The sequence below is a fragment of the Mesorhizobium sp. USDA 4132 genome, assembly GCF_056279545.1.
Map to the genome: position 1 here is coordinate 114,882 of NZ_JBWCCP010000001.1, position 112,127 is coordinate 227,008.

The window sequence follows — 112,127 nt, forward strand, 5'->3', positions numbered from 1 at the left end:
GAGAAGCAGGAGATCACCATCGTGCGGCTGAAATTCTCGCGCGTCGTGTCGGCGTAAAGGCCTTTCAGCTCGTTCTTGTCGGAAAAGCCGATGGCATGCACCAGGAAGTCCAGCTTGCCCCAGCGTTCCTTGATCGCCGCGAAGGTCGCGTCCACCGAGGCGATATCCTCGACATCGCAAGGCACCACGAAATCGGAATTGAGTTCGGCTGCGAGCGGCTTGACCCGCTTGCCGAGCGCTTCGCCCTGAAAGGTGAAGGCGAGTTCGGCGCCTTGCGCTGCGACGGCTTTCGAAATCCCCCAGGCGATGGAGTGATTATTGGCGACCCCCATGATCAGGCCGCGTTTCCCCTGCATGATTCCGGTCATGGATTTACCCGTTAAAGCGCTGGAAGACGAGCGTGGCGTTGGTGCCGCCGAACCCGAAGGAATTGGAAAGAACCGTATCGATCTTGGCGTCGTCGATCCGCTTGCGGACGATCGGCACACCTTCGAATTCCGGGTCCAGGTTCTCGATATGGGCGCTTTCGCCGATGAAGCGTTCCTGCATCATCAAAAGGCCGTAGATCGATTCCTGCACGCCGGCGCCGCCAAGCGAATGGCCGGTCAGCGACTTGGTCGACTGGATATGCGGGATCTTGTCACCGAAGACCTGGCGGATTGCGCCGATCTCCTTGCTGTCCCCGACCGGCGTCGAGGTGCCGTGGGTGTTGATGTAGTCGATATCGCCTTTCACGGTCGCCAGCGCCTGGCGCATGCATCGCATCGCGCCTTCGCCCGAGGGAGCGACCATGTCGTAGCCATCCGACGTCGCACCGTAGCCGACGATTTCCGCATAGATCTTGGCGCCGCGCGCTTTGGCATGCTCGAGTTCTTCGAGAACCAGCACGCCGGCGCCGCCGGCGATGACGAAACCGTCGCGGTCGACATCATAGGCGCGGGAGGCCTTGTCGGGATTGTTATTGCACTTGGTGGACATGGCGCCCATGGCGTCGAACAGGTTCGACATCGTCCAGTCGAGGTCCTCGTGGCCACCGGCGAACATCACGTCCTGCTTGCCCCACTGGATCATCTCCGCAGCGTTGCCGATGCAGTGCGCGGATGTCGAGCAGGCGGACGAGATCGAATAGTTGACGCCGTGGATCTTGAACCAGGTGGCGAGCGTCGCGGATGCCGTGGACGACATCGCCTTCGGCACGGCAAACGGGCCGATCCGCTTCGGGCTGTTGTTCTTGAGCGTGATCTCGGCGGCTTCGATCAGCGTGCGGGTGGACGGGCCGCCGGAGCCCATGATGATGCCCGTGCGCTCGTTCTCGCCGATATCCTTGTCTTCGAGACCGGAATCGGCGATCGCCTGTTTCATGGCGACATGGTTCCAGGCGCCGCCCTGGGAAAGGAAGCGCATCGCGCGGCGATCGACGAGATCGGTCGGGTCGAGCGTCGGCCTGCCCCAGACCTGGCACTTGAAGCCGTGCTCCGCGAAATCGGGAGAGAAGGAAATGCCGGACTTTGCCTGACGCAAGGATTCGGTGACTTCGGCGGCATCGCTCCCGATCGAGGATACGATACCGAGACCCGTTACAACTACCCGTCTCATCTCATCAAAACCTTTTCTGCTTGTTCTGCTTTGGCCGCCACGCAGGATCAGGCGGCCTTTTCCTTCGACAGGCCTACACGAAGGTCCGTCGCCTGGTAAATGGTTTCGCCATCTGCCTTCAGCCAGCCATCGGCGGTGCCGAGCACCAGGCGGCCGCGCATGACGCGCTTGAAGTCGATGCCATACTCAAGCAGCTTGGTATCCGGGCGTATCATGCCCTTGAACTTCACTTCGCCGGTCGACAGAGCCATGCCGCGTCCGGGTTCGCCGAGCCAGCCGAGGAAAAAGCCGGTCAACTGCCACATGCCGTCGAGACCGAGGCAGCCCGGCATGATGGGATTGCCTTCGAAATGGCAGGGGAAATACCAGTCGTCCGGTCGTACGTCGTACTCGGCGCGGAGATAACCCTTGTCGAAAGCTCCGCCTGTTTCCGAGATATCGGTGATGCGGTGGACCATCAACATCGGCGGCAGCGGAAGCTGCGCATTGCCTGGTCCGAACAGCTCACCATGGGCGCAAGAGAGAAGTTCTTCGTAAGAGAAGCTGGACTGCCTGGGTGCCATAAATTTCCGTTCCCCCCGTTGAACCTTAGACCTTTTGTTTCAGCAGCGTATTGCAAGATCGGTCGGAATTGAAGCGTAACGATGAACTTGCGCTCCGCCTGGGGATGGCAGCCGAGCCGCTGGAACATGCGTTTGTTCTGGTCCGCATATAGGAAGCTACAGGCGCAAACCAGAGGCTTGTAGCGAAATTGCGCGTTTTTGGCGCTCTCGCCGCAGGTATCCTCCGGAAACTATTGAAACTACCGTCCGTAAAAGTTATATCGGAAAGTCAAGATACCTGATATTGGCGTGAAACGGCAGGAGTTGACGGGTAATTATGGCAGAAGCCATTACGGACATCGAGACGAGACTGCGCCATTGCGGCCTGCGTCCGACGCGGCAGCGCATTGCGCTTGCCGACCTGTTGTTCGCCAAGGGTGACCGCCATCTGACCGTCGAGGAACTGCACGAGGAAGCCACCTTTGCCGGCGTCCCGGTTTCGCTCGCGACCGTCTACAATACCTTGCATCAGTTCACCGAAGCCGGTCTCATCCGCGTGCTCGCGGTTGAAAGCGCCAGGACTTATTTCGACACCAATATTTCCGATCACCATCACTTCTTCGTCGAGGGCCGCAATCAGGTGCTCGACATTCCGGTCAGCAATCTGCAGATCGACAACCTTCCGGAAGCTCCCGAAGGCATGGAAATCGCTCATGTGGATGTGATCATCCGTCTGCGCGAAAAGAAAAGCTGACGCCTCTCACGGCCTTTTCTTTCCTTTGATTGCTTCGTCCTGGTCCCGTCCGGGACGCGGCCTGTAGCGTGGCAATGTCCAGCCATAGTGGATCGCGCCACCGCGCAGGCCGAAGGCGAGCGCCGCGCCCAGCCCCGAACTTGCGTAGACCGGCAGGCCGAGTGCATTCGCCGCGGTAAACCCGCAGGCGCCCGCGAGGGCGGCGGTGATGTATATTTCCGGCCGAAGCAGAACCGAGGGTTCGTTGGCGAGAAGGTCGCGCAGGATGCCGCCGAAGGCGGCTGTCAACGCTCCGGTGACGATCGCGATCGTCGGCGATCCCGTAGCCGCGAGACCTTTTGCTGCACCGAGCACGCTATAGGCCGCAAGCCCGATCGCGTCGAGCCAGATCAGCAGGCGAAAGCGCCATTCCACCCGATGCGCGGTGCAGAACACGAAGGCGCCCGAGACGACGCAGATGAGAATATAGGTCGGGTCCAGCACCCAGAAGACCGGCGTGCGACCAAGGAGGATGTCCCTGAGCGTACCGCCGCCGAGCCCGGTGACCGCCGCGAAAAATAGGAAGCCGACGAGGTCGAGTTGCTTTCGCGAAGCGGCAAGCGCGCCGGTCGCGGCAAAAAGCGCGATGCCGGCATAGTCGAGTATTGTCAGCAGAGACATGTCAGACCTTGTGATCCAGCGTCGCGCAAGTGCGGGCCGTTAGCATAACCGCCGATCGTTGCGTGCGTCATCCTTCGATGCGCGCCTTGAACAGATGAATTTGCAGAGGTTCGCCAGTGAAAAAGCTTTTGATCATTGTCGCGCAGGCGCTCGTCCTGATGTTTGCGCCCACACTTGCTTTTGCTCAGCAGCCGCAGCGTTTCAGTGATCCGGAAATTTACGAGAAGGATTACTTCCGCAAAGAGTGCAAGACCGTCGATTTCGGGCCGCTCTTCATCAAGCGCTTCGACATCAACAACGACGGCATGCTCGACCTCGTTTCCAACCAATCCGAAGTAACCTGCGATGGGGTGAGGGGACCGCGTTGCGCCAGTGAAGGCTGCCGCTACAATTTTTATGTGCAGATCAAGGAAGGCGGCTACGTCATGGTCGCCACCGCCCAGCTTTATCACTACGATTTCGTTCAGTACTTCGGCAACATGGTCTTCGAACTGACGATGCATCCCCGCTTCTGCGGTCGCACCGACGCGGCGCCCTGCGAAATGCGCGTCAGGGTGCGCGGCCTTGATTTCAACATCCTGTCGAAAAAATAGAACGGCCCGGCAGAGGGCTTATTTCGGAAAGATCTCGCCGATCCGCCCGGTGAGATAATAGGCCGTCAGGCTCATCCACTCGCGGGCTGCAGTCGTCGTCAGCTGCGCATTCAGCGCCGGCTGGGTGAAATCCAGCGATAGGCGGACGATGCCGCTGGTGCGGTAGTCGACCGGCCACGGCGTCACCTCCGTTCCGGCGGCCCGGAACAGGCCCATCGATCGCGGCATATGGAAGGCAGAGGTGATCAGCAGGCAATCGTCGAGCCCCTGAGCCTTCAGAAGCCCGGCCGTATTCACCGTATTCTCATAGGTCGTGCGGGACGCATTCTCCTTCACCAGTCGATCGGCCGGGATGCCGAAGGCGGAGAAGAACCGTTCCGCAGCCTGCGCCTCTCCTTCGTAGGCGCCGCTGATCGAACCGTCTCCGCCGGAAATCAGGATGCGTGCTTGCGGATGATTACGGGCGAGCCGCAACGCCTCCACGAACCGGTCGGCGGCCTGATTGAGCTCGATGCCGCCGCGCACGGTCGTCACCTCGTTTTCAAGCACGCCGCCGAGCACGATCATGCAGGAAACCGACCGGGGTTCCTGCATCGGCTTTGGAATGCGGCCCTCCAACGCCTGCAGCGCCATCGTGCCTGTCGTAGTGAAAAGCGTCACGAACAGCACCAGTGCGGTCAGCAGCGCAGCAAGGCCGCCAAGCCGGCGCCAGCCGACGGCGATGAGAACTGTGGCAAGGGCGGAGAGAAGAAAAGCAAGCGAGAGGGGCTGGGCAAAGACCCAGAAGAGTTTTGAAAGCAGGAACATCAATGTCCTTCGAGGCGATCAGGCGCGGCGGCGGGCTGAGGCGATCGGCTGCTGGAAATGCAGGTGCAGCGGGCGCGGCAGAAGTGTCGTCGCCAATGCAACCGCAAGGGCCAGAACCGAAACGATCCAGAGCGCATGGCTGCCTGCATATTTCGTCAAAAAAGCGCCCGTCACCGCGCCGCATGCCATTCCGGTCCAGGGAACAGTCTGGATCAGCCAGCCGGTCGGGTTACGGTCGCCGATCAGCCAGCGGCCGATGCCGCGGCCAAAGCGGGAAAGCGCACCCGTCACATAGGTGAGCCCGATCGGCAGCCCTTCGATATGTTCGACCGTTGCGTTGATCATGCCCATCGACAACACGACCAGATAGAATTGCAGCCGAGGATACCCCCCCGCGTCGGGGACGGTCGAGGCGGCGGCAAGCAGGATGGAGACGCTTGCAAGCACCACGAATGTGCGGCGCGCCGACACCGTATAGGCAAGCACGATGCCAAGCGCGTTGCCGAGGATGAAGACCCAGAGCGCGATGAACAGGATGATCGCATGGCTATAGTCGCCGTCGGCGAAGGCGATGGCCGCGCGGGTCGTGTTGCCGGTCATGAAGGACACGAAGTCGCCCGAGAGCAACAAGCCCACCGCATCCGTCATGCCCGCCACGAAGGAAATGGCGGCAACCAGCGCAAGGCCTGTCACGGTCCGCCGCCTGCGGATGATGCGTCTTCGTCTTTCCCTGCTCATGGAGCCCCTTCTTCCGCGTAAATCTGCGCGAATCACGCCTTGAGGCGTTGATCTAGGACAATGTCGGATAAGTGGAGAAGAAATCGCAAATAGCGTCCCGAAGCGAGTCCTATCTCGGGTCCAACCAGGCATCGATACCCTTTGCCGCGGCCCGGCCCGTCGCAAGACACGCGGTCAGCAGGTAGCCACCCGTCGGGGCCTCCCAGTCGAGCATTTCCCCGGCGGCGAAAAGGCCCGGAAGCGGTTTCAGCATGTAGTTTTCGTCAAGGTCGCTCCAGGCGATGCCGCCGGCGGATGAGATCGCTTCCGCGATCGGTCGCGGGCGGACAACCGGGATCGGCAGAGACTTGATCAGCCTCGCCAGTTCCTCCGGGGACATGCGGTTGATATCGCCAACAAGCTCGCGAAGCAGAGCGCTCTTCACGCCCTCCAGCCCTGCTCCCTTGCGCAGGCGGTTGGAGAAACTCGCCTTGGCATCTTGCCGGGTAAGGTCGCGGCCAAGTCGCTCCAGCGTGCGGCCGGGTGCGAGGTCGACGGTCAATGTCGCCTGGCCTTGCACAAAAAGCCGGTCCCGAAGTGCTGCTGAATGGGCATAGACAAGGCTGCCTTCGATCCCCTGCCCGGAGATCACGAATTCGCCTTGGAATGTGCCGGCGTCGGAAGTGGTCGAAACGGATTTCAGCGGCTCTCCGGCGAAACGGTCACGAAATGCCTCGCTCCAGGCAACATCGAAGCCGCAATTGGCCGGCTGCAGATCGGCGACTTCAACACACTTGTCCTTCAGCCACGGCACCCAGGCGGCATCCGAGCCAAGCCGCGGCCAACTGGCGCCGCCCAGCGCTACAAGAGCGGCATCCGGCTGGACCGTGACGGGCCCTTCCGGTGTTTCGAACCGGTAACCGTTTTGGGCAAACCCTATCCAATGATGCCGTGCCCTGAGCGCCACGCCCTGCGCCTCCAGCCGCCGCAGCCAGGCGCGCAATAGCGGCGAGGCCTTCATAACCGTCGGAAACACGCGGCCGGAGGTCCCCACGAAGGTTTCCGTGCCAAGCCCCTGCGCCCAGTGCCGAACGTCGCCCGGCGTGAATGCCTCGAGGGCAGGGCGCAGTCGAGCGGAGGCGCTTCCGAAACGCGCCGCGAACTTTGAAAAATCTTCCGAATGGGTGATGTTCAGCCCGGATTTCCCGGCGAGCAGGAATTTCCGCCCGAAGGTCGGCATCGCCTCGTAGACGGTCACGGAATGGCCGGAGGCGGAGAGAACTTCCGCCGCCATCAGCGCTGTCGGGCCGCCGCCGATGATCGCGATCTGCTTTGTCATGCCTCCCGGTTAAGGCAGATCAGTCCGCTTTGCCATAGCCTCCGGCGGTCGGCGTCTGGACGGTCACCGCTTCGCCCGCCTCGATGATCGTCTGGGCGCAGCCCCCAAGCTCTTCGAGCGTGCCGTCGAGGCGTCGTACTGTCGTCTTGCCAAGCTCGCCGGTTTCGCCGCCCTCAAGCCCGTGCGGCTTGATCGTCCGGTGCGAGGAAAGGATGGCACAATCCATTTTTTCGAGGAAACGTATGGTGCGTTTCGTGCCGTTGCCGGCCGAGAACCTACCCCTGCCGCCGGAATTGTCGCGGATGTGAAAATCTTCGAGCAGTACCGGATAACGGGTTTCCAGGATTTCCGGATCGGTGAGGCGGGAATTGGTCATGTGCACATGCACCGCATCCGTGCCTTCGAAACCGGTCCCGTCGTTGAACGCGCCGGCCGGCGAGCCGGAGCACAGCGTCTCGTAATATTGGTAGGTCGCGTTGCCGAAGGTGAGATTGTTCATCGAGCCCTGGCTTGCCGCCATCGCCCCGAGTGCGCCGAACAATGCGTTCGTCACGTGCTGGCTGGTCTCGACATTGCCGGCCACGACAGCCGCCGGATATTGCGGCTTCAGCATCGACCCTTCCGGCACGATGATCCGGATCGGCCGCAGGCATCCCGCGTTCATGGGAATGGAGCTTTCGACCATGACGCGGAAGACATAAAGCACCGCGGCCCGGGTGACCGGTTCCGGTGCATTGAAGTTGTTCTTCTTTTGCGGGCTCGTTCCGGTGAAATCGACAGTCGCCTCGCGTTTTGCCTTGTCGACGGTGATTTTCACCTGGATCACGCTGCCCTGGTCGGTCGGGTAGGTGAATTCAGAATCGCCAAGTTTTTCGATGACGCGGCGGACGCTCTCCTCCGCATTGTCCTGCACGTGGCCCATATAGGCCCGCACCACGTCCAGCCCGAACTGCGCAATCATCTTGCGCATCTCGTGCACGCCCTTTTCGTTGGCGGCGATTTGGGCGCGAAGGTCCGCGACGTTCTGGGCGACGTTGCGGGCGGGGTAGGGGTGGTTGGAGAGGAGATCGGTGATGCCGGCCTCGTCGAACCGGCCGCGATCGACGAGCAGCACATTGTCGAACAGCACGCCCTCCTCGTCGACGGTGGTCGCAAGCGGCGTCATCGAACCCGGCGCGGTGCCGCCGACATCCGCGTGGTGTCCGCGCGAGGCGACGTAGAACAGGATGTGTCTACCCTCGGAATCAAAGACCGGCGTAACGACGGTGATATCCGGCAGGTGGGTGCCGCCATTATAGGGCGCGTTCAACGCAAACACGTCGCCGGGGCGGATCCTGCCCTGGTTCTGAGCGATGACGCTTTCGACCGACCGGTCCATCGAGCCGAGATGCACCGGCATATGCGGGGCGTTCGCCACCAGCGCGCCATCCGCATCGAAGACGGCGCAGGAGAAGTCCAGCCGTTCCTTGATGTTGACCGAAGACGCGGTGTTCTGCAGCGTCACGCCCATCTGTTCGGCGATCGACATGAAGAGGTTGTTGAACACTTCGAGCAGCACCGGATCGGCCTGCGTGCCGATCGGCCTGGCGCGGGAAAGCTCGGCGACGCGCTTCAGAACAACGTGGTTCAACCCGGTGATCTCGAAAGCCCAGCCGTCTTCGACGACGATCGTCTGATGCGGCTCGACGATCAGGCACGGGCCGTTTGCGCGCGAGCCAGGCTTGATCTCGGCGCGCCGATAAACTGGCGCTTCGCGCCATGCACCGCCGGAGAAGAACTTTGTCTGTTCAGCCGCCGTTGGCGCGCTATCGTCCAATTCGAATTCCGGTTCGTCGGAATCGGCGCCGCCGCCGATCGCCTCGACCTCGTAGGCCTCGAAAATGATCTCTCGGTTTTCGAAGATGAAGCCGAACTGTTTCCTGTGCGCCGTCTCGAAGGCGACCGTCATGTCGGCGGCGTCGGTCACGGTTACGGGCAAAGTCGTATCCGTGCCCTGATAGCGCAGGTGCGCGCGGTGCAGAACCTCGGTATCCGCCTGGGAAACACCCTGCGACGCCATTTCCTCCAGCACGCTGGCGGTCAGCTCGTCCTGGGTTGCCTCAAGCGTCTCCAGCGCGGCCGCAAGCTCGTGAGATACCGTGCGCTGGCGTGTGGCCCGGATATCCGCAAGCCCCATGCCATAGGCCGACAGGATGCCCGAAAACGGATGGATCATCACGGTCGAAATACCGAGCGCATCCGCCGTCAGGCAGGCATGCTGGCCGCCGGCGCCGCCGAAGCAGGTCAGCACGTAATGGGTGACGTCGTAGCCGCGCTGGACGCTGATCTTCTTGACCGCATTCGCCATGTTCTCGACGGCGATCGCCAGGAAACCATCGGCCACTTCTTCCGGTGAACGGCCGTCGCCGATCACCTTGGCCATGTCGTCGAAGGCGGCGCGCACCGCATCCGCATCAAGCGGCTGGTCGCGGTTCGGGCCGAAGATCGCCGGAAAGAGTTTTGGCGAGAGCTTGCCGAGCATGACGTTTGCGTCTGTAACGGTCAGCGGCCCGCCGCGGCGATAGGCTTTCGGGCCGGGATTGGCACCGGCGGAATCAGGGCCGACGCGAAAACGGCCGTTCTCGAAATGCAGGATCGAACCGCCGCCGGCAGCGACCGTATGGATCGACATCATAGGCGCCCGCATGCGCACGCCCGCCACCTCGGTTTCGAACGAGCGTTCCAGCTCGCCGTCATAGTGCGACACGTCGGTCGACGTGCCGCCCATGTCGAAGCCGATCATCCGGTTGAAGCCCGCCAGCCGCGAGGTCTCGACCGCGCCGACCACGCCGCCGGCGGGGCCGGAGAGAATCGCATCCTTGCCCTGGAATAGCCGCGCCGCAGTCAATCCGCCGGACGACTGCATGAACATCAGCTGCGCACCTTGCTTGTTGGCGACGTCGAGCCCGGTGCCAAGTTCACCGGCAACCTGTTCCACATAGCGACGCAGGATCGGCGAGAGATAGGCGTCGACCACGGTCGTGTCGCCGCGCCCGACCAGCTTGATCAGCGGCGAAACCTCGTGACTGACGGAAACCTGCGTGAAGCCGATCTCGCGGGCGATCCCTGCCACCAGCTGTTCGTGGGCCGGATACCGATAGGCATGCATGAAGACGATCGCGACGGCGCGGAAACCGGCGTCGAATTGCTCCTGCAGCTGCGCGCGGATCGTTGCGGCATCCGGTGCAGCTTCGATCGTGCCGTCGGCACGGACGCGTTCGTCCACCTCGACCACCTGTTTGTAGAGCAGCTCGGGCTTGACGATCTTCTTGGCGAAGATGTCGGCGCGGGCCTGATAGCCGATCGCCAGCGCATCGCGGAAGCCGCGGGTCGTCACCAGCAGTGTGCGCTCGCCCTTGCGCTCCAACAGTGCATTGGTGGCGACTGTCGTGCCCATCTTTACCGCGCCGATGGCATCGGCGGGTATGGCAGTGCCGGCCGGCACGCCCAGGAGTTCGCGAATCCCTTGTACGGCCGCATCACGATAGGCTTCCGGATTTTCGGACAGGACTTTATGGGCGACAAGCGATCCGTCCGGCTTCCGGCCGACGATGTCGGTGAACGTGCCGCCGCGATCGATCCAGAAATCCCACTTAGCTTCGGTCATGTTCCGCCCTCAAATCAAACTCGATAGGCAATAACGAAAACATTTCGTCGATAAAACGTCAATGATTAGTTGACAGGAAAATGCACATTGAAGCATCATGCTCGCTGAACGGGCAGGAAGCCGCCAAGAGCTCCACCCGGATAACCGGCAACCGAGGGGAGCCGACCATGCCGTTTTTCATATCCTGTTACGGGAGGCCGATCCATGTCCTCCGTTGATCCGCATCATAGCATTCTTCCGGAATTCCTTCGACGAGCGCTGGACGGCCTGTATCTCGCCGCTGGGTATCTGGGAGGCGTATTTCTCGTGGCGACGTTCGCAATCATGCTGTCCCTGTCGGCCGGCCGGCCGCTGGGCGTCGATATTCCCGCCGGTGACGACTTTACCGCCTGGTGCATGGCAGCAACGGCCTTTCTGCCGTTAGCTCATACCTTCCGGTCCGCCGAACTCATCCGCATGGGGTTGCTGATCGACAGGATCGGCGGAGCGCCTCGGCGGGCGCTTGAAATCGGCTGCACAGTTGTTGCGACTTTGGCTGTCGGTTATTTCGCTTGGTATGCCGTGGACATGACATTGACCTCGTGGAAATTCAACGACGTCTCGCAGGGGGTCGTACCGGTTCCGCTCTGGATTCCCCAGATCGGCATGTCTCTTGGTCTGGTCATCCTGGAAATCGCCTTCGTTGACGAACTTCTCCACCTCCTGTTCGGTGGTATGCCACGTTACGAGAAGCCGGTGCCGAAGACCAAGGAAGAGATCATCGAGCGCGTCATGGAAAGTGGAGTCTGAAGATGGATACCACTTTCCTGGTCGAGATTTCAGGTCTCATTCTCGGCGCGATGCTCATCCTCCTTATGGGCGGAGTGTGGATTGGCATCGCGTTGCTGATATGCGGCTTCATCGCAATGCAGTTCGCCCCGGCCGGCATCCAGATCGGCGCCGCCATGGCCACCAATGCCTGGAGCGGCAGCGCGTCCTGGAGCCTTGCAGCCTTGCCCCTGTTTATCTGGATGGGAGAAATCCTCTACAGGACGCGGCTCTCGGACGAAATGTTTCGTGGCCTGTCACCTTGGCTGAATTGGCTGCCGGGACGTCTCGTTCACGTCAACGTACTTGGCTGCGGGCTTTTTGGCGCGGTCTCAGGCTCGTCCGCAGCAACGACCGCAATGGTGGCGAAAATCACCTTGCCCGAACTCAAGAAGCGGGGCTACGACGAAAACATCAGCCTGGGATCGCTCGCCGGCGCGGGCACGCTCGGTTTTCTGGTGCCGCCGTCCATTCCAATGATCGTCTATGCGGTCGCAGCGAATGTTTCGATCATCCAGATGTTCATGGCGGGTCTCATTCCGGCCGTCATCGTCATGATCCTGTACATGGGTGCGATCGTCGTTTGGTCGCTGATGAACCCCGATAAGAGCCCCGCTCCCGCCCCGAAGACGTCTTTTCCGACCAAGCTGAAGGAGACGTTGAACCTCATCCCCCTGGCGTTGCTGATTCTCACGGTCTTTTCTGCCCTGATGCTCGGATGGGCGACGGCGACCGAATGCGCGGCATGGGGCGTCCTGGGCGCCCTCGTCATCGCTGCCTCGCAGAGGGCTCTTACCTGGAGGAGTTTCATCGACAGCGTGTTGGGCGCCACCCGCATGACGTCGATGGTCATGCTGATCCTCACGGGAGCCGGCTATATGTCGATTGCCATGGGATATACGGGCATTCCCAACGCTCTTGCGGCATGGGTCGACAGCTTCCAGCTTAGCCCCTACGCGCTGATTGCCGTTCTGACGCTTATGTATGTGCTGCTCGGTTGCGCCATCGATGGCCTGTCCATGATCGTGCTGACCACAGTCGTGGTGCTGCCGATGATCCAGCAGGCCGGTTTCGACCTGATCTGGTTCGGCATCTTCCTGGTGTTGATGGTCGAGATGGCGCAGATCACGCCACCGGTCGGCTTCAACCTCTTCGTTCTCCAGACCATGAGCGGGCGCGACAGCCTGACGGTTGCGCGCGCCGCACTGCCATTCTTCTTCCTGCTTCTGGCGACCGTCGCCATCCTCACGATCTTCCCGGATATCGTGATGTTTCTGCCGAAAATGGCTTTCCCGGGATAACTAGAGAGAAAAGGGAACTGAAATGAGGAAATTGCTCTCCAATCTGGTTCGCCCGGGCATTGCGGCGGCGGCCTTGCTGGCAGCCTCCGGTGCGGCGCTCGCCCAGACCGCCTGGGTCCTGCCGTCCGCCTATCCGCCGGCGAACTACCATGTCGAGAACCTGATGCAGTTCGCCAAGGACGTCGAAACGGCTTCCGGCGGCAAATTGAAGATCACCGTTCATCCGAACGCTTCGCTCTTCAAGGCGCCGGATATCAAGCGGGCTGTCCAGACCGGTCAGGCCCAGGCCGGCGAAGTGCTGATCTCGCTGCACGAGAATGAAAACCCCGTCTTCGGCATCGACGTCGTGCCGTTCCTGGCAACCAGCTTCGACGCATCGAAGAAGCTCTATGCCGCCTCGAAGCCGGCGGTTGAAAAGGCGCTCGACGCCCAGGGTCTGAAGCTCCTCTATGCAACGCCGTGGCCACCCCAGGGCATCTTCACCAAGAAGGACGTCAACAGCACCGCTGACCTTAAAGGTCTGAAATGGCGCGCCTATAACGTCGGCACGTCGCGCATCGCCGATCTCGTCGGCGCCCAGCCGGTGACCGTCCAGGCGGCCGAACTGCCGCAGGCTCTCGCAACCGGCGTCGTCGACGGCCTGATGACCTCGAGCGCCACCGGCGTCGATAGCAAGATCTGGGAATCGCTGACCCACTATTACGATACCCAGGCCTGGATCCCGAAGAACGTCATCTTCGTCAACAAGGCCGCCTTCGCAGCACTCGATCCGGCCGTCCAGAAGGCCGTCACCGATGCAGCGGCTGCCGCTGAAACCCGCGGCTGGGCGCTCGGTGCCGAAAAGACTGCCGCCTACATGGAAACCCTCAAGAAGAACGGCATGAAGGTTCTCGAACCGAGCGCCGATCTGAAGAAGGGCCTGGCCGATGTCGGCTCCAAGCTGACCGAGGACTGGTCGAAGAAGGCCGGCGCTGATGGCGCCGCCATTCTGGACGCCTACAAGAAGATGTGATTTGAGGGGCGCCGCAGGCATCCGCCTGCGGCGCGCTCGTCCCGGGAGGAGAAATCATGGCATCGGAAAAGAGTGAATTCGGCCCGATCGTATCCTCCGGGCACCTGGCGAGCGGCGCTTTGCCGGCGCTCTCGGAGATCGAATTCGGCATGATCATGCTGAATCACGCCTTCAGCCGCTGGATGGTCCGCTGCATGTCGGCGGCCGGCGTGCCGGATCTCTCGCCGATCGATATCCTCGTGCTGCACAACATCAACAGCCGCAACAAGGCGAAGACGCTGGCCGATATCGCGCTCGTCCTCAACATCGAGGACACGCATGTGGTGACCTACGCGCTGAAGAAACTCGAACGGCTGAAACTGATCAAATCCGGCCGCCGCGGCAAGGAAAAGCTGGTCATGGTGACGGACGCGGGCGCCGAAGCCTGCAGGCGTTATGCGGCGGTGCGCGAGGAGTTGCTGGTCAAGTCGGTGCTGGCCACCGAGGTTTCGGGGGAAACACTGTCGGCGATGGCTGCCCGTCTGCGCGCGCTGTCCGGCCATTACGACCAGGCCGCCCGCGCGGCGGCTTCGCTTTAGGAAAACAGCGCATCCATCAGCGGATGAGCGGGATCCTCCATGCCGTCGAGGATGGTGAAATGATGCCTGTCCGGCTCCTCGACGGCTTCGGTTTCAGCGCCCAGTCCCTTCCAGATGCTGGAAAGCAGTGCGTTCTGGCGGACGAATTCCGCGCGCTCGCCGGCTCCGACCCAGCAGGTCACCCGAGCACCTGCAAGCGGCTCCAGCAGGGCCGGGCTTTCCGATTGCGCTTCCTCGGCGTCGATACGCTGTTTTTCGTTCATCTTCGTTTTCATGATCGGCCGCAGGTCGTGCACACCGGACAGTGAAACCGTATTGGCGATGCGGCTGCGCACTGCTTCCGGCAGCGGTGAGGTGGCTGAGATCATCCGCGTCACCAGATGCCCGCCCGCCGAGTGGCCGATCAGCCGGATCGGTCCATTGACTTTAGCTGCCGCCGCTTCGATCGCCTTGCCGATTTCCACAGTGATGCCGGAAATGCGGTTTTCCGGGGCCAATGTGTACATCGGCATGGCGACGGCATATCCGCGCTGCACCGAACCCTTGGCGAACTGCGACCAGTAGCTGTTGTCGAGGCCGATCCAGAAGCCGCCGTGGACAAAAACCACAAGGCCGGCCGGTTCGGTTTCGGGCAGGAAAAGGTCGAAGCGGTTGCGCGGTCTTTCGCCATAGGAAAGACCGAGCTTGGCGCGGCCCGCTGCGAAAAGCGTCTCGCGAAAAAGTCGTGCCGGCTCCACCCATGCTGCCGGCCAACGGTCGCCCTGGGGAATGTTGATGCCGTTGGCATAGGCATTGTCCCAGTCGCTAATCCGATGACGCATCTTCACTTTCCCTTCGATAAGGCCTGATTTCGAGCGTCATACTGGCACCGCATCGGCCCGCTTGGAAGCCGCTCAAGCGCCAAAAATGGCGGTCGCGGAAAATTATTACAAACTTAAAATTTCTCTCTTGCAACCGAGGGAAAGCAGTGCTTTTCTGAATGAAAGGCAAAAAGCCGCTCGATAAAAAACGCTTGGGAACGAAAATATGCTGGGACCGTCAGGCCATCTGGATACGTTTGCCCGCGACAATCTTCCGCCGCCAGACCAGTGGCCGGAAATCAGGCTTGATGGCTTCGATTATCCGGAATGGATGAATGCGGGCGTCGAACTCACCGACCGCATGGTCGAGCGCGGCTTCGGCGACAACACAGCGCTCATCGGCAACGGCCGCCGCCGCACCTACAAAGAACTATCCGACTGGACGAACCGCATCGCCCGCGCGCTGACCGAGGACTACGGCCTGAAACCCGGCAACCGGGTGTTGATCCGCTCCGCCAACAACCCGGCCATGGTCGCCTGCTGGCTGGCCGCGACCAAGGCCGGCGCGGTCGTGGTCAACACCATGCCGATGCTGCGGTCCGGCGAACTTTCCAAGATCATTGACAAGGCCGAAATCTCGATCGCGCTCTGCGATACGCGGCTGATGGACGAGCTGGTTGCTTGTGCCAAGGAAAGCCGATTCCTGAAACAGGTGATCGGCTTCGACGGCACGGCCAACCATGACGCCGAGCTTGACCGCGCGGCGCTGAACAAGCCGGTGCGTTTCGAGTCGGTAAAGACCGGCCGCGACGACGTCGCCCTGCTCGGCTTCACGTCGGGCTCCACGGGCGTGCCGAAGGCGACGATGCATTTCCATCGCGATATCCTGATCATCGCCGATGCCTATGCCAAGGAAGTGCTGGATGTGACGCCGGACGACGTGTTCGTCGGTTCGCCGCCGCTCGCCTTCACCTTCGGCCTTGGTGGCCTCGCGGTCTTCCCGTTGCGTTTCGGCGCTGCCGCCACCCTTCTGGAACAGGCGACGCCTGCGAAGATGATCGAGATCATCGAGACCTATAAGGCGACGATCAGCTTCACCGCGCCGACCGCCTATCGCGCCATGCTGGCGGCGATGGATGCCGGTGCCGATCTCTCGTCGTTGCGCATTGCCGTTTCCGCCGGCGAGACCCTGCCAGCTCCCGTCTTCGACGAATGGGTTGCGAAGACCGGCAAGCCGATCCTTGACGGCATCGGCGCAACCGAGATGCTGCATATCTTCATCTCCAACCGGCTCGGCGATTCCAGGCCCGCCTGCACCGGCAGGCCGCTCACCGGCTACGAAGCGATCGTCGTCGACGACGACATGAACGAAGTGCCGCGCGGCACGATCGGCAGGCTGGCGGTCAAGGGGCCGATCGGCTGCCGTTACCTCGCTGACGACCGCCAGGAAGATTACGTCAAGGACGGCTGGAACCTGACCGGCGACAGCTTCGTGGAAGACGAGGATGGCTATTTCCACTTCGCCGCCCGCTCCGACGACATGATCGTCTCGGCCGGCTACAATATCGCCGGTCCCGAGGTCGAGGCGGCCCTCCTCAAGCACGAGGCGGTGCTCGAATGCGCCGTGATCGGCGTGTCGGACGAGGCGCGCGGCACGATCGTCGAGGCGCATGTGGTTCTGGCGAAGGGCGCCGAACCAGGCGAACTGATGGTCAAGCTTCTGCAGGATCATGTGAAGGCGGTCATCGCGCCTTACAAATATCCGCGTTCGATCGTGTTCACCGAGGCCCTGCCGAAGACGGAATCCGGCAAGATCCAGCGCTTCCGCCTGAAGCAGAAGCCCTCGGCTTAACCATGGCGATTGGCGGTTGAATTTCGCCTGACATGTAGAGTGGAAGTTTCCACGCAAATGTGGAAGACAAAGAAGACCCGGCGGATGTCCAAGTCCGTCGAAGGCATCGGGAACAACACAAAAACAAACGGGAGTTCGTCACATGAAGAAAATGCTTGCTGCTGCCACTTTGGCGCTGAGCATGAGCACCACCGGCATGGCTTTCGCCGAGCCGCTGAAGATCGGCATGATCACCACGCTTTCGGGCGGTGGCGCCGGCCTCGGCATCGATACGCGCGACGGCTTCATGCTGGCGATCAAGAACGCCGGCAACAAGGACATCACCGTCGTCACCGAAGACGATGCGCAGAAGCCGGAACTGGCCGTGCAGATCGCCGACAAGATGATTCAGAGCGACAAGGTCGATATCCTGACCGGCATCGTCTGGTCGAACCTTTTGATGGCAGTTGCCCCGAGTGCGGTGGCACAGGGCAAGTTCTACGTGTCGACCAATGCGGCGCCTGCAGCGCTTGCCGGCGCCAACTGCAACAAGCTCTATTTCAACGCCGCCTACCAGAACGACAACCTTCATGAAGCCATGGGCGAATATGCCAACAAGGGCTACAAGAAGATGTTCATCCTCGCCCCGAACTATCCGGCCGGCAAGGATTCGCTGACCGGTTTCAAGCGTTATTACAAGGGTCAGCTCGCAGCCGAGGTCTACACCCAGGTCGGCCAGACCGACTATGCTGCCGAAATCGCCCAGATGCGCGCCTCCGGCGCCGACGGCATCTTCGTCTTCCTGCCCGGCGGCATGGGCATCGCCTTCATGAAGCAGTTCGCCCAGTCAGGCGTCAAAATTCCGGTCATGGGCCCGGGCTTCTCCTTCAGCCAGGACGTTTTGCCGGCAATCGGCGATGCGGCGGTCGGCGCCAAGGCGTCCGGTCAGTGGGCCCCGGACTTCGACAACGCAGCAAGCAAGAAGTTCCTGGCGGATTTCCAGAAGGAATATAACCGCCTGCCGTCCATCTATGCCGTCCAGGCCTATGACGCAGCCCAGCTCATCGTTGCCGCAGCGTCCAAGGCCAGCGTCAAGAATGCCGATGCGTTCGGCGCCGAACTGAAGAAGGCCGACATCCAGTCCCCGCGTGGAAAATTCAAGTTCAACACCAACCAGCATCCGATCCAGGATATCTACCTGACGGAGGTGGTGAAGCAGAACGGCGTCATCACCAACAAGACGGTGGAGAAGATCTTCGCCGATCATGGCGATGCCTATGCCAAAGACTGCAAGATCTAAGGCCTGCCTGTGACTTTGGCACTTGCTCTCGAGCAGTTGCTCAACGGCCTGCAGCTCGGCGTCATGTTGTTTCTCATGGCTGCCGGGCTGACGCTGATCTTCGGCGTCATGGGCCTGATCAACCTCGCTCACGGCTCGCTATACATGGTCGGCGCATTTGCCTGCGCCACCGTAGCGGCGTGGACCGGCTCGTTCTGGATCGGATTGATCGCCAGCCTCGTCGCGGCCGCCGCCGCCGGGGCGATCGTCGAACTCGTGGTGATCCGTAGGCTCTACGACCGCGACCATCTCGACCAGGTGCTTGCCACCTTCGCGCTGATCCTGATGTTTTCGGAAGGCACGCGCTGGCTGTTCGGCTCCTTCCCGCTCTATCTCGATATCCCACCGCTTCTGCAGGGCGCCGTCGCGCTGCCGGGCGGCACGGGATATCCGGTCTACCGTCTGGCGATCATCCTCGCCGGCGCGATCGTCGCGTTCGGGCTTTATCTGCTGATCTCCCGGACCCGCCTCGGCATGCGCATCCGCGCCGGCGAAAGCGACCGCGAGATGATCGGTGCTTTAGGTGTCGATATCCGCACGCTCTATACCGTCGTCTTCGCGCTCGGCGCGGCCTTGGCGGGCCTTGCCGGCGCCATGGTCGGCGCGCTGCAGTCGGTGCAGGTCGGCATGGGCGAACCCGTGCTGATCCTCGCCTTCGTGGTCATCGTCATCGGCGGCATCGGCTCGATCAAGGGCGCGCTTCTCGGTGCGCTGCTGGTCGGGGTTACCGATACGATGGGGCGTTTTCTGTTGCCGAAGATCCTGGCGCTGTTCGTCGCCCCGGCGCAGGCCGGCATGATCGGCGGCGCTGCGGCCTCGATGCTGATCTATATCGTCATGGCGGTCATTCTTGCGGTCAAACCGCGCGGCCTCTTCCCCGCGGCGCATGCGTGAGATCATGATGGTGACCCGCGAAAACCTCATCAACCTTATTCTGGCCGCCCTGCTGCTTGCCGTGCCCTTTGCAGCGAACGCATTGGGCCAGCCGTTCTACGTCACGCTTGCGACCCGTATCGCCATCCTCGCGCTGGCCGCGACCGGCCTCAATCTGGCGCTCGGCCTCGGCGGTCTCGTCTCGTTCGGCCACGCGGCCTTCTTCGGAATTGGCGGCTATGTCGCCGGCATCCTCGCGGCTCATGCCTTTTCCGGCGATCCGCTGCTGTTCGGCCTTTCCGGCTCGAAGCAGATGTGGGTGATCTGGATCGTTGCCGTGATCGTCTCGGGACTCGTCGGCCTGGCGATCGGCGCGATCAGCCTTCGCACCTCGGGCGTCTATTTCATCATGATCACGCTCGCATTCGCGCAGATGGTCTATTATTTCGCGATCTCCTGGCCCGCCTATGGCGGCGAGGACGGCCTGTCGATCCTCGTCAGGAACCAGTTTCCGGGCGTCAACACCATGCGGCCGCTGACCTTCTTCCTGATCTGCTACGTTGTCCTGCTGCTGGCGCTCAGCCTCTTCGCGCTGATTCGCGCCTCGCGTTTCGGCACGGCGCTGCAGGCGGCGCGGCAGAACGAGGTGCGTGTCGCGACCGTCGGCATCCAGCCCTACCGCATCCGGCTGACCGGCTTTGCGATCTCGGCGGCGGTCACTGGCCTTGCCGGCGCCCTGTTTGCCGATCTCAACCGCTTCGTCAGCCCGTCCATGCTCTCCTGGCACATGTCGGGCGAACTGATCGTGCTGATCATCCTCGGTGGCACCGGCCGCCTGTTCGGGCCGCTCGCGGGTGCTGCACTCTACGTGATCTTCGAATTTGCGCTCGGCGGCCTCACCGAGCGCTGGCAGTTCTTCCTCGGCCTCATCCTCCTTGTCGTCGTACTGTTTGCGCGCGGCGGTCTTCTGGGCCTGCTTGCCGGAAAGGCCAAACATGGTTGAGCCGGTTCTCCAGATCTCTAATCTCGTCAAGAATTTCGGCGCGCTCCGGGCCACAGATGGCGTGACGCTCGACCTGCGTCCCGGCGAAATTCACGCCCTGATCGGCCCGAACGGCGCCGGCAAGTCGACGCTCATCCACCAGATCTGCGGCACGCTCCGGCAGGATAGCGGCTCGATCCGTTTTGCCGGGCAGGATATCGGTTCATTTGGGGTTGCCGAACGCGCCCGCCTCGGGCTTGGCCGCACCTTCCAGGTCTCATCGATCGCGCCGGATTTTTCGGGCCTGCGCAATGTCATGCTGGCCGTCCAGGCAAAGCAGGGCTCGAGCTTCCGTTTTTTCAAACCCGTCATGCGCGACAGGTCGCTGATCGACACGGCAATGGCGATGCTGGAACGCGTCGGGCTCACGGCCCGCGCCCGCATTCCCGCCGCCGAGCTTTCCCATGGCGAGCGCCGGCAGCTCGAAATCGCCATGGCGCTGGCGCTGGGCTCGAAAGCCTTCCTGCTCGACGAGCCGATGGCCGGCATGGGGCCGGAAGGTTCCAAATCGCTGACCCGCTTCCTCGATACGCTGCGGCAGGAAGCGCCGATCCTGCTGGTCGAGCACGACATGGATGCGGTTTTCGCACTCGCCGACCGGATTTCGGTGCTCGTCTACGGCCGCATCATTGCGACCGGCACGGTGGAGGAGATCCGCCGCGATCCTACGGTGCGCACCGCCTATCTCGGAGACCACGCCTGATGCTGCTCGATGTAACAAAGATCGAAGCATTTTATGGCGCCAGCCAAGCATTGTTCGGCGTTGACCTCGCAGTCGCCGAAGGCGAGGCCGTCGCGCTGATGGGCCGTAACGGCATGGGCAAGACGACGACGATCCGTGCCATCTGCAACCTCAATCCGCCACGTGCCGGTGCGGTGAAGATCGGCGGCACGGATACGAAGGGCAAGCGGCCGCATCATGTCGCCAAGCTCGGCATCGGCCTCGTGCCGGAAGGCCGCCGCTGCTTCCCGAACCTCACGGTCCATGAAAACCTTGTCGCTGCCGCGCGGCCCGGCCCATGGACGCTGGAACGCGTCAACGAACTCTTTCCGCGGCTTGAGGAGCGGCATGCGCAGATGGCGAGATCGCTCTCAGGCGGCGAGCAGCAGATGCTGGCGATCGGCCGTGCGCTGATGACCAATCCGCGCCTTCTCATTCTCGACGAGGCGACCGAAGGCCTTGCCCCGGTCATTCGCCAGGACATCTGGAAGGCGATCAGGCGGCTGAAAGCCGAAGGTTTGTCGATCCTCGTGGTGGATAAGACGCTTTCGGAGCTTTTGCCGGTTGCGGACCGCTGTGTCATCCTGGAAAACGGAAGAAGCGCCTGGAGCGGCAGGCCCGCGGACCTGACGACGGAACTGCAGGATCGATATCTCGGGGTATAGGCATGGAAGCGGAAGCGGCAAGCGCCGACCTGGAACTGATCGGCCATGGCCCGCATGGGAAGAACAAGCCTGAGACGCGGCTGTGGCTGCGCATGCTTTCCACCACCAAGCTGATCACCACGGAAATCCGCCGCCGGCTCCGCACTGAGTTTGGTGCAACGCTTCCCCAGTTCGATCTGATGGCGCAGCTCTATCGCGAAGCGGATGGCTTGAGGCTCGGCGAGCTTTCCAAGCGCACCATGGTGACGAACGGCAATGTGACCGGGCTGGTGGAGCGGTTGGAGACGGACGGTTTCGTGCAACGGGTCACGCCGGATGGAGACCGTCGCGTCACCGTCGCCAAGCTGACGCCCGCCGGTACCGAGCTTTTTGTCGCCATGGCGGCCGCTCACGAAGGCTGGCTGCGTGACATCATGGCCGATGTCGACCCGGCGATGATCGCATCACTGTGGTCGGAGATCGGCGCGGTGAAAGCTTCTGCCAGCAACCACCTTTCCGGCAGCGCCTTCGAATAGTAAGGCTCGTCTCCGGGCGCAACAATTCGGGGTTAAGAAATGGCAGACCTGCAGGCGATCGTCGATGAGATCCATGCGAAGCTGACGCCGCGTCTGGGTGAAGGTAAGGTGGCCGACTATATCCCGCAGCTCGCCCATGTCGACCCGAAGAAGTTCGGGATGGCGATCATCGATGTCGACGGCCAGGTCTTCAAGGCCGGCGATTGCGACGAACCCTTCTCGATCCAGAGCGTCTCGAAGGTCTTCACGCTGACGCTGGCGCTCGGCAAGCATGGCGAGACCACCTGGAACCGCGTCGGCCGCGAACCGTCCGGCTCCGCCTTCAACTCGATCGTCCAGCTCGAGCACGAGGAAGGCAAGCCGCGCAATCCGTTCATCAATGCCGGCGCCATCGCTGTCAGCGATCTCGTCCTTGCCGGACACACGCCGCGCGAGGCGATCGGCGAGATCGTCCGTTTCGTGCGTTACCTGGCAGATGACGATTCGATTGCCATCGATCCGGAAGTGGCGAAGTCGGAGCAGGCGACGGGTTTCCGTAATTTCGCGCTCGCCAATTTCATGCGCTCCTTCGGCAAGCTCGATCATCCGGTCGAGCATGTCCTCGGCGTTTATTTCCACCACTGCGCGCTGGCGATGACCTGTACCCAGCTTGCCAAGTCGGCCCTTTTCCTCGCCGCATCGGGCCGCAATCCGCTGACCGGGCACACGGTAGTCTCGAAGCAGCGGGCAAGGCGCATCAATGCACTGATGCTGACCTGCGGCCATTACGATGGATCGGGCGATTTCGCCTACCGTGTCGGCCTGCCCGGCAAGAGCGGGGTCGGCGGTGGCATCATGGCGGTAGCACCGGGAAAGGCCTCCGTCGCCGTCTGGTCGCCGGGCCTCAATCACAACGGCAATTCGCTGCTTGGTTCGCTGGCGCTGGAAATGCTGGCCACCCGAACCGGCTGGTCGGTGTTCGGCCAATAAAAAAAGCCCGGCCGGAGCCGGGCTTTCAGTCTGCTGGCAGCGTTATGATCAGTCTTCGCTGGCTGCCATCTGCGAAAGAGCATCGCCGCGTCCCCGTGCGCGCAGGACGAGCGGCAGGATGAGGGCAAGTGCTGCCACGCCCAGCAGCACGGCGGCGATCGGCGAGGTGACCAGCACCGTCACGTCACCCTGGCTGATGGCGAGGGCACGTCGGAGCTGCTGTTCGGCAAGCGGCCCGAGAATGAGGCCGACGATGACCGGCGCAATCGGATAATCGAAGACGCGCATGATGTAGGCGACGAGCCCGAAGACCAGCAGCATGCCGAGTTCGAACACCGATGGGTTGGCGCCGATCGTGCCGAGGGTGGCGAATACGAGGATGCCCGCATAGAGCCACGGCTTCGGAATGGTCAGCAGCTTCACCCACAGGCCGACCAGCGGCAGGTTGAGGACGAGCAGCATCAGGTTGGCGATCAGCAGCGAGGCGATCAGACCCCAGACGAGCTGCGGGTTGGTCACAAACAGCAGCGGGCCGGGCTGCAGTCCGTATTGCTGGAAGCCTGCGAGCATGATGGCCGCGGTCGCCGAGGTCGGCAGCCCGAGGGTTAGGAGCGGCACCAGCGTGCCGGCGGCGGACGCATTGTTGGCCGCTTCCGGACCGGCGACGCCTTCGATCGCGCCATGGCCGAATTCTTCCGGGTGCTTGGAAAGCCGCTTTTCGGTCGCATAGGAGAGGAAGGTGCCGATCTCGGCACCTCCGGCCGGCATCGCGCCGATCGGGAAGCCGATCACGGTGCCTCGCAGCCAGGCTTTCCAGGAACGCGCCCAGTCCTGCGACGTCATCCAGACCGAGCCCTTGATCGCCTCGATCCTGTCCGGTGCGGATGCGCCCTGGGCGGCGATATAGAGTGTCTCGCCGATCGCGAACATGGCGACTGCCATCGTGGTCACCTCGATGCCGTCGAGCAGGTCCGGCACGCCGAAGGAAAGCCTGTTCTGGCCGGTCAGCTGGTCGATGCCGACGAGCGACAGGGCAAGTCCGATGAACAGCGAGGTGAGGCCCCGCAGCGTCGAATTGCCGAAGGCTGAGGAGACGGTGACGAAGGCCAGAACCATCAGCGCAAAATATTCGCGCGGACCGAAGACCAGCGCCAGCTTGACGATATAGGGGGCGATGAAGGCAAGCGCCAGGGTGGCGATCAGGCCGGCGACGAACGATCCGATCGCCGCCGTCGCAAGAGCCGGGCCGCCACGTCCCGCCCGAGCCATCTTGTTGCCTTCGAGCGCGGTGACGATCGAGGCGCTTTCACCCGGCGTGTTCAAGAGAATCGACGTCGTCGAGCCGCCATACATGCCGCCGTAATAGATGCCGGCAAACATGATCAGCGAGCCGGTTGCATCGAGCTGGTAGGTGACCGGCAGAAGCAGGGCGACCGTCGTTGCCGGACCGATGCCGGGGAGTACGCCCACCGCGGTGCCGAGCGTCACGCCGATCAGCGCGTAAAAGAGGTTCATCGGCTCCATTGCCGATACGAGCCCCTGGAGAAGAAATTCGAATGTGGTCATGATCTTGCTCTCAAGGGTCGCATCACTGGATCAGGTGTTCCAGCGGGCCTGCCGGAAGCGAAAGTTGCAGAACGCCGGCAAACAGCCACCAGATGGCGAGACAGATGACGATGCCGACCGGAATGCTGATCCACAGCCTGCGGGCGCCGAAACCTGCCGCCGCAAGGCCGAAGAGCGTGCCCGTGGCGATCGAGAACCCGGCGATCCGGATGAGGATCATCTGCGCCAGCAGGCCGGCGACCACCCACGCGACAGGTCCAAGCTCCTGTTTTTCCCGCGCCGGGAAATCGCGGCGAAAGGCGGCGAAGACGGTCCAGACGGCAAGTCCGATCAGCGCAAAGGCGATCCAGTCCGGAACTGTGGCCGGGCCAACCTGGCTATAGCCGCCCATATCCCTCAGCCGCGAGACGTCGAGAAAGATGACGACAGCGACAGCGACGAGGATGGCGGCAATAACAAGCGCCGCCCAATCGGGGCGGCGCTGCTCGGTGGTCGTTTTGTTGTTGTCGAGGCTCATTTGACCAGTCCGATGTCCTTCAGGATGGTTTCAGTGGCAGCAATGTCCTTGGCGAGCTGGGCTTCGAATTCCGGGCCGGAGAGATAGGTGTCGATCCAGCCCTTGGTCTTCAGGTTGTCCTGCCAGGTCTTGGACTTGGCGAGCTTTTCGACGTCGGCGGTCACTGCCTTCTTCTGCTCGGGGGTCAGGCCCGGAGCGGCGGCGACCATGCGCCAGTTCTGGATCACGACGTCAAGACCGCCTTCCTTCAGTGTCGGGGCATTGATGCCTTCGACCTTCTTTTCGGAGGAGATGGCGAGGAGGCGAAGCGTGCCGGCCTTGATCTGGCCTTCGAACTCGCCGTAGGACGAGATACCGGCCGTGACCTGGCCACCGAGGATGGCGGCGAGTGCTTCACCGCCGCCGGAAAACGCGATGTAGTTGACCTTCGTCGGATCGACGCCGGCAGCCTTGGCGATCAAACCGGCCGTGATGTGGTCCGTACCGCCGGCCGAACCGCCGCCCCAGGAAACCGAACCCGGATTTGCCTTCAGCTTGGCGGTCAGATCGGCAATCGACTTGATGTCGGAAGCAGCCGGAACGACGATGACTTCGTATTCGCCGGTCAGGCGGGCGATCGGGGTAACGTCCTTCAGGGTGACCGGGGACTTGTTGGTGAGGATCGCACCGACCATGACGTAACCGCCAACCATCAGGGCGTTCGGATTGCCCTTCTGCTGGCTGGCGAACTGGGCGATGCCGATCGTGCCGCCGGCGCCGGGAACGTTCATGACCTGCACCTTGCTGGAGATCTTCTCAGTCTGCAAAGCCGTCTGCATGGTCCGGGCGGTCTGGTCCCAGCCGCCGCCGGGGGCAGCAGGTGCCATGATCGAATAGTCGGCCGCGGCGGCCGGAAGTGCGATTGCGCCCGCGAGAAGGGAAGCAAGCAAGAAATGTTTCAAGGGTCGATCCTCCGTTGGCGTCTTGATCCGACGCGAAATGCTTGTTTTGGCAGAACGAGGGAGATTGAAGCGGAAAGCGAGAATCGCTCGTCCGATGTCCTCCCATCGTGAATCGGGTCCCCGCCTCCACGGGGGCCGAATGCCCTAAGCCAGCATATCAAGCTGACATCTACCTGACATCTTTCGCGGACTTGCGATTTGGCAAGGGGTTTCGGCCCGCAGCCGCCGAATTTTGTGGCTATTGCAGCCGAAGGACTTCGTTCCAGCGGGAAATCAGCCGTGCTCGCTTCACCTGGTCGAGATAAACCATCAGCCCGAGGCTGACCGGAACCGGTTTCAATTGCCCGCCCAACATCTCCCGTAGCGTCGTCGCGGTGTTGTTGCCGGCGACTTCCGGGCTGACGGCCGGGATCTGCAGTTCACGGGCCATGATTGTCTGGCCTTCCTTCGACATGAAGAATTCGAGGTAACGTTTGCCGAGATCCGGCGCGGCGGCGGCCTGCGGCACAAGGCCGATACGCGACATCACCACCGTGTAATCCTTCGGCAGCACGATCCCGACATCCGGATGACGGGAAGCCCAGTCGGCGGCATAGGAACCGAGAATGTTGTAGCCGAGCAGGAACCGCCCGTCGGCGACGCGCTCCAGGATCGCCTGGCTGGTCGAGTAGAGTTTCACACCCGCAGCGCCCATCGCCCGGATCACCGACCAGATATCGCCGAACTGTTCCTGGTCGCGCGCCATGAACAGGAAACCGACGCCGGAGCGCTCGATGTCATAGGTGCCGATCCGACCGTAGACGGCATCGCCCCGCTTCTGCAGGAATTCGACCAGTTCCGCCCGGGTCGAGGGCGGTGGGGAATCCTTAAAACTCGGCTTGTGATAAACGAACACGGCCGGTTCGAAAGTCAGCGCGTAGGCCGTATTACGCCAGTTGGCCCAGCCCGGCCATTGCCCGCTCATCGGCAGGTCGCTACGCTGGGCGTAGCCGTCATTGGCAAGCTTCACCTGCAGGTCCATGGCCGACGAGAAGGCAAAGTCGGCCGTCTTGTTGCCGGCATCGGTTTCGCCCACGATGCGGTCGTAGATCTCGCCCGTCAGCATATCCTCGTAGCGCACCGCGACATCCGGATTGGCCGTCTGGAAGCCGGCTATCATCGGCTTGGCGAGCGGCTCGTCGAGCGACGAATAGACAGTCAGCATGGGCGCATCGTCCCGCCCGGAGAGCGCCCGGAACAGCGTCGTGTCCGCCGCTGCAAAGCTGGGCGAAAGGGCAAGACAGAGGAGTAGGAAAAGCAGCCTTTTCATATGGTCACAATGCCCCACTGCAACGGCCGCGACAAGCCAACCGGAACTCCGTAACATTCCCGCCACAGGGACCTCGATGCAACCGTCCGCCAGCTTGTTTTCCGATGCCAGATCATTACCTGTGGGCGGTCTTTTTTGCGCCGGAAGTCCCGGCGTCTTGTCAGCAACCAAAGGTCTCCCCCATGTCGCTTACGCTCTACGATGTCACAGTGCCGGTCTTCATCCGCGCTTTCGGCAACCTCACGGAAATCCTGAAAAAGGGCGAAGCTTTCGCCGATGAAAAGGGCCTCGCCCACAAGGAACTGCTGGAGACCCGGCTGGTCGATGACATGTACCCGCTGATCTCCCAGATCCAGCGCGCCAGCGACACCGCGAAATTCGTGCCGGTCCGCGTCGGGCAGATCGAGAATATCCCGATGGCCGACGAAGAAGTTACTTTCGCCGACCTGCATGCCCGGATCGAAAAGACCGTGGCCTTGCTCAACAGCGTCGATCCGGCCACCATGGCCAATCGCGAGGATGCCGAGGTGATCGTCAAGACCCGCAGCGGCGAAACGAAGTTCACCGGCAAGAGCTACGTCCTCGGCTTTGCACTGCCGAATTTCTATTTCCACGTCACCACGGCCTACGCCATCCTGCGCCACAAGGGCGTTCCGATCGGCAAGATGGATTATATCGGCCGTTCGCAGTAACAAGGTCGTCAGGCCCTCAGTGACATCGCCGCTTCCGCGTTTATAATCGTCTGCGGAAGCGGGGAGATTTCGTGCGTATTCTTCTGGTCGAGGACAATCAGGCGCTGGCCGAGGGGCTGTCGACGATCCTGCGCGGCAGCGGTTATGCCGTCGATGCGGTTGCCGACGGCGCTTCGGCGGAAGCAGTCGCCGCTGCTGAAACCTATGACCTCGTCATCCTCGATCTGAACCTGCCGGAAATGGACGGGCTCGACGTGTTGCGCGCCATGCGGGCCAGGGCGAACAAGGCCGCCGTGATGATCCTGACCGCCCGCGGCACGCCCGAGGAGCGAGTGAAGGGGCTCGATCTCGGCGCCGACGACTATATGATCAAGCCTTTCGACATTTCGGAATTCGAGGCGCGCATCCGCGTGCTGCTGCGTCGCCAGGCGGGCCTCAGAAGCTCGATCGTCAACTACGGCGGCGTCACCTTCGACTTGAATTCGCGAACCTTTTCGAGCCAGGGTGTGACCCTCGACCTCCCCGCACGCGAGGTGGCGCTTCTGGAACTGCTTTTCCTGCGCGCCGGCAAGGTGGTCTCCAAAGACGCGATCATGGCATCGCTGACCGGCTTCGACGACGATCTGTCCGCCAATGCCATCGAGCAATATGTAAGCCGCCTGCGCCGGCGTCTCGCCCCGCACGGGCTCACAGTGAAGACCGCTCGCGGCATCGGGTATTATCTCGAAACCACGGCGCCGACCGCATGACATCCGGCTCTCACGGCGCCCAGCCCATCCCGCCGATCGCCGCCTATTCCCTGCGCCGCCGGCTGCTCGCCTGGCTTCTCGCCTCGACGGCGGTGATTGGCACGATCGCCATGGCCGACACCTGGGACGAAGCGATCGATACGGCGAACGAAGTGTCCGACCGGGTGCTCGCCGGTTCCGCGCTGGCGATCGCCGAGCGGGTCATCGTCGCCGAAGACGGCACGCTGGAAGTCGACATTCCCTATGTGGCCCTGGAAATGCTGACCTCGGCGGCCCAGGACCGCGTCTTCTACCGCGTCGACGGGCCGCCCGGAAAATTCATCACCGGCTACCAGACGCTGCCGTCGATCCCGCGCCGGGAAGGTCAGGCGGCCGCCTTCGAGAATGCCACGTTCCGCGGCGAGCCAATCCGCGTGGCGGCACTCGCCCGCTCCGCCTCGACCGGCATCAATTCCGTGCCCTTTACAGTGACAGTCGCGGAAACCACCATCGCCCGTCAGCAACTGACCCAGACGATCCTGATCCGCTCGGCGCTGCGCCTGCTGTTCATGATCGTCGGCGCCGCGATTATTGTCTGGGTGGCGGTGACGCTGTCGCTCCGGCCGCTGTATCGATTCAGCGAAGCGATCGCCGAACGCAGCCCGGATGATCTTCACCCGATCAGCGAGCGGGTGCCGAACGAGGTGCAGGGACTTGTCGACACGGTCAATTCCTTCATGGTGCGGCTGGAAAGCGCGCTTGAGGCATTACGTCATTTCACCGGCAATGCCAGCCATCAGCTGCGCACGCCGCTCGCCATCATCCGCACCCAGCTGGCGCTCGCCGACCGCGCCACGGAACTTGGCGAGGTGAAGGAGGCTGCCCGCAAGGCGGACGAGGCAGTCGCGGATGCCGAGCGCATTATTGCCCAGCTTCTCCTGATGGCGAAGATCGATGCGGCCACGCGATCGGCCTCGATGCAGCGAGTCGACCTGACCGCGTTAGCGCGCGGGGCGACGGCCGACAATGTGCCGCTTGGCGCCGATGCCGGTATCGATCTTGGTTTCGAGGGGGAGGGGGAAATCATGATCTCTGCCGAGCCGCTGCTGATCGGCGAACTGATGAAGAACCTGATCGGCAATGCGCTTCTTTATGCCGGAAACGGTGCCGAGGTGACCGTCCGTGTCACGCCGGAAAACGGCATTGTGGTTCTCGAAGTGGAAGACGACGGCCCTGGCATTCCGCCGGAGAAACGAGCTTCCGTGCTCAAGCGCTTTGATCGCGGTGACCGTTCCGATAAACTGGGCACCGGCCTCGGCCTGCCGATCGTCGAGGAGATCGCCCGCCTGCACGGGGCGGAGATGACCCTTGCGGACGGCCGCAAGGGCAGGGGTCTGAAGGTGCAGATACGGTTTCCTATAGCCGGCTAATCTTTGCGCGGCGTCAGCGCGAGGCAATTGCCCCTCATCCCCCTGCCGGGACCTTCTCCCCGTTTGGACGGGGAGAAGAGGTTTGTGGCACTGTCGGAGATCCAGCCTCCTTCGCCCCGCGTGCGGGGAGAAGGTCCCGGCAGGGGGATGAGGGGCTTGAAGGCCGGAAGAACCCGCGTACCTATTCCTGATGCACCTTCACTCCACTGATCCAGGTGCTCTTCATTCCAAGGTCATCAGTCAACAACACAAAATCCGCATCGAAGCCGGGCTTCAGCGCCCCCTTGCGGTCGGCAAGGTAAGCGGCTTCCGCCGGATAGGTGGATGCCATGCGCAACGCCTCCTCGACCGGCAGGTCGAGCGCCTCATGCGCAAACCGGACCGATGAGATCATGTCGATGTCGGCGCCGGCGAGCGTGCCGTCGGCGAGCGTCAGGCGTCCGTCCTGGCGCAGGATCTCGCGGCCGTTCAGCGTAAAACTCTTCATATCGGTGCCGATGGTCGACATCGCGTCGGTGACGATGAAGATTTTGCCCGGTCCGTTCTTGGCCCGCAGCGCGACGCCCATTGCCGCCGGATGCACATGGATGCCGTCGGCGATGATCCCGACATAGAGCGAGCCGATATCGAGTGCGGCGCCGACGACGCCCGGCTGGCGGTGGCTGAGGGGGCTCATGGCATTGAAGAGATGGGTGACGGTACGAACGCCGGCCTCCGCATAGGCCTTGGCGGTCTCATAGGTCGTGTCGGTATGGCCGAGGCTCACCATGAAGCCGGCCTCCGCCAGCCGTGCCGCCTGTTCCACCGAGACATTCTCCGGCGCCACGGTGATCATCATCGCATCGAACACCCCTTTGCAGGAGAGCATCAGTTCGATGTCCGTCTCCTGCATCGGCCGGATCAGGTTCGGGTCATGCGCACCCTTGCGCGCGATCGAAAGATGCGGACCTTCGAGATGCAGGCCGAGGAAACCCGGTATGCCTTCCGCCTTCGCCTGCTTGCCGGCTTCAACGGTCCTCGACGTGATCTCATAGGTGTCGGTGATCAACGTCGGCAACAGGGCGGTGGTGCCGAATTTCGCATGCGCGGCGCAGATCTGCCTGAGACCGTCGACCGTCGGCTCCTCATTCAGCAGCACACCGCCCCCGCCGTTCACCTGCAGGTCGATGAAGCCGGGCACGATCAGCCCGCCTCCGGCGTCGATCTTCTCAATGCCTTCCGGCAGTTTGGCGGTGGAGTCGATCGCCTCGATCCTGCCATTCGCAAAAACGAGCGCAGCATCCTCATGCCAGAAGGTGCCGTCGAAAATACGGGCGCCAGTAATCGCCTTTCGCGTGCTCATAGCGTCTCTGTCACCTTCTTGAGTGCGACAGGCGCATCCGGATTGAAGCCCTTGGCGCGCGACCAGGCTTCGACGAAACCGTAGAAAGGCAAGATGAGCGTCAGCGCGTCGGTGATCGGATGGCCGGTCGCGACGAAGGGCAGCCTGCGGGTATTCTTGACCTTATCGGATGTGGCGAAAACGAGCGCACCCTTGGCCGAAAGGCTGTCAGCGATCTCGACGGCGGAGCCTTCCGCGGCATCGCGTGCCGCGAAGGTAACGACCGGAAAACGCTTTTCGACCAACGCGACCGGCCCGTGCAGCACTTCGGCCGCCGAATAGGCTTCCGCATGCATGTTGGAGGTTTCCTTGAACTTCAACGCCGCCTCGCTGGCGATCGCCAGTGCCGGGCCGCGGCCGAGCATGTAGAGCGATTCCGTATCGCCGAGCTCGTTGGCGAGCGCGCTCCAGTCGAGCTTGACGGCCTTTTCGAAATGTTCCGGCAGGTTGCGAATGGCTGCCTTCAGCGCCTCGTCGCCGACCCATTCCGACAGCAGCGCAAGGCCGGCAACGATCGAGTTGACGAAGGACTTCGTCGCGGCAACAGCGAGTTCCGGCCCTGCATTGATATTGATCGCGTGAGCCGAAGCGCTTGCGATCGGTGAGGGGAGCGTATTGGTGAGCGCCACGGTGACGGCGCCGGCCTTGGCCGCGGCTTCAGTCATCGCGACGATATCCGGGCTCTTGCCGGACTGGGAAATGGCGATCGCCGCACCGCCGTCGAGCTTCAGCTTGGCGCCGTAGATCGAGGCGAGCGATGGCCCGAGCGAGGCGACCGGTCGGCCGGCGGTGAGTTCGACGGCGTATTTGATGAAGGTTGCCGCATGGTCGGAGGAGCCGCGTGCAATGGTGATCAGGAAGGCAGGGTCCTTTTCGCGCAGCGCCCGGCCGGCAGCGGCAAGCTCGGCCGCCGAGCCGTCGAGCAGGCGCGCGGCCGCTTCCGGTATTTCGTCGATCTCTTTGCGCATATTGGTCATATTGGTCAGCATAACATCGTCCTCGAAGATCAGTTTTCGCCGAGCGAGAGCTCGGCCACGAAATCATAGGCATCGCCGCGATAGAGCGAGCGGGTGAGTTCCACCACGCGGCCGGACGCCAGATAGGAAACCCGCTCGATCGAAAGCCCGGCGGAACCGATCGGCACGGCCAGCAGCCCGGCATCCGGGTTCTTCATATTGCAGGCGGATATCCGCTGTATGGCACGCACCGGCCGGGCATCCTTTTTTCCAAGTTCGGCATAGAGCGAATTGGTCACCACGGAAGGATCGGGCAGGAAATCGGCGGAAATGCTGGCGCGCTCGATCGCAAGCGGCATGTCGTTGCCGAGGCGCAGGCGTCCAAGGCGGGCGACCCTGGTGCCGGGCGCAAGGCCGAGCATCATCATTTCCTCGGGCGAGGGGTGGAAAAGCCCACGCTCCAGCCATTCGGATCGCGTCACCAGCCCACGCCGCGCCATGTCCTCGGTAAACGATGTGAGGCGGGTGAGCGGCTGCTCGACGCGCGACATCGGCTTGACCACGAACGTGCCCGAGCCGTGCTTGCGGGTGAGCAACCCGTCCTTGACGAGATCGTCGACGGCCTTGCGCACGGTGACGCGGCTGACATTGGCGTAGTCGGCGAGATCGCGTTCTGCCGGCAGGGCGTCGCCATGGCCGAGCTTGCCGGTGCGGATCGCCTCTTCGAGGCTCTGGCGCAGCTTTCGGTAAAGAGGCCCGGTGCCGGCCGATTGCAGGCCGTCGAGCGGCAGGATGGCGGCGAGCGTCTGGTTCATGCGCGAAGCTCCGCCCGCGCGCCATAGGTCTTGACGGCAAGGGCCACTGCACCGGTCAGCGCATCGGCAAGCGGTTCGGACAGCCGCGCGCTATGCCGTTCGGCCAGATATTCGGGGTAGAGGGGCGCTAGCCCGCCGAGCAGGCAGAGCCGGCCTTTCCCCCTGGTGATACGGTTCACGGCGTCAAGCGCCTCGTCAATGCCCGTTGCCCCAGTCTTGAGAATGCGGATAGCCGCCTCGTCGCCCTGCCGCGCGAAGTCGAACACCTTGGGCGTATGACGCCCGAAATCGCCGGGCTTCGCCAGCCGGGCGAAATCGACCACCTTTTCCGGATTGCCGTCGAATTCGGCGAGTATGGCCTTCGACAGGCCGGACATCGGATGGATGTTGTCGTAGGCGAGCAGGCTTTCCTGCAGCGCGAGCTGGCCGAGTCGGGCGCCGCTGCCGAGATCGCTCACCTGGAAGCCCCATCCGGCGACCGAATGAAGCCTGCCTTCATGCCGGGCGATATAGACCGTGCCGGTGCCGACGATCCCGATCGCCCCATCCTCGTTGCCGATTGCTCCTTGCAGCGCGATCACGCCGTCCGACACGATATCCGACTGCTTGAAAGGCAGCCGTGCCTGCACATAACTCACCGCATCGCCGACATTGTTGCCCGCAAGGCCGAGCACGGCGGATGTGGCGGAAAGGTCCGGCTCAAGCCCGGCGTCGGCAAAAGCGAGGCGGGATGCCTCAGCGATATGCCTGAGGGCCGTGTCGGGGTCGGTCAGGATATTGGAAGCGCCGCTTTTGCCGCGGCCGAGGATCATGCCGTTTCCGTCAGCAAGTGCCGCGCGGCAGCTTGTTCCGCCGCCATCGATTCCGATAAAATAGGCCGCCATGGGTACCTCCGGACCGAATAATACCAAAAACGTACCAATAACCAAGCATGATTTCAAAAATCTCAAGTCGCAGGTTTCATCCTGTTGATTATACGGCTATATTTTGCGGGACTTTTGCCGAAATTATCGATCCGTTCATAAAAGTTAATTTTCCTTCTGGACAATTGGTATTTTTTTGGCATCATTTTGGATGAGAGGGAGAAATCGGATGAGCAGAACTGCCACCGAGGCAAGACATGGGAAAGCGGAAGGGCTCGATACGCTCGCGCCCGCCGAAATCCTCGTGCTTCTCGCATCCGGCCAGCAAGCGGCAGCCAAGGCTGTCGACCATGCCATTCCCGCGATCGCCAAGGCCGCAGACCTCGTCGCTGCCGCTCTCAAGTCCGGCGGCAAGGTGGTCTACGCGGGCGCCGGCAGCGCCGGCCTCGTGGCGATGGCCGATGCCATGGAACTGCCTGGCACATACGGCATACCGCCAGAACGGATCGCCATCCTGTTTGCCGGCGGTGTTCCCACCATTGCCGATCTGCCCGGCGGTCCCGAAGACGATGCGTCGCTCGGCGAGCGTGATGCCGATATCATCGAGGCGGCCGATTGCGTCATCTGTGTTTCCGCCAGCGGTTCGACACCCTATACGGTGGCGGTGGCCGAAACCGCGAAACGCCGCGGCGCAAAACTGGTGGCCTTCGCCAACAATGCCGGCGCAAATCTGTTCGAGGGCGCCGATGCGGCGATCCTGCTCGAAACGCCACCGGAAGTCGTTGCCGGCTCCACCCGGATGGGTGCCGGTACGGCCCAGAAGATTGCCTTCAACATGCTGTCGACGCTTGCCGCCGTCAAACTCGGCCATGTGCATGACGGCCATATGGTCAATCTGCGCGCCGATAACGGCAAGCTGCGCATCCGCGCCGCCCGCATGGTGGCCGATATCGCCGGCATCGGTTTCGACGAGGCCCGTGTCTGGGTCGAGGCCGCCGAAGGTTCGGTCAAGGTTGCGGTCCTGCTCGCGGCTGGCGCGGCTGATGTGGAAGCCGCCAAGGCTTTGCTTGCCCGTTCGGGCGATGTGCTGCGCGCAGCGCTTGCCGAATTGCAGGCGTCCAAGAGTTCCATGAAACGCGCCTGAAAGGCGCATATAAAAGGGAGAACATCATGACACGCATATTGAAAAGCATTCTTTTTGCCACGACTGTACTCGCACCGGCGGGCCTTGCCGCCACCGGAGCCTCCGCGCAGACCGCTAACCTCACCATCGAGAGCTGGCGCAATGACGACCTGCCGATCTGGCAGAAGAAGATCATCCCGGCCTTCGAAGCCAAGAACCCGGGCATCAAGGTGACCTTCGCCCCGATGGCGCCGACCGAATATAATTCGGCCGTCAACGCCAAGCTCGACGCAGGCACTGCGGGTGACCTCATCACCTGCCGTCCGTTCGACTTGTCGCTCGCCATGTTCCAGAAGGGCCAGCTCGCCTCGCTGAACGACCTGCCGGGCATTTCCAACTTCTCCGACGTCGGCAAGTCCGCGTGGAGCACTGACGACGGCAAGACCACGTTCTGCGTGCCGATGGCTTCCGTTATCCACGGCTTCATCTACAACAAGAAGGCCTTCGCGGATGCGGGCGTCCAGATCCCGAAGACCGAGGACGAGTTCTTCGCGGTCCTCGAAAAATTCAAGAAGGACGGCAAATACATCCCGCTCGCCATGGGCACCAAGGACCAGTGGGAAGCGGCGACCATGGGCTATTACAACATCGGCCCGAACTACTGGAAGGGCGAGGACGGCCGCAAGGCACTGATCGCAGGCAAGGAAAAGCTGACCGACGCCGACTGGGTCGAGCCCTACAAGGCGCTCGCCAAGTGGAAGCCCTATCTCGGCGACGGTTTCGAAGCCCAGACCTATCCGGACAGCCAGAACCTCTTCACGCTCGGCCGCGCCGCCATCTATCCGGCCGGTTCCTGGGAAATCGCCCCGTTCAAGGCGCAGGCCGATTTCGAGATGGGCGCCTTCCCGCCGCCGGTGAAGAAGGCAGGCGATACCTGCTACATTTCCGACCATAACGACATCGGCATCGGCCTCAACGCCAAGGGCAAGAACCTCGAAGCCGCCAAGAAATTCCTGTCCTGGGTCGCTTCGCCGGAATTTGCCGATCTCTATGCCAACGCTGCCCCGGGCTTCTTCAGCCTGAACTCGACGCCGGTGAAGATGCAGGACGCGCTTGCCCAGGAATTCGTCTCCTGGCGCCAGAACTGCAAGCAGACGATCCGCCCGAGCGCTGCCGTCGTCGGCCGCGGTCAGCCGAACCTCGACCTCGAAATGTGGCGTGTCTCGGCCAACGTCATCAACGGCACGCAAACCCCGGAACAGGCCGCTGCCGAAACCCAGAAGGGCCTCGACAGCTGGTACAAGCCGGCGAAGTAAGGCAGTCTCAAAAGACCCTCTCTGGCCTGCCGGCCATCTCCCCCACAAGGGGGGAGAAAACTCGCGGAGCCGGATCGTCCTTGCCGAAACGGTGAGGCAGGTTAGTCCCTCCCCCTTGTGGGGAGGGGTTGGGGAGGGGTCTTTTTGCCTAAGCAAGACCTCCCGCGAGGAAGCGTCATTCCCATACAAACCACCGGAACCCAAACCCATGAGCGATACCGAAATTGCCGATATCGAAACGGTTCCGGTGAAGCGCCCCACCCGCTGGCACATCGCCGTTTTCCTGGCTCCGGCCTTCCTCGTCTATACGGCGGTGATGATCCTGCCGCTGATCGAGACGTTGCGTCTGTCGCTCTTCAACATCGTTGAGGGCCAGCTCGCCTTCGTCGGCCTCAGCAATTTCAAGGTGCTGTTCGGCGATCCGCGTCTTTCCGCCGATTTCTGGAACGCGCTGCGCAACAACGTCATCTTCTTCATCATCCACATGCTGGTGCAGAACCCGGTCGGCATCGCGATCGCCGCCATGCTGTCGCTGCCCGGCCTGCGGTTCGCGGCCTTCTACCGGTCGGCGATCTTCGTGCCGACGCTGCTTTCCTTCGTCATCGTCGGTTTCATCTGGAAGCTCATCCTCTCGCCGATCTGGGGGATCGCGCCGAGCCTGATGGATCTCGTCGGCCTGAAATGGGCCTTTGCGCCCTGGCTCGGCAAGGCCGAAACCGCGCTCATCGCCGTCTCGCTGATCTCCGTCTGGCAATATGTCGGCATCCCGATGATGCTGATCTATGCGGCACTGCTCAACATCCCCGATGAAGTGCTGGAAGCGGCCGAATGTGACGGCATTACCGGCTGGAGCCAATTCTGGAAGATCAAGCTGCCGCTGATCCTGCCGTCGATCGGTATCGTCTCGGTCCTGACCTTCGTCGGCAATTTCAACGCCTTCGACCTGGTCTACACCGTCCAGGGCGCGCTTGCCGGCCCCAACGGCTCGACCGACATTCTCGGCACGCTGCTTTACCGCACCTTCTTCGGTTTCCAGAACCAGATGGGCGACCGTTCCATGGGCGCCACCATCGCCGCGGTGATGTTCCTGATCATCCTCGCCGGCGTCGCGCTTTATCTTTTCGTCATCCAGCGGCGCATGCGCCGCTACCAGTTCTGAAGGGAGCTTGAACGATGTCGAAAGCCCGCTCCGCCCCCGTCCGCGCCGCCTTCATCCACCTGGCGCTGATCGCCTATACGCTGGTCGCGCTGTTTCCGGTGTTCCTGACGCTGGTTAATTCGTTCAAGAGCCGCAGCGCGATCTTCAGCGCGCCGATGGCCCTGCCGTCGCCCTCGACGTTCAGTCTGATCGGCTACCAGACGGTGCTGCAACAGGGCGATTTCGTTGGTTATTTCCAGAATAGCCTGATTGTCACCGTCGCCTCGATCGCGCTCGTCCTGTTGTTCGGCGCCATGGCCGCCTTCGCGCTGTCCGAATACCGGTTCCGCGGCAACACGCTGATGGGGCTCTATCTCGCGCTCGGCATCATGATCCCGATCCGTCTTGGCACGGTCGCAATCCTGCAGGGCATGGTCGCGGCCGGCCTCGTCAATACGCTGACCTCGCTGATCCTGGTTTATACTGCGCAAGGGCTGCCGCTGGCGATCTTCATCCTGTCGGAATTCATGCGCACTGTTTCGGATGACCTGAAGAGCGCCGGCCGCATCGACGGGCTTTCGGAGTACGCGATTTTTTTCCGCCTCGTCCTGCCGCTGGTGCGCCCCGCCATGGCGACGGTCGCGGTCTTTACCATGATCCCGATCTGGAACGACCTCTGGTTCCCGCTGATCTTGGCGCCAGGCGAATCGACCAAGACAGTGACCCTGGGCGCCCAGATGTTCATCGGTCAGTTCGTCACCAACTGGAACGCCGTGCTCTCGGCCCTGTCGCTGGCGATCCTGCCGGTCATGGTTCTTTACGTCATCTTCTCGCGGCAGTTGATCCGCGGGATTACGTCTGGGGCGGTGAAGTGATGGTGTCCGCATGTGAGGACAAGGTGCGCGCCCTCACCCGGCCTCCGCTCCGCTCGGCCACCCTCTCCCCAAGGGGAGAGGAGGGAATAGCCACGTCGCGGCATATCCTCTTCTCCCCAGCGGGGAGAAGGTGCCGGCAGGCGGATGAGGGGGCGACCCGGCACGCTGTCTCAAACAAGGAGACAAACACATGAATTCCACCCGCCCCATCCGCGTCCTCGTCGCCGGTCTCGGCAACATGGGCAGGAGCCACGCGCTCGCCTACCACGACAATCCGGGCTTCGAGATCGTCGGCCTCGTCAACCGTTCGAAGCGCGACCTGCCGGCCGGGCTCGAAGCCTATCCGATGTTTTCCGATTTCGAGCAGGCACTGCGCGAGACCAAGCCCGATCTCTGCTCGATCAACACCTATTCCGATACCCACGCCGACTATGCGGTCATGGCCTTCGAGGCCGGCTGCGACGTGTTCGTCGAAAAGCCGCTGGCGACCACTGTAGCCGATGCCGAACGCGTCGTGGCGGCGGCGAAAAAGCACGGCCGCAAACTCGTGGTCGGCTATATCCTCCGCCATCATCCCTCCTGGATGCGGCTGATCGCCGAAGCACGAAAGCTTGGCCCGCCCTACGTCTTCCGCATGAATCTCAACCAGCAGTCCTCGGGGTCCAAGTGGGACGTCCACAAGGCGCTGATGCAGACCACCCCGCCGATCGTCGATTGCGGCGTCCATTATGTCGATGTCTGGTGCCAGATCACCGATGCCAGGGCCGTCGAAGTGCGGGGTATGGGCCTGCGGATGACCGACGAGGTCGCGCCGGACATGTACAATTACGGCCATATGCAGGTTCTGTTCGAAGACGGTTCGGTCGGCTGGTACGAGGCCGGCTGGGGTCCGATGATGTCGGAAATGGCCTTCTTCGTGAAGGACGTGATGTCGCCGAAGGGTTCGGTGTCTATCCTCGTCGACGCCAAGGCGAAGTCCGACGATATCGACACCCACACCAAGACCTCGGTCATCCGCGTCCATTCGGCCGAGACCGGCGCCGACGGCCAGTTCGTCCGCCGCGACGAGGACCTCGCCATGACCGGCGAGCCGGATCACCAGAAACTCTGCGATCTCGAACAGGCCTATGTGCTGAAAGCGATCCGCGAAGATATCGATCTCACCCGGCACATGGATGACGCCGTCCAGTCGCTGCGCATCTGCCTTGCGGCGGACGAAAGCGTGCGCACCGGCGCACCCGTCCGCCTCTAGAAGTACGGTTTGTAAGGAAAACGCCCTTGGGTTCGCTTCAACTGAAATCCATCCGCAAGGCCTTCGGTCCTCACGAGGTGCTGAAGGGCATCGATCTCGAGGTCCAGGACGGCGAGTTCGTGATCTTCGTCGGTCCCTCCGGCTGCGGCAAGTCCACGCTGCTCAGGGTCATCGCCGGCCTTGAAGATGCGACCAGCGGCAGCGTCAGGATCGATGGCGCGGAAGTCATCAATACACCGCCTGCCAAGCGCGGCATCGCCATGGTCTTCCAGTCCTACGCGCTTTACCCGCATCTGACGGTCAAGGACAATATGGGCCTCGGCCTCAAGCAGGCCGGCACCGAAAAGGCAGAGATCGACACCCGCGTCGCCAAGGCGTCCGGCATGCTGTCGCTCGACCCCTATCTCGCTCGCCGCCCGGCGGAACTCTCTGGCGGCCAGCGCCAGCGCGTCGCGATTGGCCGCGCCATCGTCCGCGAACCGAAACTGTTCCTGTTCGACGAGCCGCTCTCGAACCTCGACGCAGCTTTGCGCGTCCAGACCCGACTGGAAATCGCCGGCCTGCACCGGCGGCTGAAGGCGACGATGATCTACGTCACCCACGACCAGGTCGAAGCGATGACGCTGGCCGACAAGATCGTCGTGCTGAATGCCGGTGCAATCGAACAGGTCGGCTCGCCGATGGAGCTCTATAACAAGCCGGCCAATGTCTTCGTTGCCGGCTTTATCGGCTCACCGCAGATGAATTTCATCCCCGCCGAAAAGCTCAGCCAAACCGGCGCCAAGACGATCGGCGTTCGCCCTGAACACATTGCCCTTTCCCGCGAAAGCGGCGACTGGAAGGGCAAGGTCATCCATGTCGAACATCTCGGTGCCGACACGATCGTCTACCTGGAAACGGAAGCGACCGGCCTTCTGACTGTCCGCTTGTTCGGCGAACACGCCTATGCGCCCGATGACGTGGTGTTCGCGACACCCGACAGGGCAAGCCTGCACCGCTTCGACGCCAACGACCGCGCGATCGTCTGAAGGGCTTCATTCATTCGCAATTCCGAACGGAAAACCGCGCCGCACTTTTCCTGGAATTGCCTTAATCGCCGCTCGCGAGCAGCTTGGCGCCGCCGGCCGCCTGGACGGCGCGGCTGCCGAACCGGATGCCTGCCTTGAGGCAGGCTTCTTCCGATGCCTCGTTCAGCCAGGCATCGATAAAGCCGGCATTAAAGGCGTCGCCGGCGCCGGTCGTGTCGACCACAGGCACGGTCTCCGCCGGCGCATGCAGCATCCGGCCGTTCGACATCGCCCAAGCGCCCTTGGCACCGCCCTTCAGGAGGACCAGCGGAAAGGCCGGCGACAGCTTGGCGAGCGCGGCTTCAGGATCGGCCGAACCGGTAATTGCTTCAGCCTCTTCCAGATTGGGCAGGAAGAGATCGACACCCTCGCAGGCTTGCAGCAGGCCGCGGTCATAGATCAGCGTCGCATCCCAACTCGGATCGAGCGAAACGGTGAGGCCCTTTTCCTTGGCGCGGGAAACGAGGTCCGGAATCTCGTGCAGCGTCGCATATTCGGCGATGTGCAGGTGGCGGGCTTCGTCCCAGTCGAGCGCCGCGTCGAGCGTGGCGGGCAGGGCAGGGCCGGCGCGGCGGGTGAGAAAGGCGCGGTCCAGGCCGACCACGGCCGCAACCGTCACCTGCGGGCCGGCATCGTCCGCGTGTTCGATAAAACGCAGGTCGACCCCGCTGTCGCGGATTTGCTCCTCGACGCCGGTCGACAGCGAATCCGTGCCGAGCCGAGCGGCAAGCGCCACCTTGCGGCCGGCATGGGCAAGATGGGCGGCCGCGATGAAGGCGCCGCCGCCGGCGGCGATCTCCATGCCGCTGGCATAAATCTCACGCCCGAGTACCGGCAGGTGGCCGAGGCCCGTGAAAATCAGGTCGCAATAGATCCGCCCGATGCTGAGCACCGCGGATCTTTTCTCTGCATGCGTCATCATGAACGGCCCAGAAATCTCTCTGTGCTGGCATCGAAGAGGTAGAGGTCGCCGGGAGCGGCTTCGCAGGTGAGCGTGCTTCCGACAGTCGGCACGAATTTTTCGCGCACGGTGGCGATGATTGGGGGTGTCGGCCACGTCCAGATGCACCAGCGTTTCCGGTCCCAACGGCTCGACGGCCGAGACCGTTCCGGTCACCGTGAAGCCGCTGCCGCCGGTAACTGTCGCGTGGGCAATCAGGTCATGTGGGCGCACGCCGATCAGGATATCGCCGACAGGCGCCATTGCCGCGCCCGAAGCGGTGCGACGGCCACGCACGAGGTTCATCGACGGGCTGCCGATGAAGCGGGCGGTGAATACGTCGACCGGACTGTCATAAAGTTCCGACGGCGTGCCGACCTGCAGGATGACGCCGTCCTTCATCACCACGATCCGGTCGGCCATCGTCATGGCCTCGATCTGGTCGTGGGTGACGTAGACGGTCGTGGTCTTCAGTTTTTGATGCAACCGCTTGATTTCGATGCGCATCTGCGCGCGAAGCTGGGCGTCGAGGTTGGAAAGCGGCTCGTCGAACAGGAAGGCGGAGGGATCGCGCACCATGGCGCGGCCGATCGCGACGCGCTGGCGCTGCCCGCCGGAAAGCGCGGCCGGGCGGCGGTCAAGCAGGGCGCCGAGGCCGAGAATCTTGCCGGCCTCCTCGATCCGCTTGTCCTTCTCGGCCTTGCTGAGCTTCGACGTGTAAAGGCCGAAACCGATGTTCTGGCGCACGGTCATATGCGGATAGATCGCATAGTTCTGGAACACCATCGCGATGTTGCGCTGCTTCGGCTCGCGCTCGTTGACCACTTCCGAGCCGATCTTCAGCGTGCCGCCGGAGATTTCCTCAAGGCCTGCGATCATCCGGAGCGTCGTCGACTTGCCGCAGCCGGAAGGGCCGACGAAAACGACGAATTCGCCGTCGGCAATCTGGAGGTCGATGCCCTTGACGGCCTCGACCTTGCCGTAGCGCTTCACCAGTTTTTCAAGTTCGATCGTCGCCATCAGCGGGCTCCCGTCAGGGCGGTGAATTTCTGGTTCAGTTCTGCGGCGGCCTTCGCCTCATGGTCCGCCGCCTTCTTGGCTTCGGCTTCGAAGGCGGCAAGCTTGTCGCGATAGGCAGATATCGCGGCGTTCATAGGCTCTGGCGCGGGACCGCCGAAACGAGCGCGCACGGCGACGAAATGTTCGGGCGAGACGATCTCCTTGAATTTTTGGAGATCGACGGAAGGCTTGCGACCGGCCGAATGTTCGAAAGCCTTGAGGAAGGGTTCGTAACCGTCATTGGGCAGATCGCCCTTGGACGCGACGACGCTCTTTGCCGTCGCTGCGGCAATCTCATGCGCCTCGCGGAACGAAAGCCCTTCGATGCGCACCAACGAGTCGGCAAGCTCGGTAATGGTGATGCAGGACCGGCGGATATTCTGGTCGACGCGCTCCGGATCGATGCTGATCTGGCTGATGAGGGCGGCGAGCAGGTCGAGCACGCGGGAGGCGGAAGCGAAGGCCTCGTAGCCCATGCTTTGAGTCTCGCCTTCGCTGTCGTTCATGTCGGTGAAGGGCGTGTTGTGCATCACGTCGAGAACGGTGCGGGCGCGGCCCATCGTCTGGCTGGCGAGATGGCGCAGGTGCTCGATCGGCACCGGATTGCGCTTCTGCGGCATGATCGAGGAGATCTGCACCAGCGCGTTCGGCACGTAGATCTGCCCCACTTCGAAGCTCGTCCAGAACTGAAAGTCCTGGATCAGGCGGCCGAGATGCAGGAACATCAGCTCGATCGCCGAATAGGTCGAGGTCGTGTAGTCGACCGAGGCGATGCAGCTGTAGGAATTGCGAAGCGGTGCCGAGAAGCCGAGGAGGTGGGCCACGCGGGCGCGGTCGATCGGAAAACCGGACGTCGTGATCGCCGCCGCCCCCATGGGTGAAAGATCAACGATCTTGCGGGCTTCGGCAAACCGCTCGATATCGCGGATCAGAATTTCGATCGCGGCCGACAAGTAGTGGCCGAACGTCGTCGGCTGGGCCGGCTGGCCATGCGTATAGGCGACGATCAGGGTCGTCTTGTTGCGCTCGGCGGCATCGACCATCGCGGCCAGCAGCAGCCTAGCCTTGCCCATCAGCGCATCGATTTTGTCCTTCAGGCCGAGCTTGAAGAGCGTGTGGTCGATGTCGTTGCGTGACCGGGCGGTGTGCAGCCGCCCGGCGATATCGACGCCGATGCGGGCCTTCAGCTCCTTTTCGATCAGGAAGAAGAAGTCCTCGACCTCGCCGGTATAGACGAGCGTCGACGGATCGATTTCCGTGTCGATCGCCTCCAATGCGCCGGCAATCTTGGACGCGATTTCCTTGTCGAGGATTCCGGTCTCGACCAGCATCACGAGATGCGCCCGGTCGATTCGGCGGAAACCGTCCACATGGTGGCTCTTGGCGCCGTCGAAAAGCGGCCGGAGCACGGTTTCCTTGTAGACTGGATCGGGGAACTTGCTGGTGTCGGAAAGGCGCGGGTTGATGTCCGCCATGGTGTTATCCTTGCATTATCCCTTTAGGCCCGCCAGCATCACACCGCGGACGATGTAGCGCTGCAGGACGAGGAAGACGAGAAGGGTGGGAAGGGTGGCGATCGCAGCCCCCGTCATGATCATTTCCCACTGGATGGACTGCTCGACCGCGAAGCTCGAAAGCCCGACCGGCAGCGTATAGAGTTCCTTGCTGGTGGTGACGATCAGCGGCCAGAAGAACGCCGTCCAGTTGCCGAGGAAGGTGAAGATCGCAAGCGCCGAAAGCGCCGGCGTCACCAAGGGCAGGGCCACTTTCCACCAGATCTGGAATTCGTTGAGCCCGTCGACGCGCGCCGCCTCGATGAAGTCGTTCGGCACGGTCTCGAAGAACTGCTTCATCAGGAAGGTGCCGAAGGCGGTCATCATGCCGGGGAACATGATGCCCCAATAGCTGTCCAGCCAGCCAAGCTGGCTCGACATCAGGTACCACGGGATGACCAGCATCTCGGTCGGGATCATGAGGGTCGAAAGGATCGCGAGGAAGATGAAATAACGGCCGCGGAACTCGAACTTCGCCAGCGTATAGCCGACAAGGCTGTCGAAGAAGCAGTTCGACAGGGTGACGATGACGGCGATCAGCGTCGAATTGAAGAACCAGCGCATGAACCGCCCGTCGGCGAGCACCGAGATATAGTTCGCAAGCGTCGGCGCGGCCGGGATGAGGCGCAGGTCGTAGATCTGGTCGGGGGTCTTCAGTGAGGTCGAAAACATAAAGGCGATCGGCGACACCATGATCAGGCCGCCGATGAACAGGATGGTCCAGGTGACGATCAGGCCGGGACGGACCTTGCCGTGGCTGAGGCGCGTGGCTTCGCTCATTTCTTTTCCCTCAGTATCCAGAGCTGCAGCAGCGATACGATCAAGAGGATGGTGAACAGCACCACCGTCTGCGCCGCGGCATAACCCATCGCATAGGAGTTGAAGGCGGTCTGGTAGATCATCAGAACCAGCGGCTTGGTCGATCCGAGCGGTCCGCCGGGATCGTTGGTGGTCATGTTGTAGACCTGGTCGAAGATGCGCAGGAAGCCGATCGAGGAGAACACCACAAGGAACACGGTGGTGGGTTTCAGGAGCGGCAGCGTGATTTTGCGCAGGATCGCCCATTCGCCGAGACCGTCGATGCGCGCGGCTTCGTAGAACGTGCCCGGAATGGCACGCAGACCGGCCATGAAGATGATGATCTGGAAGCCGAGGCCGGCCCAGATAGCTGTTACCATGATCGAAAACAGCGCCTGGTCGGTGGAGCGGATGAACGGCTGTTGTGGAATGCCGAGCATGCTGAACACGTCGTTGATGACGCCGATCGGCGGCGGCTGGTAGAACCAGCGCCAGACCCAGGCCATGGCCGCAGCCGTCGTCAGGAACGGCAGGAAATACAGCGCCCGGATGAAACTGTGCATGAAGCGGACGCGATCGAGAAAGAAGGCGATCGTAAACGCGGTGACGAGGCTGATCGGCGTGCCGATGATCAGGTAGGTGAACGTGTTCTTGAATACCTTCCAGAACTGCGGGTCCTTGAAGAGCTTGATATAGTTGGCGAACCCGATGAATTTCGCCGGCCGCAGCAGGTCCCAGTTGGTAAACGACAGGTAGAAGGCCTGGAACGTCGGATAAAAGCGGATGATTGCGTAGAAGAGGATCGGCAGGGCAAGGAAACTCCAGACCCAGACGAGGCGCCGCGTCCGCATGGAAAAGCGGTCGCCAAAGGATGTCCCTGGAGATCCGCCGGGGCGGCCGGACGCCGCCCCCTGCTGTTCAATCGCTGCCATGACGGGCTCCGTAGCTTACGGCTTGGCCGCGTCGATGATTTCCTGCTCGGCCGCGGCCGCCTGTTTGATCGAGTCCTCGACCGACTGACCCTGCAGCAGCACGCGGTTTGCCATGTCGATGGCGTTCTGGCGCTGGCCCTGCTCATCCATGAACAGCGTGGTGTGAGCGTATTCCAGACCCTTGAGGAATGGTGCGTAGATCGGGTCCTTCAGGTTGGCTTCGGTCAGCGCCGCTGAGCGGAGCGCGGGTAGTTCGCCGACGGTCTTCAGCCAGATGTCCATGGCGGCCGGAGAGGTGATGTAGGCCAGGAACTTCTTCGACGCTTCGAGCTCTTCGCCCTTCGCCTTGGCGCTGATGCCGTTGGCGAAATAGCTGGCATAGTTGGAGCGCACGCCTTGAGCATTGGCCGGCAGTTCGGTCACGCCCCATTCGAAGTCCTTGATGCTCTTGAAGGCGCCGAGGCGGAAGGTGCCGTCGATGGTCATGCCGGCCTTGCCGCCGCGGAACGCCGCCTGGCCTTCGTCCATGAAGCCAGCCGCGCCGATCTTCTTTTCAAGCTGCAGGCTGGTGTAGAACTTCAACGCCTTGATGCCGGCTTCGCTGTTATAGGCGACCTTCTGGTCGTTGTCGGTATAGGGCACGCCGCCGAACTGGCGGATCAGCACTTCACGCCACCACTGGTGGTCCTGGCCGGCCATGTCGAGTGTCGAACCTTCGACGATGAGGTTGCCGGAAGCGTCGCGCTTGGCGATCTTCTGCGCGGCGGCGACATATTCGTCGAGCGTCTTCGGCGGGTTGTTCGGGTCGAGGCCGGCCTCGGTGAAGAGCTTCTTGTTGTAGAACAGGGCGAGCGAGCGCACGGCGGTCGGCAGGCCGTAATAATCGTCGCCGCGCTTCATCGCCTTGACGATCGGGAAGAACTCGCTTTCGATCTTGGCTTGCGGGAACGCATCCTTCGGAAGCGGAGCGAGGAGGCCGCCGGCGACGAACTTGTCGAGCCAGCCATAGAACAGCTGCATGATGTCGGGACCATTGCCGGCCATGTTGGCGGCGATCACACGCGTCTGGTAGTCGGCATAGGGGAAGGTGACCTGCTTGACCGTGATGCCCGGATTGGCCTTCTGGAACTCGGTGATGAGCTGGTCCATCGCCTTCACACGCGTGTCGAAGACATACTGCCAGTATTCGATTTCGACCGCCTGTGCGGCATTAAATGCGAATGTGCTGAAACCGGCGACGAGACCGGCGAACAAAGTTGCCTTGCGCATGTGAGCCTCCATTTGCCCCGCCGGGTGCTCCGGTCTTGGGGTCTGATTGTTCCCTGCATTCGGATGCGACCTGCAGCCCGACGCGTTTATTGGTTTTCGGGAGGCGAGCCTCCCTTTGACGTGCTGCGGCGCTATGCCCCAGCCCTACCCTTACGGTTTCCTGAGTGGGGTCGTTTGTCAATAAGATAATTTACTTGAATTATTCTATTGCGGCGTACCGCTTCCCGGCGTTATGAATTCTGCCAACCGAAGGTGGGCGAAATGACCATACACACGATCGGCACACACCCGGTGGCCATCGGCAAGAACCCTGAACGCAGCCGTGAGCACAACCGTCGCGTCGTGCTGGATGTGGTGCGCCGCCACGGTTCGCTCGGTCGCGCCCATATTGCAAAGCTGACGCAACTGACGCCCCAGGCCGTTGCCAATATCGTCGACGAACTGGCGGGAGAGGGGCTGCTGATGGAAATGGGCCGGCTGAAATCCGGCCGCGGCCAGCCGCCTATCCAGTTCGCTGTCAATCCCGAGGGCGGCGCCACCATCGGCGTCGAAATAGCCGCCGACCATATGGTGACGGTGGCGCTCGACCTGTCTGGCGGACTTCGGGCAAAGCGCATCACGCCGCTCAAGGATACCACTCCCGGGCATATCCTTTCCGCATTTGCCGCGGAGCTTGCCGCCGTCACCGAACTGGTCGGTGCAAAGCTGCTCGGCACCGGCGTCGTCATGCCCGGTCCTTTCGAGATCGACGGCATGACCTCGGTCGGCCCGACGACGCTGCCAGGTTGGGCGGGGCTCGACGCCGCCCAGGCGCTCAGTGAAGCCTGCGGCCATACGGTGATCGTCGAAAACGACGCGACGGCGGCGGCCGTCGGCGAGCGGCTGTTCGGCGCAGGCCTGGCGATCTCCAATTTCTGCATGATCTATTTCGGCGTCGGTATCGGCCTCGGCATCATCCAGGACGGCGCGCCCTATCGCGGCGCCTTCGGCAATGCCGGCGAGATCGGCCATGTCACCGTCGTGCCGAAGGGCAGGCCCTGCCCCTCCTGCGGCCAACTCGGCTGCCTGGAAGGTTATGTTTCCGCCTATGTGCTGAAGGAAAAGCTGAGTTGCGTCGGTATTTCCGACACCGAGTTTTCCGATCTCGAGACGCTGCACGCGGATCGCCACCCGGTCGTCGAGGAATGGATCGACGAGGCGGCGACCTATCTCGGCCCGATGGTCGCCATGCTCGAAAACATCCTCGACCCACAGACCGTCATCCTCGGTGGAGCGCTGCCGGATGCGATCATCGAGGACATCGTCGCTCGCATGGGCAATCTGCCGACCTCGGTCGCGAGCCGCAGGCAGCGCGATCTGCCCCGCGTGCTGCGCGGCCAGACGGGACAATTGACGGCAGCGCTCGGTGCTGCCGCCCTTCCGCTTTTCGACATGGTGACGCCCAAGCTGGAGACCTCGCTTGCCGCGCTTGCCGATATTCCCGCATGACATATTGAGGAGAATTTTCATGCTGACCGCCCGCGAACGCATCGAACGGCAGATGGCCGATCCCTCGCTCGTCCGGCTTCATCGCAAGCTTTCGCGGCTGAAGTCGACGGTCACGATGATGAATACCGGCGCCCACCCCGACGACGAGCAGAATGGCATGCTCGCCTGGTTCCGCCTCGGCCTCGGCATGCGCGTCATCGTCGCCTGCTCGACACGCGGCGAAGGCGGCCAGAACGCGCTCGGCCCCGAACGTCTCGGCCCGCTCGGGGTGATCCGTTCCCGCGAACTGGAAGAGGCGGCCCACGCGATCGACGGCGACGTCTCCTGGCTCGGCCACGGCCCGACCGATCCGGTCCATGATTTCGGCTTCTCCAAGGATGGCGACGCCACCTTCACCCGCTGGGGCGAAGCCCGCACGGTCGAGCGCCTGGTGCGCGCCTACCGCATGGAACGCCCGGATATCGTCATCCCGACCTTCCTTGATGTCCCCGGCCAGCACGGCCATCACCGCGCCATGACCCGCGCCGCCGAGACGGCGATTACGCTCGCAGCCGACCCCAATGCCTATCCGGAACATTTCGCCGAGGGCCTGAAGCCCTGGAAGGTCGCCAAATATTACCTGCCGGCCTGGTCAGGCGGCGGCGATACCTATGACGACGAAGTGCCGCCGCCGGATACAACGGTCACGGTTCTGGCCAAGGGCCGCGATCCGGCCACCGGCGCGGACTATGACCGGATCGGCGAATGGTCACGGTATTACCATGCCTCCCAGGGCATGGGTCACTGGCCGAAACGTCCGGAAAAGGACTGGCAGCTGCACCTGAAGCTCTCCGCTACGCGCTCGAAATCCGAGCAGTCGGTGCTCGAGGACCTGCCGGCATCGCTGACCGTCCTTGCCGGTTTCGCCGGCCTGCCCGCCAACGTGGCGGAAGCCCTGCGCTGCGCGGACGCCGCCATTGCCGTGGCTTCCGCGGCCTTCCCGGATCGCGATGCGATCATCAGGGCGCTGACCGAGGCCACCGGCTGGCTGGACATCGTAGCCTCCTCCGCACCGGAAGAGTTTGCGACCCTGCAGGGCCACCGCATCGCCCGCAAGCAGACGGAAATCGATGCTGCCATCCTCGATGCGGCCGCGATCTTCGAACGCGCCTATGCAGATCCCTCCGTCATTTCTCCAGGAGGTGCGGCGGCGCTCACCGTCGAGCTTGGCGAAGGCGCTTCGAACCACAAGGTCGATGTCGTCCCGGTTCTGCCGGCGGGCGTATCGTCCTCCGTCCAGTCGCTCGCCAACGACCGCGTATTCGCGCTGACGGCAGCATTGGACGCGCCGCTCTCCGGCCTCTACCTGCCCGCCTGGTCGGCGCTCGGCGGCAACGGCCACGCGCATGTAAAAATCTCGGCGGAGATCGGCGGCCGTACGGTCTCCGGCACTTTCGATCTCGAAGAGCCGTTTGCGGTAACGCCCGCCCAGTCGCTGACCCTGCTGCCGGATGCGCTGCTCGTGCCCCTCGGCACGAAGCAGACGGAATGGCCGATCAAGGCCAATGTCTCCGGCGTCAACGCACCCGTCTCCTTCAAGACGCCCGCCGGCTGGGTGATGAAGAAGACCGATGGTGGCTGGATCGCCTCCCCGACCGATGCGGCCAAACCCGGCCTCGTCGAGCTCGAACCGCAGGTCGACGGCCACCCGGCCTTCCAGGTCACGCCGATCGCTTACCGGCATATCGGCCGCACCAGTTTTCGCGCGCCCGCCACGCTGAAAATCCTGTCGGTTGACCTCAAGCTGCCCGAGGGCGCGCGGATCGGTTATGTCGGCGGCGGCGCCGATCGTGTCGGCATGTGGCTTGCCCGCATGGGCCTCGATGTCACCGAACTCGACGCCCAGGCGCTATCCGGTGATCTGTCGCGCTTCACCACGATCGTCGTCGGCATCTTCGCCTTCGGCATCCGCAAGGATCTTGCCGCCGCCACCGAGCGCCTGCATCGCTTCGTGGAGGAGGGCGGCCACCTCGTGACCCTGTATCACCGTCCGACCGATGGCTGGGATCCGGACGAGACCCCGGTCCGCCGCATCGAGATCGGCTCGCCGTCGCTGCGCTGGCGCGTGACCGATCCGAAGGCCGAAGTCACCGTGCTGGCGCCAGACCATATGCTGCTTAAAGGGCCGAACGTCATCGGCCCCGAAGACTGGCAGGGATGGGACAAGGAGCGCGGCCTCTATTTCGTCTCCCGCTGGGATGACGCCTATGAGCCGCTTCTGGCCATGCACGATGCCAACGAACAGCCGCTCAAGGGCGCGCTGATCTCCGCTGCCATCGGCCGCGGCCGACACACCCATACCAGCCTCGTGCTGCATCACCAGCTCGACAAGCTCGTGCCCGGCGCCTTCCGGCTGATGGCGAACCTCGTGCAGCCGGCGTGAGCACGGAGGCAGTCCCCGAATCGGAAGGCGAGGAGACCGACCGGGAGCGGGCCTCAAACGCCCGCACCGGCATCGGCTGGCTGCTTCTCGACATGACGCTGGTCTCCGGCGGCATGACGGCGCTGGTGAAGGCGCAGGGAGCGACCTATCCGGCCTTCCAGCTCGTCTTCATCCGGGCGATGATCGGGCTCCTGTTCATCCTGCCGCTGATCTGGCGGCATCGCGCCGAGATGCGTAGGGTCAAACATCCGTGGCGGAATATCTTTCGCATCTCCTGCAATGCGGTGGCGCTGACCAGCAATTTCCTCGCCATCACCATGCTGCCGCTCGCCATGGTCAATGCGGTCGGCTTCTCCCGGCCGCTGATCACCATGGCCATGGCGGTTGCGATGCTCGGCGAAACGGTGAGCCGCATCCGCTGGCTCGGCGCCGGCCTTGCCTTCATCGGCGTGCTGATCGTCATGGCGCCCGGCACGTCGAGCTTCGATATCGAGGTGATCGTTGTGCTGGTTTCGGTCGTCTTCGGGTCGCTGGCGATCATCCAGACCCGGGCGCTGAAGGACGAGAACACCACCGTGATGATGGTCTTCTACACGGTCGGGCTCGCCGTCATCACCGCCGTGCCCGCCGTCTTCACCTGGAAACCGGTCATGCCCTTCGACTGGATTCCGCTGCTCGGCATCGGTTTCCTCGCCCAGCTCGGCCAGTATTGTTTCCTGCGCGCCTACCGGATCGCCGATGCCAGCGTGCTCGCGCCCGTCGGCTACCTCTCGATCGTCTTCGTCACCGTCACCGGCTACGTCTTCTTCGGCGAGGTGCCCGAGGTGAGGGTGGTGATCGGCGTGATCGTCATCCTGGCCGCACTGCAAGGCGCAGCCTCGCTCGACCGACGTCGCGGCCGCGCCCTCAGCAGGAAGGCCTGAGCAAAGCCCCCCTTTCAGCGAAGCCTCCCTTGAGCCAAGGGATGTGATGCGATGTGAAGGTCCCGGGACTATGATTGCCAAACTTTATCCTTTCCCGCACGTTATCGCAGTGACAGGAGGCGATCGCAGTGACAGGAGGCGCTGATGGTCGCTCTAATGTTCGTTCTGGCAATCGTTGCGGTTCTCGCCGGCATATTCGCATCCGGCAGATGGCCGCCGCACGCCGACGGCAATACCTGGACGAGCTTGCCGTCGACAGCCTGGCCTGCACGAGCCTGGCCGAATTGGAGCGAAAGGCCGAGCGTCAGAGGGAAGTCCGCGATCGCAAACAGACCCGTAGACTGCGGGTCAATCGCCCGCACCCGACTTTGATGGTGAGATAGCGCGAATGGCGAGCGGGAGCACGAGACGGGGTTGTTTGTAGCCGAAGGACGAGTTCACTACGCACATAGCGGGGGGTAAACAGACGTCGCGCTGGATTCTTGTTCGCGCTAGTTGCTAACCAATGAGGTTTTCGTCAGCGTATTTAATGACGCGGGGTTTCGTATCATCTGAATTCCTTATCCCATTGACGATTCGCTGAAATATTACAGGCTCCCAATCATCCTTGGTGAGATAGTAATTAAGATCGACAAACTTACCGATGCGATCGGCTCGCATGGTTTCCGCGAGACGATAGAGAACGTAGCTAGGATGTCGTATGAACGCGTGGTCACCAACATCCAATTCGCACGCTGGATCGTGATATTTCCCAGGCCTAATCGAAGTAATGTTGATAAGCAGACATTGAGAGTCCGCGCACGGATTGTTCATCACCGCAAAGAGATGATGGACCTCGTTGATAGGCCCTAGAAACGATGCTGTCTTATAGGGAACATAGCTCATGCGGCTCTGAACGCAGCTATCATCCGCCGTTCGGTTTGGAGGTCTTCAGCTAGATCAACCGGGTCATTCTTTTCGAGCACTTGGAATATCCGTGCCAATTCGATTGGGATTGAGGAGCCCGCCGGGTCTTTCCATTCGGGACAAAATTCATGTGTCCAATCAGCTAAAGCAAATCGATCAATGTCTTTGAACTTGCCCCAGGTTTCTTCAAGCAACTTGATGTCGCCCCGGCTAAGCTCATCCAGATCGCCAATTTCGATCTGTTGTGACAGCATGAGATTTTCGTGTCGCCGAGGAGAGATGAACTCAAGCCAATCTTCTTGGCGCGTCGGCGCTGCGCCGTTCATATAGCTGTAGGTGTAAGAGTTTACCGGACCGAACTTCATAGACACATATGTGTCGTTCGTTATCGGAAAATCTCTACGCTCCAGGCTGAGACGGTCGGCAAGATAAATCAGCTTTGTAGCTTTGAGGATGTTGATTTCCCCACCAGACTTCAATGCAAAAAAAGCGGTGACTTGCGCCGCTTTTCGCGTAAGAAACCAGTCCGGAATGTTCGGTACGTAAGTCATGTTCTGCTTGTCCAGGCGTAATGAGCCATGACAGCCAAATTCTCCAACGTGGTCACACTTGACCTTGATACAATTCTATATGTGATTTGCGAATCAACTGTAAAGACGCCCAAAGGTTCATATTGCGATATGGCAAGTCTGGTTAGGTGACGCTTGCTCCCACCGTACCGTACTAGCATGCATGGCAGGCGAAAGGTTGGGGATATGTCTTGAGCGCGGCGTTGTTTCCTGATGCCTCCCAGACCCATCATCGTTGATTTGTGGCAACCCTCTGGCCACATCAAACATTTGATTTCACAGTGGAAGTTTGGTGGAGCTAAGCGGGGAGTAACCTGCCATTCAAATTTTCCGTTGAAAATCAATATTGTTGCGATATACCAACGCCATAGTGGTACGTCAATGGGGTACGTACTGGGGTACGCAACGAGCAGTTTATGGCGAGATCAGCAGCGAACGACCGGCAATATCTGGAGCAGCACCGAGGCAAGTGGAGGGTTTCCGTTGCAGTCCCCAGGGCGCTCCAGGCTCGGCTTGGTGCTTCGAGATTGAAGCATCCTCTAAATACTGACAGTCTCACGATTGCAAACCAGCTCAAGTGGCCAATCGTAAACGAGATGCGCGCGCGAATCGCCGAGGCAGCAGCCGCAGAAGGCATTGGTGATTTGCGGTCCATCGCCGTTGAGTTCCATCGGCAGCGCCAGCGAGCAGTAACCGATAGAGAGCTAGATGCTATCGACGCTGGCATAGGTGTCACAATCGATGCGGTTCTCGGGAAGCCCATCGGCATCGACGTGGACCCAATCACCGGCGAAGAGGAGCCGTTGTTCGAGCCGGGGAAGGTCAAGCAGGCTCAGCGGTTCGCCAAAATGGTCGCCGGGAAGGCCACGCCGTTCGACGAGCTTCACGGGCAGTATATGGCTCAGCTCCAGGTGAAGCCGCGCACGAAGGCCGACGATGAGCGAGCGATCAAGCTCTTGAAGCGATGGTGCGATGAGAAGGATGTCGAGCCGTTCCTCCAATCATTCCCAAGCAAGAAGGCGGCAGTTCGTTTCGTGGATGACCTCCAAGGCATGGAGCCCAAACTCTCTCCGGTCACGCTCAACAAATACATCAATCGGCTCTCGCGTTTTTGGCAATGGCTGGAGAAGCGAGAAGAGGTTCCGATGGACGTATGGCGCGGCCTGTCCTTGGCTCCCCCACCTGTCGCTCATGATGAGAAAGAGAGGCCATTCACAGACGAGGAAATGGTGAAGCTGTTAGACGGCGATACCACCCAAGCCATGCACGACCTGATGCGGATTGCAGCTCTTACGGGGTGCCGCCTGGACCCCATCGTTTGCCTTCGGGTTAAGGACTGCCTGAAGGAAGGAGTCTTCGTCTTCAAGCCACAGAAGAAGGAGAAGGCGGAAAGGCTGTGCCCAATCCATCCCGATCTGCATGAAATTGTGGAACGCCGAGTCAGGGACAAGAAGCCCGACGATCCATTTTTCCCTGAATGGCCAGGGCCGCAAAAAGCAGAGACAAAGCGGGAGAGGTCCTTCAAAACTTCTAATCAATTCACGGCTTATGCCCGCTCTATTGGTGTCCGGGAGGAGCTAGATGGGCGACGGCGTTCTCTGATCAATTTTCACTCGTTCCGCCGGTGGTTCATTACCAAGGCCGAGCGGGCAGGGCAGCCCGAGAGTATAATCGCTGCGGTAGTTGGACATAAGCGCCACGGGATGACACTTGGCCTTTATTCCGCAGGTCCGGCCATCGAGCAGGCTAGAGCATGTGTGGAGGCGGTAAAGCTGCCGTCATCGGAGACAGCAACTGAGTGACAACTTTCCTTTTGATGTCTTCGCTCTGCATGTCCGCAGAAACATGAAGGAGGTCGCGAGTTCGCCGTTCGTCGCGCAATGGGTTTTCTGCAAAGGAATCGGCGCGCAGTGGGCTGGACAGAGAGGAAGCCCGCAGGCGGATCAAGACGATGCCCGGTGACGAAAAGAGACGGCCCTACCTGTTCTGGTGACGAAACTAACGGCAAAGTTAGGTGGCCTATCCCATTACTCACAACACAGCCCGCTTGAGCTATATCCCGTAATTATCGCAGACTGCCTTTAACATCCCTGAGTACTCGGCTTCCTTGCTCTTCAACTTTTGGATTGACAACAAAAGCAGTTCCTTCATGACGCCGTCGACCTGATGATATCGCGCTACCAGATTATTTAGATGATCAATGGCTTCGATCTTTCTTTTGATCAGTCCTGCTCTGCTGTTGTCATGCAGTTCCAGCGTCCTTACCGATATTTCAGCAGGCTCATCCCCAGGTTGCCATCCTACAACTGGACCGAGATGAATAACCCGATTTTCGACATCGCCGTCATAGGGGTCGAGAAAGGGCTTCTGTGCATCAAAGTAAGTGAGCTTTCTGCGATTACATTCTGTGCAGGCAATCGTCAGATTTGTCCAATCGAAGTGTAAATCAATATTAACACTGGATGGAGTTTTATGTTCGACATCACCAGGAGTATTGTGTCCGATCTTGCTTTCACAATACGCGCACTTGCTTTTTGTTTCTTCTACCAAAGTGGATTTGATGTCGGAGTGACGGTAGCGATACTTTTTCGTTGCGCTCGTTTTGTCGGATTTGTACTGCTCAGTCCATTGGATCCAGTTGTCGTTCAAGACTTCCGGAATCGGAAGCTTGTCAAGGTTTCGCATCGGCTACTCTGTTCCCGTATTCAGCGATTGCATTTGCGATGCCAAGGCGTTCTAGCTGGGTCATGATCGCCCTAGCTTTTTCCTCAGGAGGAAGGTTGGCCGTATCGTCGATCACCTTACCGACTGCCTCTTCGACCCACACAGGTAGGTTGGAGCCGACGTCAAGAATTTCTCGGAGCACTTCGTTCGGGGTTCCCGAGAGGTCCCGAAGATCCAGCAATATGGATTCGACCCTCGCTCTATCGTTCCTAACCAGGGCATAGACGTTGGCGTCTGGAAAGCTGGAGACGATAAACGGACTGTGGGTGGAGATGATGAACTTCGCCTGTGGAAATGCCTTTGCTAAGCTCGGTAAAAGCGTTCTCTGCATGCTTGGGTGAAGATGGGTTTCTGGTTCGTCAATTGTCACGATGAAATCAAGCTGGTCTTGCGCGAACATATGTATCTGCCAAGCGATGCTAAAGATCGCATTTATACCACCAGACATCGCATCGAGGGTGAAATCACCCGAATCAGTCACCAGAACGACTTCCGGCATGCGTATCTCGATGTACTTGAATCCTAGCGATTGCGGCAACACGTTGCGCAATACTTCCTGAAACTTCTGATAATGATGCATGATGGGCAGATTCGGCGTCACAGACGAGTTGCCTTCACCAAATACGGCAAAAGAGATTAGGGATTGCTTTTGGATTTTTCCGGGATTGTCAGAGCGATGGCCGCCGTAGAACTGAATTAGTAGTTGCTGAAATTGTTGGTATTCCTGTGTCGCCGTCCTCGGGTCTGTTGGGATATGCGGCACACTTGTGTAGGAAGCGACAGGTCGATGAGATGGAATGTGGAGACCAACCACGGTCTGCATACCCTGAAACTGAATCTCGTACTGGGCAGCTACTTCGGTGTTGGTGGTTAGAGAGCAGACAGTATCGTTTGAATAGCCAATCTCGCCAATCCTGACCTGATTGTTAACGGTTTCATCGACATCGGCACTATCTTCTTGCCTATAAAGGTCGGACCAAATTCGCCGCGCGCTTCGTTTGCTAGACAGCGGGGTCGAGATGAAGTTCAAACTCCAGCCAAAGTGCCGTATCAGCAGATTTAATAGTGTGGTTTTACCGCAGCCATTTGGCCAGTTAAAACTGTTATCTGCTTAGTCAGGTCTAAATTGACGGTATCAAATTGCCTCCAACCGTGAATTTGTAATGATTTGAAGTTGATCATAGCCAGTACCCAGTGAGAACCGTGTTATTTCATTTTTTCGATCAAGTAGGAAATAAAAACTCTACGATAAGACCCAATTGATTATTCACGCTCAGTAGAAAACAAGTAGACACCCCGACGGATAGGCGTCTCCGGATACTATCGGCTCAGCTTGGCTCAGCCATCATCCGATATACCGTTGAGCGGGCTACATTGAACCTCTTCGCCACGGCCATCGGTCTATCTCCAGAGGCCAGCGCGCCCCTTATCGCATCCCCATCGACCGTCACAGGACGCCCCTTGTAGCGCCCTTCTTCTTTCGCCTTGGCGATGCCTTCAAGCTGGCGCTCTTTCCGGAGGTCCGTCTCGAACTCGGCAATCGCGCCCAGCATGTTGAACATCAGGCGTCCGGTGGGTGTCGTTGTGTCGATGTTCTGCTCGGTGGCGATGAGGTCCACACCCTTTGCCTGTAGCTCCTGGGCGATGGCGTGTAGATCGGGCACGGAGCGCGCTAGGCGGTCGAGGCGCGTCACCATCAGGGCGTCCCCCTTGCGGGCGAAGCGGATGGCCTCTGCGAGCTTTAGGCGGCCATCACGGCTAGTGCCGCTTGCCTTCTCGATGAAGACTTCCTCCGCACCGTGACGGCTTAGGATGTCCACCTGTGCGGTTTCGTTTTGGCCGGTGGAGGAGACGCGAGCATAGCCGATTTTCATGAGACACCTTTTGTCCGATAAGGTCTAAGATGAAATCGGAATAGTGTCTCATAAGTCGGATGTCAACCATATAGGACGCGAATTCGGATGGCGAGCGCTGTCCGCTATGGCTATACCTTATCGGACAGCGGAGGCATCCCCAAGCATTAGGCGCTCAGCCAGTTGCTTCCCTGCCTTCGTGAGATGCAGCACTGGCGACTTTGCCCCCAGTGGACCTACCCGTTGCGTCACCAAGCCCAACCCAGGTTTTCCATTGCGGTCACTGCTAGATAGCGCATGAACGTTTCGGGACACCGACGACTGGCTGAGACCAAGCATGTCGGGAAGGTCACGCTGCAAGAGCCCTGGCTTAATGGCTATCGCGAGGAAGACCGAGGCAGTCTGCATTGGCATCTCTGAGCGAAGCTCTCGGAAAACCTCCAGGCGCTCGAACAATTCGCGAAGTCCACGGATGCGCTTTGGCACCCTTCGGTGTTCCGTTATCATTTCCATTGGTTACCTCTTGTGCGTGAGCGGAAAGATGCCAAGCGGCAATGGAACGTCAAGACTTGATCATTGGCGGGAAGGGCTGTAGCCGCGCCTACGCGCTCGCCCGAGCTATTCTGTGCGCCCCCAGGGGCACGGGGGGACGCGCCCGAGCCTTCCTATCGATTGCCGCCTCGGATTTTTTCGACATTTAGGGGCGCTAGCAGCATGTGTTATTTGGGTCGGATAGGTCTTTGAAAATCACGCAATCGACCCCCACACCCCCCGCGCAAACCGTATCGCATGCTTCTACAAAATTGCTCATGCTTCGCTCCAGCGCACGAAGCTCCTCCAGCCGTTCGCGCAAGTCCTGTAGGTGGGCCCGGGCAATGTCACGAACTTCGGTGCAGTCCTTGTCGCTACTCACTGACAAGCCGGCCAAAACGCGTACCTGTTCGATGCTGAACCCAAAATCACGGCACCGCTTCATGAACGTGATGCGCGCGATGTCGGATTGATCATAGACCCGTTGCCCGCTCGCGGTGCGGTGCGCCGATGGTAAAAGTCCGATTTCTTCGTAGTACCGGATGGTGGGTGTCGAAACGCCGCTCGCGCTGGCTAAGGCTCCGATGGTCAGTCCTCTGGGATGTGTGTTCATCGCGAAATCTCCTATTGCCCTTCAAGTTACTTGAAGGAGTAGGGTGGCGCTAGAGTGATACAAAGGAGCCTACCATGAATGTGATAAGCCCATCCGCTTCGGCCTGCTGTTCGGCCTGCAGCCCTGCCACCAACGACGCGAATGAAACGGCCCTTGCTATTGCTTGCACCTTGGGCGCAGGGGATTTTAAGGGACGGGTCGCAAGCATTCAGGCACTTGCGCGTCGTTCGCTGCTGTCCAGTCGGCGCGAGCCGCTGCGCCTTTACCTAACGTACACGGGGGACGCTCTGGCAGAGGTACAAGACCTTGTCGCCAAGGAAGCCGAATGCTGCGCATTTCTGGAGTTTGCGCTTAGCCATGACGCGTCGAAGGTCGAACTGGTCATAACCGCTCCCGCGTCCACCGCGGATGCCGCTGATGAATTGTTCGCGCACTTTGCGCCTGAGCTGGCGGAGGCTTGGGCATGAGCTGGAAACGGAAGATCGGGGCGACTGCTGCCACTGGTGGCGTTGTCGTGGCTGCCTGCGTGGCCTGTTGCCTTCCCGTCATCACCCCCATGGTCGTCGCAGCACTGGCGGCGGGCGGTGCTGGACTAACACTGGTGGGACAAGGGGGGCTCGCTGTTCTACTGATCGCAGGGAGCGGGCTTTTCGTTGGATATCGGTGGCGGAAACGGCAGGCAGCTAAGGCCTGTGCTTGTGCACCGGATGCGGGATGTAAAACCGCAAGCAGTGACACTTCCCCTAGCCATGCGGGTTGATGCCGTGCCACGGTGGGGCGAATGTGAACGCCCTATCGATTGAGGAAAAATGCAGGTATATCTTACAGCAGCCCTGATTTACGTCGGGGCTGCTATCGCTGAAATCGTGGGATGCTTCGCCTTTTGGGCGTGGTTGCGCATGGGGAAATCCATCTGGTGGCTCGCGCCCGGATGCGCGGCACTCGTGGCTTTCGCGTACCTCCTGACACTAGCCCCTAGTGAGAATGCGGGCCGTGCTTACGCAGCGTACGGCGGCGTTTACATCATGGCTTCGCTGCTGTGGCTATGGTTGGCCGAAGGTCATCAACCGGACAAGTGGGATTTGACAGGCGGCGGGCTGGCACTCGTGGCAGCTGCGGTCATTCTTTTTGGGCCACGTTCGGTCGTTCCATAGCCCATGATCAGGGCTCCTGTGCTTGCTGCAAGCCGGCGCCACTGGTCACTTGGCGACCGGTATTGATTACGCTAACTTTGATGCGTCGGTCTTTGACGGCACGGCCCCTTCGCTAGAGGGTAAGAGGGAGGGTCACGGTGAGGCGCACTGTGACCCTCATTCAGTTCAGGCTGATGTTTAGGTGGGCTGGGTCCGCTTTTTGTAGCTGGTGTAGCCATCCAGGCCGATGCCACCGATCTTGAGGGCGGCTGCAAACGGGCTAGGCCCGGAAGCCCATGGCATGGAGTTGATGCGGTCTTTGGCTTTCGCCTTGAGACCGTCCATCTCGCGAGTGAGGTTCGCGGTGGTGAAGCCGGTGTTCTGCGATATGCGGTCCTTGGCCGTGGCCTCTTTACCGTAAACGTCTGCAAGCAGGGCATCGACCGAGAGACCGGAAACACCTGCTTCACCAGCAGCGGCCATGGTGGTCGCACGGGCGGCACGGGCTTCACGGGAGAGGTCTTGCTTCTGAGCAGCGGCGGCATCTTCTTCCTGGATTTGCCGCGTCTGAACGTCAGCATATTCCCGGACTAGATTTTCGTTCGCAGCCCTTTGGTTCTGGCGAACCAACGCGTTCTGCTGCTTCGCCTGCTGCTGGGCACCGACGAACTCCATGCCTGTCTGCAAAGCCCCCAACGCGGCGGCCATCATTGTAACAGGTTCGCACATGACGCTTTCCTTATGCTGGTGATTTCAGTGAAAGAGAGCTTACCGGGACCATAGCCGGTCAACGTCCGTACAAAGTGGAAGCCCCGCCAACGAAGCCAGCGGAGATGGTTGATGTTGCGGCAATCGACGGCGTTACTCAGGATGCGGTACTTCCGGTGGAAAACCTCCAGATAACGGACTGCCAACCTGTTGAGCGCGCGTCTGTGACTGTCGATCTCATCGCTTGCCATTAGCCAGACCTGAGCAACTGTGTGGTCTCGCGGATACGGCACGGTGCCGAACATGAAGACCGGAGCGCTGCATTCGTCTATCGCGGTGAGGCAAATGTCGGATAGGGCGAGACCATCTTTCAGGCTCTTTGCGGCGGAAGGGGAACCTGCTGCTAGAATACTGTCGAGGTCGGTCTTGCGCAGCCTTGGGGCTAGATAGGTGATATCCCCGGGAACCGATAGGCGGACGGTGAGCGTGTCCGCTTCTCCCGGGCCGGGTCGTTGATGGTGGTTCATGGAAGTCCTTGCGGGTGTCGCATACAGAAGCCGTTGCCGGTGAGGCCACGGCAGTGCTGTTGGGATGAAGATCAGAGGGCCTGCTCGGGACAGACCTAAGTAATGTTTGGGCGGGGCGGGAGAGGGGCCTCCCTCCTATGGTGGGTGGTGATCGATGCACCGGCTCTTTGTGGCGGCTAGAAGAACAAGTCGCCGTGCATCTGACGGACGCTGCGACCTTCGCTCAGGTACAGGCCAGCCGCCGCGTTCGTGGCCAACATATTGGCAATCTCATTCTGAGTGTGGCCAACGTGGCCCCGGACCCACTGCCAGTGGACGAGACGCTTCCCGATGGCGTTATCGATTTTTTCCCAAAGGTCGCCGTTCGGTAGCGGCTTTGTGCCCTTCAGCCAGCCCGCCGCCTTCCATTTGTGGAACCCGCCAAGCGTCATAGCATCCACGATCATTTTGTTGTCCATCACCACGAGGGCTGCTGTCTCGGGCTCTTTGGTTAGCCGAGAAATCCCCATGAGTGCTGCCGTCATTTCCATTCGGATGTTGGTGGTGTTCGGTCGCTGGTAGCCTGCAAATGCTGCCTGCTTAATAACTCGCTCACCCTCGCGAAGTTGGAGGAGAACACCCCATCCGCCGCGACCTGGGTTTCCTGGACACGCGCCATCGCTAAAGATCGCGTAGTGACGGCCCGCCATTATCATGGCCATGGAAGGAAGATTACTGTCTGTCATAGTTTCCTGTCGGTTTGTTCGCCAAGGAGGCTGGGAAAGAAAAACCCCGGCCTTGCGGACCGGGGCTTCATGAGTTGCTGTGTTGCGTTCGGAGCTTGTCACCGCCGCGGGTCTCGCGACCATTCGGGCAACGGATGTATGAAGGCTGACAAAAGCTGGGCTACGCCATTGAGGTTCTGAAAAGGCAACACACGCGCAATGGTGCGGGCATCCAATTGGGAGAAGCTCCCCCCGTGTGCAACCTTCCCTGCTACCCCCAGTGTATCCATCACACCCTTAGCGAGGTCGGCCGAAGGATTGCCCAAAATCGCGTCGGAGCCCAGTTGCGTTGATCTCGCATCAAACACGGGGCTGCCGGTCATGGGGCTTACAAGGAAGGTGTCAATCGCCATCGGCATCACACTCGCCCAAGAGGAGTTCTGGATACCAGCAGCCGCGAGACTGCCCAGCGATAGCCGCTCCTCAAGATATTTCTCACGATCACTTCGACCGACCGAGCCTGCGTAGGTCCGCATCATGTAGGACATAGAGGCCGCGAACGTGGTGGCTAGGAACGCCGCTGCGGTAGCGGTATCCCGGAAGTTCAAGCCCTGTAGCGTCTGCTTCGTATAAGCTGCGAGGACGAAGGACCGGAACTGGAGGAACGTCCTTGCCAGAGGCGCGGACATCCACATGGCCATCTGGCCGATGTCATTCTCCTGGATGATCGACCGGCTCAGTCGGAACGCAGCCGTCTCGAAGTTTGCCACGGCTTCCCGGTCGACCCACTTGTCGAGGTTCAGCGCCTTGAGCCGCCCTTTGTCGAAGGTCGCGTGATTGCGGATGTTCTCATAGATCGCCTCGGCCCTACGCTCATCCAGGGCGAGAGCCTCCAGGCGGCGGGGGTTCATCTTGGTGCGGCCCTGGGCCATCAAGGCGAACTTGTTCATGATTGACCGGCCAGTCCAACGCTGGAGTGCGGTGTTCACCGGAGCCATACCTGACATCGCGGACACCGCCCGCTTGCCCTGGTGGAGGAAGTCATCCACCTTCTCCAGGACCGGGTTGTTCCAGGTATCGAGCGGGTTATCGAACACGTCCTCCCTGCGGTGGGTGGCATGGCGAACCCAGTCAGCACCGCCGCCCGTGATGTCCTCCCATTCCTGGGCAAGAGCATCATCAAGCTTCCCGGTCTTCGCATTGCGCCACATGGCACGGAACGAAGGGACGTTGGTGAAGGACGCTTTGAGCCCGAGCTGGGAGACCGTGTTCATGGCTTCCGAGAGCTGGGCGAAGCCGACTTGCCCCATGACGCGGACGAAGTTGTAGTCGCGGGCCATCCGGAGGAACTGGTTCCAGTCGGACCCCTCGTTCCAGGTGGGCTTGCCAACGATGGTGTTATAGATCCAGTTGAGCCGGTCAACGTCCTGTTTGGTCTTGCCATGGATGCCTTTTTGGTCCCCCACGTCACGGACCTTATCCATCAGGGTATTCCATTCGCCATCCGAGGTTACGCCCTGGACGAAGTATTCATCCGCCATGTCGCCCGGTTGCCACTTCGGGTTCTTGATCTCCATCCTAGCCATGGCAATGCGGCCCGACATTTGCCGGGAGTAGCTGCGAAGGAGCGTATCCGCATCGTTGATGAAGAGGTCGGAGATGCGAACGAACTTTGCCCCGGTTTCCCCATTGGAATACGGGAGCATCGCACCGAAGTTCTCGTCATAGAACATGCGGGTCTTGCCGTGACGGCTGGCACCGTCCTTCTTCCCCGGCTTCATGTGACCGATAAGGGTATCGATGTCGGCCTCGGAAAGGTCGGTGTCCTGGATGAGGTTCGCCTTGAGGGCGTCCAGGTCTTCCCCCGAGAACGCACGGGACATCTGCTGTAGCTCCCCTGCGGAAAGGGAGTGGAGCTTCTTGATGTAATTGTAGGCGAACTTGTCGGCCAGCTCTTCGGTGATCTCGTCGTTCACCTCTCTCATTGCCCGCGATACGAGGCCCGAGAGGGTCTTGTGCCCGAACTTCGTGAGATGGTCCTGGATGGACCCGAGATCGAAGATTCGCGGAACGTAGTGGTCATTCCGGGTGAGGCCCTCGAAACCCCGAACGGCCCGCATGGTGCGACCGTCGATAACCCCAGGGTTCGCCGCAGTCTCGGCATAGGTGCCCAGGATATCCTTGAGGACCGCTCCCTGGGCTTTCACCGCAGGGTCATAGTCCACCATGAGGTCATGATCGCGAACGTAGGCTGTCACCTGTTGATGGAACTCATCCCGGCTTGCGTCGGGATTACGCTCCCTAAACTGCTTCCAGTTGGCTTGATTGGAGGACGCCCATTTCGCCTCGGCCCTTCCGTGGAGGAGAGCCTGGACCTCGGACGCGCCAATGGGGGTGATGCCGCTTTTGTTTCGGGCAGCATCCTCAACGATCACGTTGCCGATCATCGACGTGAGATCGTTCTCGGAACTCTTGAGCGAGTACGCGCTGTCGAAACGAAGACCACCCGCGTCGAAGACATCGGGCCTTTCAGCGTCTCGCACGATGTCAGCGGTATCGAGCCTCAGGGGTTCCCTGGGGTTCACCTGCATCGCACCCGCTGTCGAGCCACCGGGCGGTGACATGGCCGTGCCATTGTGCATGTTCCGGCCAATCTTCTGGAACTGCTGGGCTTCGGCCAGTGTTGCCGGGTTTTTCGCCAGGGCACCAAAGGCACCCCCGAGGAGCATGCCGGTTCCCACCCCCCACCAAAGATCGGCTTCCTCGGCGGTGGGCTTATTCGCATAGAGGATGCCTTCCGAAACGGCGGCACCGGCCCCGCCCTCAGCAGCCGTTAGGGCGAGCTGCCCGACCTTGCCGAACCTAGCAGCCACCGCAGCCGGTGCCCCGGTGCCAAGCGTAGCTGCGGAGATACCAGCAGCAGCGGCCCAGGCGAGCGGGTCGGTTACCCCTGCGGCCACCCTAAGACCCACACCACCCCAACCGAGAGAGGCTAGGCGCTGCTCGGCTTCCATCTGCTTGACCAGGGAGTTCCTCATCCCTTCCGCATGGACCAAGGATTGAGCGTCACCGAAGCGGTCCCAGTATTGTTCCGGGATACCCTTGGTTAGCTCGTCCATCGTCTTCGGGTCGAGCCGGAAGTTAGGGTCAGGCTTCGCCTCGGGTTTGTCCTGCCAGATAGCCGAGAGCGACCAATCGGTGTTCACGGCATCCTTCACGCCCTGCCAGATGGTCGTATCAGGCAAGGCATCCTCGCGGGCCTGGGCAGCAACGCGGTCCTCCTCCATGGTGGTCGGGAGGACAGGCTGGGTGCTGCTCATGACGGACACGGTGTTCTCGGGAGAGCCCACGGTGAAGTTGGACTGCGGCTGGTCCGGCCCAGGGTTTGAGAAGGTGAGCCTCGTGGGCTCCTTGATCTCGGTCGCCGGGACACCGTGGAAGGCATCGCTGAGCCACTTGGGCGCATTGGCGCTATCGCCGTTAGCACCCCATACCGTGGGGGAGCCAAAGCCGATGTGCATGGAGCCGGGTTGCATGTAGCCCTGGCCCGCGCCGAAACCGGTTACGCCTGAGGCCCTCGCCTTCCGGACGATATCCTGGAACACAGGGACATCCTCGGGCCTTGCCCAGTCGAGCTTCCTGCCATCCTTGTAGAAGAAGACATCAGCGGCACCGCCGTGGTCGTGTCGGACGGAGCCAGTACGACTCCCTTTGCCTTGCGCGGCCTCAGCCTTGGTGACCTGCCCACCGCTGAAAACCTCCATCTGGATACCCATGTCTTCCAGGAAGCCGAGGGAGTTCACCAGCCGAGGGTCAAGCGGAAGGTTGCGCTTAGCCGCGCTGTTAGAATACCGGAGCCATGCCGGTGTGCTGTTGTTTGCCATGAGTGGTCCTTAGAAATGGGAAAGGCCACCGCCAGCATTCACTAGGAACGCCGAGGGTGGCCTGTTGAGGCACAATCCAAAACAGCTCACGCGGGACGATTTCGCGTCATGAGTTGTCTATGGTGGGCGGAAATTGAGACGACCCAGGCTTGCCCAGTCTATGCCCCGTGCTGTTCGACCGTCTTTTCGACGGATAAGACGCCCCTGACGGTCCCGAGGAAGAACTCAATGTCCGTCGCACTCGCTCGCTCGGTGCCATACCCGGCATGGGGAGCGCCCCACTCGGCCCAGGCGCTAAACGAGGTGAACGGCACCTTCACGAAAAGACCGGGCATGTCACCGCCGATGCTTAGCGAGAAGTGACGCGAAAGGGCATCCCTAAGAGCCAAGGCAAGATGATGAGCAGTTTCGGTCATGCCGGTGAGGATGTTGCGCATGATATTTATGTCCCATGTTTGCGCTGCGCCTTCCGCCCTACGGGAAGACGTGGAGGCGGGAGCCTCCAGAAGGGACCACGGCAATGATGGTGGAACAAATCGCAGCAAACCTGCTGGTCACGCCAAGCCGCCCGTGGAACCTGCTGGGGGCTCCTCAGTCCTGGAAGGAATCGAACGTAGGGGGCGCTCGGTGGTACGGGGTACGCAAATGGGGTACACGGCGGGGTACGCAGTCACCCTGCGAGTTTCCGTAACCGGGTGAATTTAAAGGAGAATAATCGTCCATAGGAGGATTGGTGGAGCTAAGCGGGATCGAACCGCTGACCTCTTGCATGCCATGCAAGCGCTCTCCCAGCTGAGCTATAGCCCCATCAGGGTGGTCCGGTATTTTCCGGTCCTGGGAACTCCCGCAGGACGCTTATTGAGCGCTGCCCCGTTGGAGTGGCGGCTTATTACTTCCGGTTTACGGAGAGTGCAAGCCGTATTTTGTGCGCCCGGCAATTTTTATTGAATTGCCGGGCCTTAACTTGGATATCGGATCAGACTTCGTCGTCGTCGCCGGTCACGCCGATGATGCCCGACATGTCGTCGTCGTCTTCATCTTCGTCGGCTTCCAGGAAGGTATCGTCGTCGTCATCGCCGATATCGACATCGTCGTCATCGCCGATATCCGGGATATCGTCGCCGCTGGCTGCCTCGTCGCCCTCTTCGAGCGATACGAGTTCGACTTCCGGATTTTCGGTATCGACTTCCTGGACGTCTTCTTCCTCGGCCTGTTCCATCTTCTTGGCGGCGCTGTGCTCCTCGAAGAAGGACAGCGGCCAGGATTTGCCGGAATAGGGGGAAACGACCGGATCGCGGTTCAGGTCGTAGAATTTCTTGCCGGTATCGGGGTCGGTCCGCTTGGTTCCGAGTTCCGCTTTTGCCACAGTCAGAGCCTCATGAGATGGCCGAATATTTCGGCGCGCCGCTTGGACAGCGGCCTTATAGGGTGAAAATCTAAGCCGGTCCCCATAAGGCCTGCGCTCTTTGATGTCAAAGACAAACTTTTCATGGACCTCATAAGAGCGAATACGGTGACCGGTGGCAGGCTTTATGTTAGTGACGACGGGGAAATTTTACCGCAATGGGCCGGCCTGCCGTCTCTCCGCTCGGGACTGATAAGAGGTTGAAAAACATGTACCAGCCGCCGCATTTTCGCGAAAAGGATCTCGGAACTCAGTATGCGCTGATCGGGACCTATCCGATCGGTCTGCTGGTCACACCCGGGGCGATTCGGGAAGCATGAGTTTGAAGTCCAAGCCAGCAATCGTCATCGCCATCGACGGTCCCGCAGCCGCCGGCAAGGGCACGTTGTCGCGCCAGATCGCCGACGCCTACGGATTTCACCATCTGGATACGGGGCTGACCTATCGCGCTACCGCTAAGGCGCTGCTCGATGCAGGCCTGCCGCTCGACGACGAGAAGGTCGCCGGGAAGATGGCCCGTGAGGTTGAACTGGCCGGCCTCGATCGCGATATATTGTCCGCGCATGCGATCGGCGAGGCGGCCTCGAAGATCGCGGTCATGCCGTCGGTCCGCCGGGCTCTGGTGGAGGCGCAGCGTGCCTTTTCCCTGAGGCAGCCGGGAACGGTGCTCGACGGGCGCGATATCGGCACGGTCGTCTGTCCCGATGCGCCGGTGAAGCTCTATGTCACCGCGTCCGCTGATGTGAGGGCAAGGCGCCGTTACGACGAGATCGTCGGCAAGGGCGGCGAGGCGGATTACGGTGCGATCTTCGCAGACGTGAAGAAACGCGACGAACGCGACATGGGCCGGTCCGATAGTCCTCTGAAGCCCGCCGACGATGCGCACTTGCTTGATACCTCGGAAATGAGTATAGAGGCCGCGTTTCGGGCAGCGAAGTCCATCATCGACGCCGCCCTGAAGAGACAATCGAGTGAGAATAGCGAAATAGAATAGCCCGAGGTTCGGTCCCCGCGCCGGATTGCCTCCCCCGGATCATTCCGATGAGGGAGGCGGACCCGAACTTTTGGGCATGTGCAACACGAACCACCGGCGCTGTATGGGCCCGTATCGGGTACCTCAGGAGATTTCATGGCAGTATCTAACCCCACGCGGGAGGACTTCGCAGCCCTTCTCGAAGAATCCTTCGCTTCCAACGATCTGGCGGAAGGCTATGTCACAAAGGGCATCGTCACCGGGATCGAAAAGGACATGGCCGTCGTTGACGTCGGCCTCAAGGTCGAAGGTCGCATCGCGCTCAAGGAATTCGGTGCCAAGGGCAAGGACGGTTCGCTGAAGGTCGGCGACGAAGTCGAAGTCTATGTCGAGCGCATCGAAAACGCGCTGGGCGAAGCAGTTCTGTCGCGCGAGAAGGCTCGCCGCGAAGAAAGCTGGGTCAAGCTCGAACTCAAGTTCGAAGCTGGCGAGCGCGTCGAAGGCGTCATCTTCAACCAGGTCAAGGGTGGCTTCACCGTCGATCTCGACGGCGCTGTTGCCTTCCTGCCGCGTAGCCAGGTCGACATCCGTCCGATCCGCGACGTCACTCCGCTCATGCACAACCCGCAGCCCTTCGAAATCCTCAAGATGGACAAGCGCCGCGGCAACATCGTGGTTTCGCGCCGCACGGTTCTCGAAGAGTCCCGCGCCGAGCAGCGTTCTGAAATCGTTCAGAACCTCGAAGAAGGCCAGGTTGTCGACGGCGTCGTCAAGAACATCACCGATTACGGTGCGTTCGTTGACCTCGGCGGCATCGACGGCCTGCTGCACGTCACCGACATGGCCTGGCGCCGTGTGAACCATCCGTCGGAAATCCTGTCCATCGGCCAGCAGGTCAAGGTACAGATCATCCGCATCAACCAGGAAACCCACCGCATCTCGCTCGGCATGAAGCAGCTCGAGTCGGATCCGTGGGATGGCATTGCCGCCAAGTATCCGGTCGGCAAGAAGATTTCCGGTACCGTCACGAACATCACCGACTACGGTGCATTCGTCGAGCTGGAGCCGGGCATCGAAGGCCTCATCCACATTTCTGAAATGTCCTGGACCAAGAAGAACGTTCATCCCGGCAAGATTCTGTCCACGACGCAGGATGTTGACGTGGTCGTTCTCGAAGTCGATCCGTCCAAGCGCCGTATCTCGCTTGGCCTGAAGCAGACGCTCGAAAATCCGTGGCAGGCATTTGCCTACAGCCATCCGGCCGGCACTGAAGTCGAAGGCGAAGTCAAGAACAAGACCGAATTCGGCCTGTTCATCGGCCTCGAAGGCGATGTCGACGGCATGGTCCACCTCTCCGACCTCGACTGGAACCGTCCGGGCGAACAGGTCATCGAGGAGTTCAACAAGGGCGACGTCGTCAAGGCTGTCGTTCTTGATGTGGACGTCGACAAGGAGCGCATCTCGCTCGGCATCAAGCAGCTCGGCAAGGACTCGGTCGGTGAAGCAGCCGCTTCCGGCGACCTGCGCAAGAATGCCGTCGTTTCGTGCGAAGTCATCGCCGTCAACGATGGTGGTGTAGAGGTTCGTCTCGTCAACCACGAAGACATCACCTCCTTCATCCGCCGCAACGACCTGGCACGCGATCGCGACGATCAGCGTCCGGAGCGTTTCTCGGTTGGTCAGGTCTTCGATGCCCGCATCGTCAACTTCTCCAAGAAGGACCGCAAGGTCATGCTGTCGATCAAGGCTCTGGAGATCGCAGAAGAGAAGGAAGCCGTCGCTCAGTTCGGTTCGTCCGACTCTGGCGCTTCGCTCGGCGACATCCTCGGCGCGGCTCTGAAGAATCGCGGCAACAACGAGTAATCGACGCCTTTTAGAAATCGAAAACCGCCGGATGCAAGTCCGGCGGTTTTTTCATGCGCAGTTTTTGCGGATCGAAATCAGGTCCAGCCGGCCATGCGCCAATAGAGGTCGTTCGCCCGGTCCGCATCTTCGGTGGCTTCCTTCGAAGCATCGTCGCCGTGGTCTTCCTGGCCGTCGCCGTCATCCGGGCGCTCTTCGCTGAACGCCTGCTCGCCGGCGGAATGCTGCTGTTCGCCGTCCTCGTCGGTCTTGGAGATCGCCTTCGTCTTGCGCTCCTCGGGGTCCCGCTCGCGTTCTTCCGGCGGATAGGCGACATAGGGCAGGGCGACGCCTTCGCGAAACATCGGCGGCAGGGCGATCGGGAGAGCAAGCTGTTCGGCGACTTCCGTCGCACCCGTAGACGGGCCGGCTGCATTCGCGGAAGTACCGCCGGTGCGGCCCGTTGAACCTGTGCTTGACGGTTCGTCGGTGGCCGGCTGCGCAGGCTTTGCCATGGCGGCGCCCGCTGCCTCGCCCGCCTGCAGGGCGGATTTCCCGATAAGCTCCCTGTCGGTCAACTGCTGCAGCGCCTGTTGTTCCGGCAATTGTTTAGCCGCAACCGGCAGGCTGTCGAGAAGGTCGCTGGTGGCGTCGGCAAGCACGTCCGCAAGCCATATGGTCGTCGCGCCGTTCGCCATCTTCTCCGTATTGAGCGCACGCGCGCCGCCTTGCTGTTCGAGGCCGCGCTGGGAAAGCCGGGCCAGCGCCGGCCCATCATAAAAGACGGGTTGAGAGCCGCGCCGATCGCCTGGAACGGCACTCGCGATCTGCCGACCTTCGTTGGCACGCGCCGCAGATGTGCTCTCCGGCGCATCTTCGGCCCGCACGGCAGCAAGCTCCGGGGTTTCGCTCTCGGCGACTTCGGCCGCTTCCTGCGCGGATGCCGAGACAGGTGCGGCGTCCGGATCTGTCTCGGCACTTACCGGCGAGGCATTCTCGTCGATGGGGCCCGGCAATGCGTCGATCTCGGCGGAAAGCATGGCCGGATTCTGAGCAGCGCTGGAAATTGTCGCCGCAACGGGCGCTGCTTCTGCATCCTGCGTAGCTGCTTCTGCGGCAATCTCCCCCGGCAAAGCTCCGTCGATCGCAGTGTCCTCGCCGGGCTGGGCGCCTGGAGGGCCAACCTCTGCCGTGTGCACGAGGACGGAAGTTTGGCCGGACGCAGATGGCGCGGCATTCGCTGTCTGTGGCAACGGGCTCGGCGCCTGTTCCGCTCCGGCATTCTGCCGATAGGAGCTGACGACAGCCTTGGCGGCGAGATCGCGGTCGAGCAGCTGCGCGGTCTCCAGCTGTATGGCGATGCGGGCGGCTTCCGGACTTGCGGGATTGTTGAGGATTTCCACGAGCAGGCGCAGCGAAATACCCTTGACGAGCTGGTTGAGCGTCCGCTCGAGAGCCGCCTTCTCGGCTGGGTTCATCGCCTTGACCGCGTCTGAGAGGCGCTGGGCATAATCCGCCAACGCTTCGCCTTCGCGGCGCGGCACCTTGATCAGCCGGCCGATGGTCTCGGCGAAGATGGAAAATCCCTGCGCGAGCTGAAGCTGCGCCGAGAGCGAAAGGATATCCAGCCGCCCCGCCGACATCGGCGAAGAACCGATCAACCCGCTGTTCGCCGCGGCATTGGCCACGTCGATCCGCTGACGCAGCATCGGTTGCTGCGAAGGTGTCTGGTAGTCGACGAATGAACTGGTACGAACCGGCGGCAGCATCGTCCGCTCCAATGTCTGATAGAGACGATAGGACAGCTCGGCCGAAGGGTTCTTGTCTTTTCGCAACGATACGGCGTTGCGACCGGAACGCCTCATGGCGTCGCCAGTGCCGATACACAGGATGACTGTGGGGCAAAAAGGTTAACAACTCGCTAACGCATTCCCGTTTTCGCCGACAGGTCAGCGAAAATGATCCATTACGATGCAGATGAGGGGAGATTGGGGGTTATTGCTGGATCACGCAGCCAACTTCTTCTTCAACAATTCATAAATGCCGATTTCGTCCACCCGCACCGAAAAGATGTCGGCCTGGGATTTTTCGGCGCTGTCGGCGGCAAGCTCCTCGATTGCGCTCGCCGCCATTTCATTGGTCGGCGCTTCATTGTCTGCCAGGACCTCATCGGTGACGGAGTCGCCCTTGGCGGATTGATCGTCGGAGACGAGGCTGTCGCCCGCGTCGTCCGTATCGGTATTGGCGACCTGTTCGGCCGCCGCGGCGAAGAGGGCCAGCAGCGCGGTGTCGTCGACGGCAGGCGTATCGCCGGTGCCATCGGCAGCCGGCGCAGCTGTCGCCTTGTCATTCGTCTTCTCGATGACGTCCTGAACCTTCTGAACGTCCTCAAGCTTCTTGCCGGCCTCCGCCGCCTGGATGTCGGCCTGGCGTTCGGCGCGGGTTCCGGCATCTTCGACACGGGTCGGATCGTAGCCCTGCGGACCGAGCTTCAGTTCTTCGAGCGTCTTCGGATCGGCGACGTCTTCGAGCCGCTGCACGACGCGCTCGACTTCCGTGTCGAGCTTGCCGCCATTGGCCTTGCGGTTGAGGCCGTCCATCAAGCGCTGGTTGTCGTCGCCGTAGGGGTTCTTGATCGCCGCCAGCAGCGTGTCCATGGAGATGCCGATGTCGTCGAGGCCGAGGTCTTCGGCGAGTTTGCCGACCTCGTCCGGCATCATCTCCTTCAGCGCATCTTCCAGCGCTTTCCCGAGCTTGTAGGAGGAGCGCGCTTCGTCGGTATCGATGCCGAGCTTGGTCGCCAGGCGGTCGACGAGCTCGATCTTCAATTCGTTGGGGTCGGTTTTGTTGACGCCGAAAAGCGCGGAGGTGATCTTGTCGCGCGCGCGCCGGGCGTCTTCGCTGGCGCTGATCCGGGCTTCGACAATCGGATCGCTCTTCTTGCCGGTCCGCTGTTCTTCGTCTTTCTTTCGCTGTTCCTCGATACTGTCGAGCATCGACCGCATCATGTTGGTCGCGGCAAGCCCAAAAGTCTGCTGGGTAGGAAGCAACATGGCCCGAAATCCGGTCTCGTCGAAAGGTACACCGCCAAGCAAAACTAGATTTGAAGGGTTAACGAGACGTTACCGGGTGGCTAGAACTTATGTCACCCTTTATCTATTCGGGCGGCCGCGGCTTCACCACCAGCGTCACCAGCACAAAACTCACGTAGAGAAGCAGATACCAGGATCCAAGCTTGCCGAAGGATACTATGTGCCAGGTCTTCTGTGTCGGATAGATCCAGGTGCCCGTCAGCGTTCCGATATTCTCCGCAAGCCAGAGGAAGGCCGAGGAAAGAAACGCGGCAAGCACCAGCGGCATCCGCAAAGTCGTCCTGTCGGTGGTGAAATGGATGTTCACCCGCCGGAACACGATCACGGTCGCCGCAAACAGAAGATAGCGGATGTCCGGCAGAAAATGATGGCTGAAGAAATTGGCATAAATGGCGATCGCCAGAAGCCCTGTCTGCCAAATTGGCGGATAATGGCTGAAGCGCATGTCGAAGATGCGGATCGTGCGGGCCATGAAGGAGCCGACTGCCGCATACATGAAGCCGGAAAACAACGGCACGCCGCCGATCTGGAGAAGCGACGTTTCCGGATAGGCCCATGACCCCATATGGACCTTGAATATCTCCATCACGGTTCCCGTGACGTGGTAGACGAGGATGACCCGGGCTTCCTCCCAGCTTTCCATCTTGAAGCGCAGGAACAAGATCTGGACCGTCAGGGCGGCGAGGAACAGGAAATCGTAGCGATGGACCGGCCAACCCGGTTGCCAGATGACTTTGGTGATGAGCAGCAGCGCCAGCATCATCGCCGCGAACAGGCAGGCCCAGGCCTGTTTCAGGCCGAACAGGATGAATTCTGAAAGCCACCACGGAAGCGGTGCCAGTGCGCTGCGAATAACAATTCGCAGCGGCTCTAGATAAGGCCCGGTCTCGTGTGCCGCCGGTCGTTCGCGATAGCCTTGATCCATCCGCCGGTCAGCCCATCAGCTATGGGCGAAGATATCGGCCTCTTCCCAGCCCAGCAGGTCCAGCTTCGCCCGCGTCGGCAGGAATTCGAAACAGGCCTGGGCCAGTTCGGCGCGCTTGTCGCGCACGAGGCGGTAGGTCAGCTTGTCGCGCAGCGCATGCAGGTGGAGCACGTCGGAGGCCGCATATTCGAGTTGCGCCGGCGAAAGCACCTCGGCTGCCCAGTCGGATTGCTGCTGCGCCTTGGAAACGTCGACGTCGAGCATTTCCTTGAGATTGTCCTTGAGCCCGTGCCGGTCCGTGTAGGTGCGGGTCAGCCGCGAGGCGATCTTGGTGCAGAACACCGGCGTCGTGGTCACGCCGAACGTATGGAAGAGCACGGCGATGTCGAAGCGGCCGTAATGGAAGATCTTCTGGCGCGACGGATCGGCGAGCATGGCGACGAGATTGGGAGCCTCGCTCTGCCCGGCCGCGATGCGGATCACGTCTGCCGAACCGTCGCCCGGCGAAAGCTGTACGACGCACAGCCGGTCGCGGCGCGGCACGAGGCCGAGCGTTTCCGTATCGATGGCGATCGCCCCGGTATACCGGGCTGCAGCGACTGCCGGAATATCGCTTTCATGATACCTGATCTCTGCCATGTCCGTCTCCGTCTGCCTGTCTGCAAAGATTCGCTATAAACCACGTTTTCGGCCAGGGATATGGTGATCTTGGGAAGGCCGCACCGCTTGCGCTCATATATGTGTTTCAATGAGCGATCGAATTCTGCGCGGGCATTTGCTCAGCCTTGCGCCTAACGCATTGCTGCATTGCAACCAAGTGGCTTGGCCTGCTTAAACGATTAGCCTATATGTTTGGCCATCGGGCGACGCACTCCTCCTCCCAGTGTTGCCTGATACGGATCGACAACATCCTCCTCCTCCCAGTTGTCGATCAAGTTTAAAGCCTGGCGCACCCTCCTCCCGCGCCAGGCTTTTCCCGTTTCTGGAGCAGGATTTCCTTCAAAACATTGTTTTTGCCTTACGACAGCCGAGGTGCCGCGATCTGTGATTGGCGTCACGTAGGTGTCACGCACCGCCGATATACGAAACCTCGCCTTCCCTTTGAACTTTTCGTGAGGTTACTATGCGCAAGATTTTTGCCGCTCTGGTCGTTTCGACCGCGCTGGCCGGCGCCGCCCAGGCTGCCACCGTTTATCCGCTGGATCGCGCCACGATCCTCAGCGGCTCCCCCTTCGATTTCAAGGTCGAGTTCAACTCCGTCGTTAAGCCGGAAGATGTCAAGATCACCGTCAATGGCCAGGATTACAAGACTGTTCTCGGCAAGGAAGTCCAGTTCGTTGCGGAAGAAAAGAACAAGGACAAGATCCTCGGTTCTGCCGTCATCCTGCGCGGCCTGACCATCGCCACCGCCGGCGATTACAAGGTCGAGATTTCGGCCGGTTCCGAGACCAAGACCGTCACCTGGAATGTCTACGGCACGGGTTCTGCCCCGAAGGCCAAGAATATCATCTTCATGCTCGGCGATGGCCTTTCGGTCGCGCATCGCACAGCTGCCCGCATCATGTCCAAGGGCATGACCGAAGGCAAGGCCAACGGCCGTCTCGCCATGGACGACCTCGATCACATGGCCTTCGTCGGCACCTCGGCGACCAACGCCGTCGACACCGACTCGGCCAACACGATGTCGGCCTACATGACCGGTCACAAGACCGCCGTGAACGCGATCGGCGTTTATGCCGACCGCACGCCGGACTCGCTGGACGACCCCAAGGTCGAAACGATTGCTGAAGCACTTCGCCGCCAGACCGGCAAGTCGATCGGTATCGTCGCCACCTCCGAAATCGAGGACGCGACGCCTGCCGCCGTCGTCTCCCACACCCGTAACCGCAACGACAAGGCCGATGTCGTCGGCATGCTGCTAGGCGTCAAGCCGGACGTGGTGCTCGGCGGCGGTTCTGCGTATTTCCTGCCGCAGGCGACTGCCGGCTCGAAGCGCAAGGACGACAAGGATTATGTCAAGCTCTTCAAGGATGCCGGCTACACGCTGGCCACCGACAAGAACGAACTTGCAGCCGGCGCAAACGCCAATGGGTTGCTGCTCGGCCTCTTCCATCCTGGCAACATGGACGTCACGCTTGACCGCGAATTCCTGAAGAAGGGAACCGTCGAAAAGTATCCGAACCAGCCGGGTCTGGTCGCCATGACCAAGGTCGCCCTCGATCGTCTTTCCAAGGATCAGGATGGTTTCTTCCTGATGGTCGAAGGATCCTCGATCGACAAGATGTCCCATCCGCTCGACTGGGACCGTGCCGTCATCGAAACCATCGAATTCGACCAAGCGATCGCGGTTGCCCGCGAATTCCAGAAGACCCATCCCGACACGCTGATCGTTGTCACCGGCGACCACACCCATGGCGTTTCGATCATCGGCACGGTTGACGACGACAAGCCGGGCACCGAGATGCGCGAAAAGGTCGGCACTTATGCCGAAGCCGGCTTCCCCAACTACAAGGACGAAAACGGCGACGGTTATCCGGACAAGATCGACGTTTCGCGCCGGCTGTTCCTTGCCGCCACCAACGGCCCGGACCACTACGAAACCTTCCGCCCGAAAATGGATGGCCCGTTCGTTCCGGCGATCCAGAACGAGAAGAAGGAATACGTTGCCAATGAGCAATACAAGAACGTGCCTGGCGCGGTCTTCGTTCAGGGCAATCTCCCGAAGAGCAGCGACAGCGGCGTTCACTCCGTCGACGACGTCGTCCTGCAGTCGTCCGGCCCCGGTTCGGAAGGCTTCAAGGGCTATATGGAAGAAAGCGACATCTACAAGGTGCTCGCCGATACTTTCGCGCTCGGCACCAAGCAGACCAACTAAGGTCTGACGCCCCGCCGCACCCGTGGTAGAACAACGCTCCCGGCCGAAACGCGGCCGGGAATAGCGTTTCAGGAGGGTTTCATGGAAAAGCTCTTTTCAAAGGGTTTCAGCCGCCGCTCCGTGCTCGGCCTGGCCGCCGCCGCAGCTCCGCTGCTTGCGGCAGCCCGTTCCGCCGCCGCTGCCGATGACCTCGGTTTTAACGAACTCTATGGCAGGTACAGCGTTCTCGGCCTGGAATTTTCCGACAAGGTGAAGAAGCTGGCGGGCCGCGAAGTGGCGATCCGCGGGTTCATGGCGCCGCCGCTGAAAGCGGAAGCGGCTTTCTTCGTGCTGACCGAAGTGCCGATGGCGCTTTGCCCCTTCTGCTCCTCAGATGCGGACTGGCCGGACAATATCGTCGTCATCTACCTCCACCGCAAGCAGACATTCACCCAGGCGAACGAAACGATCGAGGTGCGCGGCACGCTTGAGGTCGGCTCCTGGAGAGATCCAGATACCGGATTTGTCAGCCTCCTGAGGATCCGCGACGCGGCATATCAGGGCGCGTGAACATGCTTTCCTTGCGCATAGACAATCTGGCCATGTCGTTCCCCGGGCTGAACAGCCCGGTTTTGCTGGTCGATTTTCTGACGATCGCCGCCGGCGAGCGCGTTGCCGTCACCGGCGGTTCAGGGTCCGGCAAGAGCACGTTCATCAACGTGATCACCGGGCTTGAGCGCCCCACCTCCGGAAAGGTCGTCTGGAGCGGCGAGGATGTCGCCCGGCTTTCCGAGACCGCGCGCGACCGCTGGCGGGCAGAACATGTCGGCCTCGTGATGCAGGATCTCCATCTTTTTCCCGGCCTCTCGGCGGTCGAGAACGTGCTTCTGCCGGCGCGGCTGGCCCGTGTCGCCGATGCGGCGTTGATCGTCCGTGCCCACGACCTCCTCAAAAGCGTAGGCCTTTCCCGTCCGGGCCAGAAGATAGAGACCATGTCACGCGGCGAGATGCAGCGTGTGGCGATCGCTCGTGCGGTGTTACGCAAGCCGGGCGTGATCGTTGCCGACGAACCGACCGCCAGCCTTGACGTGGAGGCTGGCGAGACGGTCGGCCGGCTGCTTCTGGATATGTCCGGCGAAACCGGAAGCACTCTGATTGTCGTTTCCCATGATCAGCGCCTGATCGACCGGCTCGATCGCCGCATCACGCTTGGCGCCGGCCGTATCATTTCCGACAGTTTTCGCGAAGAGGTCGCGGCATGATCCGCTTCATCGCCGCTGATCTGCGCCGCCTCTGGCTTGGCGCTGTGGTGGTTGTGCTGCTGGTTGCGCTCGCCACCGCCCTCGGCGTCACCGTCACGCTGCAAGAGCGCGCCCTGCGGCTCGGCAGCGCCCGCGCCGCCGACAAGTTCGATCTGGTGATCGGCGCGGCCGGCAGCGAAACCCAGCTCGTGCTCTCTTCGATCTTCCTGCAGCCGGCGCCGCTGCCGCTGATGCCGGGCGAGGTGCTGGCAAAACTCTCGAAGGATCCGCGTGTCGCCTGGGTGGCGCCGGTCGGGTTCGGCGATTCCTTCGCCGGCTACCCTTTGGTCGGGACGACCCGCGCGCTGATCGGCAGCACCGTTTCCGGTTTCGCCGCAGGCCGCATGTTCGAGAAAGAGGGCGAGGCGGTGGTCGGGGCGGCAGTGAAGCTGCCGGTCGGGGCCGAAATCAAGCCCATGCACGGCACGGCGGCGATGGGCGGCGAGACCCATGCGGGCGTCGTATACCACGTCACCGGCAAGCTGCCGCCGACGGGGACGCCTTGGGATCGAGCCATTCTGGTGCCGATCCAGGCGGTCTGGCACGTCCACGGCCTCGGCCACGATCATGAGCACGAGCACGAGGACGAAGAGCATCACGAAGGCGGAGCAGCACAGGTAACGCAGGCCGCGGCCGCTGCGGATGAGCATGCCGACGAGGATCACGATCATCACGGGTCCATCGATGCGGATGCGGCGATCGACGAGAATTTCGCCGCCGATGCCCCCGGTCTTCCGGCGGTCCTCGTAAAGCCGAAGACGATTGCCGATGCCTACAAGCTCCGCCAGGAATACCGCAACGGCAATACGCTCGCGGTTTTCCCGGGCGAGGTGCTGACCAGCCTCTATGCGACGCTCGGTGATGCCAAGATGGTGCTGAGCGCCGTGGCCGCCGGATCGCAGGGCTTGGTGGCGGCAGCCTTGGTCCTGGTCACCATCACCCATATCGGCCAGCGTCGGCGCCAGATTGGTGCGCTGCGGGCTTTTGGCGCGCCGCGGCTGTCGGTTTTCGCAATCGTCTGGTTCGAGCTCTTCCTGCTGGTCGCGCTCGGCATCGGCCTCGGCTTCCTGACCGGCCTCGCCGCTGCCCGGCTGATCGCCAACGCCTTCACCGTCAAGAGCGGCATCATCCTGCCGGTCGGCTTTGTCGGCGAGGACCTGCGCATGGCGCTGATCCTGCTTACCGCATCGGCGGTTCTGTCCGCCGTGCCGGCCGTTCTCGCCTACCGCCAGTCGCCGGCGGCAGCGCTGCGGGCCTAGGTCAGCGCGCCAATCGCCGAAATCACCTCGTCCTCGACATCGAGCCCCTGCTCGATCGCCTTCCGGCGTGCGTTCTGGCCGCGCCGGCCGGGCAGGCGAACGCCCTCTTCGGAGGCCATCTCGTGGGCAAGTTCGGCGATCCGCTCGGCAGCCGAGGCGGTGCTTGCGGAAGGATCGATGACAATCAGCGTCTGACCGACCGAGGGCGGCGGACCCTTCTCGTCCATGAACGAGCTTGCCTCGTAGGAGAAGTTAGATCCGGTCAGGCCGGCCGACAGGACCTCCACCATCAGCGCCAGCGCCGCACCCTTGGCGCCGCCCGAGGGCGCCATCAGGCCCTTGTGGGCCGCGTGCGGATCGGTGGTGGGCTTGCCGTTGGCATCGAAGGCCCAGCCTTCCGGAATGCTCTCGCCCTTCTGGCGTGCCGCCATGATCTTGCCAGCGGCGACGGTCGAAAGCGCGAGATCGATGACCAGCGGATCCTCGCCGGCAACCGGCGTCGCAAAGGCGATCGGGTTGGTGCCGAACAGCCGCTTCCTGCCGCCCCAGGCGGCCATCGAGGCCGGCGCATTGGCAAACATCAGCGCCACAAGGCCTTGCTCGGCAAACCGCTCGACGGTCAGCGCCATGACGCCCGCATGGTGAGAGCGATGGATGGCACCGAGCGCGATGCCTTGTTCCCGCGCGATTTTCGGAAGCTCGGCGACTGCGATATCGAAGGCCGGGTAGGCGTAACCGAGCGCCGCATCGACGACGAGCGCCGCCGGACGCGGCCGGGTGGCGACGGGTCTCGCCTTGCCGTTGACCTTGCCGGAGCGAGCTTGGCCGATATAGGCGGGAACGCGGCGCAGGCCATGACCGTACTGTCCGGCAGCTTCCGCATGCACGAGCGCATGGGCGACGGATCGGGCGGTATCGGCAAGAACGCCATTGGCTTCGAAAACGCTCTGAACAAGCGTTTCGGCTTCTGGGAGAGTGATGTGCATGCTGGAGATCCAGATTGGTTCGGGGACGAACGCCGCGAGGAAATCAGGCGGTTATTCGCACTTTACCGGCTGGCTGAGTGAACTTGCAACACCGGAAGGCGGCGCAGGGATGGGCGAAGCACGTCGGACAGCCGATGCGACATAGTCGTCGATAGACGCGTTGCCCGACGACCCAGCGACCGAGACATTGCCGATGTTGCCGCTGCCGTCGAAGCTGAAGCGGACCGTAACGATGCCGGTTCCGTTGCCGGGGCATTTGCGGGCGTAGCGAGCAATCTTCGTTCTCACGCGCGTCATCCACTGCTGCGGCGAAACCGACAACGAAAATAAGCTGGTGGAATTCTGGCTGGCGGCCGTGCGGTCCGATTGCTTTGCCTGGATCTTTGCCTCGGCCATGTCCGGACGGGCCTGCTGCTGCTGCTGTTGCTTCGGCTTCTGGACCTTCTTCACCGGTTCCTTTTTGGCCTCCGGCTTTTTCGGCTGTTCCGGCGGCTTTTCCGCGACCGGCGGCAGGGGCCGCACTACCGGCAACGGCACTTCGACATTTTCGAGCGCCGCCGTCATCTGTTCCTCGACCGGCTTGATCTCCTCGATCGGCTCCGGTGGTGGCTCCGCCACGGGCGGCTGCACCGGTTCAGGCTCGACCGGCTCGGCGACTTCCTGCAGCGGTGGTTCGACCGGCTGCTCGACAGGTTCTGCAACGGGCTCGGGCGTCGGTTCGGGTCTCGGCTGCTCAACGGGCTCCGGCTGCGGTTCCTCGACAGGCTCCGCCTGCTCGCTCATCACCTGTTCCTGCTCCTGCATGTCAGGAGAGATCTGCTCTTCCTCGGGATTGGCGGCTTCCGGCTCTGGCGCAAGCTCGATCATGATCGCTGCCGGCGGTGCGTTGTCGGCGGGCACCTCCGGTTGTTCGCGCATCAGATAGGCCGCGGCGCCGAAATGCACCGTCAGCATCAGCAGTCCGGCAGCGCCCCACAGCGCCAGCTCGCCGACGCGTCCGCCCGGACCTGTCTGCGAGACGACGAGGCTCATGGATTGCCTCCGGTCGCCGGTACGGCGGGTGCGGCCGCAGGAGCGTTTCCAGCGGGCGACATCGCGGCTGGGGCGGCCGGTGCCGGGAGCGTTTCAAGCCCGACCAGCGCGATCTTGAGGTAGCCGGAATCGCGCAGCAGGTTCATGACCTCCATGAACTGGCCGTAGTCGACCGCCTTGTCCGCGCGCAGAAACACGCGGGTGTCCTTCTTGCCCTCGGTTACCCGGTCGAGGGTCGCGGCAAGCTGCTCGCGCGCCACCGCGTCATTGCCGATATTGAGGCTCAGGTCTTCCTTGACCGTCAGGTAGAGCGGCTCTTCCGGTCGTTCGGCGGGCTTTGCGGTCGAGGCGGGAAGGTCGACATTGACGTCGACGGTCGCCAGCGGCGCCGCCACCATGAAGATGATCAGCAGCACCAGCATGACGTCGATGAAAGGCGTCACGTTGATCTCGTGGTTTTCGGAAAGCTCGTCGCCGTGCTGTTCGCGGATGCCGCCGGCCATGTCAGCCTCCTGCCACCAGCGAGACCGGCGCCTTGCGGCTGCCCGGAGGAACCTTGCGGAAATCGAGGTCGCGGCTCACCAGCCGTTCCACACCCGCCGCGGCATCCGCCAGCAGCTGCCGATAGCCGGTGATCGAACGGGCGAAGACGTTGTAGATAACGACCGCCGGAATGGCCGCGACGAGGCCGATCGCGGTCGCCAGCAGCGCTTCGGCAATGCCGGGCGCGACGACGGCAAGGTTGGTGGTCTGCGATTCCGAAATGCCGATGAAGGCGTTCATGATGCCCCAGACGGTGCCGAACAGGCCGACGAACGGGGCGGTGGAGCCGATCGTTGCAAGCACGCCGGTGCCGCGCGACATGCGCCGGCCCGCATAGGCCTCGATGCGGGAAAGCGCCGAGCCGACCCGCTCCTTCACGCCGTCGCCATGGGCATGGTCGAGGGCCGCTTCTGAAAGCTGCATTTCTTCTGCCGCGGATCGCAGCATCAGCGCGGCCGGACCGCCGCGGCCGCCAGCGGCGCCGACGGCCTCCGAAAGCGTGCGGGAGGTGCGGATGACCTTCAGCGTCCGAGCGGCGCGGGTGCGGGCGCCTGCAAGCTCCAGCGTTTTGGCGAGCCAGACGGTCCAGGTGGTCAGCGACGCGAATGCGAGCCCGATCATCACGCTTTTGACGACCCAGTCGGCCGCCATGAACATGCCCCAGGGCGAAAGGTTGTGCGGCAGGTCCGAACGCTGTCCAGGCTCCAGGAACTGCGTGAACATGTCGATCGGCTGGCGGGCCGCCGGCGGCTGAGCCGGGGTCTGCGCCGGGCCGGCAGGCGTTGGCTGGGCAGCATTGCTCGCCGGTGCTCCCGTCGGAACGGCGGGTTGCGGGGCGGAAGCTGCCGGCTCATTCGGCGCCGTGCGGGAGGTTGTAGGCGCTGCCTGCGCGGCAGGAGCGGGAGCCGCCTGCGTCGGGTGTGCACCGGAAGGTGAGGTCGCCTGCGGTGGGGGCGGCGCTTGCGTTGACGCATCCGGAGCCGGCGTCTGTGCCATCACCATCGAAGCCGTTATTGCCAGTGCCGCGAGAGCCATCGGAACCCGGCTCCTCATCGGTTGGCGCATCGAAAAGGCGGGCTTCAGGGCAGCGGTCATGGCAGGCGATACTCCGGACTGTTCGTCATCGCGGACAGCGCCGGAGCGCCAGGTCGACGATGACGGAAACGGGCATCGGAACGCCGCCGGCCACTGCCGCCGGGTTCGCGATGTTGCAGCTACCGGATAATAAACATGAGTAGAAATGGCAACTAATAAATCTTGAGAATGCCGATCACATTAATGCGGGACGGGATCATTACCCCATTTGCGCTGGATCGGCATTCCCTGTGCCGGAAAATTGCGCTGACGGACGTCTACCGCGCCAACCAGCCGCCGTCGACCGGCAGCACGATGCCATGGATATAGTCGGAGGCCGGCGAGGCGAGGAATACGGCGGCTCCGCCGAGCTCTTCCGGTTGGCCCCAGTGTCCGGCCGGAATACGGCTGAGGATTGCCGCGTTGCGGTCCGGGTCGTTACGCAGTGCCTCGGTATTGTTGGTCGAGAAATAACCCGGCGCAATGGCGTTGACGTTGATGCCCTTGCCAGCCCATTCGCAGGCGAGCAATCGGGTCAGGCCGGCGAGACCGCTCTTCGAGGCGGTATAGGAAGGGATGCGGATGCCGCCCTGGAAGGAGAGCAGCGAGGCGATGTTGACGATCTTGCCGGCCTTGCCCTCGGTGATCAGCCGGCGTGCAAACGCCTGGGAGAGGAAGAACACGGTCTTCAGGTTGACGTCCATCACCGCGTCCCAGTCGGCCTCGGTGAAATCGATCGCATCGGCCCGGCGGATGATCCCGGCATTGTTGACGAGGATATCGGCACGCCCCGTCCATGCGACCGTTTCGCTGATGACCCGATCAACCGGCTCGAGCGTCGAAAGGTCCGCCTGGATCGACAGACTGCGCCCACCCGCCGCGCTGACTGCGGCTTCCGTCTCGGCCATCGAGGAGCGTCCGACCAGCGCCACGTCAGCGCCGGCCTGCGCCAGCGCCACGGATATCGCCTGGCCAAGGCCCGTATTGGCGCCGGTAACGATCGCCGTCTTGCCCGTCAGGTCGAATGAAATCGGCATGTTGTCCTCCTCGGAAACTGAAAATGCGGATATAGGTAGATGCTTACCGTCGCGAGCTCTCCGGTTGAAGCTGAAAATTTTTACCATATCGAGGTCGGCCCCGTGGGGGCTATGGATTGAGAGATACGGGGCCTCATCGGCCAGTTCCTCACGAGAAACCGAATACCCAAAATGCCAGGAGCCGCCCGTGAAGGTCACGGGCGGCTCCTGTAATTGTTCGGGCTGTTCGCCGGAGGTCACAGCGAGCGCGTGATATGCTCCACGCGGAAGCATTCGATGACGTCGCCTGCGCGCATGTCTTCGTAATTCTCGAACGCCATACCGCATTCCTGGCCCATCGGCACTTCGCTGACTTCGTCCTTGAAGCGCTTGAGCGTCTTGAGCTTGCCTTCGTGGACAACGACGTTGTCGCGGATAAGGCGGACGCCCGCTCCACGCTCGACCTTGCCCTCGACGACACGGCAACCGGCGACCTTGCCGACCTTGGTGATGTTGAACACTTCCAGAATCTCGGCATTGCCGATGAAGGTTTCGCGGCGTTCCGGAGAGAGAAGGCCCGACATCGCCTGCTTCACGTCATCCACCAGATCGTAGATGATGTTGTAGTAGCGGATCTCGAGACCTTCGCGTTCAGCGGCTGTTCGTGCCTGCGGATTGGCGCGGACGTTGAAGCCGATGATCGCCGCATTGGATGCCTCGGCAAGCGAGATATCCGATTCGGTGATGCCGCCGGCACCCGAATGAACGATGCGGGCACGCACTTCGTCGGTGCCGAGCTTGTCCAGTGCGCCGATGATCGCTTCGATCGAACCCTGCACGTCACCCTTGATGACCAGCGGGAATTCCTTCAAGCCGGTATTCTGGAGCTGGCTCATCATCTGTTCGAGCGAACCGCGCTGGCCGGACTGGCGGGCAGCCGCCTTGTCGCGGGCAAGCCGCTGGCGATATTCGGAAATCTCGCGGGCACGGCTTTCGCTCTCGACCACGGCGAACCTGTCGCCGGCGGCCGGAGTGGCGGAAAGACCGAGCACCTCGACCGGCATGGCCGGACCGGCTTCCTTCACATGGTCGCCCTTGTCGTTGACGAGCGCGCGTACACGGCCCCACTGATCGCCGGCGACGATGATCTGGCCCGGCTTCAGCGTGCCCTTCTGGACGAGCACGGTCGCAACCGCGCCGCGGCCACGGTCGAGCTGGGCTTCGATGACGATGCCTTCGGCCGTCCGGCTCGGATCAGCCTTGAGGTCGAGGATTTCGGCCTGCAGCAGGATGGCTTCGAGCAGCTTGTCGAGATTGACCTTGTTCTTGGCCGACACTTCGACGTCGAGCACTTCGCCGCCGAGCGATTCCACGAACACTTCGTGCTGCAGAAGCTGCTGGCGAACCTTGTCCGGGTTGGCTTCGTGCTTGTCGATCTTATTGATCGCCACGATGATCGGAACACCCGCTGCCTTGGCATGGGCGATGGATTCGATCGTCTGCGGCATCACGCTGTCGTCGGCTGCAACAACCAGGATTGCGATATCCGTCGCCTGAGCACCACGGGCACGCATGGCCGTGAAGGCGGCGTGGCCGGGGGTATCGATGAAGGTGATCTTCTGGCCGTTCTGTTCCACCTGATAGGCGCCGATATGCTGGGTAATGCCGCCGGCTTCGCCGGAGACCACGTTGGCATGGCGGATGGCGTCGAGCAGCGAGGTCTTGCCGTGGTCGACGTGGCCCATGATGGTGACGACCGGCGGGCGCGAAACCATTTCGCCTTCGTCGTCGGCAACGTTGAAGATGCCTTCTTCGACGTCGGATTCGGAAACACGCTTGACGGTATGGCCGAATTCGCCGGCAATGATCTCGGCGAGGTCGGCGTCGATGACGTCGCCCGGCTTCATCATCTGGCCTTCCTTCATCAGGTACTTGATGACGTCGACGGCGCGTTCGGACATGCGCTGCGACAGTTCCTGAATGGTGATGGTTTCAGGCAGGATGACTTCGCGCATGACCTTTTCGCGCGTTTCCTGCATCTGGCTGCGGCGGAATTTCTCCTGCCGGCGGCGGGTCGCGGCCATCGAACGGCCACGGGCATTGCCGTCGTCGTCCGTGCTGACCGTGGTCACCGTCAGCTTGCCGCGGCGGCGTTCGTCTTCGGTCTTCGGGCGGGCCGGAACCTTGGCGGGCGCAGCGACGGGGACTCGGCCACGGCCGGGTGCGCCACGCGGCGGGCCGCGATCTTCGTCTTCTTCGTCAGCGCCCTTGCGGCGGCCGGCAACCGGCAGTGCCGCAGGTGCGGCGCCGGGAGCCGCAGGCCGGGGAGCCTGGGGACGTGTTTCGCCCGGACGGGCGGTAGCGGCTCCAGCGGCGCGCTCGGCCGGCTTTTCGGCAACCGCGGGTGCAGGCGTCTCGGCCGGGGCAGGAGCCTCGACCGGTTCGACCTTGGGTTCGGCAGCGCGGCGGGCAGCCTCGGCGGCTTCCTCTATTCTGCGGCGTTCTTCCTCGACCAGGCGACGCGCCTCGTCTTCGGCGCGCTGCTTGGCCTCGATGACTTCGCGTGCCTGCGCTTCCATCAAAGCGCGGCGACGGGCTTCCATCTCGCCGGCGGAAAGGTCGTGCAGGACCGCGCCGCCCTGACGCTGCTGTGGACGCTGCGGCTGGCTGGATTGCTGCGGACGCTGCGGCTGGTTAGGCTGCTGCGGGCGCTGCTGCTGATTGGATTGCGGCGGACGCTGGTTCTGCTGCGGCCGTGCGTTCTGCGAGCCCGGCTGGTGGACGCGCGCTGCCGGAGCGGCCGGCTGCTGCGGTGCTGGGCGCTGGGGAGCGGCCGGCTGTGCAACGGCCTCTACCACCCGCGGCGCGGGCGCCGGGGCTGCTGCAGGCGTGATTACAGGCTTTTCGTCCAGCGGCCGGGTCGGCCGCCGCTTGACTGTTTCGACGACGACGGCCTTGGTGCGGCCGCGACCCATGTCCTGGCGGACGGTACCCTGGCTCATCCCAGATGGCTTCAGTGTAAGGGTCTTCTTTACGCCGAGTGTCTTATCGTCTTTGTTGTCGGTCATTCCGTTCCTGTTCCTTCGGACAGGAACGGATGGAAGCCATCAGAACCCGTCGTTTAATCCGTACATATCGATGTGCGTCCGGCTAAAGCCGGTGACCGCGTCATTGTTTCGGCATGTCAGCGACACCTTTTGTCTGGGACAGACCGCCCATGCGGTACTGTTCAAGTAGGTTTGCGCGCTTCACTACACCCTCACCCGCCTGCCCCGCAAGCGCGCAGGCATGGATAAAAGCATTCTGGCCCATCACTTCGTCCAATTCCGCGCTGGTAAAGAGCGAAAAGGACGGAATGTCTTCCCCGGTATTTGAACCGAGCTTCCAGGCCTTGCGGGCCTGGTCTATTTTCCTCACTCCATCGGCGGCCGCATCGGCCGCATGGAACACCGCGAGCGCAGCACCTGAGCGCACAGCGGCATCGACTTTCGTTGCGCCGGTGACGAATTGGCTCGCCTTGCGGGCCATGTTCATCATGCCGACGAGATCGGCGGCGAGCAGGCGATCCACCAGCGCGCCGAGATCCGCATCCGCCTTCGCCTCGGCCTTGAGGGCCCGGGCGAAGAGCTTTTTCTGAACCGCCCGGTCGACGAGCGACCGTTCAGCCTTGATCCAGCAGCCGCGGCCCGGAAGCTGACGCTTCAGATCGGGCACGACCTGACCATTCGGGCCGGCCACGAAGCGGATCAGCGTTTCCGGTGATCCCGCCTCGCGGGTGACGATGCAGGTACGGTCGTTCACGACGATCTCGCCCAGGTCATCATCGACAGGTCCGTCATCATTGTGGTCCGGCTCATTCGCGAGCGGGATCATTCCTGCTCAACGGCGTCCGCCTCCTCCGCTTCGGCTTCCGGCTCGGCGGCACCCTTTGCGAGGTCTTCCTCGGTGATCCAGCCTGCCGACAGGCGGGCCTGGACGATCATGTTTTCAGCTTCGACGCGGGAAATGTCGAACTTCGAGAACAGGCCTTCGAACTTCTTCGTCACGCCGTCCTTGCGTTCGCTCCAGCCGACGAGGTCGTCGGCGGCGCAGCCGGCAAAGTCCTCGATCGTCTTGATGCCGTCTTCGCCGAGCGCGACGAGCATCTGGCCGTTCAGGCCGTTGATCTGCCGCAGTTCGTCTTCGACGCCGAGCTCCTTGCGCTTGGCGTCCATCTCGGCTTCGATCCGCTCCAGGTATTCGCGGGCGCGGGTCTGGATTTCGGTCGCGGTGTCTTCGTCGAAACCGTCGATCGAGGAGATTTCGTCGAGATCGACGTAAGCCAGTTCCTCGACCTGGGCAAAGCCTTCCGAAGCCAGCACCTGGCCGACCATTTCGTCGACGTCGAGGGCGTCCATGAAGAGGTTGGTGCGCTCGTTGAATTCCTTCTGGCGTCGCTCCGACTCCTCGGCCTCCGTCATGATGTCGATGTCCCAGCCGGTCAGCTGCGAGGCGAGGCGGACGTTCTGGCCGCGGCGGCCGATGGCAAGCGACAGCTGCTCGTCCGGAACCACGACTTCGATGCGCTCGGCATCCTCGTCGAGCACCACCTTGGCGACTTCGGCCGGCTGCAGCGCGTTGACGATGAACGACGCCGGATCCTGAGACCACGGAATGATGTCGATCTTCTCGCCCTGCAGCTCGCCGACAACCGCCTGAACGCGCGAACCGCGCATACCGACGCAGGCGCCGACCGGATCGATCGAACTATCGTTCGAGATCACGGCGATCTTGGCGCGCGAGCCCGGATCGCGGGCGACCGACTTGATCTGGATGATGCCGTCGTAGATTTCCGGCACTTCCATGGTGAACAGCTTCACCATGAACTGCGGATGGGTACGCGACAGGAATATCTGCGGACCGCGCTGTTCGCGGCGGACATCATAGACGTATGCGCGGACGCGATCGCCATAACGCATGTTCTCGCGCGGAATCATTTCGTCGCGGCGGATGATGCCTTCGCCGCGGCCGAGATCGACGATGACGTTGCCGTATTCGACGCGCTTGACGGTGCCGTTGATGATTTCGCCGACGCGATCCTTGAACTCGTCGAACTGGCGGTCGCGCTCGGCTTCACGCACCTTCTGAACGATGACCTGCTTGGCCGACTGGGCGGCAATACGGCCGAAATCCATCGGCGGCAGCGGGTCGGCGATGAAGTCGCCGATCTTGGCATCGACATTGCGGTCGAGCGCCAGAGCCAGCGGGATCTGCGTGCCATAGTCTTCGGCGTGATCGACGACTTCCAGCAGACGCTGGAGCCGGATTTCGCCGGTCTTGGAATTGATGTCGGCGCGGATATTGGTTTCCGAGCCGTAGCGGGAGCGGGCAGCCTTCTGGATGGCGTCGGCCATCGCAGCCAGCACGATCTCGCGGTCGATGACCTTTTCGCGCGCCACTGCATCCGCGATCTGCAGAAGTTCAAGCCGGTTCGCACTCACTGCCATTGTCGTTGGTCTCCGTAGGTCAAACGATGAGGCCTTTCCTGGGGAAAGGCACAAGTCTCTGTTCGGTTTATTCGTCTTCTGCTTCTTCGTTCTGGTTCGCGGCCTGCGCCTTGGCGAGCTTGTCGGCCCGAAGCGCGTCGCGGATCAGATCGTCGGTCAGAATGAGCTTTGCCTCGGCCAGTGCCGAAAACGGGATCGTCACCCGTGGTTCCTCGCCATAGGCGACCTGATCCCGCTCGATCGTGAAACCGTCCGCATCGCTTTCGGTGATCCTGCCGCGGAACCGCTTGCGATTGTCGATCATGATCGACGTTTCGCATTTGACCAGATGGTTCAGCCAGCGGGCAAAATCCGACTTGCGGACCATCGGGCGGTCGATGCCCGGCGAGGACACTTCCAGATGATACTCCCGATCGATGGGATCTTCTACATCCAGAACCGGCGAAATCGCCACGGATACGGCTTCGCAGCCTTCGACATCCATGGTGCCGTCGTTGCGCTCGGCCATGATCTGCAGCGTCGCGCCGTTCTGGTTCAGCATCCTCACACGCACCAGACGATAGTCCATGGCGGTCAGCACGGGCTCAATGATCTCGGCGACCCTGAGGTCAAGCCCGGTCTCGATGATGAGCCGCGGCTCGTATTCGGTTTGCGGCATAAGCTCTCCGGCAATCATTGCCCCATAGCTGGGCCCAATGTCTGGGTTACAGTGATCGCCTAACAAAAAAGAGCGGGTCCGGTGGGGCCCACTCTTCATCGGACGATCAAGAATATGGGGTGCATATACGCTTTCGGCCTTGCGATTGCAAGAGTCGCATATTCCGGGGCTTTGGCGACTGGAATTTGGTTCTGCCGGGTCTATAACCGTTTGGTACGACGCACGAATGAACGAGGATAAAAGTGCCCGATCGGATATCGACCCTGGCTCCCTTCAGGCACCCAACGTTCAGAACCATCTGGATTGCCAGCCTCGCTTCCAATTTTGGCAGCCTCATCCAGGCCGTCGGGGCGGCGTGGATGATGACCTCGATCACCGATTCCGAGGACATGGTTGCGCTGGTCCAGGCCTCGACCGCGCTGCCGATCATGCTCTTTTCGCTGATTGCCGGCGCGCTTGCCGACAACGTCAACCGCCGCAGCCTGATGCTGACGGCGCAGTTCTTCATGCTCACCGTCTCGCTGACCCTGACGGTCTTTGCCTATCTAGACCTGCTGACGCCCTGGCTGCTTTTGACATTCACCTTTCTGCTCGGCTGCGGCGTAGCGCTCAACAACCCGGCCTGGCAGGCCTCGGTCGGCGACATGGTACCTCGCGAGGTCCTGCCGGCGGCGGTGACGATCAACAGCGTGGGCTTCAACATCACCCGCAGCGTCGGACCCGCGATCGGCGGCGCGATCGTAGCGGCTGCCGGCGCCGCCGCGGCGTTCGCGGTCAATTCGATGAGCTATTTCGCTCTCATCTATGCCTTGATCCGCTGGAGACCGGAAAGTCGCGACAGTGCGCTGCCGCGCGAGACGCTGCTGCGGGCGCTTTCGGCGGGCCTCGGTTACGTCGTCATGTCGCCCAACATTCTCAACGTGCTGTTCCGTGGCCTTGTCTTCGGTCTTTCGGCGAGCGCCGTGCTGGCGCTTCTGCCGATCGTCGCCCGCGACCTGGTCTCCGGCGGCCCGTTGACCTACGGCATCATGCTCGGCGCCTTCGGGGTCGGTGCCATCGCCGGTGCCATGGCAAATTCGCGGCTGCGTGAAAAGCTCACCAGCGAATCGATCGTCCGCCTGTCCTTTCTGGGTTTTGCCGCGAGCGCCGCGATCATAGGCCTGAGTTCAAGCACGGCGCTGACGGCGATCGTCCTCCTCGTGCCCGGTGCCTGCTGGGTGCTGGCTCTGTCGTTGTTCAACACGACGGTACAGCTTTCGACGCCGCGTTGGGTGGTCGCCCGCGCGCTTTCTTTCTACCAGACGGCGACGTTCGGCGGCATTGCCGGCGGCAGCTGGGTGTGGGGCATCCTGTCCGATACGTTCGGAGTGTCGATCGCGCTCACACTGTCGAGCCTTGTCATGCTGCTTGGCGCCGTGATCGGCATGCGCCTGCCGCTGCCACAGTTCAGCGATGCCAATCTCGATCCGCTCAACCGGTTCAACGTGCCGCTGCTGAGCCTCGATCTGCAGCCGCGCAGCGGGCCGATCGTTTCCCTGGTGGATTACACCATCGCCGACGAGGATGTGCCGGAATTCCTGGCGCTGATGTCGCAGCGACGCCGTATTCGCATTCGCGACGGTGCGCGGCAATGGGCGCTGATGCGCGATCTGGAACATCCGGAAATCTGGACGGAGACCTATCATACCGCGACCTGGGCCGACTACGTGCGCCACAACCAGCGCCGCACCCAGGCGGATGCCGAGGCCTGGGATGCGATCCGCAGTCTTCATCGCGGCGAAGAAGGCCCACGCGTCCACCGGATGATCGAGCGACAGGCGATCCCGCCGAGCGACGACATATTCCATAAATCGCCCCCCGACCTGCACCACTGACTATCTGATCTTTCCCTTGAGCGACGGATCGGGAAAACATGTCGGCGCCAGGCCGTTCTTTGCCTGCCAGTCGCCGAGCGAACGGCGGGTCTTGTAACCCGGCAGGCCGTCGACATTGCCCACGTCATAACCCTTGGCGACCAGCGCCTTCTGCATGGCGAGCACGTCGGAGCGCAGCATCTTGCCGACATCACCCCAGGGCGCCTGGAACGGTCCTGCACCCGAGGCGATCCGGTCGGCGAGATTGCCGATGAACAGCGCATAGAGGTCGGAATTGTTGTATTCCTTGATCACGTAGAAATTCGGCGTGACGACAAATTCCGGTCCGTTGCGCCCCGCCGGCACCAGCATCATGCCGTCCGCCTTGAGGTCTGCCGCGGGAAACGCCTTGCCGGAAATGCGGGTGATGCCGGTTGCCGCCCAGGCGGAGATCGGCTTGGCAAGATCCGGCCCTTCCTGCGCGCAGGACACTTTTGCGGGGATCGTCACCTCGAACCCCCAGTCGCGGCCGCGCTGCCAGCCTTCCTTCTGCAGGTAGTGGGCGATCGAGGCAAGCGCATCCGGCACCGAATTCCAGATGTCCGGGCGACCGTCACCGTCGAAGTCGACAGCATATTTCAGGTAGCTCGACGGCATGAACTGCGGCTGGCCGAGCGCCCCCGCCCAGGAACCCTTCATCGTCGCCGGATCGACATCGCCCTGCTCGATCATCTTCAGCGCTGCGATCAGCTCTTCGCGGAACATGTCCCTGCGGGTCGACATGAAGGCCTTGGTGGCCAGAACCTGCACGGCGGAATAGGGCATCCGCGCCTTGCCGAACCCGGATTCACGCCCCCAGATGGCGACGACGATCTCGCCCGGCACGCCATAGACCGCTTCGATCTTCTTCAGCGTCGCCGAATAGGTGGAGGCAAGCCCGCGGCCGGTCTCGGCCAGCCCCTGCAGCCTCTTTTCGGAAAAATAGGCGCCGGGCGAGGAAAATTCCGCCTGGCTCTGATCCTGCTGCTTCGGCGGCTCCGAACCCGGCGGCACCAGGTCCGGCAGGTCCCAGTTGAGCGTTATGCCCTGGAAGGCGGCCTTCATCGTCTTCTCGGAGATACCGGCCTTCTTGGCCACCGGAGCCAGATCGCCGGCGATCCACCGCTGGAACTGCTTTTCGACGTCGGGACGGTTTTGGGCGAGCGCGGGGAGGGGGAGGAGGGTTGTGAATATGGCGAAAGCCAATGCTACCGCTCGTCTGGAGGCACCCCGCCCGGCGGCACCCCCCTCTGCCCTGCCGGGCATCTCCCCCTCAAGGGGGGAGATTGAATCGTTGCGAGGTCCCGGCCACCCTGAACGACGCGATTGGAGCGACGTCGGCGCGACTTGCCGATCTCCCTCCTTGAGGGGGAGATGGCCGGCAGGCCAGAGGGGGGCGAGCTTGCTCATCGTTATCCTCTTTAAACGCTAAATCACCGTCCGCGCCCGAAGCGCGGCCGTCAGCGTGCCCTCGTCGAGATAATCAAGCTCTCCGCCGACCGGCACGCCATGCGCCAGCCGCGTGATCTTCACATCGATGCCGGAGAGCTGATCGGTAATATAGTGCGCCGTGGTCTGCCCCTCGACGGTCGCGTTGACGGCGATGATGATCTCGCGGATGACGCCCTCGTTCACCCGGTCGATCAGCGCGCGGATGTTGAGGTCGTCCGGTCCGATGCCGTCGAGCGGCGAGAGCGTGCCGCCGAGCACGTGATAGGCGGTGTTCATCGCGCCCGTCCGCTCCAGCGCCCAGAGGTCGGAGACGTCTTCGACGACGATCAGCATCGTCTGGTCGCGGTGGAGATCGGTGCAAACGGTGCAGGGGTCGACGGTGTCGACATTGCCGCAGCGCGAACAGATCTTCACCTTGTCATAGGCCTCGCCCATGGCGCCCGAAAGCGGCCCGAGCAGCTGTTCCTTCTTCTTGATCAGATGCAGCGCCGCTCGGCGCGCCGAGCGCGGCCCGAGACCCGGGACCTTTGCCAGAAGCTGGATGAGTTTTTCGATTTCGGGGCCGGTGACTCGCTTTGCCATTTTCTCCCTTTAGCCCATATGCCTTAAAAACGGAATCGCGGAAGGACCGCTTATGAAACTTCTCGCCGTCTGCCTCGGGCGCCCGGAAAAGCTGCCGGGCAAGAGCTTCAAGACCGGCATCTACAAGTCCGCCGTCAACGGCGCCGTCATGATCGATAGCCTCGGCCTCGTCGGCGATGCGGTCTGCAACCGCAAACACCATGGCGGCGAGGATCAGGCGATCCTGCTTGAAGGCTCGCTGACGCTGGACTGGTGGGCGGCCGAACTCGGCCGCGATTTTTCGCCCGGCACGTTTGGCGAGAACCTGACTGTCGGAGGTCTCGACAACCGCGATGTCGCCGCCGGCGACCGTTTTCACATAGGCGAAGTCGTCCTGGAAGCCAGCTGCGCCCGCTCTCCCTGCAACACGCTTGCGGTGAAGATGGGTGATCCGAAATTCCTGAAGACCTATACCAAAGCTGGCCGCCCCGGCATCTATTGCCGCGTCATCAAGCCTGGCATGGTCTCCCCCGGCGATCCCGTCCGCCACGAACCCTATGCCGGCGACCGCGTGATGATCGCGGAAATGCTGGCGGCTGTCGGCAAGAACCTGTCGGGCGCCGAACGAGCCCGCTTCCTGGCCGCACCCATCGGCCGCCGCTGGCGGCCGATGTTCGAGACCTAGCGCGTCGCGATCGCCGCTGCCGCACTCGCCATGGCGCCAGCCGAAACCCGGTTGGCGATCCTCACGGCCCGAGGGCTCTTCAGGAACTGGCGGGCCTTGGCGGCGAGCAGCACCCAGGCAAGATCGACGACCACAAGCACGAGGAACATCGCGGCGACCAGTTCCAGCCAACCGGTCAGCGTCACGCCGCCGAGATCGATGATCGAAGGCAGCAGCGCCACATAGAACATCATGATCTTCGGGTTGCCGAGCGTCACGGTGAGGCCGGCGAAAAACATCTTCGGCACGGAACGATTTTCCGGAAGGTCTTCGCCGGAGCCGGCGGGTTCGGTGAACCACATCTTCCATGCGAGATAGAGGAGATAGGCAACGCCGATCCACTTGATTGCCACGAACACGACATGAAAACTCTCGGCGATGGCGGCAAGGCCTGCGACGGCAAACGAAAGCCACACGGCTTCGCCGACCCACATCGCCGCGAGAAACGGCAGTACGTCGCGATAACCCTTGGACAGGACGCGCGCCACGAGCGCAGCGATGCTGGGACCGGGCGAACCTGCGGCGACAAAAAGTGCCGCCGCGAAAACCAGAAGTGATGTCAACGTCATCGGAACCTCCCTATTCCTTCGGACCCAGGATCAAAACGGCATCTTGAAGCCGGGCGGGATCGGCAGGCCGGCGGTCAGTTCCTTGGTCTTTTCGGCGGCGATCGCCTCGGCGCGCTCCTTGGCGGCCTTGTGGGCGGCGACGATCAGGTCCTCGAGGATCTCGACATCGTCTTCCTTGAACAGCGACGGATCGATCTTGAGGCCGAGCATGTCGCCCTTGCCGTTGAGACGCACGGTCACCAGCCCGCCACCGGATGTGCCTTCGACGTCGAGAGCGGCGATTTCCGCCTGCATCTGCTCCATCTTGGCCTGCATTTCCTTGACCTTGCCCATCATGCCCATGATGTCGCGCATCTGTCTGTCCTCTTCTCTTATAGCTCGATGTCGTCGCCGGGCAGGATGTCGCCCTCTTCGGATTCCGCGGTCGCCGCTGCCGGCATGTCCTCGGCCTCGTTCTCATCCTCTTCCGCCACGCGGATGCGCACGTCGGTGATCCTGGCGCCGGGGAACTGGGCGAGGATCGCCGCCACGTCAGGATCGGCGCGGGCGTCGGTGAACTGCGCCTCCCGCACGCTCTTTTCGGATTCGACCAGCGTCGGCTCTCCGGCCTCGTTGCTGAGCGTCACCCACCAGGTAATCCCGGTCCATTCCTCCAGCCGCGCCTTGAGGTCGCCGGCAATGGTCTTCGGCGCGTCGCCGGACAGATTGATCTCCAGCCGGCCCGGCTCGATCTTCACCAGCCGCACGAAGTTGCGCAGCAGCGCCTTCAGCCGCGGGTCGCGGTTCTTGGAGCAGAGATCGGCGATATCCGATATCGAATTGACCGGAACCTTCGGCACCGGCTTTTCGGCTGGCTGTTCTTCCACGCGACCGACGGGTATTTCCCGCGGTGCGGCATTAGGCACGGCCTGCAGCATCGCGGTCGGCCCGCCAGCGGGAATACGCGGGCTCGACATCTCGGTGCCGCGGGCATTGACAGGCGATTGCGGTGGAGAGACCGGGCGCCCGCCGCCATTGCCGTTCGGAACCGGCACCCGCTGGCCGTCGCCATTGGAGAAATCGGCAAGCCTGCGGGCGGCATCTTCCGGCGAGGGCAGATGGGCCGCGTGCGTCAGCCGGATCAGCACCATTTCGGCGGCACCCGCCGGGCGCGAGGAATTTTCCGCTTCCGGAATGCCCTTCAGCAGCATCTGCCAGATGCGCGACAGCGTGCTCACCGCCACGCCGTCCGCAAATTCCCGGCCGCGCACGCGCTCCACTTCGCTGATCGAGGGGTCGTTGGCGGCGTCCGGGATATATTTGAAACGGGTGGTCAGATGGGTGAAATCGGCAAGATCGGTCAAGACCACGACCGGATTGGCGCCGGCCTCGTATTGCGCCGTGAATTCCGAAAGCGCCGCAGTCACGTCACCGCGCACGATATGCTCGAACAGGTCGACGATGCGGGCGCGGTCGGCAAGCCCCAGCATGCCGCGCACGGTCTCGGCAGCGACGCTGCCGCCGCCGTGGGCGATCGCCTGGTCGAGCAGCGACAGGCCGTCACGCGCCGAACCTTCCGCCGCACGTGCGACCATGGCAAGCGCTTCCGGTTCGGCCGGAATGCCTTCCTTTTCCAATATTGAGGTGAACAGGTGAACCAGGTCCGCGGCGCTGATGCGGCGCAGGTCGAACCGCTGGCAGCGCGACAGCACCGTGATCGGAACCTTGCGGATTTCGGTCGTCGCGAAGATGAATTTCACATGCTCCGGCGGCTCTTCGAGCGTCTTCAACAGGCCGTTGAAGGCCTGTGTCGAGAGCATGTGCACTTCGTCGATGATATAGACTTTGTAGCGCGCCGAGACCGGGCGGTAGCGCACCTGCTCGATGATCTCTCTTATATCGTCGATGCCGGTATGGGAGGCGGCGTCCATTTCGATCACGTCGACATGCCGGCCTTCCATGATCGCCTGGCAATGTTCGCCGGGGATGCGAAGGTCGATGGTCGGTTTGTCGATATCAGCCGTCTTGTAGTTCAGCGCGCGGGCGAGGATGCGGGCGGTCGTCGTCTTGCCCACCCCGCGAACCCCGGTCAGCATATAGGCCTGGGCGATGCGGCCGGTCTCGAACGCGTTGGTCAGCGTGCGGACCATCGGCTCCTGGCCGACCATCAGGTCCGAAAAATCCTTGGGACGGTATTTGCGGGCGAGCACCCGGTATCCGCTGCCTGTGGCGGGATTGGCGGCGGAAGTGCTTGAAGATGTGGGCCCGGTATCGCTCATTCAGTCCTGCCAGCCTGCGCGGGCCAATCCTGAGCACGGTCTTGACCGGGCCGGAAGCTGACCAAGATGGTAGTACAAGTAAAAGGGTGGGAGGCTGGCACGGCGACCCGTGCCTGGCTCGTTAGGGCTGCTTCCTTCCGGACCTGACCCGGTTGGCGAGTGGCTCGTCCACCACCAACCTCCCACCGTCCATATCGTCAATAACGCTTCCAAATGCAAGCCAACCCTGTAAAAAACTGCTATCGAACAGAAAAACAAGGGAGGAAAGTTTGAGCGAATTCGAACTGGACGCGAGGATTGCCCGCGATTCCGATCTTGTGACGGTGCTGGGCCTCTGCCAGCTGCGCATCCAGAACGATCGCCGCTGGCCCTGGCTGGTCATGGTGCCGCAACGCGCAGGTATGACCGAGATCTTCGATCTCTCGCCCGCGGAACAGGCGCTGCTCTCGGTCGAGGTGAACAGGGTGGCAGCAGCCCTGAAGACGGTGACAGGCGCCACCAAGATCAATGTCGGCGCACTCGGCAATATCGTCCGCCAGCTGCATGTCCATGTCATCGCCCGGTTCGAGGGCGACCCGAACTGGCCCGGCCCGATATGGGGCTTCGGGCAGCCGGTGCCCTATGGCGGGCAGCAGAAGCAAGATTTTCTCAACAAACTGGTTGAAGCCCTTTCATGACAGCGAACCTTTTCGACACCGACGCACCCCATCCCGAACCGAGCAAGCTGACGGCTTTTTCCGGCAACAAGCTGGATCGCCGCGCCGAATACCGTGAGGACGATTGCGTCGAGAAGGCGCTCGCCGTCGAAGGCGCTCATATCCTCGCCTTCACCGGCAGCCGGCTGATCCTGAAGCACGACAGCCAGATCCTCGACCCACTGTTTTCGCCCTATGAGCTTGCCGAATTGAAGCCGGATTTCGACAACGCCGTTTTGCTCGGTTATCGCGAGACGGGTGAACCGCGCATCGCCGTGCCGATGCTGATCCCCGCGGAAGAACTGGCAAGCCACTACAAGCCGACCGAGGCGCGGGCGCTCTTTCGCGACCAGCTTATCGAGGGCGAATTGCAGGGCGAGGTCGCACAGGCGGTCGCGCTGCTCAACTGGAACGCGGCCAACAAGTTCTGCGGCAAATGCGGATCGCCGACCGAAACCAGGATCGGCGGTTACAAGCGGGTCTGCACCCAGTGCCAGCACATGATGTTTCCGCGCACCGACCCAGTTGTCATCATGCTCACGATCGACACGGAGCGCGACCGCTGCCTGCTCGGCCGCAGCCACCATTTTCAGGAGGGCATGTATTCCTGCCTCGCCGGTTTCGTGGAACCTGGCGAGACGATCGAGGATGCGGTGCGCCGCGAGACCTTCGAGGAATCCGGTATCGAGACCGGCCGGGTCCGCTATCACGCCTCGCAGCCCTGGCCGATGCCGCATTCGCTGATGATCGGCTGTTACGCCGAGGCGAAATCGACCGACATCAAGATCGATCCGCAGGAAATGTCCGATGTCCGCTGGTTCGAGCGCGCCGAAGCCGCCGCCATGCTCGATGCCGGCCCAGACGCTCCGCTTTTCGCGCCGGTCAAGGGCGCGATCGCCCACCGCCTGCTGCGCGACTGGATCGAGTGGAGCAGGTAGAACCATGACCGTCGCGCGGTCGGAGCGCCTGCTGGCTCTTCTCCAGACGCTCCGGCGCTACCGCCAGCCTGTCAGCGGCGCCAAGCTCGCCGCCGAGACCGGCGTCAGCTTGCGCACGCTCTATCGGGATATCGCCAGCCTGCAGGCGCAGGGCGCCTTCATCGAAGGCGAGGCGGGCCTCGGCTACGTGCTGCGGCCCGGCTTCATGCTGCCGCCGATGATGTTTTCGCAGGAAGAGATCGAGGCGCTGGTGCTCGGTTCCCGCTGGGTGGCGAAGACCGCCGATTCGCGGCTGGCCGCCGGCGCCGTCGATGCGCTCGCCAAGATCGCCGCCGTGCTGCCGCCGGACCTCAAAGAGGACCTCGACAATTCGACGCTGCTTGTCGCTTCGCCGCGGCGAGGTGAGGACAGGACCGATCTCGGCCTGATCCGAAGGGCGATCCGCGCCGAGCATATCCTTGAACTCGCATATGAAGATGAAAAGGGGGCTCTGACCCATCGAAAAGTCTGGCCATTCGCCCTCGGCTTCTTCGACAGCGTCAGGGTGATGGTTGCCTGGTGTGAACTCAGGCAGGATTTCCGGCATTTCCGCACCGACCGCATTTCCTCTGCGGCTTGGACGGAAACGCGTTATCCGCGCCGCCGGCCGGTCTTGCTCAAGGAGTGGCGAGAAGCTGAAGGAATTCCGCCCCAGCCATGAACGCTGCTGCCATTATCTGACAGTAGGCTGCGATAATCTCCGGTCAGTCCCAACCAAGAGCAATTCTCGGCAGAGGGAATTGCGTCACAAGGAGAACTGACATGGTCCACCCCGATTTTACCATCCTCTTCGTCGACAATCCGCTGACCAGCGCGGATTTCTACCAGGCCCTCTTCGGCGTCGAACCCGTGGAAAAGTCCCCGACCTTTGCCCTCTTCGTGCTGAATACCGGCATGAAGCTTGGCCTGTGGTCACGACACACGGCCGAGCCTTCGGTAACGGCCGGCAGCGGCGGATCGGAAATCTGCTTCAGGCATAACGATGCCGCCAGCGTGGACAAGGCCTATGCCGAATGGTCGGGCCGCGGCCTGCGCGTGCTGCAGACGCCGGTAGAGATGGATTTCGGCTACACGTTCATCGTGATCGATCCGGACGGGCATAGGCTGCGGGTCTATGCGATGAGCGCCGAGTAAGCGCGAAAGGCGGCGGTGGGCGTGGCACCCCCCTCTGCCCTGCCGGGCATCTCCCCCTCAAGGGGGGAGATTGGCTGGAGCCTGCTCACAGCCCTCCATTGAGCGTCCCACGTTTCGCGGCGGCGTTTTGGAGGCGGGGAGCGTGCCGCTTGTGATCTCCCCACCTGAGGGGGAGATGCCCGGCAGGGCAGAGGGGGGCTTGCTTAGGCAAATCAGTCACTTGGGAAACAAAAGCATAAAAATACACCCTCGCTCATCCCCACCCCTCGACCCCGTGCCTACAATCCACCCGTCCCGTTTCGGCTACACCGGCCCGCATGACCGGCGAGACGGGACCGGTGCCTTGATGATCTGCCGTCATGCAGGCGGGTTGCCAGGGGCTGCGCAGAAAATGGTCCTCCTCTCGCCCTGAGGCGGGGCGTGCGTGTGTCGCACACAACCCGGTATGGCATTCCGCAAGGACGTAAGACCATGCCGCCGCAGAGGGACCGGAGTTGCGCGGAAAAACAGACCGAACGGGACACGTCGCGTGTCATTATTAAAATTTCAATTCGAGGCACACGACGTGTCCCGGCCGAACTGAAAACCGCAAAACACCAAGGGGTTATTATGCCCAGCTGTCAGCTTCCAGGCCGATTGCATCTCCTCCGGCATGGTGCACGCCCGGCACTTCGCTTTTGCTCAGCGCGTTCGAGGCTCAAAACGCTCCACCGGAGCGTTTTGCCGGCTAAACGCCGTCGCCCCTCACCCCTTCTGCAGCGCGCCCCGCATCGGGTGGCCCTTATAGGTGCCGAGAACCCGCACCTTTTCCGAAAAGAACCGCAGCTCTTCCAGCGCCCGGCGCACCGGGGCGTCGTCCGGGTGGCCTTCGATATCCGCATAGAACTGGGTTGCCACGAACTTGCCACCGAGCTGGTAGCTTTCGAGCTTGGTCATGTTGATGCCGTTGGTCGCAAAGCCGCCCATTGCCTTGTAGAGCGCAGCCGGGATGTTGCGGACGTTGAATACGAAAGTGGTGACCAGCACCTCGTCTGGATCGTTCCGCTGCACCCATTTTTCGTCGCGGGAGAGCACCACGAAACGGGTGACGTTGTCGTCCCGGTCCTCGACATTCTCCGCCAGGATCTCAAGCCCGTAAAGATCGGCCGCAAGCCGCGGTGCGAGCGCCGCCATCGTGCGGTCGCCCTTTTCGGCCACCATCTTGGCCGAACCCGCCGTGTCGCCGGCAACGACGGCCTTCCAACCGTTCGAGCGGATGATCTTGCGGCATTGGCCGAGCGCATGGATATGGCTGTGGACGGTGCGGATTTCCTCGCGGGTCACGCCGGGCAGCACCATCAGCTGGAAGCGGATCGGCATGAAATATTCGCCGATGATGTGCAGCCGCGATTCCGGTAGCAGGTGATGAATATCGGCGACGCGGCCGGCGATCGTGTTCTCGATCGGGATCATCGCCAGATCCGCCTCGCCGTTTTCGAGGGCCTGGAAGGCGTCCTCGAACGTCGGGCAGGGAAGCGGTTCCATGGTCGGGAACATGTCGCGGCAGGCCATGTCGGAATTGGCGCCGAAATCGCCCTGGAAGGCGATGCGATTGGTGAGTGCGTTCATGGGGTTATCCGTTACGAGGAGGCACGGGCAAACAGGATCGCACGGGCCTTTTCAAGGTCGGCGGGAGTATCGACGCCCAATGGAACCGAGTCAACGATCTCGGCATCGATGCGCATGCCGGCTTCGAGCGCTCGGAGCTGTTCGAGTGATTCGCGCTTTTCGAGCGCGGAAGGCCCGAGCGACACGAATTTTTCGAGCGCCGCGCGGCGATAGGCGTAGAGCCCGATATGGTGATAGAGCGGCCCGTTGCCATAAGGTGCGGTGGCGCGGGTAAAATAGAGCGCCTTCAGCCGCGTCGCCGAGAGCGGCGAACCGACGATCTTCACCACGTTCGGATTGGTCTTCTCGTGTTCGTCGGTAATCACGACGGTCAACGTCGCGATATCGGTCGAGGGATTGTCGAGCGGCCTCAGCGAAGCGCGCACCGCTTCCGGCTCGATCGTCGGCAGGTCGCCCTGGACGTTGATCACGAAATCCATTTTCGCATCCGGATCGGCCTTCTGCACCGCCTCGAAAATGCGGTCCGAACCGGATTGATGGTCCTGCCGGGTCATCACCACGTCGAAGCCTGCGGCGGCCACCGCATCGTAGACGTCCTGGTGGTCGACGGCGACGATGATTCGCCCGACCTGCGCTTCCTCGGCTCGTTTTGCTACCTGCACGATCATCGGCAGGCCGGCAATATCAGCCAGAGGTTTCCCCGGCAGGCGTGTCGAGGCCATTCGTGCCGGGATCAACACCAGCGTCCGGTCAAAAGCCGAATTCTTCATGGAAAGACCCTTCTATTCCCGCGTAAACAGTGTCAAAAAGTCTCACGCGCGGAACGATAATCGTGTTGCAACAACCATGCAAAAGACATAGGTTCCGCGCGATTTCAAGATGGTCCGCTTTCTCATGAGGCGGTTGCGAAGGAGCATTTGCGGATGAACCCCAATGTCAACATGGCGGCAGGCGCCCTGCTTGCTACTGTTTTCGTCATGATGTCGGTGTCCATTGCCTCGGAAGGGATTTTCCATTCGGAGGTACCCGAGAAGGCAGGTTTTGCCATCATCGCCGCCGAAGAGCCCGCAGCCGGTGAAGCCGCAGCACCCGCTGCCGCCGCCGTTCCGATCGCGCAGCTTCTGGTGAAGGCCGACGCCAAGGCTGGCGAAGCCACATTCAAGAAGTGTCAGAGCTGTCATTCCGGTGAGAAGGGCGGACCGAACAAGGTCGGCCCGGATCTCTGGGGCGTTGTCGATCGTCCGGTCGGCGAACATGAAGGTTTCGCCTATTCGGCCGGCATGAAGGAATTCTCCAAGGGCGGTGCCGAGCACTGGACCTTCGACAATCTCAACCACTTCCTCACCGCTCCGAAGGCCTTCGTGAAGGGCACGGCGATGGGCTTTGCCGGTATCAAGAACGATTCCGAGCGCGCCAACCTGATCGCTTATCTGCGCACGCTGGCTGATTCGCCGGTTCCGCTCCCGGACCCGAACGCCGCACCGGCGCCCGCCACCAACTGATCGGCGGCTTTTTAGAGTTCCCAAATGAAAATGCCCGGCGTCAGTCGGGCATTTTCATTTCCAGCAGTCGATCCGGCGCGGCAATTCAGCCGAGAAGCCAGGCCCAGAAGCCGACAGTGAAGACCCCGAATGCGGTGGTCATGCTGATCACCGATGCTGCAAGGCTATGTCCCGAACGGAATCGCTGGGCGATCAGCCAGGCATTGATGCCGGTCGGCACCGACGCGGTCAGCACCAGCGCTGTCGCCCAGTCTTTCGGCAGGGCAAACAGATGGCTCATCAGGAAGACGAGTGTCGGGAGCAGCATCAGCTTGAGTACGGCCGCGGTGCCCGAAAGGCCGATATCGCCCCGGATCGGATATCGCGTCAGAGCCATGCCGATCGATATCAGAGCGACCGGACTTGCCGCGGCGGAAATCTGATCGACGACAATGGCGATCGCCGATGGGAAATGCAGGCCGAGGAAGTTGAAGGCGACGCCGACGATAAGCGCAATCACCAGGGGATTGCGGGCAAGGTTGGAGCCCACCTGCTTGAGCACCGCAGCAATGCCGCGCTTTTCGCCGCCGTCGACCTTGGCGGCCGCACCCTCCATCAGGATCGTGCCGGCCACCATCATCAGCGGCAGGTGGATCGCAAGCAGGATCGAGATCGCCACCAGTCCGTCCTTGCCGACCACATGCGCGACCAGCGGCAGGCCGATGAAGACGTTGTTGGCAAACGAGCCGGACATGCCGGCGATCACACCGATCTTCGCATCCCGGCCGAAAACGCGGGTGGTGAGGACATGACCGATCGCCCAGGTCATGGCGACACCGAGAAAATAGACGGTCCACAGTCGGAACGGCGAGGCGCCTTCGAAATGTGCATCCGCCAGCGTCCGGAAGATCAGCATGGGCACGGCGATCTTGAAGACGAATTCGCCGAGCGCGTCGCCGGTCTCCTCCTTCAATATCCCGGTTTTCGCTGCCATCCAGCCGATCAGGATCAGGATGAAGAGGGGCACGACATTCAGGAACACGGAGGACAAGAGGCAGGCTTTCTGTGGGGACGGTTTTATGCGTCTAACCCATGTCGCGGCTTGCCACAAATGCGTTGATGTAGAAAAGCCGCTTGAAAGCGAGGCGTGGCGATCGGCGCCGAACAAAAAAGCGGGGCAATCCCCGCTTTCCCTCCTGGTCTCGTCCAGGACATCCGATGGTCGGCCGCCAGTTCATCCGTGGTCGGCAACATAACCGGATCGCCATGCATATAACCTGTGACCGTGACACCAGAGTGACGGCCCAAAATGCCCCGGATCGCCGGTATCGCGGTTATTTTCCCTTCCAATCAGTGGAAAACCCGAATACCGGTTTTCGCGACAAACTGTTTCCCAAGAGGATCAAGACCGGATGCCCAAGTTCGACGTGCTCACCATCGGCAATGCCATCGTGGATATCCTCGCCCGCTGCGACGACGATTTCCTGAGCGAGAATGCGATCACCAAGGGTGCGATGAACCTGATCGATGCCGAACGCGCCGAGCTCCTTTATTCGAAGATGGGCCCGGCTGTGGAAGCGTCCGGCGGGTCGGCGGGCAACACGGCGGCCGGCATTGCCGGCTTCGGAGGCAAGGCGGCCTATTTCGGCAAGGTTGCGGAAGACCAACTCGGCAACATCTTCCAGCACGACATCCGCGCCCAGGGCGTTCATTATCGGACCAGGCCGGAAGGCACCAATCCGCCGACCGCCCGCTCGATGATCTTCGTGACGCCGGATGGCGAGCGTTCGATGAACACCTATCTCGGTGCCTGTGTCGATCTCGGCCCGGAACATGTGGAAGAGGACGTCGTCGCCGAAGCCAAGGTCACCTATTTCGAAGGTTACCTCTGGGATCCGCCGCGCGCCAAGGAAGCGATCCGCGAATCGGCCCGCATCGCCCATGAGCATGGCCGGGAAGTGTCGATGACGCTGTCCGACCCCTTCTGCGTCGGCCGCTACCGCGCCGAGTTCCTCGACCTGATGCGCTCCGGCACCGTCGACATCGTGTTTGCCAACAAACAGGAAGCGCTGTCGCTCTACGAGACCGAGGATTTCGAACTGGCGCTGAAGAAGATCTCGCAGGATTGCAAGCTGGCGGCGGTGACGCTCAGCGAGGAAGGCGCGATCATCGTTCGCGGCGACGAACGCGTGAAGGTCGCGGCCTATCCGATCAGGGAACTGGTCGATACGACCGGCGCCGGCGATCTGTTCGCGGCCGGTTTCCTGTTCGGTTACACCCAGGATCGTTCGCTGGAGGATTGCGGCAAGCTCGGCTGCCTGGCGGCTGCCATCTGCATCCAGCAGATCGGCCCGCGCCCGATGGCGTCGCTCACCGAAGCTGCGGCGCGCGAAGGCCTCATCTGAGGCCTCGCAGGAAAAATCTTATTTGAACGCTTCGCCCGGATAAGCGCCCCAGACTTCGGCCTGGGCGACCCAGCCCTCGGAGCCGTTGGTCTCGACCCGGCACCAGTCGCCGTTGCATTCCTTGATCTGCAGCACGACGCCCGGCTCCAGCTTGGCGAGGATGGCGGCGGTGCCTTGCGGGTCGCGGCGCATGTTGACGTAGATATCCTTGCCCTTGCCACGCATCCAGGGGGCGGCCACCGCAGTCCGCTCGCCTGAAAGCAGGGCCTGGTTCACCCAGCCCTCGGTGCCCTCGGCATCGCGAACCCGCCGCCAGTTTTCGTATTCCTGGATGATTTCCATCGGCGTGCCGGACTTCATATACATCCAGGACACCGCATAGTCTGTGCTCGGGCCGATGCGGATATTGACCTTCCTCGACTTGAGGCTGACGAAACGCGGCAGCGGCAGGCCGCTCGGGCCTTTTGCCGCACCCTGCGCAAAGCTCGGGGCGGTTGTGGATAGGGAGGCGACAAGCCCGAAGGAAAGAGCGATGAAGGAGTTGAGAATGGCGCGACGCATGTGTTTGGTTCCGGCTGAGCGATCTCGGGCTTTCGGGAACCTCGCGAGGTTTTGTTTGTCTTCGCTGACGGGTCTGGTAGAAAACGCCCTGGATGAACTGAATATCGCGCGACTTGGTTAAGGACCTCCTAAAGCAGGCCGCCCGAAAGCGGGTACCGGTTTCGGGATAACGACAAGCGTCGAACAAAAGCTTGAAGCACGAAACCCGGATACGTTCAGGTTTCGCGCTTCAGGGCGTCAGGCAGAGAGTTTCATGACGGCGAAGAAGAAACCCAAGGTCTATATCACCCGTAAGCTGCCGGATGCGGTGGAAACCCGCATGCGCGAGCTGTTCGAGGCCGAGCTCAATATCGACGACGCGCCCCGTACCCGCGACGAGCTGGCGGCGGCGATGAAATCGGCCGACGTGCTGGTGCCGACGGTGACCGACCGTATCGATGAGGCGCTGATCGAGGAGGCCGGCCCGCAGCTGAAGCTGATCGCCAGCTTCTCCAACGGCTTCGACCATATCGATGTCGATGCGGCCGCGAGGAAAGGCATCACCGTCACCAATACGCCGAACGTGCTGACCGAGGACACAGCCGACATGACCGTGGCGCTGATCCTTGCCGTCAACCGGCGGCTCGCGGAGGGCTCGCGCATCCTGACCGACAAGCCGGGCGAGTGGACCGGCTGGAGCCCGACCTGGATGCTCGGTCGGCGGATCTGGGGCAAACGTATCGGCATCGTCGGCATGGGCCGCATCGGCACCGCCGTCGCCCGCCGTGCCAAGGCTTTCGGCCTGTCCATCCACTATCACAACCGCAAGCGCGTCAGCCCGGCGACCGAAGAGGAGCTCGAGGCGACCTATTGGGACAGCCTCGACCAGATGCTCGCCCGCGTCGATATCGTCTCGGTCAATTGTCCCTCGACGCCGGCGACCTTCCATCTTCTGTCGGCACGACGGCTCGCGCTGATGCAGCCGAGTTCGATCATCGTCAACACTGCCCGCGGTGACATCATCGACGAGGCGGCGATGATCCAGCTTTTGCGCGACAACAAGATCGCCGGCGCCGGGCTGGACGTCTACCAGAACGAGCCGGCGGTGAACCCGAAACTGGTCAAGCTCGCTCATCAGGGCCGGGTCGTGCTGCTGCCGCATATGGGCTCTGCGACGATCGAGGGCCGGATCGACATGGGCGACAAGGTGATCATCAACATCCGCACCTTCTTCGACGGCCACCGCCCGCCGAACCGGGTGCTCCCGGGCCGCAACTGATCAGTCGAGACGCTTCTGCATCTCGATCGAGGTGGTGCGGGTGAAGCCAGGATGGGAGTTTTCCGCCGTCCTGGCGAAACCCCATCTTGCGAAGGTCGCATGATTGTCGGTGAGCTCGATGCGGGTTTCGAGCCGCAGGGCGGGCAAGCCTTTTTCCCGAGCAATCCCTTCCGCGACGGTCAACAGCCGGCGGCCTATGCCCTTGCCCTGGCTCGCCGGGGCGATGGCGAGCTTGCCGATATAGAGGAAGCCCGGCTCCGGTTTGCAGAAGACGCAGCCGGTCAGCCTGCCGCCCTCGATTGCCGCAAACGCGATCTCGTCGCGAGCCTTCTGGGCGAGCGACGCCAGCGTCAGCCGATGTGCCGAGGAGGGCGGATCGACGATGTCGTCCATGTAAGCGAAGGAAGACAGGATAAGCGCCAGAAGTTCGTCCCAGCGCCCGAAAGCCTCGTCTATGCGGGCGATCTCGATCACGGGCTCAATCGCTGGCGGCTCGATCACTCGGCGGCAGCCTTGGCCGTGCGGCGCTTATATTTGATCGTGTCGAAACGGGCCGACAGCGAATCGTAGAGCATCAGCCGTCCCACCAGCGGTTCGCCGATGCCGGTGACAAGCTTGATCGCCTCCATTGCCATCAGCGTGCCGATGACCCCCGTCAGTGCACCCACGACGCCGGTCTCGGCGCAGGAAGGGATCAACCCCGCTGGCGGCTTTTCCGGAAACAGATCGCGATAGCCGGGGTTGAGAACGCCGTCCGGCCCCGTCTCATAGGGTTTCGTCACCGTCACCGACCCGTCGAACCGGCCGACCGCGCCTGTCACCAGCGGTATCCGCGTGAGTTCCGCGGCATCGGCCGCCGCGTAGCGGGTATCGAAATTGTCGGATCCGTCGATCAGCAGGTCGAAAAGGGCGAGCTTGCGTGCCGCCCATTCGGCGGAAAAACGCTCCTCGAAATCGACGACCCGGACATGCGGATTGAGACGGGCGATTGCCTCGCGGGCGCTCCTCGTCTTCAGCTCGCCGATCGTGCCGGTATCGTGGATGACCTGCCGCTGCAGGTTGGAAAGGGAAACCAGGTCGTCGTCGATGATCCCCAGCGTACCGATGCCGGCCGCCGCCAGATATTCGAGGATCGGCGCACCGAGCCCGCCGGCGCCGATCACCAGCACGCGGGCATTCTTCATCCTCTGCTGCCCCGTGCCGCCGATTTCCGGCAGCAGGATATGGCGGCGGTACCGCTCGATCTCGTCTTGGCTCAATTTTTCCGGGGTCAGGCTCTCCATCACGCAATCATATCACCGGCTGCCAAGTCGCGTAAGGTGGATTTCAAACGCTGATGCCGCCATGGGCGACGGTAAAGAACTGTGCCCGGTCGGCCAGCGCGGAAAACATTGCCCGATCGGTGCCGGTCATGAAGGACTGGCCGCCGAGACCATGGACGAGATCGAAAAGAGCCGCCCTCCGGCCTTCGTCGAGATGGGCGGCGATCTCGTCGAGCAGAAGGATCGGTGCGTAACCGGTCATGTCGGCCGTCAGCCGCGCGTGGGCAAGCACGAGGCCGATCAGCAGCGCCTTCTGTTCGCCGGTCGAACAGCGTGCGGCCTCCATGTCCTTTTCGCGGTGGCGCACCAGCAGGTCGGTACGGTGCGGCCCGTCGAGCGTGCGGCCGGCCGCGGCATCGCGACTGCGGCCGCTGCGCAGCATGTCGAGATAGTTTTCTTCAAGATCGGCTGCCGGGCGGTCCATCGCACCGTCCATGAAGCCTTCGAGTGTCAGAACGGGGGTGGGGAACGGCGTCTTGCCGGAATTGCCGGATAGGGCCCTCAAAAGCCCGAGCATCTCCTGCCTGGCGGCGGCCATGGCGATGCCGAGGCCGGCCATCTGCGTCTCGATGGCCGACAGCCAGGAAGGGTCGAAGCGGCCTTCCGACAGCAGCCGATTGCGGCTCCTCATGGCGCGCTCGAAGTCGCTCGCCCGCCGGCCATGCCCGGGATCGAGCGACAGGACGAGGCGGTCGAGGAAACGGCGGCGGTCCGATGAGGCACCGGTGAACAGCCCGTCCATCGCCGGCGTCAGCCACAGGACGCTCAGGTGGTCGGTAAGTTCCTCGGTCGATTTGGCCGGGGTGCCGTTGATCCTGAGCTTGCGGGTAACGCTTTCGCCTTCGCCAGGTTCGATGCCGGTGCCGATCGAGACCTCGCCGTCCATGCCGTCGACATCGGCAAAGATGGTGAACCCGCCGGCGGCGCCGACGCGCGTCACGTCGGACAGCACGGCGCGGCGCAGTCCGCGGCCGGGCGACAGGAAGGAGACGGCTTCCAAGAGATTGGTCTTGCCCGCGCCGTTCTCGCCGGTCAACACCACATGGCGCCCGTCGAGCGGCAGCGCCGCTTCCGCATAATTGCGGAAATCGGTGAGCTTCAGCCGGGAAAGGGAGGTCTTCTGCGCCATCGGGAATCTTAAGGTTTCGTGAAACAGGAGCTAAGGGCTCAAAGCCCGGATGGCAAGCTCTTGCTTGGGGAGACTGACGCCCCTCAGCTCTGAACAGAGCTTCGGCGCCCTACTTGCGAACGTCTCGTGAGGCTTCCCGCCCGAATATCGTTTTCAATGCACTCCAATTTATAATTATTCAAAAACTAGGAGGCATGGCTAACAGCGCGTTAAAGCTTCACTCCTAGAAGTGCCGATGCACGCATACGCATCTCATGTCCGGATGGCCGTGTGGACCCCTTCAATCTCCGGAGACCTCCATGAAAGACCAGAACCACAAAGCCGATCTCGCCGAACGCCTTGAATTCATTGGCCTTGGCCAAGAGCAGCGCCGGTCTCTCGCCGAGATTCGGCCCGTCATCAAGGAAACGGTCGGCGGCGTGCTGGATGCCTTCTACCGCAAGGTCAAGGGCAACCCGCAGACGGCCAAGTTCTTCTCCAACGACGCCCATATCGCCCATGCCAAGAGCCGCCAGGCTGCCCATTGGGAAGGCATCGCATCCGGCAAATACGATGACAATTATGTGGACGCGGTTTCCGCGATCGGCCGCACCCATGCCCGGCTCGGCCTCGAGCCGCGCTGGTATATCGGCGGTTACGCGCTGGTCCTCGACGGCATCATCCGCGCCGTGGTGGCCCGGGAGATGAGCGGCTTCTTCCAGGAGAAGAAGGCGAAGGTGCTTTCTGAGCATCTTTCTTCCGTCGTCAAGGCCGCCCTTCTGGACATGGACTACGCCATTTCGGTCTATCTCGAGGCGTTGGACGACGAGCGCAGAGAGGTCGAAGCCAGGCAGGAAAAGGCCAAGGCCGAGCAGGAGGCAGCGCTTGCGGCGCTCGATGGCGCCCTGAAGAGCCTTTCCGATGGTGATCTGACATCCGAACTCTGGCAGGAACTGGCACCGAATTTCGCCAAGCTGCGGCAGAACTACAATTCCTCCGTTGCCGAGCTCGACGCGGCGATGCGCGAGATCAGCACCTCCGTCGAACAGGTGCGCGCCGAGGCG

103 protein-coding genes, 1 tRNA gene, 1 other RNA gene and 1 pseudogene (2 of these 106 cut by a window edge) are annotated in these 112,127 nt (G+C 61.9%); 45 read left to right on the forward strand and 61 right to left on the reverse strand.

Annotation, left to right across the window (positions count from 1 at the left end):
• The 3 genes in view from fabI to fabA are tightly spaced (at most 47 nt apart) and all read right to left on the reverse strand, a layout consistent with a single transcriptional unit that may run on beyond the window.
• Nucleotides 1-368, reverse strand: the beginning of a protein-coding gene (fabI, locus tag ACZ9IU_RS00525) for an enoyl-ACP reductase FabI (protein WP_038547712.1). It extends 439 nt beyond the left edge of the window; the window shows 368 of its 807 coding nt (coding positions 1-368); its start codon is at nt 366-368; its stop codon lies off the left edge, out of view.
• Between the two features lie 4 nt (nt 369-372).
• Nucleotides 373-1,596 (reverse strand): beta-ketoacyl-ACP synthase I, encoded by a 1,224-nt coding sequence (gene fabB / locus ACZ9IU_RS00530; RefSeq protein WP_038547715.1) that lies wholly within the window; start codon nt 1,594-1,596, stop codon nt 373-375.
• A gap of 47 nt (nt 1,597-1,643) precedes the next feature.
• Nucleotides 1,644-2,159 (reverse strand): 3-hydroxyacyl-[acyl-carrier-protein] dehydratase FabA, encoded by a 516-nt coding sequence (gene fabA, locus ACZ9IU_RS00535; RefSeq protein ID WP_038547719.1) that lies wholly within the window; start codon nt 2,157-2,159, stop codon nt 1,644-1,646.
• Between the two features lie 316 nt (nt 2,160-2,475).
• Between fabA and irrA the strand changes: the two genes are divergently transcribed.
• Entirely contained in the window at nt 2,476-2,892 is a 417-nt protein-coding gene (irrA, locus tag ACZ9IU_RS00540) for an iron response transcriptional regulator IrrA (protein WP_038547722.1), read from the forward strand.
• 6 nt (nt 2,893-2,898) lie between these two features.
• Here irrA and ACZ9IU_RS00545 read toward each other — a convergent pair whose 3' ends face one another.
• Nucleotides 2,899-3,552 carry a trimeric intracellular cation channel family protein gene (locus ACZ9IU_RS00545; protein WP_038547724.1) on the reverse strand — a complete coding sequence of 218 codons (654 nt, stop codon included), beginning with the start codon at nt 3,550-3,552 and terminating at the stop codon, nt 2,899-2,901.
• 158 nt (nt 3,553-3,710) lie between these two features.
• Between ACZ9IU_RS00545 and ACZ9IU_RS00550 the strand changes: the two genes are divergently transcribed.
• On the forward strand, nt 3,711-4,145 hold the full coding sequence (locus ACZ9IU_RS00550; protein ID WP_244447542.1) for a hypothetical protein: 435 nt from the start codon (nt 3,711-3,713) through the stop codon (nt 4,143-4,145).
• Between the two features lie 18 nt (nt 4,146-4,163).
• Here the strand turns inward: ACZ9IU_RS00550 and ACZ9IU_RS00555 are convergent, their stop codons facing one another.
• From ACZ9IU_RS00555 to ACZ9IU_RS00570, 4 genes are all read right to left on the reverse strand, one after another.
• Complete coding sequence (locus ACZ9IU_RS00555) at nt 4,164-4,952, reverse strand: YdcF family protein (protein WP_038547729.1); 789 nt, start codon at nt 4,950-4,952, stop codon at nt 4,164-4,166.
• Between the two features lie 18 nt (nt 4,953-4,970).
• Entirely contained in the window at nt 4,971-5,690 is a 720-nt protein-coding gene (locus tag ACZ9IU_RS00560) for a YoaK family protein (protein WP_038547731.1), read from the reverse strand.
• Between the two features lie 109 nt (nt 5,691-5,799).
• Complete coding sequence (locus tag ACZ9IU_RS00565) at nt 5,800-7,008, reverse strand: TIGR03862 family flavoprotein (protein WP_038547734.1); 1,209 nt, start codon at nt 7,006-7,008, stop codon at nt 5,800-5,802.
• 19 nt (nt 7,009-7,027) lie between these two features.
• Nucleotides 7,028-10,654: a hydantoinase B/oxoprolinase family protein gene (locus tag ACZ9IU_RS00570; RefSeq protein WP_038547736.1), complete on the reverse strand. Its 3,627-nt coding sequence runs from the start codon at nt 10,652-10,654 to the stop codon at nt 7,028-7,030.
• Between the two features lie 204 nt (nt 10,655-10,858).
• Here ACZ9IU_RS00570 and ACZ9IU_RS00575 point away from each other — a divergent pair, with 204 nt between their 5' ends.
• From ACZ9IU_RS00575 to ACZ9IU_RS00590, 4 genes are read left to right on the forward strand one after another with little or no spacing between them, the layout of a single operon-like run.
• Nucleotides 10,859-11,443: a TRAP transporter small permease gene (locus tag ACZ9IU_RS00575; RefSeq protein WP_051899927.1), complete on the forward strand. Its 585-nt coding sequence runs from the start codon at nt 10,859-10,861 to the stop codon at nt 11,441-11,443.
• A gap of 2 nt (nt 11,444-11,445) precedes the next feature.
• The gene (locus ACZ9IU_RS00580) at nt 11,446-12,762 is read left to right on the forward strand and encodes a TRAP transporter large permease (RefSeq protein WP_038547739.1); all 1,317 of its coding nucleotides are present in this window, start codon (nt 11,446-11,448) and stop codon (nt 12,760-12,762) included.
• A 31-nt stretch (nt 12,763-12,793) separates the two neighbouring features.
• The gene (locus ACZ9IU_RS00585) at nt 12,794-13,774 is read left to right on the forward strand and encodes a TRAP transporter substrate-binding protein (RefSeq protein WP_038549910.1); all 981 of its coding nucleotides are present in this window, start codon (nt 12,794-12,796) and stop codon (nt 13,772-13,774) included.
• 56 nt (nt 13,775-13,830) lie between these two features.
• The gene (locus tag ACZ9IU_RS00590; RefSeq protein ID WP_080719246.1) at nt 13,831-14,352 is read left to right on the forward strand and encodes a winged helix DNA-binding protein; all 522 of its coding nucleotides are present in this window, start codon (nt 13,831-13,833) and stop codon (nt 14,350-14,352) included.
• Here the strand turns inward: ACZ9IU_RS00590 and ACZ9IU_RS00595 are convergent.
• Nucleotides 14,349-15,173, reverse strand: a complete 825-nt coding sequence (locus ACZ9IU_RS00595; protein WP_038547746.1) for a hormone-sensitive lipase — start codon at nt 15,171-15,173, stop codon at nt 14,349-14,351. The genes ACZ9IU_RS00590 and ACZ9IU_RS00595 overlap by 4 nt on opposite strands.
• A gap of 205 nt (nt 15,174-15,378) precedes the next feature.
• On the opposite strand from ACZ9IU_RS00595, the gene ACZ9IU_RS00600 reads away from it, so the two are divergent.
• The 8 genes from ACZ9IU_RS00600 (at nt 15,379) to ACZ9IU_RS00635 (ending at nt 23,107) form a co-directional block, all read left to right on the forward strand.
• On the forward strand, nt 15,379-17,004 hold the full coding sequence (locus ACZ9IU_RS00600) for an AMP-binding protein (RefSeq protein ID WP_038547749.1): 1,626 nt from the start codon (nt 15,379-15,381) through the stop codon (nt 17,002-17,004).
• 142 nt (nt 17,005-17,146) lie between these two features.
• Complete coding sequence (locus ACZ9IU_RS00605; protein ID WP_038547751.1) at nt 17,147-18,283, forward strand: ABC transporter substrate-binding protein; 1,137 nt, start codon at nt 17,147-17,149, stop codon at nt 18,281-18,283.
• Between the two features lie 9 nt (nt 18,284-18,292).
• Complete coding sequence (locus tag ACZ9IU_RS00610) at nt 18,293-19,216, forward strand: branched-chain amino acid ABC transporter permease (RefSeq protein ID WP_038547753.1); 924 nt, start codon at nt 18,293-18,295, stop codon at nt 19,214-19,216.
• Nucleotides 19,209-20,198, forward strand: a complete 990-nt coding sequence (locus ACZ9IU_RS00615) for a branched-chain amino acid ABC transporter permease (protein ID WP_080719247.1) — start codon at nt 19,209-19,211, stop codon at nt 20,196-20,198. Before ACZ9IU_RS00610 ends, ACZ9IU_RS00615 begins: the two co-directional genes overlap by 8 nt.
• Nucleotides 20,191-20,940: an ABC transporter ATP-binding protein gene (locus tag ACZ9IU_RS00620; RefSeq protein WP_038547756.1), complete on the forward strand. Its 750-nt coding sequence runs from the start codon at nt 20,191-20,193 to the stop codon at nt 20,938-20,940. The genes ACZ9IU_RS00615 and ACZ9IU_RS00620 overlap by 8 nt, the downstream gene beginning before the upstream one ends.
• On the forward strand, nt 20,940-21,623 hold the full coding sequence (locus tag ACZ9IU_RS00625) for an ABC transporter ATP-binding protein (protein WP_080719248.1): 684 nt from the start codon (nt 20,940-20,942) through the stop codon (nt 21,621-21,623). The genes ACZ9IU_RS00620 and ACZ9IU_RS00625 overlap by 1 nt, the downstream gene beginning before the upstream one ends.
• Before the next feature lie 2 nt (nt 21,624-21,625).
• Entirely contained in the window at nt 21,626-22,138 is a 513-nt protein-coding gene (locus tag ACZ9IU_RS00630; RefSeq protein WP_038547761.1) for a MarR family winged helix-turn-helix transcriptional regulator, read from the forward strand.
• A 39-nt stretch (nt 22,139-22,177) separates the two neighbouring features.
• The gene (locus ACZ9IU_RS00635; protein WP_038547762.1) at nt 22,178-23,107 is read left to right on the forward strand and encodes a glutaminase; all 930 of its coding nucleotides are present in this window, start codon (nt 22,178-22,180) and stop codon (nt 23,105-23,107) included.
• 48 nt (nt 23,108-23,155) lie between these two features.
• Here ACZ9IU_RS00635 and ACZ9IU_RS00640 read toward each other — a convergent pair whose 3' ends face one another.
• From ACZ9IU_RS00640 to ACZ9IU_RS00655, 4 genes are all read right to left on the reverse strand, one after another.
• Entirely contained in the window at nt 23,156-24,673 is a 1,518-nt protein-coding gene (locus tag ACZ9IU_RS00640; protein ID WP_038547764.1) for a tripartite tricarboxylate transporter permease, read from the reverse strand.
• A 22-nt stretch (nt 24,674-24,695) separates the two neighbouring features.
• Entirely contained in the window at nt 24,696-25,190 is a 495-nt protein-coding gene (locus ACZ9IU_RS00645) for a tripartite tricarboxylate transporter TctB family protein (RefSeq protein WP_038547767.1), read from the reverse strand.
• On the reverse strand, nt 25,187-26,131 hold the full coding sequence (locus ACZ9IU_RS00650; protein WP_038547769.1) for a Bug family tripartite tricarboxylate transporter substrate binding protein: 945 nt from the start codon (nt 26,129-26,131) through the stop codon (nt 25,187-25,189). The genes ACZ9IU_RS00645 and ACZ9IU_RS00650 overlap by 4 nt, the downstream gene beginning before the upstream one ends.
• Nucleotides 26,132-26,369: 238 nt before the next feature.
• Complete coding sequence (locus ACZ9IU_RS00655; protein ID WP_038547771.1) at nt 26,370-27,440, reverse strand: ABC transporter substrate-binding protein; 1,071 nt, start codon at nt 27,438-27,440, stop codon at nt 26,370-26,372.
• 182 nt (nt 27,441-27,622) lie between these two features.
• On the opposite strand from ACZ9IU_RS00655, the gene ACZ9IU_RS00660 reads away from it, so the two are divergent.
• From ACZ9IU_RS00660 to ACZ9IU_RS00670, 3 genes are all read left to right on the forward strand, one after another.
• Nucleotides 27,623-28,132 carry a DUF1993 domain-containing protein gene (locus ACZ9IU_RS00660; RefSeq protein WP_038547774.1) on the forward strand — a complete coding sequence of 170 codons (510 nt, stop codon included), beginning with the start codon at nt 27,623-27,625 and terminating at the stop codon, nt 28,130-28,132.
• Nucleotides 28,133-28,203: 71 nt separating this feature from the next.
• Nucleotides 28,204-28,881 (forward strand): response regulator transcription factor, encoded by a 678-nt coding sequence (locus tag ACZ9IU_RS00665; protein ID WP_037080098.1) that lies wholly within the window; start codon nt 28,204-28,206, stop codon nt 28,879-28,881.
• Nucleotides 28,878-30,290 carry a sensor histidine kinase gene (locus ACZ9IU_RS00670; RefSeq protein ID WP_051899929.1) on the forward strand — a complete coding sequence of 471 codons (1,413 nt, stop codon included), beginning with the start codon at nt 28,878-28,880 and terminating at the stop codon, nt 30,288-30,290. Before ACZ9IU_RS00665 ends, ACZ9IU_RS00670 begins: the two co-directional genes overlap by 4 nt.
• Nucleotides 30,291-30,471: 181 nt before the next feature.
• Here ACZ9IU_RS00670 and nagA read toward each other — a convergent pair whose 3' ends face one another.
• The 4 genes from nagA to ACZ9IU_RS00690 are packed head-to-tail and all read right to left on the reverse strand — an operon-like array spanning nt 30,472 to nt 34,326.
• Complete coding sequence (gene nagA, locus ACZ9IU_RS00675) at nt 30,472-31,632, reverse strand: N-acetylglucosamine-6-phosphate deacetylase (RefSeq protein ID WP_038547778.1); 1,161 nt, start codon at nt 31,630-31,632, stop codon at nt 30,472-30,474.
• Nucleotides 31,629-32,660, reverse strand: coding sequence for an SIS domain-containing protein (locus ACZ9IU_RS00680; RefSeq protein WP_038547781.1), 1,032 nt, complete (start codon nt 32,658-32,660; stop codon nt 31,629-31,631). The genes nagA and ACZ9IU_RS00680 overlap by 4 nt, the downstream gene beginning before the upstream one ends.
• 17 nt (nt 32,661-32,677) lie before the next feature.
• Nucleotides 32,678-33,442: a GntR family transcriptional regulator gene (locus ACZ9IU_RS00685; RefSeq protein ID WP_038547784.1), complete on the reverse strand. Its 765-nt coding sequence runs from the start codon at nt 33,440-33,442 to the stop codon at nt 32,678-32,680.
• A complete protein-coding gene (locus ACZ9IU_RS00690; RefSeq protein ID WP_038547787.1) occupies nt 33,439-34,326 on the reverse strand; it encodes a glucosamine kinase nucleotide-binding domain-containing protein in 888 nt (295 codons plus the stop codon). The genes ACZ9IU_RS00685 and ACZ9IU_RS00690 overlap by 4 nt, the downstream gene beginning before the upstream one ends.
• Nucleotides 34,327-34,534: 208 nt before the next feature.
• On the opposite strand from ACZ9IU_RS00690, the gene ACZ9IU_RS00695 reads away from it, so the two are divergent.
• From ACZ9IU_RS00695 to ACZ9IU_RS00720, 6 genes are all read left to right on the forward strand, one after another.
• Nucleotides 34,535-35,449 carry an N-acetylmuramic acid 6-phosphate etherase gene (locus ACZ9IU_RS00695; RefSeq protein ID WP_038547790.1) on the forward strand — a complete coding sequence of 305 codons (915 nt, stop codon included), beginning with the start codon at nt 34,535-34,537 and terminating at the stop codon, nt 35,447-35,449.
• A 26-nt stretch (nt 35,450-35,475) separates the two neighbouring features.
• Complete coding sequence (locus ACZ9IU_RS00700) at nt 35,476-36,744, forward strand: ABC transporter substrate-binding protein (RefSeq protein WP_038547792.1); 1,269 nt, start codon at nt 35,476-35,478, stop codon at nt 36,742-36,744.
• Between the two features lie 208 nt (nt 36,745-36,952).
• Nucleotides 36,953-37,903: a carbohydrate ABC transporter permease gene (locus tag ACZ9IU_RS00705; protein ID WP_038547794.1), complete on the forward strand. Its 951-nt coding sequence runs from the start codon at nt 36,953-36,955 to the stop codon at nt 37,901-37,903.
• Nucleotides 37,904-37,917: 14 nt separating this feature from the next.
• Nucleotides 37,918-38,757, forward strand: coding sequence for a carbohydrate ABC transporter permease (locus tag ACZ9IU_RS00710; protein WP_038547796.1), 840 nt, complete (start codon nt 37,918-37,920; stop codon nt 38,755-38,757).
• Nucleotides 38,758-38,947: 190 nt separating this feature from the next.
• A complete protein-coding gene (locus tag ACZ9IU_RS00715; RefSeq protein WP_038547797.1) occupies nt 38,948-40,009 on the forward strand; it encodes a Gfo/Idh/MocA family protein in 1,062 nt (353 codons plus the stop codon).
• A 26-nt stretch (nt 40,010-40,035) separates the two neighbouring features.
• Nucleotides 40,036-41,037: an ABC transporter ATP-binding protein gene (locus tag ACZ9IU_RS00720; RefSeq protein WP_038547799.1), complete on the forward strand. Its 1,002-nt coding sequence runs from the start codon at nt 40,036-40,038 to the stop codon at nt 41,035-41,037.
• A gap of 61 nt (nt 41,038-41,098) precedes the next feature.
• Here ACZ9IU_RS00720 and ACZ9IU_RS00725 read toward each other — a convergent pair whose 3' ends face one another.
• The 6 genes and pseudogenes from ACZ9IU_RS00725 to ACZ9IU_RS00750 form a co-directional block, all read right to left on the reverse strand.
• Nucleotides 41,099-41,998, reverse strand: a complete 900-nt coding sequence (locus ACZ9IU_RS00725) for a carbohydrate kinase family protein (protein ID WP_038547802.1) — start codon at nt 41,996-41,998, stop codon at nt 41,099-41,101.
• Nucleotides 41,995-43,036, reverse strand: a pseudogene (locus ACZ9IU_RS00730) (ABC transporter ATP-binding protein). The gene ACZ9IU_RS00725 and the pseudogene ACZ9IU_RS00730 overlap by 4 nt, the downstream one beginning before the upstream one ends.
• Nucleotides 43,036-44,550 (reverse strand): argininosuccinate lyase, encoded by a 1,515-nt coding sequence (gene argH, locus ACZ9IU_RS00735; protein ID WP_038547807.1) that lies wholly within the window; start codon nt 44,548-44,550, stop codon nt 43,036-43,038. Before argH ends, ACZ9IU_RS00730 begins: the two are co-directional and overlap by 1 nt.
• 15 nt (nt 44,551-44,565) lie before the next feature.
• Entirely contained in the window at nt 44,566-45,408 is an 843-nt protein-coding gene (locus ACZ9IU_RS00740; protein ID WP_038547810.1) for a carbohydrate ABC transporter permease, read from the reverse strand.
• The gene (locus ACZ9IU_RS00745) at nt 45,405-46,358 is read right to left on the reverse strand and encodes a carbohydrate ABC transporter permease (RefSeq protein ID WP_038547813.1); all 954 of its coding nucleotides are present in this window, start codon (nt 46,356-46,358) and stop codon (nt 45,405-45,407) included. Before ACZ9IU_RS00745 ends, ACZ9IU_RS00740 begins: the two co-directional genes overlap by 4 nt.
• A gap of 15 nt (nt 46,359-46,373) precedes the next feature.
• Nucleotides 46,374-47,639: a sugar ABC transporter substrate-binding protein gene (locus ACZ9IU_RS00750; RefSeq protein ID WP_080719249.1), complete on the reverse strand. Its 1,266-nt coding sequence runs from the start codon at nt 47,637-47,639 to the stop codon at nt 46,374-46,376.
• Nucleotides 47,640-47,888: 249 nt separating this feature from the next.
• On the opposite strand from ACZ9IU_RS00750, the gene ACZ9IU_RS00755 reads away from it, so the two are divergent.
• The 3 genes from ACZ9IU_RS00755 to ACZ9IU_RS00765 all read left to right on the forward strand — a co-directional run bounded on the left by ACZ9IU_RS00755 (nt 47,889) and on the right by ACZ9IU_RS00765 (nt 52,460).
• Complete coding sequence (locus ACZ9IU_RS00755) at nt 47,889-49,115, forward strand: ROK family protein (RefSeq protein WP_038547820.1); 1,227 nt, start codon at nt 47,889-47,891, stop codon at nt 49,113-49,115.
• 19 nt (nt 49,116-49,134) lie between these two features.
• Complete coding sequence (locus ACZ9IU_RS00760; protein WP_038547823.1) at nt 49,135-51,537, forward strand: PIG-L family deacetylase; 2,403 nt, start codon at nt 49,135-49,137, stop codon at nt 51,535-51,537.
• A 92-nt stretch (nt 51,538-51,629) separates the two neighbouring features.
• Nucleotides 51,630-52,460 (forward strand): DMT family transporter, encoded by an 831-nt coding sequence (locus tag ACZ9IU_RS00765; protein ID WP_080719303.1) that lies wholly within the window; start codon nt 51,630-51,632, stop codon nt 52,458-52,460.
• 881 nt (nt 52,461-53,341) lie between these two features.
• Here the strand turns inward: ACZ9IU_RS00765 and ACZ9IU_RS00770 are convergent.
• The gene (locus ACZ9IU_RS00770; protein ID WP_051899934.1) at nt 53,342-53,917 is read right to left on the reverse strand and encodes a Panacea domain-containing protein; all 576 of its coding nucleotides are present in this window, start codon (nt 53,915-53,917) and stop codon (nt 53,342-53,344) included.
• A 434-nt stretch (nt 53,918-54,351) separates the two neighbouring features.
• Between ACZ9IU_RS00770 and ACZ9IU_RS00775 the strand changes: the two genes are divergently transcribed.
• Entirely contained in the window at nt 54,352-55,737 is a 1,386-nt protein-coding gene (locus tag ACZ9IU_RS00775; protein WP_038547830.1) for a site-specific integrase, read from the forward strand.
• Between the two features lie 250 nt (nt 55,738-55,987).
• Here ACZ9IU_RS00775 and ACZ9IU_RS00780 read toward each other — a convergent pair whose 3' ends face one another.
• The 4 genes from ACZ9IU_RS00780 to ACZ9IU_RS00795 all read right to left on the reverse strand — a co-directional run bounded on the left by ACZ9IU_RS00780 (nt 55,988) and on the right by ACZ9IU_RS00795 (nt 59,656).
• Entirely contained in the window at nt 55,988-56,620 is a 633-nt protein-coding gene (locus ACZ9IU_RS00780) for an HNH endonuclease (RefSeq protein ID WP_051899936.1), read from the reverse strand.
• A complete protein-coding gene (locus tag ACZ9IU_RS00785) occupies nt 56,607-57,689 on the reverse strand; it encodes an AAA family ATPase (protein WP_051899938.1) in 1,083 nt (360 codons plus the stop codon). Before ACZ9IU_RS00785 ends, ACZ9IU_RS00780 begins: the two co-directional genes overlap by 14 nt.
• Before the next feature lie 298 nt (nt 57,690-57,987).
• Nucleotides 57,988-58,533 (reverse strand): recombinase family protein, encoded by a 546-nt coding sequence (locus ACZ9IU_RS00790; protein WP_038547833.1) that lies wholly within the window; start codon nt 58,531-58,533, stop codon nt 57,988-57,990.
• 685 nt (nt 58,534-59,218) lie between these two features.
• Nucleotides 59,219-59,656: a MerR family transcriptional regulator gene (locus ACZ9IU_RS00795; RefSeq protein ID WP_038547837.1), complete on the reverse strand. Its 438-nt coding sequence runs from the start codon at nt 59,654-59,656 to the stop codon at nt 59,219-59,221.
• Nucleotides 59,657-59,730: 74 nt separating this feature from the next.
• On the opposite strand from ACZ9IU_RS00795, the gene ACZ9IU_RS00800 reads away from it, so the two are divergent.
• Entirely contained in the window at nt 59,731-60,123 is a 393-nt protein-coding gene (locus tag ACZ9IU_RS00800; protein ID WP_157885199.1) for a hypothetical protein, read from the forward strand.
• Nucleotides 60,124-60,465: 342 nt separating this feature from the next.
• Entirely contained in the window at nt 60,466-60,810 is a 345-nt protein-coding gene (locus ACZ9IU_RS00805; RefSeq protein WP_038547840.1) for a YnfA family protein, read from the forward strand.
• A gap of 177 nt (nt 60,811-60,987) precedes the next feature.
• On the opposite strand, the gene ACZ9IU_RS00810 is transcribed toward ACZ9IU_RS00805, so the two are convergent.
• The 7 genes from ACZ9IU_RS00810 to ACZ9IU_RS00840 all read right to left on the reverse strand — a co-directional run bounded on the left by ACZ9IU_RS00810 (nt 60,988) and on the right by ACZ9IU_RS00840 (nt 67,978).
• Nucleotides 60,988-61,518, reverse strand: coding sequence for a virion core protein, T7 gp14 family (locus ACZ9IU_RS00810; protein WP_157885200.1), 531 nt, complete (start codon nt 61,516-61,518; stop codon nt 60,988-60,990).
• A complete protein-coding gene (locus tag ACZ9IU_RS00815; protein ID WP_051899957.1) occupies nt 61,497-62,024 on the reverse strand; it encodes a hypothetical protein in 528 nt (175 codons plus the stop codon). The genes ACZ9IU_RS00810 and ACZ9IU_RS00815 overlap by 22 nt, the downstream gene beginning before the upstream one ends.
• A 176-nt stretch (nt 62,025-62,200) precedes the next feature.
• Nucleotides 62,201-62,749 carry a ribonuclease H family protein gene (locus tag ACZ9IU_RS00820; RefSeq protein ID WP_051899975.1) on the reverse strand — a complete coding sequence of 183 codons (549 nt, stop codon included), beginning with the start codon at nt 62,747-62,749 and terminating at the stop codon, nt 62,201-62,203.
• 98 nt (nt 62,750-62,847) lie between these two features.
• Entirely contained in the window at nt 62,848-66,612 is a 3,765-nt protein-coding gene (locus ACZ9IU_RS00825) for a hypothetical protein (RefSeq protein WP_038547844.1), read from the reverse strand.
• 158 nt (nt 66,613-66,770) lie between these two features.
• Nucleotides 66,771-67,049 carry a hypothetical protein gene (locus ACZ9IU_RS00830; protein ID WP_038547846.1) on the reverse strand — a complete coding sequence of 93 codons (279 nt, stop codon included), beginning with the start codon at nt 67,047-67,049 and terminating at the stop codon, nt 66,771-66,773.
• Between the two features lie 294 nt (nt 67,050-67,343).
• Nucleotides 67,344-67,419: transfer RNA gene (locus tag ACZ9IU_RS00835), tRNA-Ala, on the reverse strand.
• A 169-nt stretch (nt 67,420-67,588) separates the two neighbouring features.
• The gene (locus ACZ9IU_RS00840) at nt 67,589-67,978 is read right to left on the reverse strand and encodes a TIGR02300 family protein (RefSeq protein ID WP_037080075.1); all 390 of its coding nucleotides are present in this window, start codon (nt 67,976-67,978) and stop codon (nt 67,589-67,591) included.
• 355 nt (nt 67,979-68,333) lie between these two features.
• On the opposite strand from ACZ9IU_RS00840, the gene cmk reads away from it, so the two are divergent.
• Entirely contained in the window at nt 68,334-69,011 is a 678-nt protein-coding gene (gene cmk, locus ACZ9IU_RS00845; RefSeq protein ID WP_038547849.1) for a (d)CMP kinase, read from the forward strand.
• A gap of 135 nt (nt 69,012-69,146) precedes the next feature.
• On the forward strand, nt 69,147-70,853 hold the full coding sequence (rpsA, locus tag ACZ9IU_RS00850) for a 30S ribosomal protein S1 (protein WP_038547850.1): 1,707 nt from the start codon (nt 69,147-69,149) through the stop codon (nt 70,851-70,853).
• A gap of 77 nt (nt 70,854-70,930) precedes the next feature.
• On the opposite strand, the gene ACZ9IU_RS00855 is transcribed toward rpsA, so the two are convergent.
• From ACZ9IU_RS00855 to ACZ9IU_RS00870, 4 genes are all read right to left on the reverse strand, one after another.
• Nucleotides 70,931-72,697, reverse strand: a complete 1,767-nt coding sequence (locus tag ACZ9IU_RS00855; protein ID WP_038547853.1) for a hypothetical protein — start codon at nt 72,695-72,697, stop codon at nt 70,931-70,933.
• Nucleotides 72,698-72,838: 141 nt separating this feature from the next.
• The gene (locus tag ACZ9IU_RS00860; RefSeq protein WP_038547856.1) at nt 72,839-73,885 is read right to left on the reverse strand and encodes a hypothetical protein; all 1,047 of its coding nucleotides are present in this window, start codon (nt 73,883-73,885) and stop codon (nt 72,839-72,841) included.
• Between the two features lie 103 nt (nt 73,886-73,988).
• Nucleotides 73,989-74,849, reverse strand: a complete 861-nt coding sequence (locus ACZ9IU_RS00865) for a DUF817 domain-containing protein (protein ID WP_038547859.1) — start codon at nt 74,847-74,849, stop codon at nt 73,989-73,991.
• Nucleotides 74,850-74,864: 15 nt separating this feature from the next.
• Complete coding sequence (locus tag ACZ9IU_RS00870) at nt 74,865-75,488, reverse strand: ribonuclease D (protein WP_038547862.1); 624 nt, start codon at nt 75,486-75,488, stop codon at nt 74,865-74,867.
• A gap of 484 nt (nt 75,489-75,972) precedes the next feature.
• Between ACZ9IU_RS00870 and ACZ9IU_RS00875 the strand changes: the two genes are divergently transcribed.
• The 4 genes from ACZ9IU_RS00875 (at nt 75,973) to ACZ9IU_RS00890 (ending at nt 80,263) form a co-directional block, all read left to right on the forward strand.
• Nucleotides 75,973-77,724 carry an alkaline phosphatase gene (locus tag ACZ9IU_RS00875; protein ID WP_038547865.1) on the forward strand — a complete coding sequence of 584 codons (1,752 nt, stop codon included), beginning with the start codon at nt 75,973-75,975 and terminating at the stop codon, nt 77,722-77,724.
• 81 nt (nt 77,725-77,805) lie between these two features.
• The gene (locus tag ACZ9IU_RS00880; protein WP_038547868.1) at nt 77,806-78,273 is read left to right on the forward strand and encodes a hypothetical protein; all 468 of its coding nucleotides are present in this window, start codon (nt 77,806-77,808) and stop codon (nt 78,271-78,273) included.
• A gap of 2 nt (nt 78,274-78,275) precedes the next feature.
• Entirely contained in the window at nt 78,276-78,965 is a 690-nt protein-coding gene (locus ACZ9IU_RS00885) for an ABC transporter ATP-binding protein (protein WP_038547871.1), read from the forward strand.
• Nucleotides 78,962-80,263, forward strand: a complete 1,302-nt coding sequence (locus tag ACZ9IU_RS00890; RefSeq protein ID WP_038547875.1) for an ABC transporter permease — start codon at nt 78,962-78,964, stop codon at nt 80,261-80,263. Before ACZ9IU_RS00885 ends, ACZ9IU_RS00890 begins: the two co-directional genes overlap by 4 nt.
• Here the strand turns inward: ACZ9IU_RS00890 and ACZ9IU_RS00895 are convergent.
• From ACZ9IU_RS00895 to rimP, 9 genes are all read right to left on the reverse strand, one after another.
• On the reverse strand, nt 80,260-81,249 hold the full coding sequence (locus tag ACZ9IU_RS00895) for an Ldh family oxidoreductase (protein ID WP_038547878.1): 990 nt from the start codon (nt 81,247-81,249) through the stop codon (nt 80,260-80,262). The two genes, ACZ9IU_RS00890 and ACZ9IU_RS00895, sit on opposite strands and share 4 nt — an antisense overlap.
• 51 nt (nt 81,250-81,300) lie before the next feature.
• Complete coding sequence (gene tolA, locus ACZ9IU_RS00900; protein WP_038547881.1) at nt 81,301-82,281, reverse strand: cell envelope integrity protein TolA; 981 nt, start codon at nt 82,279-82,281, stop codon at nt 81,301-81,303.
• Nucleotides 82,278-82,784, reverse strand: coding sequence for a TonB system transport protein ExbD (exbD, locus tag ACZ9IU_RS00905; RefSeq protein ID WP_038547884.1), 507 nt, complete (start codon nt 82,782-82,784; stop codon nt 82,278-82,280). Before exbD ends, tolA begins: the two co-directional genes overlap by 4 nt.
• Nucleotide 82,785: 1 nt before the next feature.
• Nucleotides 82,786-83,919 carry a tonB-system energizer ExbB gene (exbB, locus tag ACZ9IU_RS00910; protein ID WP_437179036.1) on the reverse strand — a complete coding sequence of 378 codons (1,134 nt, stop codon included), beginning with the start codon at nt 83,917-83,919 and terminating at the stop codon, nt 82,786-82,788.
• Nucleotides 83,920-84,176: 257 nt separating this feature from the next.
• Entirely contained in the window at nt 84,177-84,935 is a 759-nt protein-coding gene (gene kduD / locus ACZ9IU_RS00915; RefSeq protein WP_038547887.1) for a 2-dehydro-3-deoxy-D-gluconate 5-dehydrogenase KduD, read from the reverse strand.
• A gap of 236 nt (nt 84,936-85,171) precedes the next feature.
• On the reverse strand, nt 85,172-87,982 hold the full coding sequence (gene infB / locus ACZ9IU_RS00920; RefSeq protein ID WP_038547890.1) for a translation initiation factor IF-2: 2,811 nt from the start codon (nt 87,980-87,982) through the stop codon (nt 85,172-85,174).
• A gap of 100 nt (nt 87,983-88,082) precedes the next feature.
• Nucleotides 88,083-88,787, reverse strand: coding sequence for an RNA-binding protein (locus tag ACZ9IU_RS00925; protein WP_038547893.1), 705 nt, complete (start codon nt 88,785-88,787; stop codon nt 88,083-88,085).
• Nucleotides 88,784-90,400, reverse strand: coding sequence for a transcription termination factor NusA (gene nusA, locus ACZ9IU_RS00930; protein WP_038547896.1), 1,617 nt, complete (start codon nt 90,398-90,400; stop codon nt 88,784-88,786). The genes ACZ9IU_RS00925 and nusA overlap by 4 nt, the downstream gene beginning before the upstream one ends.
• Nucleotides 90,401-90,467: 67 nt before the next feature.
• Nucleotides 90,468-91,058, reverse strand: a complete 591-nt coding sequence (gene rimP / locus ACZ9IU_RS00935; protein ID WP_038547899.1) for a ribosome maturation factor RimP — start codon at nt 91,056-91,058, stop codon at nt 90,468-90,470.
• Nucleotides 91,059-91,300: 242 nt separating this feature from the next.
• Here rimP and ACZ9IU_RS00940 point away from each other — a divergent pair, with 242 nt between their 5' ends.
• Nucleotides 91,301-92,932, forward strand: a complete 1,632-nt coding sequence (locus ACZ9IU_RS00940; protein WP_038547902.1) for an MFS transporter — start codon at nt 91,301-91,303, stop codon at nt 92,930-92,932.
• Here the strand turns inward: ACZ9IU_RS00940 and ACZ9IU_RS00945 are convergent, their stop codons facing one another.
• Nucleotides 92,933-94,216 (reverse strand): lytic murein transglycosylase, encoded by a 1,284-nt coding sequence (locus tag ACZ9IU_RS00945; RefSeq protein ID WP_244447455.1) that lies wholly within the window; start codon nt 94,214-94,216, stop codon nt 92,933-92,935.
• 162 nt (nt 94,217-94,378) lie between these two features.
• A complete protein-coding gene (gene recR / locus ACZ9IU_RS00950; RefSeq protein WP_038547908.1) occupies nt 94,379-94,984 on the reverse strand; it encodes a recombination mediator RecR in 606 nt (201 codons plus the stop codon).
• Nucleotides 94,985-95,036: 52 nt separating this feature from the next.
• Between recR and ACZ9IU_RS00955 the strand changes: the two genes are divergently transcribed.
• On the forward strand, nt 95,037-95,648 hold the full coding sequence (locus ACZ9IU_RS00955; RefSeq protein ID WP_038547911.1) for an MOSC domain-containing protein: 612 nt from the start codon (nt 95,037-95,039) through the stop codon (nt 95,646-95,648).
• Here ACZ9IU_RS00955 and ACZ9IU_RS00960 read toward each other — a convergent pair.
• The 4 genes from ACZ9IU_RS00960 to ffs form a co-directional block, all read right to left on the reverse strand.
• Nucleotides 95,645-96,256 carry a LysE family translocator gene (locus ACZ9IU_RS00960; protein WP_038547913.1) on the reverse strand — a complete coding sequence of 204 codons (612 nt, stop codon included), beginning with the start codon at nt 96,254-96,256 and terminating at the stop codon, nt 95,645-95,647. The two genes, ACZ9IU_RS00955 and ACZ9IU_RS00960, sit on opposite strands and share 4 nt — an antisense overlap.
• A 30-nt stretch (nt 96,257-96,286) precedes the next feature.
• Nucleotides 96,287-96,610 (reverse strand): YbaB/EbfC family nucleoid-associated protein, encoded by a 324-nt coding sequence (locus ACZ9IU_RS00965; RefSeq protein WP_038547916.1) that lies wholly within the window; start codon nt 96,608-96,610, stop codon nt 96,287-96,289.
• A gap of 17 nt (nt 96,611-96,627) precedes the next feature.
• Nucleotides 96,628-98,514: a DNA polymerase III subunit gamma/tau gene (locus tag ACZ9IU_RS00970; RefSeq protein WP_038547918.1), complete on the reverse strand. Its 1,887-nt coding sequence runs from the start codon at nt 98,512-98,514 to the stop codon at nt 96,628-96,630.
• An 86-nt stretch (nt 98,515-98,600) separates the two neighbouring features.
• Nucleotides 98,601-98,697, reverse strand: an RNA gene (gene ffs, locus ACZ9IU_RS00975) — signal recognition particle sRNA small type.
• 86 nt (nt 98,698-98,783) lie between these two features.
• On the opposite strand from ffs, the gene ACZ9IU_RS00980 reads away from it, so the two are divergent.
• The 4 genes from ACZ9IU_RS00980 to ACZ9IU_RS00995 all read left to right on the forward strand — a co-directional run bounded on the left by ACZ9IU_RS00980 (nt 98,784) and on the right by ACZ9IU_RS00995 (nt 101,320).
• Entirely contained in the window at nt 98,784-99,191 is a 408-nt protein-coding gene (locus tag ACZ9IU_RS00980; protein WP_038547920.1) for an HIT family protein, read from the forward strand.
• The gene (gene nudC, locus ACZ9IU_RS00985) at nt 99,188-100,147 is read left to right on the forward strand and encodes an NAD(+) diphosphatase (protein ID WP_038547923.1); all 960 of its coding nucleotides are present in this window, start codon (nt 99,188-99,190) and stop codon (nt 100,145-100,147) included. Before ACZ9IU_RS00980 ends, nudC begins: the two co-directional genes overlap by 4 nt.
• Before the next feature lie 4 nt (nt 100,148-100,151).
• Complete coding sequence (locus ACZ9IU_RS00990) at nt 100,152-100,847, forward strand: helix-turn-helix transcriptional regulator (protein ID WP_038547925.1); 696 nt, start codon at nt 100,152-100,154, stop codon at nt 100,845-100,847.
• Nucleotides 100,848-100,948: 101 nt separating this feature from the next.
• Nucleotides 100,949-101,320: a VOC family protein gene (locus ACZ9IU_RS00995; protein WP_038547928.1), complete on the forward strand. Its 372-nt coding sequence runs from the start codon at nt 100,949-100,951 to the stop codon at nt 101,318-101,320.
• Nucleotides 101,321-102,064: 744 nt separating this feature from the next.
• Here ACZ9IU_RS00995 and ACZ9IU_RS01000 read toward each other — a convergent pair.
• Both ACZ9IU_RS01000 and ACZ9IU_RS01005 read right to left on the reverse strand, forming a co-directional pair.
• Nucleotides 102,065-102,928, reverse strand: coding sequence for a prephenate dehydratase (locus ACZ9IU_RS01000; RefSeq protein ID WP_038547930.1), 864 nt, complete (start codon nt 102,926-102,928; stop codon nt 102,065-102,067).
• Between the two features lie 11 nt (nt 102,929-102,939).
• The gene (locus tag ACZ9IU_RS01005) at nt 102,940-103,698 is read right to left on the reverse strand and encodes a 3-deoxy-manno-octulosonate cytidylyltransferase (RefSeq protein WP_038547933.1); all 759 of its coding nucleotides are present in this window, start codon (nt 103,696-103,698) and stop codon (nt 102,940-102,942) included.
• 153 nt (nt 103,699-103,851) lie between these two features.
• Between ACZ9IU_RS01005 and ACZ9IU_RS01010 the strand changes: the two genes are divergently transcribed.
• On the forward strand, nt 103,852-104,430 hold the full coding sequence (locus ACZ9IU_RS01010; RefSeq protein WP_038547936.1) for a c-type cytochrome: 579 nt from the start codon (nt 103,852-103,854) through the stop codon (nt 104,428-104,430).
• Nucleotides 104,431-104,515: 85 nt separating this feature from the next.
• On the opposite strand, the gene ACZ9IU_RS01015 is transcribed toward ACZ9IU_RS01010, so the two are convergent.
• On the reverse strand, nt 104,516-105,460 hold the full coding sequence (locus ACZ9IU_RS01015) for an AEC family transporter (RefSeq protein ID WP_038547939.1): 945 nt from the start codon (nt 105,458-105,460) through the stop codon (nt 104,516-104,518).
• A gap of 361 nt (nt 105,461-105,821) precedes the next feature.
• Here ACZ9IU_RS01015 and ACZ9IU_RS01020 point away from each other — a divergent pair, with 361 nt between their 5' ends.
• Nucleotides 105,822-106,814, forward strand: a complete 993-nt coding sequence (locus tag ACZ9IU_RS01020; RefSeq protein WP_038547941.1) for an adenosine kinase — start codon at nt 105,822-105,824, stop codon at nt 106,812-106,814.
• Between the two features lie 18 nt (nt 106,815-106,832).
• On the opposite strand, the gene ACZ9IU_RS01025 is transcribed toward ACZ9IU_RS01020, so the two are convergent.
• The gene (locus tag ACZ9IU_RS01025) at nt 106,833-107,375 is read right to left on the reverse strand and encodes an SH3 domain-containing protein (protein WP_038547943.1); all 543 of its coding nucleotides are present in this window, start codon (nt 107,373-107,375) and stop codon (nt 106,833-106,835) included.
• 253 nt (nt 107,376-107,628) lie between these two features.
• Between ACZ9IU_RS01025 and ACZ9IU_RS01030 the strand changes: the two genes are divergently transcribed.
• Nucleotides 107,629-108,633: a 2-hydroxyacid dehydrogenase gene (locus ACZ9IU_RS01030; protein ID WP_038547946.1), complete on the forward strand. Its 1,005-nt coding sequence runs from the start codon at nt 107,629-107,631 to the stop codon at nt 108,631-108,633.
• Here ACZ9IU_RS01030 and ACZ9IU_RS01035 read toward each other — a convergent pair whose 3' ends face one another.
• From ACZ9IU_RS01035 to recF, 3 genes are read right to left on the reverse strand one after another with little or no spacing between them, the layout of a single operon-like run.
• Nucleotides 108,634-109,104 (reverse strand): GNAT family N-acetyltransferase, encoded by a 471-nt coding sequence (locus tag ACZ9IU_RS01035; protein WP_157885271.1) that lies wholly within the window; start codon nt 109,102-109,104, stop codon nt 108,634-108,636.
• Between the two features lie 26 nt (nt 109,105-109,130).
• Complete coding sequence (locus ACZ9IU_RS01040; RefSeq protein ID WP_038547949.1) at nt 109,131-109,916, reverse strand: molybdopterin-synthase adenylyltransferase MoeB; 786 nt, start codon at nt 109,914-109,916, stop codon at nt 109,131-109,133.
• 43 nt (nt 109,917-109,959) lie between these two features.
• Nucleotides 109,960-111,084: a DNA replication/repair protein RecF gene (gene recF / locus ACZ9IU_RS01045; RefSeq protein WP_038547952.1), complete on the reverse strand. Its 1,125-nt coding sequence runs from the start codon at nt 111,082-111,084 to the stop codon at nt 109,960-109,962.
• Nucleotides 111,085-111,383: 299 nt separating this feature from the next.
• Between recF and ACZ9IU_RS01050 the strand changes: the two genes are divergently transcribed.
• Nucleotides 111,384-112,127, forward strand: partial view of a globin-coupled sensor protein gene (locus tag ACZ9IU_RS01050; RefSeq protein WP_038547954.1) — the start only. Its footprint extends 756 nt past the window's final position; the window shows 744 of its 1,500 coding nt (coding positions 1-744); it begins with the start codon at nt 111,384-111,386; its stop codon lies beyond the right edge, outside the window.

Excerpts from the sequence above, each read along its gene's own strand:
- ACZ9IU_RS01020 (WP_038547941.1), top strand. The coding sequence starts at position 105,822 with ATGCCCAAGTTCGACGTGCTCACCATCGGCAATGCCATCGTGGATATC.
- ACZ9IU_RS00545 (WP_038547724.1), bottom strand. The coding sequence starts at position 3,552 with ATGTCTCTGCTGACAATACTCGACTATGCCGGCATCGCGCTTTTTGCC.
- ACZ9IU_RS00725 (WP_038547802.1), bottom strand. The coding sequence starts at position 41,998 with ATGATGACGCATGCAGAGAAAAGATCCGCGGTGCTCAGCATCGGGCGG.
- ACZ9IU_RS00775 (WP_038547830.1), top strand. The coding sequence starts at position 54,352 with ATGGCGAGATCAGCAGCGAACGACCGGCAATATCTGGAGCAGCACCGA.
- ACZ9IU_RS00580 (WP_038547739.1), top strand. The coding sequence starts at position 11,446 with ATGGATACCACTTTCCTGGTCGAGATTTCAGGTCTCATTCTCGGCGCG.
- ACZ9IU_RS00960 (WP_038547913.1), bottom strand. The coding sequence starts at position 96,256 with ATGACGTTGACATCACTTCTGGTTTTCGCGGCGGCACTTTTTGTCGCC.
- ACZ9IU_RS00855 (WP_038547853.1), bottom strand. The coding sequence starts at position 72,697 with ATGAGGCGTTCCGGTCGCAACGCCGTATCGTTGCGAAAAGACAAGAAC.
- ACZ9IU_RS00640 (WP_038547764.1), bottom strand. The coding sequence starts at position 24,673 with ATGACCACATTCGAATTTCTTCTCCAGGGGCTCGTATCGGCAATGGAG.
- ACZ9IU_RS00685 (WP_038547784.1), bottom strand. The coding sequence starts at position 33,442 with ATGAACCAGACGCTCGCCGCCATCCTGCCGCTCGACGGCCTGCAATCG.
- ACZ9IU_RS00955 (WP_038547911.1), top strand. The coding sequence starts at position 95,037 with ATGAAACTTCTCGCCGTCTGCCTCGGGCGCCCGGAAAAGCTGCCGGGC.
- ACZ9IU_RS00925 (WP_038547893.1), bottom strand. The coding sequence starts at position 88,787 with ATGATCCCGCTCGCGAATGAGCCGGACCACAATGATGACGGACCTGTC.
- ACZ9IU_RS00825 (WP_038547844.1), bottom strand. The coding sequence starts at position 66,612 with ATGGCAAACAACAGCACACCGGCATGGCTCCGGTATTCTAACAGCGCG.
- ACZ9IU_RS00795 (WP_038547837.1), bottom strand. The coding sequence starts at position 59,656 with ATGAACACACATCCCAGAGGACTGACCATCGGAGCCTTAGCCAGCGCG.
- ACZ9IU_RS00670 (WP_051899929.1), top strand. The coding sequence starts at position 28,878 with ATGACATCCGGCTCTCACGGCGCCCAGCCCATCCCGCCGATCGCCGCC.
- ACZ9IU_RS01000 (WP_038547930.1), bottom strand. The coding sequence starts at position 102,928 with ATGAACGCACTCACCAATCGCATCGCCTTCCAGGGCGATTTCGGCGCC.
- rpsA (WP_038547850.1), top strand. The coding sequence starts at position 69,147 with ATGGCAGTATCTAACCCCACGCGGGAGGACTTCGCAGCCCTTCTCGAA.
- exbD (WP_038547884.1), bottom strand. The coding sequence starts at position 82,784 with ATGGCCGGCGGCATCCGCGAACAGCACGGCGACGAGCTTTCCGAAAAC.
- ACZ9IU_RS00700 (WP_038547792.1), top strand. The coding sequence starts at position 35,476 with ATGACACGCATATTGAAAAGCATTCTTTTTGCCACGACTGTACTCGCA.
- ACZ9IU_RS01030 (WP_038547946.1), top strand. The coding sequence starts at position 107,629 with ATGACGGCGAAGAAGAAACCCAAGGTCTATATCACCCGTAAGCTGCCG.
- ACZ9IU_RS00690 (WP_038547787.1), bottom strand. The coding sequence starts at position 34,326 with ATGGCGGCCTATTTTATCGGAATCGATGGCGGCGGAACAAGCTGCCGC.
- recF (WP_038547952.1), bottom strand. The coding sequence starts at position 111,084 with ATGGCGCAGAAGACCTCCCTTTCCCGGCTGAAGCTCACCGATTTCCGC.
- ACZ9IU_RS00810 (WP_157885200.1), bottom strand. The coding sequence starts at position 61,518 with ATGTGCGAACCTGTTACAATGATGGCCGCCGCGTTGGGGGCTTTGCAG.
- nudC (WP_038547923.1), top strand. The coding sequence starts at position 99,188 with ATGACAGCGAACCTTTTCGACACCGACGCACCCCATCCCGAACCGAGC.
- rimP (WP_038547899.1), bottom strand. The coding sequence starts at position 91,058 with ATGCCGCAAACCGAATACGAGCCGCGGCTCATCATCGAGACCGGGCTT.
- ACZ9IU_RS00890 (WP_038547875.1), top strand. The coding sequence starts at position 78,962 with ATGATCCGCTTCATCGCCGCTGATCTGCGCCGCCTCTGGCTTGGCGCT.
- ACZ9IU_RS00765 (WP_080719303.1), top strand. The coding sequence starts at position 51,630 with ATGACGCTGGTCTCCGGCGGCATGACGGCGCTGGTGAAGGCGCAGGGA.
- ACZ9IU_RS00560 (WP_038547731.1), bottom strand. The coding sequence starts at position 5,690 with ATGAGCAGGGAAAGACGAAGACGCATCATCCGCAGGCGGCGGACCGTG.
- ACZ9IU_RS00750 (WP_080719249.1), bottom strand. The coding sequence starts at position 47,639 with ATGGAGGCTCACATGCGCAAGGCAACTTTGTTCGCCGGTCTCGTCGCC.
- ACZ9IU_RS00800 (WP_157885199.1), top strand. The coding sequence starts at position 59,731 with ATGAATGTGATAAGCCCATCCGCTTCGGCCTGCTGTTCGGCCTGCAGC.
- ACZ9IU_RS00830 (WP_038547846.1), bottom strand. The coding sequence starts at position 67,049 with ATGCGCAACATCCTCACCGGCATGACCGAAACTGCTCATCATCTTGCC.
- ACZ9IU_RS00715 (WP_038547797.1), top strand. The coding sequence starts at position 38,948 with ATGAATTCCACCCGCCCCATCCGCGTCCTCGTCGCCGGTCTCGGCAAC.
- ACZ9IU_RS01025 (WP_038547943.1), bottom strand. The coding sequence starts at position 107,375 with ATGCGTCGCGCCATTCTCAACTCCTTCATCGCTCTTTCCTTCGGGCTT.
- ACZ9IU_RS00970 (WP_038547918.1), bottom strand. The coding sequence starts at position 98,514 with ATGAGCGATACCGGGCCCACATCTTCAAGCACTTCCGCCGCCAATCCC.
- ACZ9IU_RS00755 (WP_038547820.1), top strand. The coding sequence starts at position 47,889 with ATGACCATACACACGATCGGCACACACCCGGTGGCCATCGGCAAGAAC.
- tolA (WP_038547881.1), bottom strand. The coding sequence starts at position 82,281 with ATGAGCCTCGTCGTCTCGCAGACAGGTCCGGGCGGACGCGTCGGCGAG.
- ACZ9IU_RS00565 (WP_038547734.1), bottom strand. The coding sequence starts at position 7,008 with ATGACAAAGCAGATCGCGATCATCGGCGGCGGCCCGACAGCGCTGATG.
- ACZ9IU_RS00990 (WP_038547925.1), top strand. The coding sequence starts at position 100,152 with ATGACCGTCGCGCGGTCGGAGCGCCTGCTGGCTCTTCTCCAGACGCTC.
- ACZ9IU_RS00660 (WP_038547774.1), top strand. The coding sequence starts at position 27,623 with ATGTCGCTTACGCTCTACGATGTCACAGTGCCGGTCTTCATCCGCGCT.
- ACZ9IU_RS00595 (WP_038547746.1), bottom strand. The coding sequence starts at position 15,173 with ATGCGTCATCGGATTAGCGACTGGGACAATGCCTATGCCAACGGCATC.
- ACZ9IU_RS00870 (WP_038547862.1), bottom strand. The coding sequence starts at position 75,488 with ATGGCAGAGATCAGGTATCATGAAAGCGATATTCCGGCAGTCGCTGCA.
- fabA (WP_038547719.1), bottom strand. The coding sequence starts at position 2,159 with ATGGCACCCAGGCAGTCCAGCTTCTCTTACGAAGAACTTCTCTCTTGC.
- irrA (WP_038547722.1), top strand. The coding sequence starts at position 2,476 with ATGGCAGAAGCCATTACGGACATCGAGACGAGACTGCGCCATTGCGGC.
- ACZ9IU_RS00885 (WP_038547871.1), top strand. The coding sequence starts at position 78,276 with ATGCTTTCCTTGCGCATAGACAATCTGGCCATGTCGTTCCCCGGGCTG.
- fabB (WP_038547715.1), bottom strand. The coding sequence starts at position 1,596 with ATGAGACGGGTAGTTGTAACGGGTCTCGGTATCGTATCCTCGATCGGG.
- ACZ9IU_RS00605 (WP_038547751.1), top strand. The coding sequence starts at position 17,147 with ATGAAGAAAATGCTTGCTGCTGCCACTTTGGCGCTGAGCATGAGCACC.
- ACZ9IU_RS00575 (WP_051899927.1), top strand. The coding sequence starts at position 10,859 with ATGTCCTCCGTTGATCCGCATCATAGCATTCTTCCGGAATTCCTTCGA.
- ACZ9IU_RS00780 (WP_051899936.1), bottom strand. The coding sequence starts at position 56,620 with ATGCGAAACCTTGACAAGCTTCCGATTCCGGAAGTCTTGAACGACAAC.
- ACZ9IU_RS00695 (WP_038547790.1), top strand. The coding sequence starts at position 34,535 with ATGAGCAGAACTGCCACCGAGGCAAGACATGGGAAAGCGGAAGGGCTC.
- ACZ9IU_RS00895 (WP_038547878.1), bottom strand. The coding sequence starts at position 81,249 with ATGCACATCACTCTCCCAGAAGCCGAAACGCTTGTTCAGAGCGTTTTC.
- ACZ9IU_RS00745 (WP_038547813.1), bottom strand. The coding sequence starts at position 46,358 with ATGGCAGCGATTGAACAGCAGGGGGCGGCGTCCGGCCGCCCCGGCGGA.
- ACZ9IU_RS00630 (WP_038547761.1), top strand. The coding sequence starts at position 21,626 with ATGGAAGCGGAAGCGGCAAGCGCCGACCTGGAACTGATCGGCCATGGC.
- ACZ9IU_RS00965 (WP_038547916.1), bottom strand. The coding sequence starts at position 96,610 with ATGCGCGACATCATGGGCATGATGGGCAAGGTCAAGGAAATGCAGGCC.
- ACZ9IU_RS00550 (WP_244447542.1), top strand. The coding sequence starts at position 3,711 with ATGTTTGCGCCCACACTTGCTTTTGCTCAGCAGCCGCAGCGTTTCAGT.
- ACZ9IU_RS01010 (WP_038547936.1), top strand. The coding sequence starts at position 103,852 with ATGAACCCCAATGTCAACATGGCGGCAGGCGCCCTGCTTGCTACTGTT.
- nusA (WP_038547896.1), bottom strand. The coding sequence starts at position 90,400 with ATGGCAGTGAGTGCGAACCGGCTTGAACTTCTGCAGATCGCGGATGCA.
- ACZ9IU_RS00590 (WP_080719246.1), top strand. The coding sequence starts at position 13,831 with ATGGCATCGGAAAAGAGTGAATTCGGCCCGATCGTATCCTCCGGGCAC.
- ACZ9IU_RS00680 (WP_038547781.1), bottom strand. The coding sequence starts at position 32,660 with ATGCTGACCAATATGACCAATATGCGCAAAGAGATCGACGAAATACCG.
- ACZ9IU_RS00790 (WP_038547833.1), bottom strand. The coding sequence starts at position 58,533 with ATGAAAATCGGCTATGCTCGCGTCTCCTCCACCGGCCAAAACGAAACC.
- ACZ9IU_RS00740 (WP_038547810.1), bottom strand. The coding sequence starts at position 45,408 with ATGAGCGAAGCCACGCGCCTCAGCCACGGCAAGGTCCGTCCCGGCCTG.
- ACZ9IU_RS00875 (WP_038547865.1), top strand. The coding sequence starts at position 75,973 with ATGCGCAAGATTTTTGCCGCTCTGGTCGTTTCGACCGCGCTGGCCGGC.
- kduD (WP_038547887.1), bottom strand. The coding sequence starts at position 84,935 with ATGCCGATTTCATTCGACCTGACGGGCAAGACGGCGATCGTTACCGGC.
- ACZ9IU_RS00655 (WP_038547771.1), bottom strand. The coding sequence starts at position 27,440 with ATGAAAAGGCTGCTTTTCCTACTCCTCTGTCTTGCCCTTTCGCCCAGC.
- ACZ9IU_RS00760 (WP_038547823.1), top strand. The coding sequence starts at position 49,135 with ATGCTGACCGCCCGCGAACGCATCGAACGGCAGATGGCCGATCCCTCG.
- ACZ9IU_RS00635 (WP_038547762.1), top strand. The coding sequence starts at position 22,178 with ATGGCAGACCTGCAGGCGATCGTCGATGAGATCCATGCGAAGCTGACG.
- ACZ9IU_RS00995 (WP_038547928.1), top strand. The coding sequence starts at position 100,949 with ATGGTCCACCCCGATTTTACCATCCTCTTCGTCGACAATCCGCTGACC.
- ACZ9IU_RS00770 (WP_051899934.1), bottom strand. The coding sequence starts at position 53,917 with ATGACTTACGTACCGAACATTCCGGACTGGTTTCTTACGCGAAAAGCG.
- ACZ9IU_RS00625 (WP_080719248.1), top strand. The coding sequence starts at position 20,940 with ATGCTGCTCGATGTAACAAAGATCGAAGCATTTTATGGCGCCAGCCAA.
- infB (WP_038547890.1), bottom strand. The coding sequence starts at position 87,982 with ATGACCGACAACAAAGACGATAAGACACTCGGCGTAAAGAAGACCCTT.
- ACZ9IU_RS00555 (WP_038547729.1), bottom strand. The coding sequence starts at position 4,952 with ATGTTCCTGCTTTCAAAACTCTTCTGGGTCTTTGCCCAGCCCCTCTCG.
- ACZ9IU_RS00570 (WP_038547736.1), bottom strand. The coding sequence starts at position 10,654 with ATGACCGAAGCTAAGTGGGATTTCTGGATCGATCGCGGCGGCACGTTC.
- ACZ9IU_RS00815 (WP_051899957.1), bottom strand. The coding sequence starts at position 62,024 with ATGAACCACCATCAACGACCCGGCCCGGGAGAAGCGGACACGCTCACC.
- ACZ9IU_RS00820 (WP_051899975.1), bottom strand. The coding sequence starts at position 62,749 with ATGACAGACAGTAATCTTCCTTCCATGGCCATGATAATGGCGGGCCGT.
- ACZ9IU_RS00645 (WP_038547767.1), bottom strand. The coding sequence starts at position 25,190 with ATGAGCCTCGACAACAACAAAACGACCACCGAGCAGCGCCGCCCCGAT.
- ACZ9IU_RS00880 (WP_038547868.1), top strand. The coding sequence starts at position 77,806 with ATGGAAAAGCTCTTTTCAAAGGGTTTCAGCCGCCGCTCCGTGCTCGGC.
- ACZ9IU_RS00945 (WP_244447455.1), bottom strand. The coding sequence starts at position 94,216 with ATGCCCGGCAGGGCAGAGGGGGGTGCCGCCGGGCGGGGTGCCTCCAGA.
- ACZ9IU_RS00705 (WP_038547794.1), top strand. The coding sequence starts at position 36,953 with ATGAGCGATACCGAAATTGCCGATATCGAAACGGTTCCGGTGAAGCGC.
- ACZ9IU_RS00710 (WP_038547796.1), top strand. The coding sequence starts at position 37,918 with ATGTCGAAAGCCCGCTCCGCCCCCGTCCGCGCCGCCTTCATCCACCTG.
- ACZ9IU_RS00805 (WP_038547840.1), top strand. The coding sequence starts at position 60,466 with ATGCAGGTATATCTTACAGCAGCCCTGATTTACGTCGGGGCTGCTATC.
- exbB (WP_437179036.1), bottom strand. The coding sequence starts at position 83,919 with ATGACCGCTGCCCTGAAGCCCGCCTTTTCGATGCGCCAACCGATGAGG.
- ACZ9IU_RS00620 (WP_038547756.1), top strand. The coding sequence starts at position 20,191 with ATGGTTGAGCCGGTTCTCCAGATCTCTAATCTCGTCAAGAATTTCGGC.
- ACZ9IU_RS01040 (WP_038547949.1), bottom strand. The coding sequence starts at position 109,916 with ATGGAGAGCCTGACCCCGGAAAAATTGAGCCAAGACGAGATCGAGCGG.
- ACZ9IU_RS00865 (WP_038547859.1), bottom strand. The coding sequence starts at position 74,849 with ATGGATCAAGGCTATCGCGAACGACCGGCGGCACACGAGACCGGGCCT.
- ACZ9IU_RS00615 (WP_080719247.1), top strand. The coding sequence starts at position 19,209 with ATGCGTGAGATCATGATGGTGACCCGCGAAAACCTCATCAACCTTATT.
- nagA (WP_038547778.1), bottom strand. The coding sequence starts at position 31,632 with ATGAGCACGCGAAAGGCGATTACTGGCGCCCGTATTTTCGACGGCACC.
- ACZ9IU_RS00860 (WP_038547856.1), bottom strand. The coding sequence starts at position 73,885 with ATGTTGCTTCCTACCCAGCAGACTTTTGGGCTTGCCGCGACCAACATG.
- ACZ9IU_RS01005 (WP_038547933.1), bottom strand. The coding sequence starts at position 103,698 with ATGAAGAATTCGGCTTTTGACCGGACGCTGGTGTTGATCCCGGCACGA.
- recR (WP_038547908.1), bottom strand. The coding sequence starts at position 94,984 with ATGGCAAAGCGAGTCACCGGCCCCGAAATCGAAAAACTCATCCAGCTT.
- argH (WP_038547807.1), bottom strand. The coding sequence starts at position 44,550 with ATGGCGGACATCAACCCGCGCCTTTCCGACACCAGCAAGTTCCCCGAT.
- cmk (WP_038547849.1), top strand. The coding sequence starts at position 68,334 with ATGAGTTTGAAGTCCAAGCCAGCAATCGTCATCGCCATCGACGGTCCC.
- ACZ9IU_RS00600 (WP_038547749.1), top strand. The coding sequence starts at position 15,379 with ATGCTGGGACCGTCAGGCCATCTGGATACGTTTGCCCGCGACAATCTT.